The following is a 111,722-nucleotide window of genomic DNA, read 5'->3' as shown; positions in this document are numbered from 1 at the left end:
TGCCGCTGATGGAAAACGTGCCCGCCGGCCAGGAAAACGCCTGGCTGGACCGGCTGGTCGATACCGTCGCGCAGCGCCCCGGGGCGCTGGACAGGACCGTGTTCGAGCTGCAGGCCCGCGACTGGCGCACCGGCCCCGGCCGCCCCGAAGCCACGCCGGTCGACACGGCCGTGCTGGCCGGCTGGATGAAGCGGCTGCAGCTGCGCGGCTCGCGCAGCTTCGGCTACTACCCCGACGATTTCTCGCAAGACCAGCCCCGGTTGCAAGGCATCCGGCCCGCCATCTCCGAAGCCTGGTATCCGATCAAATGATAGACCGACTGATTGCCCTGCTGATTCTCTGCGCGGTGCTTGGCGCGCCCTTCGGCTTCACCCTGATGCTGACCGGCGAAGCGCTGCTGGGCTTCGTGTTCTTCTACCCCCTGTTCATGTCCGGCATGTGGATGGCCGGCGGCATCTACTTCTGGTGGCATTGGGAGCGGCACTGGAAATGGGGCAAGGACAGCCAGCCGCCAGTCCTGGCCGGCAATCCGCTGGTGTCCATCCTGGTGCCCTGCTACAACGAGGCCGACAACGGCGAAGAGACGCTGCTGGCCGCCCTGGGCCAGAACTATCCGCACATCGAGGTCATCGCCATCAACGACGGCTCCAGCGACGGCACCGCCGACATGCTGGACCGCATGGCCGCCGCCCATCCGCGGCTGCGCGTGGTGCACCTGGCGCAGAACCAGGGCAAGGCCATGGCGCTGCGCATGGGCGCCATGGCTGCGCGCAGCGAGTACCTGGTCTGCATCGACGGCGACGCCATGCTGGACCCGGACGCGGCCGCCTACCTGGTGGCGCCGCTGATCGACAACCCGCGCGTGGGCGCCGTCACCGGCAACCCGCGCATCCGCACCCGCTCCACCATGATCGGGCGCATCCAGGTGGGCGAATTCTCTTCCATCATCGGCCTGATCAAGCGCACCCAGCGCGTCTACGGCCAGGTGTTCACCGTATCCGGCGTGGTCGCCGCCTTCCGGCGCGCGGCGCTGGACCGCGTGGGCTACTGGAGCCTGGACATGATCACCGAGGACATCGACATCAGCTGGAAGCTGCAGCGCGACCACTGGTCGATCTTCTATGAGCCGCGCGGCCTGTGCTGGATCCTGATGCCCGAAACCCTGCGCGGACTGTGGAAGCAGCGGCTGCGCTGGGCCCAGGGCGGCGCCGAGGTCTTCCTGAAGAACCTGCGTTCGATCTGGGTCTGGCGCCACCGCCGCCTGTGGCCGCTGATGGCCGAGTTCTGCCTGTCCACCGCCTGGGCCTTCGCCTTCGGCGTGTCGGTGCTGCTGTGGGCCGTCAGCCAGGTGGTCACGCTGCCCAACAACATGCAGATCGCCAGCCTGATGCCGCCCGCCTTCACCGGCATGATGCTGGCCGTGGTCTGCCTGCTGCAGTTCGTCGTCAGCATCCTGATCGACCGCCGCTACGAGCCCGGCCTGGCCCGCTCGCTGTACTGGGTCATCTGGTATCCGCTGGCCTTCTGGATGGTGAGCCTGTTCACCACCCTGGTCAGTTTCCCCAAAGTCATGCTCCGCAAGCAGGCCCGGCGCGCGCGCTGGACCAGCCCGGACCGGGGCATCAAATCACCGGACGCAACGTCATGATCATCACCACGCAACGTTCCCGCGCAGGCTATCTGTTCGACCTGGTCCTGACCGCCGTCGGCTGGTTCGCCTTCGTCTATCTGTTCGGCGCCGGCATCCTGGCGATCCTGCGCGCCGCCGCGGGCGGCCCCGATGTCTCGCTCTGGCCGGTGTTCCTGCCCACCGTGCACACGCTGTGGGGCTATGCGCTGCTGGCCCTGATCAACGCGGGCGTGCTGGTGGGCTGGGCCGTCTACAACCACCGCAAGTTCGCAGGTAAGGACCGCCGCAAGCCCATCAAGCCGGTGGGCGACCGCCGCGTGGCGGCCAGCTTCGCAATCAGCCCGGCGCAGCTGATGCAGGTGCGCTCCGCGCACACCTGCGTCGTCCACCACGGCGCGGCCGGCGACATCACCGGCATCGACATCAGCCGCCCCCGCCTGAACGCGGTGCAGGCCGGCTGACACGGTCCCTGCCTGGCGCTGTAAGCCTCCTGGCTTGACGGCGCCAGCCCCGGCGCCCGCCTTCAGCGGCGCGCCTTCTCCACATTCGGCAGCAGGATCGCCACCACGCCCAGCAAGGGCAGATAGGCGCAGACCTGGTACACATAGCCGATGCTGGTGGCATCAGCCAGCTTGCCCAGCGCCGCGGCGCCCACGCCGCCCATGCCGAAGGCAAAGCCGAAGAACAGTCCGGCGATCATCCCCACCTTGCCCGGCACCAGCTCCTGCGCATAGACCACGATGGCCGAGAACGCCGAGGCCAGCACCATGCCGATGATCACCACCAGCACGCCGGTCCAGAACAGGTTCACATAGGGCAGCAGCAGCGTGAACGGCGCCACGCCCAGGATGGACACCCAGATCACGATCTTGCGGCCGATGCGGTCGCCTACCGGTCCGCCCACCACCGTGCCTACCGCCACCGCGGCCAGGAACAGGAACAGGTAGAGCTGCGCCTCGCGCACCGACAGCGCGAACTTGTCGATCAGGTAGAACGTGAAATAGCTGTTCAGGCTGGCCAGGTAGAAATACTTGGAGAACACCAGCACGCCCAGCACCGCCAGCGCGCCCAGCACCTGGTTGCGCGACAGCCCGTTGCCCGCGCCCTCGCGCCGCGCGCGCGGCTTGAGCAGGACGCGGTTGGCGCTGTACCAGCGGCCGATGCCGGTCAACACCACGATGCCGAACAGCGCCGCCAGCGAAAACCAGGCCACGCTGCGCTGCCCGTGCGGGATGATGAAGAGCGCGGCCAGCAGCGGCCCCAGCGCCGAGCCCACGTTGCCGCCCACCTGGAACAGCGACTGCGCCAGGCCGTGGCGTCCGCCGGAGGCCATGCGCGCCACGCGCGAGGATTCCGGGTGGAACACCGACGAGCCCGTGCCCACCAGCACCGCGGCCACCAGCAGCCAGCCGAACGACGGCGCCATCGACAGCAGCAACAGCCCCACCAGGGTGAAGCCCATGCCCACCGGCAGCGAGTACGGTTTGGGATTGCGGTCCGTATAGAAGCCGATGAAGGGCTGCAGCAGCGAGGCCGCGAGCTGATAGACCAGCGTGATCAGCCCGATCTGCGCGAACGACAGGCTGAATGAATCCTTCAGCATGGGATAGATGGCCAACAGGATCGACTGGATCATGTCGTTCATCAGGTGCGCCACGCTGATCGCGCCCAGCACCTTGAAGGCAGTGGATGGGTCCGAGGAAGCGGCGGACGGCGGGACCGGATTGGCGTCGGCGACGCCGGCGGCGGAGTTCTGAGGGGGATTCATGGGCGATGGACGCAAGTAATGGGGATGGACATGTCCAGCGCCACGCCGGACCAGTACCCAGTGTAGGAATCCGGGACGGAACCGATCTGCCAATTTTCGTCGCTCAAGTGACAAAATATGGTGACAAAATACGCAAACCAGCCCTGAGCCGCCCAACTCATCCTTATGCCGGAAGTGACACGCATGCCCGCCCGACTCCTTTTGCCCGACCCCGCCCGCAGCGTCAATCCGCAGGACTACCAGCACCGGCCGCGCGCCGTGACGGCCATGGCCAAGGAATTCCTGCCAGGCACCCGCACGGGCACCCACTCGCATCCGCGCGCGCAACTGGTCTACGCGGTCGAAGGCGTCATGCGCGTCACCACGCCCAGCGGCTTCTGGGCCCTGCCGCCGCTGCGCGCGCTGTGGGTGCCGGCGGGCGTGCCGCATGGCGTGGACATGGTGGGCGCGGTGTCCATGCGTTCGCTCTATCTCGAAGCCGAGACCGCCCGCAGCTACTGGCCGCAATGCCAGGTGGTAGAGGTCGGCGGCTTGCTGCGCGAGCTGATCCTGGCGCTGACCGCCGAACCCATCGACTATCCGCTGGACGGCCGCGCCGGGCAGGTCGCCGCCCTGCTGCTTTCCGAGCTGGCCGCCGCACGCGTCGCGCCGCTACAGATCCCCTGGCCGCGCGACCGGCGTCTGCAGACCATCTGCGCGGCGATCCTGGACGATCCGGGGCTGCAGCGCGGCATCGAGGACTGGGGCGACGAAGTCGGCGCCAGCGCCCGCACGCTGATCCGCCTGTTCCAGGCCGAACTGGGGCTGAACTACCGGCAGTGGGTCCAGCAGGTCCGGCTGGCCGAGGCGGTGTGCCGGCTGTCGCAGGGCGTGCCGGTCGCGCGCATCGCCGCTGACCTGGGCTACCGCAGCGCCAGCGCCTTCTCGGCCATGTTCCACCGTGCGCTGGGCGCGCCGCCCCAACGCTACCTGAACAATGGCTGACGCCTGCAACCGGATTTGCCGTCACTCGCGACGCAATTCATGTTTAGTTACTGAAACCTTATGACCCTCTGGGCGGTCCATCGTGTTCTGCCCTAGAATCGCCTGCAATGAGCACCCCCCAGCAATCCTCCGCCACCCCGGGCGGCAAACCGGGCCTCCCCTGGAAACGCATTCTCGTCAAGGCGGGCGTAGCCGCCGGCGGCGTCGCCGTGTGCGGCGGCATCGCGCTCGGCCTGGCGCTGGCCCTGGCCTGGCCCAGCCTGCCCGACCTGCACGCCATGACGGACTACCGTCCGCGGGTGCCGCTGCGCATCTATACGGCGGACAAGGTCCTGATCGGCGAGTACGGCGAAGAGCACCGCAACGTGCTGCGCTTTGACGAGATCCCGCCCGTGATGCGCCAGGCGGTGCTGGCAGCCGAGGACGACCGCTTCTACAGCCACGGCGGCGTCGACTGGATGGGGGTGGCGCGCGCGGTCGTGACCAACCTCGTCAAGGGCTCCAAGAGCCAGGGCGGCAGCACCATCACGATGCAGGTGGCGCGCAATTTCTACCTGTCGTCGGAAAAGACCTATTCGCGCAAGTTCTATGAATTGCTGCTGACGTTCAAGATCGAATCCGAGCTCTCCAAGGACCAGATCCTTGAGCTCTACATGAACCAGATCTACCTGGGCCACCGCGCCTATGGTTTCGCGGCCGCCTCGCGCACCTATCTGGGCAAGCCCCTGTCGGACGTCACGCCGGCCGAGGCCGCCATGCTCGCCGGCATCCCCAAGGCCCCGTCGCGCTTCAACCCCATCACCAATTTCCCGCGCGCCGAGATCCGTCAGCACTACGTGCTGGGCCGCATGAAGACGCTGGGCTATCTCACGCCCGAACAGGCCGACGAGGCGCTCAAGCAGCGCCTGACGATTCGCGGCGCGGACGGCGCCAGCGCGCGCGGCTTCGCGATCCACGGCGACTACCCGGCCGAACTGGCGCGCCAGCTCATGTACGGCGTGTTCCAGGAACAGACCTACACCAAGGGCATCGACGTCTACACCACCATCGATTCCAAGGACCAGGAAGCCGCCTACCGCGCCGTCCGCGACGGCGTGCTGGACTACACGCGCCGCGCCGTGTATCCGGGCCCCGAGGACCAGATCGACCTGCCCGAGGGCGTCGAAAAGGACCCGGCCGCGCTGGATGAAATCCTCGACGGCGTGCAGGAAAAGACGCCTGACAGCGAAGACCTGCTGACCGCCGTGGTGCTGGCCGCCAGCCCCACCGAAGTGACGCTGGCGCGCAGCGCGCGCGACATCATCACCATCAGCGACAAGAAGGCGCTGGCAGTGGTGGCGCGCGCGCTCAACCCCAAGGCCAGCGACAGCCAGCGGCTGCGCCGCGGCTCGGTCGTCTACATCCACAAGAACGGCGACAGCTGGGAAATCATCAACATGCCGACGCTGCAGGCGGCGCTGGTCTCGATGGTGCCCCAGGACGGCGCCGTGCGCGCCATGATCGGCGGCTTCGACTACAACCGCGGCGGCTTCAACCGCGTGACGCAGGCCTGGCGCCAGCCCGGCTCCAACATCAAGCCCTTCGTCTACGCGGCGGCGCTGGAACGCGGCCTGACCCCGGCCACGCAGATCTCCGACCAGCCCTTCATGCTGACCGCGGAGCAGACCGGCTCCAAGGCCTGGCAGCCCAAGAACGACGGCAACAAGTACGAACCCATGCTGACCCTGCGCCAGGGTCTCATGCGGTCCAAGAACATGGTGTCGATCCGCATCCTGCAGGCCATCTCGCCGCAATATGCGCAGGACTACCTGACCCGCTTCGGCTTCGACAAGTCGCGTTGGCCGGCCGTGCTGCCGCTGGCGCTGGGCGCGGGCGGCGCCACGCCGCTGCAAGTGGTCAACGGCTACAGCGTGTTCGCCAACGGCGGCTACCGCGTCACCCCGTATCTGGTGGACCGCGTCACCGACCGCTCGGGCAACGTGCTGATGCAGGCCCAGCCTGTCGTCGCCGGCGACGCCCTGGCGCGCGCCATCGATCCCCGCACCGCCTGGGTCATGGACGACATCCTGCGCGGCGTCACGGTCAGCGGCACCGCCGCCCGCGCGCACCAGGTGCTCAAGCGCAACGACATCGGCGGCAAGACCGGCACCACCAACGAGGCCGTGGACGTGTGGTTCTCGGGCTTCACGCCCAGCCTGGCCACCACCGTCTGGATGGGCTTTGACCAGCCCAAGTCGCTGGGCACCAACGAATTCGGCAGCGGCCTGGCCCTGAGCACCTGGCTGGACTACATGCAGCCGGCCTTGAAAGGCGTGCCCGAAGCCAAGCCCGCGCCGCGGCCGGACGGCCTGATCGTGGACAACGGCGAATACTATTTCTCGGAATTCCCGCCGGGCCAGGCCGTGGCCTCGCTGGACCTGTCCTCGGGCGACGCGTTGACCGATTTCCTGAACAACAACCGTTCGACGGACGGCGTGGACACCTCGGTCAAACCCCTGCCGCCCGGCGGCGGCGCAATGCCGCAAAGCAGTCCGGCCCAACCGCCGGTGGCCCTGCCCGTTCCCGTGGCCCCAGCGGGCGGCGCGCCGGCAGGCAACGCGCCGCCTGCCATCCCGCCCATCCCCGTGCCGCGCGTGGACGCCGACACGCCCGCCCGCGCCAGCGCCGTCAGCGGCGCCGGACCGGTGGCCGCCCGGCCGCTCTGACCGCGGCCGGCGACAGCCGCCGGGAATCCAGGCCTGGCTATTCCTGCTCCGCGAGTTCGGTCACGACCTCGCGTGGCCAGGCCCGCAGGGATTCCAGGTCCAGGAAGGTGAAGTAGCCGGATTTCCAGCCCTCGGTATCGATGTGGTAGACGTTGCCCAGCAGCAGCGGCGCCGGCACCGGCGTGTGCCCGGCCACCACTGCCCGCACCCCGCGGATGCCGGTGCGGTCCATCTGCCGCAGGCGGTCGCGCGACCACTGGCAGGCGGCGCTGGTGCGCCGGTAGCGGTCCTGCAAGGCGGATTCCAGCCGCGGCCAGAACAGCACCGGGCAATCCGCGTGCAGCAGCCCCACGGCGCCGTCCAGCGTTTCGACCTCGATGGCGATGGGCAATTGCGCGAAAGCCTCGGCAAAGACCTGCTGGCGATCAGAAGGCAGGTCCAGGAACCAGCCGCCGCCATAGCCGCGCCAGTTATCCACGTCCACCTGCCCCGTGCGCACGTGGCGGATCGCGTAATCCTCGTGATTGCCCTGAACCGCGTGAAACCACGGCCGCGCCAGCCACTCCAGCGCGGCCTCGCTTTCCGGCCCCCGGTCCACCAGGTCGCCGACCGAAAACAGGCGGTCCCGGGACGGGTCGAAGCCCAGCTCGTCCAGGCTTTCCTGCAGGCGGGAAAAATGCCCATGCAGATCGCCCACCGCGAAATCGCGGCCTAGCTCGTTGCGCGGGACTTTGAGAAAACGCTGCTCCATGATGATCCGGGGGCTACCACTGGTTGATGCTCGATCCCTCTTTTTAACCCGCTTTCACGCCGCTCCGCCTGTCCCCCTTTGCCGCGCCGTGGTCAAAATTTGGTTACGAGAATCGATATTATTCGCGATAATATTCAGTTTTCCCCAATCCGCGCCTGCAAGGGCCCCGCCCTCCCCCATGACTGCCGCGTCCACCATCAAAACCTGGTATCTGGTCCATAAATGGACCAGCCTGGTCTGCACGATCTTCCTGCTCGTCATCTGTCTTACCGGCTTGCCGCTGGTGTTCCACCACGAGATCGAACACTGGCTCGACGACGGCAAGCCGTTGTCCGACGTGCCTGCCTCGACCCCGCGCGCCAACCTGGACAAGCTGGTCGACAGCGCCCGCGCCATGTATCCGGGCGAGGTCGTCGACTATCTGTTCTTCGATCCCGACGAACCTCAGGTCTATGTGGGCATGGCGAAAACGCCCGGCGACGGCCAGGTGTCCGGCCACGCCGTGCGCATGGACGCGCGCACCGGCGACGTGCTGCTGGACGGTCCGCTGTACACGGAGGACAAGTTTTCCTTCATGGGCATCATGCTGGCGCTGCACGTGGACCTGTTCGCGGGCCTGCCCGGCGAGTTGTTCCTGGGATTCATGGGGCTGCTGTTCTGCGTCGCAATCGTGTCCGGCGTGGTGCTCTACGGCCCCTTCATGAAAAAGCTGGAATTCGGCACGGTGCGCGCCTCCCGCTCCACGCGCCTGAAGTGGCTGGATCTGCATAACCTGCTGGGCATCGTGACGCTGGTCTGGGCCTTCGTGGTGGGCGTGACCGGCGTGATCAACGAACTCTCCACGCCGCTATTCCGCCTGTGGCAGTCCACCGAACTGGTGCGCATCCTGGAACCCTACAAGGGCCAGAACGTACCCACCGAGCTGGCCTCGGCCCAGGGCGCCGCCGACACGGCCAGGAAGGCCCTGCCTGGCAACGAGGTGTCGTTCATCGCCTTTCCCGGCAATGCCTTCGGCAGTCCCCACCACTACATCACCTGGATGCGCGGCGACACGCCGCTCACCTCCAAGCTGAACACGCCCGTGCTGGTGGACGGCAAGACCGGCGAACTGACCACCGTGGCCAAGATGCCCTGGTACCTGACCGCGCTGGAACTGTCGCGGCCGCTACATTTCGGCGATTACGGCGGCATGCCGCTGAAGATCATCTGGGCGCTGCTGGACGTCATTACCATCATCGTGCTGGTCAGCGGCCTCTATCTCTGGCTGGCCCGCCGCCGCGCTACCGAGGCGCGCATCGCCGAACTCGTGCGCAAGCACCAGGCCGCCGCCATCCCGAAAAGGACTCCCGCATGAGCAAGACGGCCCGTGGTTTCATGTTTGTCTGGGGCGCGCCGATCCTGCTGGGCGTGCTCAGCGTGTTCGGCCTGCTGGCCGCGTTGCTGGGCACGGGAGGCTGGCACTGGGCGTCCTGGATCGCCCTGGCCATCCTGCTGGCGGTCATCGTGCGCTACTGGGTATTCCCGCTGCAGCGCTAGGCGCGACCGCCAGTTCCGTGCCGGCGTGCGGCATTATTTGCCGAAGGTCTCGGGGTCCGGCCCCAGGCGCGCGCCTTCCTTGATGCCGTCGATGGCGGCCATGTCGGCCGCCGACAGTTCGAAGTCAAAGACGTCGATGTTCTCGCGGATGCGGGCGGGCGTCACCGACTTCGGGATCACGATCAGATCGTGCTGCAGATGCCAGCGCAGCGTCACCTGGGCGGGCGACTTGCCGTGCTTCCTGGCCAGTTCCAGGATGACCTTGTCCTTGGCCACGCCGCCCTGGGCCAAGGGGCTCCATGACTCCGTCGCGATGCCGTGCTTGGCGTGGAAGGCCCGCAGCGCCTGCTGCGTGAAGCCTGGGTGCAGTTCGACCTGGTTCACGGCCGGCGTCACGCCGGACGCGTCGAGCAGCCGCTCCAGGTTGGCCTGGGTGAAGTTGGACACGCCGATCGAGCGCGCGCGGCCGTCTTCCTTCATTTCGACCATGGCCTTCCAGGCGTCCAGGAACTTCGTGCTGCCGGCCACGGGCCAGTGGATCAGGTACAGGTCCACGTAAGCCAGGCCCAGCTTTTCGAGGCTCTCGTCCATGGCCTTATGGGCCTCGTCGTAGCCGTGCCTGTCGTTCCAGAGCTTGGTCGTGACGTACAGATCCTTGCGCGCCACGCCGGCCGCGCGCAAGCCCGCGCCCACGCCAGCCTCGTTGCCGTAGATGGCCGCAGTGTCCACCGAGCGGTAGCCTGCCGCCAGCGCCTCTTTCACGCTTGCGGCGGCCTGATCGTTCGGCACCTGCCAGACGCCCAGGCCCAGCTGGGGAATCTTGCCGCCGTCGTTCAATTGCATTGCCGGTACTTTCGCCATAAGACCCTCCGTAGCTTGCGACGCGACGTCCGCGCGGCGAATATGCGCCGGGTCGCGCAACCAAGGGGCAGCCAGGCTTCATCCTTGGTTGAGACAGTAAAGAACGGGCCCGCCAGGCTGCGCCCGAGTCACCATGCCGGATTGAAAACCCCCGGGAGAGATCTACACATCCCAGGGGTCGTGAGGCCGATATTACCCCCAGAGCCGCAAAATCCCTGAATCCCCACTGCCAAAGCAGGCGTTTCCGCCCCTGGGCGCGGTGCTGCGGCAGAATTGCAGCCTGTGGCCGATAATGCGCTTCCGACGGCCCGACGGCCCATGCATCCCCCCAAGACCATGAACGCTCCTGACACGCGGCCCGAGCGCCGCGGCGGCTTTTCCACCCTGCGCACGCTCTTTCCCTATCTCTGGCCGCCCGGCGAGACGGGCCTGAAAACGCGGGTGATCGCGGCCCTGCTGTGCCTGTTCGCGGCCAAGGTGGCCACGGTCTATGTCCCCCTGCTGTACAAGCACGCCATCGACGAGCTGGGCCAGGGCGCCCCGGGTTCCGTCACCGTGCCGCTGGGCCTGATCCTGGCCTATGGCACGGCCCGGGTGCTTTCGCTGCTGTTCTCGGAACTGCGCGACGCCATCTTCGCGCGCGTCGGGCAGCACGCCATCCGCGCGGTCGGCCTGCAGGTCTTTCGCCACCTGCATGCGCTGGCGCTGCGCTTTCACCTGACGCGCCAGACCGGCGGCCTGAACCGCGCCATCGAGCGCGGCACCAAGGGCATCCAGACCCTGCTGTCGTTCCTGCTTTTCAGCATCCTGCCGACCTTCTTCGAAATCGGGCTGGTCTGCGTGGTGCTGTGGAAGATGTTCGACATCTGGCTGGCGCTGGCCACGGGCGCCACCGTCACGCTGTACATGGCGTACACGCTGCTGGTCACGGAATGGCGCGCCAAGTTCCGGCGCCAGATGAACGAAACCGACTCCGAGGCCAACACCAAAGCCATCGAGAGCCTGCTGAACTACGAAACGGTCAAATACTTCGGCAACGAGGAACACGAAGCGCGCCGCTACGACGCGTCGCTAAAGCGCTATGAACGCGCCGCCGTGCGCAGCCAGGTCAGCCTGTCCATCCTCAACATCGGCCAGGCCGCCATCATCTCGGTGGGCCTGACCCTGGTCATGTGGATGGCCGCCACCGGCATCGCCGAAGGCCGCTACACGCTGGGCGATTTCGTGCTGGTCAACACCTACCTGCTGCAGCTGTACCAGCCGCTGAGCTTCTTCGGCTTCGTCTACCGCGAAATCAAGCAGGCCATCATCGACATGGAGCGCATGTTCGAACTGCTGGGACAGGACCGCGAGGTGGCCGACCGGCCCGATGCCCAGCCCCTGCGCGTGGCGGGCGGCGCGGTGGAGTTCCGCGACGTGCATTTCGGCTACGACGCGCGCCGCCCCATCCTGAAGGGCGTCAGCTTCACCATCCCCGCCGGCAGGACCGTGGCCGTCGTCGGTACGTCCGGCGCCGGGAAATCGACCATCGCGCGCCTGCTGTTCCGCTTCTACGACGCCGACGGCGGCGCGATCCTCATCGACGGCCAGGACGTGCGCAACGTGACGCAGTCCAGCCTGCGCGCCGCGATCGGCGTCGTGCCGCAGGACACCGTGCTGTTCAACGACACCATCCTCTACAACATCGGTTACGGCCGCCCCGGCGCCAGCGAGGAAGAGATCCAGGCGGCGGCGCGCCTGGCCCACATCCACGATCTGATCATGGCCATGCCGGACGGCTACCAGACCATGGTGGGCGAACGCGGGTTGAAGCTGTCCGGCGGCGAGAAGCAGCGCGTGGCGATCGCCCGGACCATCCTGAAGAACCCGCCCATCTTCCTGTTCGACGAAGCCACCAGCGCTCTAGACACCCACACCGAACGCGAAATCCAGGCCAATCTGCGCGAAGTCAGCCAGGGCCGCAGCACGCTGATCATCGCCCACCGCCTGTCCACGGTGGCGGACGCGGACGAGATCATCGTGCTGGCCGAAGGCCGCATCGTCGAGCGCGGCCGCCATGCCCAACTGCTGGCGCAGGACGGCATCTACGCCGGCATGTGGGCCCGTCAGCAGCAAAGCGCCCTGACCGGCTCGCCGGATTGACAAGCCCGCGCCCCTGTCCGAACATCGCACCCTTTGATTTCCAGGCCCACCATGCAGGATTCAGCCCCCGTCCCCGCCGTCCGCGTCTGCGCTTCCTCCGACCTCGCCAACGGCGGCCTCGGCGTGAAGATCCCCGTGTCAGATGCCGCCGGCCGCACCACGGCCTTCTTCGTGCGCTACCAGGACCGCGTGCACGGCTATCTGAACCGCTGCGCCCACGTGGGCGTGGAACTGGATTGGGAAGGCAGCTTCTTCACCCGCGCCGGCGACCTGATCATGTGCGCGCGCCACGGCGCCACCTACCAGCCGGACACCGGGCTATGCGTGGGCGGCCCCTGTAAGAACGGCCGCCTGACCGTGCTGACGGTCGAGGAACGCGAGGGCGCGGTCTACTGGCAGCCGGCCGGCAAGATCCGCCCTTTGGAAGATACGCCCGCCTAGGGGGCTACGCTCAAGCAAGAGACTTCAAGCCCGCGCCGCCGCCGCTTCAGCCGGCGCCTGCCGCTCCGCGTAGCGGCGCGCCAGCACCGCGCAGACCATCAGCTGCATCTGGTGGAAGATCATCAGCGGCAGCACCACCACGCCCATCTGCGAGGTGCCGAACAGCACCGTGGCCAGCGGAATGCCCGAGGCCAGCGACTTCTTCGAGCCGCAGAACACCAGCGTGATCTCGTTTTCCTTGGACAGCCCCAGCTTGCGGCTGCCCCAGGTCGTGACCAGCAGCACCGTTCCCAGCAGCAAGGCGTTCACCAGCACCATGGACGCCAGGTCGATGGCCGGGAACGCGTGCCAGATACCCTGCGCCACCGCCTCGCTGAACGCCGTGTAGACGGCCAGCAGGATGGAGCTGCGGTCCACTTTCGACAGCGTGCGGTTGTTGCGCTGGGCCCAGGCGCCGATCCAGGGCCGCAGCAGGCTGCCCACCGCGAACGGCAACAACAGCTGCAACAGGATGCGGCCGGCGTCGGCCAGCCCATGGCCTCCGCCCTGGCGGTGCAGCAGCACCGCCACCAGCAGCGGCGTCAGCACGGTGCCCAGCAGGTTGGAAGCCGTGGCCGCGCAGATCGCGCCCGGTACGTTGCCGCGCGCCATGGAGGTAAAGGCGATAGACGACTGCACGGTGGAAGACAGGGTGCAGACGAACAGCACGCCCAGCCACAGCGAAGGCGTCAACAGGCCGGGAAACAGCGCCCGCAGGCCCAGCCCCAGCGCCGGAAACAGCAGGAAGGTGCAAGCCAGGATCAGCGCGTGCAGGCGCACGTCCTTCACGCCAGCCACGATGGCGTCCGTCGACAGCCTGGCGCCGTGCAGAAAGAACAGCAGCGAAATGGCGATGTTGCTGGCCACGGTCATGAACGCCGCGCCCTTGCCCACGGCAGGGAAAAAGCTGGCGAAGACCACCGTGGCGATCAGGATGAGCGTGAATTGGTCGGGCAGGAAGCGGCGCATGGCAAAGATTTCCGTAGGGATTGCGGAAACTATAGGCACGGCGCTTGCCATCGTGAAGCCCACTGGGTACTTTAACTGTCATCGGACTTTCCTATGACCAGGCCGCCATGCTCAATCCCTTGTGGCTCAAGACCTTCGCCGCGGCCGCCGCCGCGCCCAGCTTCACCGAGACCGCCCGGCGCCTGGGCCTGACCCAGCCCACGGTCAGCGAACACATCCGCCAGCTGGAACAGGCCTTGAACCGGCGTCTGTTCCAGCGCGACACGCATTCGCTCGCGCTCACCAGCGACGGCCGCAGCCTGCTGGTGCATGCGCAGATCATCCTGGACGCGCACGAGCGGGCCGAGCGCCTGTTCGACGCGCCGCGCCTGCGCGGGCGCGTGCGCCTGGGCACCTCGGACGATCTGGCAATGGGACCTCTGCCCGACGTGCTGGCCGCCTTCCGGCTGGCCCACCCGGAGGTCGAACTGGACCTGACCATCGGCGTCACCAGCGAGCTCTACAAGCTGCTGGACGACAACGGCCTGGACGTCATGATAGGCAAGCGCCGCAAGGGCGACCGCCGCGGCCAGACCCTGCACAAGGAAGCCCTGCTGTGGCAGGCCAAGGAAGGCCTGCGGGTGGCGCCGGACGAACCGCTGCCGCTGATCCTGCTGCGCGAACCCAGCGTGACCCGTGGCCTGACGCTGGACGCGCTGGCCCGCGCCGGCCGCAGTTGGCAGATCGTCTGCACCAGCACCAGCTATGCGGGCTGCCAGGCGGCAGCCCGCGCCGGCCTGGGCATCACGGTGCAGCCTTCGCACCTGTCCACGCTCGGCCTTGCCGCGCCAGCAGGCGCCGCGCAACTGCCCGCGCTGCCGCAGGTGGAATTCATCGTGATCTCGGCGCCCGCGCCCAACAAGCCCACGCGCGCGCTGACCGAGATCCTGATGCGCAGCACGCTGACTTGAGGCCTTTGCTTATTGCGCCGCCGAGCGGGTGTGCTGCACGCGGCCTTCCAGCGGCTGCGGCTGCTTGAGCAGGTTCAGGATCGGGCACCATTGCTCCACCGCCTCATGCACGGCGCGCACCGCGCTCTCGTCGGCCGGCGACACGATGTGCGCGGTATAGCGGATGTTGTGCGGAAAGAACGGCACCTGCTCATAGCCCGGCTTGCCGCCGCGCGGGTCCAGGTCGCCTTCGATCTCCACCTGCAGCGACTCCAGCGGCAATTCGAGTTCGGCCGCCTTGATCAGGAAGATATGCGTCAGGCAACTGCCCAGCGATCCCAGCAGCAGCTCGGGCGAACTCGGTCCCAGGTCATAGCCCGCGAAATCCGCGGGACTGTCGCTGACCACCTGGTGATCTCGGATCCGGATTCGGCGCACGCCGCTGCGGCCTTCGGCGCTGACCTGTGCGCGCAATTTCACCGGCGTCACGGTGTGCGGATCGCGCGCGTTGCGCGCCAGCACGGCCTCGCGTTTCTGGCCCAGGTATTCGTTCAACGTACTCATGTTGCAGACCTCGCTTGGGGTTGATATGTGCTTGGGCAAGCGCCGCAGTCAATGTTCGCGGCGCATATCCGGAATGGCGATGGGCGCACGATCCATCGCCTGCAATAGTTGGCCCAGCCCGCGGGCCGTCGCTCCCTCCATCCGTCCTCCCGGCCCACAGACATCGTCCGCGCTGGTCCACGCCGGAGCCGCGCCCGGCAGGCGGCGCGCACGCAGCCAGCCCTGGCGGTCGACCATGAACTGCGCGCCCGCCAGCTCGTCAGGCGACACGCCGGCTGCCAGCGCATAGGCGTTCCAGGCCTCTACGCCTGCCGCCACGCAATCCGCGTCTACGCGCTGTGTGTGGCCACGCGTCAGCGCCACGGTGAGCAGGCGTGGATCCTGCGGTTCCTCGGCCGCGCCCTGCGCGTAGGCCATCACACGCAGGGGCAAGCCGCGCAAGCCGCTGAGCCGCGTCGCCCGGCCGTCGCGGCAGGCAAGCGCCACGACGGGTGCGGCGACCGCCGGCATACCGCTGCCGCCGCTGACGCCATAGGCCCGCAGGCGCAGATAGTCCAGCACCTGCCAGATCTCTTCCGTGTTCAGCATTGCGCCAAACGCCGGCATTGCGGGGTTGGCCGCCGGTTCCTGGCCGCCCTGCGCGATGCGCCAGTGCAGCTCGCCTTCGAGCCTGTTCTGGAACAGGGCCGGTCCCAGCACGCTGGGCCACACCGGCAGGCTGGCGGCGCGCTCGCCCCGCCCATCTGCCGCCGCGCCGTGGCATGCGGCGCAATGCGCCTGGTACAGCCGTCCGCCCTGCAACAGAGTGGCATCGGAAAACGGCAACGGCGACCTCTGATAGGAAGAACTGTGCGCCTCGACCAGCAACATCCGCGGGTTCGGCCAGTCAGCCAGCAGCGCCAGCGCGACGGCGGCGCCCAGCCATGCCAGCCGGCGGCGCTTGGCGAACAGCGCGCCGCACAGCAACGCCAGCGCCGCCGCCGACTGCGCCAGCGCCAGCCAAAGCTGGCGCCACGTGTGCGGGCTGACGGGCAGGTCCGGGTCGTAGCGCCACGCGAATGGCCAATACGCCAATGCCGGAGCCTGGCCCAGCGAGCGCCAGACCGCGGCGCCCAGGGCCAACGCCAATGCGGCCAAGCCGACCGTCAACAGCGCCGCCATGCGCCGCCGGGCCCACCGCGCCGCGCCAGCGGCATCCGCCGGCCGGCGTTGCACGATGCTCACCACGTCGCATCCAGCCCCAACAAGGCCAGCGCGCGATGGCGCAACGCGGCCAGGCGCGGATCGCCGCGATGCCTGGGGTACGGCAGGTCGTTGACGATTTCGTCCTTGATCCGCGCCGGCCGCTCGCTCAGCACCACGATGCGCGTGGCCATGAACAGCGCCTCCTCCACATCGTGCGTGACCAGCAAGGCCGTGTAGCCTTCGCGTTGCCACAGGTCCACCAGTTCGGACTGCATGGCGATGCGGGTCAGCGAGTCCAGCTTGCCCAGCGGCTCGTCCAGGATCAGGATGCGCGGATCGTTGACCAGCGCCCGCGCCAGCGCGGCGCGCTGCGCCATGCCGCCGGACAGCTGATGCGGATAGGCCTGGCTGAACGCCTTCAGGCCCACGCGCTGCAAGGCCTCGTCCACCCGGCTGCGCTGCGTCTTCAACAGCCCGCGCGCCTGCAGTCCCAGGGCCACGTTGTCCCAGACCGTGCGCCACGGATATAGCGTGGGGTCCTGGAACACCACGATGCGCGAAGGCGAAGGCCCCGTGATCGGCTCGCCGTCCGCCAGCAGGCCGCCCGCGGCGGGCGGCTCCAGGCCCGCCACCAGGCGCAGCAGCGTGGACTTGCCGCAGCCGCTGGGGCCCAGCAGGGCCACGAACTCGCCCGGCTTCACGTCCAGGTCTATGCCGTCCAGCACCGGCAGTTGCGCGCCGTCCAGGTCGAAGTGATGGTTCACGCCGCGCACGGCCAATGCGGCGCCGGCCGCATCCCGCTTGTCAGGCACCGCTGCCGCTACCATTTCACGACTCCCTTCTGCCAGGCAAGGAGGCGGTCGCGCCCCAGGAACAGCAAAGTAATGAGGCCCGAGAACACCAGCGCCATCACGATCAGCGCGCCGTACATGTTGGCGTAGGACGCCCAGCCCTGGGCCCATGACAGGTACCAGCCCAGCCCGGACTTCACGCCCATCATCTCGGCCGCCACCAGCACCGAGAACGAGGCGCCCAGGCCCATGAACAGGCCCACGAAGACCTGCGGCAAGGCCGCCGGAATCGCCACGCGCAGCACCAGGAACCACTCATTGGCGCCCATGGTGCGCGCCACGTCGTAGTAGGCCCGGTTGACGCCCGCCACGCCCGACCAGGTCAGCACCGTGACCGGAAACCAGGTGGCCAGGGCGATCAGGAAGACCGCTGCCGACCAGCTCGACGGAAAGAAGAAGAACGCCATAGGCAGCAAGGCCGTGGAAGGCACCGGCCCCAGGAAGCGCAGCACCGGATGCACCCAATAGCCCAGGCCGCGCGACCAGCCGATCGCGACCCCGGTCAGGAAACCCGCGGCCGCGCCCAGCAGAAAGCCGTTGGCCAGCAGCCAAAGCGAATTCGCCAGACTGTCGGCCAGCCGCTTGTAGTCGGAGACGTAGACTTCGATCAGCGACTGCGGCGGCGCGAAGAACGGGCTGGGCAGCAGCGCCAGCTTGGCCGTCGCGATCTCCCAGGCGCCCACCGCCACGGCCAGGGCCGCGAGCCAGGGGCCGGCGCGGTGCAAGGCGCGCACGGCGCGCAACTGCCCCGCCCCCGGCGCCGCCGCCAGTAACAGCAGCAACGCCAGCGCCAAGGCCGCCGCGCCGAATTCGCGCGTGTAGCCCCAGGACGAGAAGCCCACCTCGACGTTCGGCCATGCCAGCGTCACGCCGCCCACGCCCGCCCACAGCGCGGCGGCGGCGATACCGGTTTTCCACAAGCGCCAGTCGCGCGCGGGCGGATTCACACCCGCGGCCGGGGCGTGCAATACGTCAGCCGAGGACATTGGGCACCACCACTTGCGCGTATTTGTTGACGTCCAGGCCCGCGCTCAGCACCTTGATCGTCTTCAGGTCCCGGGCGTAGCCCACGATCTCTTCGCGCAACGCGGCGCCCGTCGAGGCATGGCCATGGCTATGGCTGCGCAGGATCGCGGCCACGCGTTCGGCCGGCACCTTGCCGGGCACATACGGCGCGAAGATGCGCGCGGTCTCGTCCGGGTTGGAAGCCGTCCAGCGCTGCGCGTCGATCACCGCACGCGCAATGGCCGCGGCGGCCTCTGGATCCTTGCGCACCAGATCGCCGCGCAGGCCCAGCACGCAGCAGGTTCGGTTCTCGTAATCGCCCTCGATGTTGGTGGCGATCTCTCGCAGCTTGTTGTCCTCGCGCAGCGTGTAGATCAGCGGATCGTCACCCGCAATGGCGTCGACCTCGCCCTTGCGCAGGACTTCGCCGAACAGGTCCTGCGGGTACTGGCGCCAGTCCACGGATTCGGGATCGATACCCAGCTGCGCCACGCGGATCGCGAAGAAGTTCTTCACCGGACTGGCCTGGTCCGACACGGCCACGCGGCGTCCCTTCAGGTCGTTGACGCTCTTGATCGGCGAATCCTGCGCCGTCAGCAAGCGCATGCAGCCGCCATGCGTGCCCACCGCCAGCTTGACGTCGAAGCCCTGCTCCAGCGGCTTCAACCAACGCAGCGCCATGCCGATGCCGCCATCGGCGTGGCCGGTGGCGATCGCCTCCAGCAGCTGGTCGGTGGAGCCGCTGAAGTTGATGCGTTCGACCTTGAGGTTGTACTTGTCGAAGAAGCCGCGCTCCAGCGCCACCGACACGGGCGATTGGCAGACTGCGGTCTGGCTCCATGCGATCTTGAACGTGCGCGGTGCGGCGTTGGCGGCCAGCACGCGCGAGCCCAGCATGCCCAGCGGCGCCGCAAGGCCTGCGGCGCCTGCCGCGCGCAGCAGCGCACGGCGCGAAATTCCCCGCGTGGAGATGGCGCGGGAATGGACGTTCGTATTCATCAACCTTCCTTTTGAGCAGACTGTGAATGGCGATGATTGCCATGCGGCATCATCGACCTGCGCTCAGGGGTTAGACAAATACAAAGTCGGGATAACAATATGGGCGACGCATGGCCGCCCAGGGGCTGGACTATTCGGGCAAGTGGTCCGGAACGCCGTCCTCGTCGACCTGCTTGACGCGGTCCAGCGCGTTGCGCGCGGCCGACATGGCCTCGACCGTGCTGCGGAAGCGTCGGCTGATGAAGATCTCGAAAGCCTGGGTGTCGGGCTCGGCTTCCTGCTGCACGGCGTCATCCGGTGGCGCTGGCGCATCGGCCTGGGCTGCCGCTTGCGCGTCCCGTTCGGCCTGGCTCTTTTTCTTCGGCAACCGCCGCGTTTCGATGAAAGCGCGCGGCGGCACGCGCCCCTCGGGTTGGGTCGCGTACGCGAGCACCGAAAATCCGTTGATGATCTTCTCAGCCATTGCGGTTCCGTGTGGCCGCGCCCAAAAAAGCGCGGTTCCTTGTTACCGACTACGGCCCGCCGCGGAAAAACTTAAGCCAGCGCCGCCTGGCGCGCACGCACGTAGGCCGCCACCTGGGCCAGCACGTCGGACAGGTCCGCCTGCAGCGGCGCGAAGCCGGCGTTGCGCTCGCGCGTGGCTTCGTCCATGTACAGCGGACGGCGGATCTCCACCTGCAAGCTGTGCCGATTCAAGGCCGGCTGGCCGATCTGCGCGATCAACTGCACGCCTTTGTAGGGGTCGTTGCGCGCCACGGTGTAGCCCTTGCCGCGCAAAGCGGTCTCGATCAGGGCGATGAACTCCGGCTCGCAGGTGGTGCCGTCGCGGTCGCCCAGCACAAAGTCCGCCAGCGGATGCTCGCTCTTGCGGCCCAGGCGCTCGTAGGCGTCGTTGGGCATGGAGTGCAGGTTCAGGTGCCAGACCGCGCCAAAACGCTGCCGCACCTGCTGGATCGCCTGCGACAGCGCCGCGTGGTAGGGCTCGTAATACGCCTGGATGCGGTGGCGCACTTCGGCCAGCGTCAGCTTGCGGTCGTAGATCGGCGTGGACCTGTCCATCCTGCGCCAGATCAAACCCTTGCCCAGGCGGGTCTTCTCGCCCGGGTCCAGCGGCTCGGGCCAGGGTTGCACCAGCAGCTCCGGGTCCAGGTCCTGCAGCGTGCGGTTGGGATCGATATAGACGCGCGGAAAGTTCGCGGCGATCAGCGTCGCGCCCAGGGCCGGCGCCGCCGACCACAACGCGTCCACGTGCGTGTCCTCGCCCTGGCGCAATTGCGCCAGGGTGGCCGCGGCGCCGAAATCGTCGGGATAGCGCTCGCCGCTATGCGGCGAATCGCAAACCAGCGGCAAGGCCGGGCCCGTGGGCTCGTGTACGGAAACAGCGTCGAAGTCGGCGTGGGTCATCGTCAATCAGCCTGAATGTTGGCAGTCTTGGCGACCTTGGCGTAGCGTGCCAGGGCCTGCTGGATCTGCGCCTCGAATTCCTGGGGCGTGGTGCGCACCAGCGTACCACCCACTTCCTCGGCCTTCTTGCGGAATTCCGGATCGTCCTGGGCCGCGCGCACCGCCTTGTTCAGGCGTTCGATCACGGCCGGCGGGGTGCCGGCGGGCGCCACCAGGCCGAACCAGCCGCCCGTACCCATGTCGGGGTATCCCAGCTCGATGTAGGTCGGCACGTCGGGCAACAGCGGCGAGCGTTCGGCGCCCAGCACGGCCAGCGCGCGCAGCTTGCCGCCCTGCACCTGCGGCAGGGTCGAGGACAGGTTGTCGGTGATCGCGTCCACCTGCCCGCCCATCACGTCATTCAACGCCGGACCCGCGCCGCGGTACGGCACGTGCAGCAGCTTGATGCCGGACAGCATCATGAAGTTCTCGATGTTCACATGGCCCAGCGAGCCCACGCCCGGCGAGGCGAAGCTATAGCGCTCCGGCTGTTTCTTGGCCAGGGCCACGAACTCGGCCATATTCTTGGCCGGCAGGCCCGGATTGATCGCGAAGATGCTGGGCACGGCAACCACGTTGGCCACCGGCACGAAGTCCTTCACCGGGTCGTAGTTCATCTTGCGGAACACAGCCGGGTTCGAGCCGTGCGTGCTCATCGTGGCCATGCCGATGGTGTAGCCGTCGGGCGTGGCGCGGGCCACCTGCTCCATGCCCATGGAACCGCCGGCGCCGGCCTTGTTCTCGACCACGATGGTCTGCTTCAGGTCGCGGCCGGCGTACTCGGCCACCAGGCGCGCCACGATGTCGGTCGAACCGCCAGCGGCGAACGGCACCACCAGCTTGATGGGGCGGGCGGGATAGTCGGCAGCTTGGGCGATGCCGGCAAAGGACAACGTGGCGAACATGCCGGCGAGCGCGAAGCGCGCGGACCGGCCCAGGAGGCGGCGGGACATGGGGGATGACTCCGAAAGTTGAAGGTCAGTCGACAAGGCCGCCAGTGTCCGAACTTTACGATCCCCTTTCAAACGACTATATTGCACGGCTTCATTACCAATGGTCATGCTAGATGCGACTGCACTCGCCCTCCATGTCCGAACTGCACGCCTTCGTGACGGCGGCACGCCTGGGCAGCTTCACCCGCGCCGCGGAGGTCTTGTGCGTCACCCAGGGCGCCGTCAGCCGCGCCATTTCCCGACTGGAAGCGCATTTCGGCCAGCCGCTGATGCATCGCAACGCCCATGGCCTGACCCTGACTGAAACCGGACGCCGCCTGTACGACGGCACGCTAGGCCCGCTGCAGCAGATCGAGTCGCTCAGCGCCGGATTGCGCGCCAATGACCGTCGCCTGCGCCTGACGCTGTCGACGGTGCCGACGCTGGCCAGCGCCTGGCTGGTGCCCCGCCTGTCCGACTTTCATGCGCGCCATCCGGATATCCAGCTCAGCTTCGCGGCCTACCGCCGCAACGAAGATTTTTCGGGTGAGACGCCCGATGCCAGCATCCTGTCCGGCATGCCGGAGCAATGGCCGGGCTGGCAGGTGGACTACGTGATCGGGCGCGAGTTGGTCGTGATCTGCCACCCCGCCCGTCTGGCGGCCCGGCGCGCGCAGGGACTCTGGGACACGCCAGCCGGCCTGCTCGGGGAACCGCTGCTGTATCACTCGAATGGCATGGACAACTGGGCGCAGTGGCTGGCCGCCGCCGGCGTGCCGCGCGCCTCGGTCCAGCTTTCCAATGGCTTTGACCAGGTTTCCATCCTGGTTCGCGCCGTCATGGCCGACATGGGCATCGCCGTGCTGCAGCGCTGCCTGGTCCGCGACGACCTGCAGGCCGGACGCGTGGTGGCCCCGTTTCCCGACCTGCCCATCCGCATCGACCGTGGCTACCATCTATGCGCCCCGGCCCAGCGCCGCGACCATTACGCGCTGGCTTGTTTCCGGCGATGGCTGCTGGAAACCGCCGGGCAGGATCCCGACGTAATCGCCGCCAGCCCAGCCTGAGCGCCTAGCCTGCGGACACAACCCGTTGCCGGCGTCCTGCGCGGGAATACTACAAAATGAAAACGGGCTCCCGATCTGGAGCCCGCTGCGGGGGTCTGCGCCATGCTGCCGGCGCGGTCGAAAATGCTCAGGGTGCGAGCTTGAACCCGAGGTCCACGCCCCATTTGTCGGTCTCGCGCAGCCATTTCGCGCCGCAATTCAGGCAGCGGAAATGGTCTTCACGGCTTTCTTCACGGCCTTTCTGCGTGGGATTGGTGAACCCCTGGTGTCCCAGATGGGCATGCGGCGCAACGCCTGCAAGCCCGGGGTTAATGCGTTGGCAAGCCAGGCACATAACGCTCATTGGTGCTTCCCTACAATTTTAGTAACTAAATTGTAAGGGATTCCACCAATACTTTTCTATCGAATCAGGCCCCTAAATCCAAAAAATATTGTTAACGCCACAATTAAACAACAGTGGGCAGGGCCGCCAGGCAGGTTGCCAGGTGATACGGAGAGGTCGACGGCATGTCCTTGCGCACCACCGCTCCTTCCGTGTCCAGGCATTCGTACCAGCCGCCGGGGTGCAGGAAACGCGCGCGGAACATGGCCACGCCGGCCTCCAGCGCGGGCAGGTCGCCCAGCACGCCGAGCACCCGCAGGTACTCGGTCTGCGCCCAGATCCGGCGCGTATCGTCGATCACGGCGCCGGACTCGTCCAACGACGCCACCACTCCGCCCGCGTCCACACCATGGCGGCGCGACCAGCGCACAGCGCGCGGCAGCGACTCCGTCAGCTCCAGGCCGTCGAAAACGTCGGCCGAGCCTTGCACCAGCGACAGCCACTCGAACTGATGCCCGGGCTCCAGCCGGTTGCCGGCCGAGCCTTGCCGCTCTTCCGCGATGCACTGCGAGGCCGCATGCACGAAGAAATGGCTGATGCCTTGCGCCAGGCCGCGCAGGCGCTGCGCGTACAGCGCCGGCTCCGCGACCTGGGCTGCGGCCAGGTAGGCCTCGGTCAGATGCATCATGGGATTCTGCGCGGGCGCGCGCAGAGGCTGGCTCAGGTCGGCGCTGAGCGCCGCGTGATACAGCCCGTCGGCGGTCTTGAAGCGCGCCTCGATGGTCGAGGAAGTCGACAGCATGAGCTTGCGCGCATCGGCATTGCGGCTGCGGCGGAAATAGGCGGCGCAGGCCAGCACGATGAACGCGTGGGTGTACAGGTCCTGCGTGTCATCGAGCGGATGCGCCGCGGCGTCCACGCTATAGCGCCAGCCTCCGTGAAGCTCGTCGCGGAATACGCGCCGCAGCGATTCGAACAGCACATCTGCATGCGCGCCCGCAGCGTCGCCCGGCGCTTCCGAAAAAACGTAGAGCTGGCGCGCGCAAGCCATGGCGCGGTAGCGCTCGACCGGCAGCGCAACGCCCGTCGCCGCGTCCAGCGATTCATAAGGCAGACCCAGCGCGCCATTGAAACCCTGCCCCATCCAAAGGGGCAGGACAACGGAATCAAAATGGTCGCGGAATGCGCGGATGTGTTCCGCAAGTGAAGAGTTGGTCTGTGCGGCAGTCATCTTGGAACGGCGCATACCCAATGAGGGCCCCAGATTTTGGAGCAGCAACGATAACCGAAATTTTCGTCGCAAACCTTTGAGTATTCTCCGAAGCGTCATGCTCACACAGACCGGTCCCGCCGATCAGCTCCGTCCAGGGCGTGGCGCCCTATCGGAAGATGTTTTCCTCTACCCAGTTCTGCGCGAATACTTCCGCGCGATCGCGTGCTTCGTCCAACGAAGCGCAGTTGCCCAAGTGGGAAAACGCGGCATCCACTTCGGTGCCGCCCTCGGCCGTAACCGTCAGCAGTACGCCATATCCGCCGGTATCCATGGCCGCTGTGGAAACGTCGATCAGAACTTCCTGGTCACGATGCTGCATGTGCTACCTCCCAGTCGGTTACCTAAACGCGTGAACCACGCGTGACGTTGCGGGGGCAGAATCCCCGCGCAAATGAATAGACCTGCAAACGTCACGCAAGTTCATCTTACTGGCGACTCGTGGGTCGCGATACGTCGAAAAGCAGCCAAATCGCGCATTCCGTCTCAGGAAATTCCCGTAGCACGGCCCTATTGGTCGCGAACTCGCGAAATACTGCGAAAACATTCGCAAATTGTGTGGAAATCCCCGCGCCAAACGGTCAAGACGCGGCGAAACGCGGAGGGCGGCCCCGGGCCGCGCCTGCTGTCGACATAATTGGATTTTGCGGGTTAGCGCAAATGGATGGCGCCCGGCTCTTCCATGCGCAGGGCGAGCTTGCCCTTCTCGGTGATCAGCCAGCGGCCGTCGGCGTCGGCTGCAATGCAACGCAACGTCTCCAGCGCCTGCGCCACGTGGGCGGGCACTTCAGTCTGGGCAGCGCCGGGTTCGCAATTGTCGGCCACGATGCGCAGCCAATGTCCCAACTCGCCTTTCTCGAAACGGTGCAATGCCATGCGGTGATTCTCTCTTGAATACCCAACGATAGCATGTTGCCATGCCCCGCCCTGGCGACCTGTAAAAGTCGCTAGGCAAGCAGCTTGGGCAAGGACGACGCCAGCAGCGCCACGCCCGAAACGGTCAGCAGGCCCAGCACGATGCGGCGAAACGCAACGTCGCTGATGCCCACGTAGACGCGCGTGCCCCACAAGGTCGGCACCAGCATCGCCGGCACGATCACCGCAAAGAGCGGCAGCATGTCGCGCGTCACCACGCCGGTGTAGACATAGCTCGCCATCGTCACGACCAACATCGACAGGTTGAAGTTCTGGATCACCGCGCGCTGCACGTCGCGGTCAAAGCGACGCAAGGTGCACCACAAAGTCGGAATGACGCCAGTGAAGCCGCCTATGCCGCCCATGACGCCGCCCATCGCTCCCACCACGCCGTCGGCCCATCGTCCACCCGCCGTGATAGGCGGCAAGCGCGTCGCGAACAGCATCACCGGACACCAGACCGCCAGCAGTCCGCCGACCAGCGCCTTGAACATCAGCGGATCCAGATAGGGCAGCAGCTTGACGCCCAGCGGAATCCCCAGCAATCCGCCCGCCACGAAGGGCAGCAGGTGCGCCATCGTGAATCCGCGGCGCATCGTGAACGCGGCCAGCAACTGGCCGGTCAGCGAGCCGAACACCACCATCGCAGCCGCGAGTTTGGGATCTATCGTCCAGGCCCAGAACGACATGGCCACCATGCCGAAGCCGAAGCCCGAGAGGCCCTGCACGAAACCGGCGGCCATGGCGCCCGCCGCGACCAGCACATATAAGGAATCCATACCCGCCGCACGCCTGCAAGAGAAGCCGGAACGGTTCCGGCGCTCGACATTCTAGAACGCGCCGATGGCCGGTTTCGCGCCTGCGGCGTACTGACGGGCTAGGAAGCCCGCAGCGCCAGCGGCCGCTTCAGGCGCGTCGCCGCCGCCGACGCCGCCACGCTGGCACCGATCAGGGCCAAGCCCAGCGCCAGGTCGGCCGAGATGCGCTCCTGGAACACCAGCGACGACACGATCAATCCGATCACCGGCACGCACAGCATGGCGATCGAGGTCGCCACCGGCGGCATCTTCTGCGTCATGCCCAGCACCACGATGAAGGTCAGCGCGGTAGCCAGCGGACCGGTGTACAGGATCACGGGCCATGCCTCGGGCTGCGCCAGGAAAACGGGCGCGCCATCGCGCATCCACGCCAGCGCGGCCAGCGGCAGCGCCGCGATGGCGGTCTGCCAGGGAATCATGTCCGCGCCCAGGCGGATATGCCGGTAGCCGCGCAGCTGGATGATATTGCAGGCCCACGCAAAGGACGCACCCAGCAACATGGCCAGGCCGACCACGGTGTGCGCCTGCCAAGGGCTGAACGCGGGCGCGACGATGACGGCGATGCCGGCATAGCTCAGCCCCGTCGCCAGCCATTGCGCCATCGACAGGCGCTCCTTCAGGATCAGCGAGGACAGGGGAATCACCCAGATGGAAGTGGCGTAGGCGATCACGGACGCGCGTCCCGGCGCCACGTATTGCATCGCCCATAGCGCCAGCGCCGTGAACGCCCCCATCTGCAGCAGCGCCACACCCGCCACCAGCGGCATTTCCTGCCGTGTCGGCAGGCGCAGGCGGCCCAGCATGCCCAGCACCAGCGCGCTGATCAGCGCGGCCGAGCCGAACCGGCTGGCGGCCAGCCACAGCGGGCTCATGTGCGTCAGCCCCAGCTTCATGACGGGCCAATTGCCGCCCCAGATGGCGACCGCGCCGACCAGCGGCAAAAACCTGCCCAACGTGCTCTGCTGACTCATTACTGCCCAATCTACTGCTTGAATATTCCGCGCTTTGGCACAATTACCAAATGATGGAATAGTCTATAGGGTTAACCCCAGCATATTTCACTGCATTCAAGGGAGATACCCGTCATACTCAGCACAGATGAATTGCTGAATGACCGTAACTGGGTGACTTATGCCGGAAATCAACCTGGATGCCACCGACATCCGTATCCTCAACGAACTCCAGCGCGATGCGCGGCTGACCAATGTCGAACTCGCCGCGCGCGTGAACCTGTCTGCCTCTCCCTGTCTGGCGCGCGTGCGCCGGCTCGAAACCGAGGGCCTGATCGACCGCCGCGTCACGCTGCTCAACGCGCGCAAGCTGGGCCTGAAGGTCAACGTATTCATCCAGATCTCGCTGGACAAGCAGCGCAAGGCGGCGCTGGACGTGTTCGAACGCGAAATCGCGGTCCTGCCGGAAATCATGGAGTGCTACCTCATGTCGGGCGACGCCGACTACCTGATACGCGCCCTGGTGCCTGACGTGGACGCGCTGGAGCGGCTGATCGTCGAACACATCACCCGCATCCCGGGCGTCGCCAGCATCCGTTCCAGCTTCGCCTTGAAGCAGGTGCTGTACACCACCGCCGTCCCGCTCGCGTGAAGCCCGCGGCGGCAACTTGCGGGATCCGTGGCGCCCCTCCACAATGAAAGCGCCGCGCCCCGCGCCGGCGCCCCTCCCATCGCCTAGCAAGGAGAACACCATGCCTGAAACCGACTGGTTCCCCGGCGGCACGCTACCCGATCGTCAGGGCTACTTCGAAGTGGAATTCGAAACGGGTCAAACCGAAATCACGCGCTACGGCCTGCTCGGCTGGGAGCCCGAACAGGATCGCGGCCGGATCAGACGCTGGCGCGGCCTGGACCCGGACATCGAAGCCGCCGAAATGCAGCGCGAGAGCTCGGTGCGCAACAACGGCGACACGCTCATGGGCTGAAGCGCCGGCAGACGCGCCAAACAAAAACGCCGCGGAGAACATCCGCGGCGTTTTGCTTGGCAGGCCCGTTCAAAGATTCAGTTTGGAGATCTTGGTACCGGCCAGGGACACGCCTGCCATCAGGCCGCCGTTGTTCATCACGAAGCCGACGATGGGTTGTTGTGCCGTGTTGGTGTCGATGCGGCCGTTGGCGCCCACATTGACAACCGCAACCGTCGCATCGGCGCCCACGGTCCAGCCGCTGCTGTTGCGGAACTTGGCAAGCGCCTCATCCGTCATGAACAACAGCACCATCGCCTTGGACTGCGCCCCCGCCTGGAAGCCGACGGAACCCGCCGTGGTGCTGTAGTAGCCGGCGGTGGAACTGCCCACGCGCAGCACGCCCTTGCCATGCTCGGCCCCGATGATGAAGCTGCCGCTCAACACATCAGGAAAAATCAGCACGCCTCGGGCGCGGGCGACCAGTTCCCTGGACTGCGGCGACGCTTGATAGAGCTTGCCCAAGGTGGCGTCGGCCGCACTGTTCAACGATTGGCGCTGTTCGGTCGCGGTGGCCTCTGACTTGGAACTGTTGGTGGTGCAACCCGTGAACATCAGGCCGGCCACGCCGATCGCCGCGGCGGCCAGGCCGACACGACGCAAGACAGGAAAAGTATCAAACATGGAACTCTCCTTTGTTGTTGTCACCCTACACCAATGTACCGGGCAAATCCGCCAGCGCAAAGCACGCGATTGTGTGAAAAGAAACAAAACCCTGCCTGCCGCTGCGGGTCCGGCCCGCCGCTACAGAATGCCGTAGCGCGGTTCGCCCGTGGCTTCGTCCACCGACACGATGCCCGACAGCACCAGTTCGGCGTGGCGTCTTGCCGTCCCAGGATCCTCGAAGGTCACGAAACGCGGCAGCGACCAACGCCGCTCGAATTCGCCTTCCACCCTCCGGCACACCGCTACCTCGATCGCCAACATGCCGGTATCCAGCCGGATGACCTGACATTCCACCTCGAATCCATCAATATGACGCTGTGGCCACGCGCCCATTCCTTGCTCCTCGAAATTGTTTTTCCCGGCCGCAATATGCCAAAAAATTTTTGGCTTGAAAAGTAATGTTTTCAAGGAGTTATGAAGTACTAGAGCAGGTAGTGCGAACGCATCTTGAAGCTCATCCAAATGGCCGAAAATCGGTCCAAATCCTGGCCTTTCGCGCTCGCCGCAAGAACGGTGCGAGCAGCATCTTTCAGCCGCCCGGCGGACGTATCCATTGCGCGTCCCACAAGCCTTCGCCGCGCTCCAGAGCCGCGCCCAAGGCCTGTTTGCTGCGCTGCGCAACCGCCGCCAGCAAGGCATTGCAGACGGAAAAGGCCGCAGTGTAGGAATCGAATGGCGACGCGCTGGAACTGCGCGCTATCAGCACGTGGTGTGCCGAGGCCGCGGCGGGCGCCGACGCCGAATCGGTGATCAGAATCACCTTGCCGCCTCGCTGCCGGAAATACTGCACCGCCTTGGCCGCGGCAACCGAATAGCGCCTGAAGGTAAACGCCAGCAGCACGTCGGCCTCGTCGATCCAGAGCAGTTGGTCTTCCAGGAACAGCGGACCGGCGGCGACCATGGGCTTGACCGAAGGCAGGCACAGGTTCAAGTACAGCGCCACGTGGCTGGCCAGCGGCGCGGCCTGGCGTAGCCCCAGCACATGCACCCGCCCCTTGCGCTGCGTCAGCAGTCGGACGGCAGCCTCGAAGGCGGCCACGTCGATCGACGCGTAGGTCTCCTTCAGGTTGTGCTGGTCATGCAGCAAGGCGTTATGCAGGCAGGCGCGCGCCGACGGTTTGTCCGAGCCCACCGCGTCCGCGCGCTCGCCGGGCGAGGCCAGGCGCGCCGTCACTTCCGTGCGCGCCTCCATCTGGGCCTGCGCGTAGCTTTCGTAGCCGAGCTTGGCCAACAGGCGCACCACGGTGGAAGCGCTGGTGCCGACCTGCCTGGCCAGCGCCGTCGCCGATTCCAGCAGGCTTTGCGGATAGCGCGCCTGCATCTCCTCGACCAGCAATTGTTCGCTCTTGCTGAGCTTGCGGCCGTAGCCGGCAATACGTTGGTGCAGGTTCATCCTTGCATGGCCCTAGGTGATAACCCCAAATTTCACAATACACATTGCATCTTATATTGCTGCCTGCAATCTTCATTGCAAATTAGACCAAACCCGCAGTCACCACAAGAGAATTCCATGAAGCATCAATCGCAGGGACCGTCCTCGATCCGCCGCAGCCTGATCCTGGCCGGTCTGGGCGCCGCCTTGCTGCCGCTGGCCGCGCGCGCCGACGCCTATCCTTCGCGCCCCATCACGCTGGTCGTCCCCTTCCCTGCGGGCGGCTCCGTCGACCTGATCGGCCGACTGTACGCGGACGCCCTGGGCAAGGCGCTGGGTACCAGCGTCATCATCGAGAACCGCGACGGCGCGGGCGGCGCCATCGGCAGCAAGCGCGTCGCGCGCGCCGCGCCGGACGGCTACACGCTGGTCGCGTCCTCGCAAAGCTCGCACCTGGCCAACCCGCTGATGCGCAATGACCTGGGCTACGACCCGATCAAGGACTTCGTCTCGATCTCGCAGCTGTCGCGCACGCCCAATGTGCTGGTGACCAATGCCGCCGTGCCGGCCCGCAACCTGGCGGAGTTCGTGGCGCTGCTGAAGGCGCGCCCCGACCAGTTGCACTATGCCACCGCAGGCATCGGCAGCATGGGCCAGCTCAACGCCGAACTGCTGAAGAACACCCTGCAGCTGCAGGCCGTGCACGTGCCCTATCGCGGCGGCGCGCCGCTGATCAACGCGTTGCTGTCCGACCAGGCGCAGTTCGCGCTGGACAACCTCGCGCCCTTCCTGCCCCACATCCAGGTCGGCAAGATGCGCGCGCTGGCGGTGGCCGCGCCAAAACGCCTGGACTCCCTGCCCGACGTGCCGACCTTCGAGGAACTGGGTTACCCCGTGCTCAATTCCATGTCGTGGATCGGCCTGGCCGCGCCCGCAGGCACGCCGCCCGACATCGTCCAGAAGCTGCTGGCCGCCGTGCGCACCGCCGCCACCGAGGACGGCATGCCGCAATCCCTGGAAAAGGCCGGCGCGCTGCCCCCCGAGAACCAGACTCCGCAACAGTTCACCGCCATGATGTCCGAGCGCCTGGCGTTGTACAAAGACCTGATCGACCGCGCCGGCATCCGTCCTGAATAGGCCTTACTCCCATGAAAAATCCCGCTTTCGAACCCGACACCGCCCCGCTCGAAGTCCTGCCGCGCGATCTCTCGGCCTATCGCGAGGGCAATGTCGGCATCCCCTACGTGCACCGGTTCGAGTCGGGCCGTCCCGGCCCGCACGTGCTGATCAACGCCATCACGCACGGCAACGAAATCTGCGGCATGGTGGCTGCGACCCATCTGCTGGACTCGGGCGTGCGCCCCAAGATCGGCACGCTCACCGTCAGCTTCGCGCACGTCGAAGCCTATGAAGCCTTCGATATCGAGAACCCCTACGAGAACCGCCAGCTCGTCCACAACCTGAACCGCATCTGGTCCGCAGCCATGCTGGACGGCCCGGAAGACAGCCCAGAACTGCGCCGCGCCCGCGAGCTGCGTCCGGTGCTGGACGCCGCCGACTTCGTGCTGGACATCCATTCCACGCGTGCGCCGGTGCAACCCTTCTGGGTCTACACCGAGATGGACCGCAACACGGCGCTGGCCAGCGCCGTCGGCGTGCCGCAGGTGCATCTGGTGATGCCGCCCGACCTCTTCCCCGGCACTGGCGTCATGGGCTACGGCCGCCACGGCGATCCGCACTCCGACAGCAGCGGCTCGCTGGTGGTCGAATGCGGCCAGCACTTCGCGCAATCCGCCGCCGACCTGGCCACCGACGTCACGCTGCGCTTCCTCGCGCACACGGGCCTGATCGACATGCCTGCCGGCACGCCGCCCCCGCCCGCGCCGCAGCGCTACCGCCTGCTCGAAGTGCATATGGTGAAGTCCGAGGACTTCACCTTTACCCGTCCGGTGATCGGCTTCGAAACCTTCGCCAAGGGTGAACTCATCGCCATGAACGGCACCGAGGAAATCCGTTCGCCCTGCGACGACTGCACCATCTTCATGCCCACGCGCATGCCCATCGTGGGTCGCGAAGCGGTGTACCTGACCGTGGCGATCTGATCGCCATCCGCAAGCGTCTGATCGGGATCCGTCAAAGGTCCGGAATCAGGCGCTTGCCCAGGCTGATGACCTCGTCCTGCTGAAAGCCCAGGGTCGCGTAGAAGTCCTTCACCGCAATATTGCCCGACCGGATCAGCAGATTGATCTTGGGGCAACCCATTTCCAGCAGCCGGCGCTCCACCGCCTGCATCAGTGCGGTGGCATGACCGCGGCGCTGATGCGCGGGCGATACCGCCAGGTAATTGATCCAGGCGCGATGGCCGTCATAGCCGCCCATCAGCGTCGCGACGATCGCGCCGTCCGCCTCTCCCACCAGAAACAAGTCCGCCTGCACCGCAAGCTTGCGCGCAATATCCTTGCGCGGGTCGTTCCATGGGCGGGTCAGGCCGCAGTCATGCCACAGCTGGATGATGGCCGCTTCGTCGGTCGAATGGTAGGGCCGGATGGCGAGGTCTTGCGCACTCATGCTTCGTTCCTTCAAGGATGGCAACGAAAGCCTTGCGATACGCCTCGACAGCGGGACCAGCCAGAAACAGAAAAGCCACGAGGGGTATCGTGGCTTTCAGGATATGGCGCCGATGGTTTGGCGCCGGGACGTGACCAGCCACTCAACGTAAGCGTCGAGTGATTCGTCGGTAGGCTGCGCCAGACATTGGCGCGAAATGCTTTGCGTTCATGAGGGCAAGCATACACGAGGCGGCGAAGCGCAGCCAACGTCAGGACGCGTCAGGCGCCTCCAGCGTGCCTTCCATGACCACCACGGCCTCGCCCGCCACGCCCGCCCATACGCCATCGGCGCGCGGTTCGGCGTGAGCCAGCAGCACGCTGGCGCGTCCCATGTCCACGCCCTGCTCCACCCTCAGGCGCATTGCGCCGGCGCCGCGCAGGGCCGTGCGCAAGGCCGTCATGGCCGCCGTAGCGCTGCCGGTCGCGGGGTCTTCCGTCATGCGACCGGTGAACATGCGGGCCTGGACATCCGCCCCGCCCGCCCCCGTGTCAGTGGTGTAGGCATAGATGGACTTTGCGCCGTCCAGCGGCAGCAGGGCCGCGTAGCCCGCCGGATCTGGCACGGCCCGGCGCAAGGCGTCGCGGCTGGCCAATTGCACCACCAGGAAGATCAGGCCTACCGACGCCACCTGCGGCGCATGCGTGGAGGTATCGATGTCCGCAGGCTCCAGGCTCAAGGCCCGCGCAACCGCGGCGGCCGGCGCCTCGCTGGCGCGCGACAGCGGTTGCGGCGCAAGCAGTTCCGCACCCGCCGCGCCGTTTGCGCCTGGGCGCAGCGCAATGCGCACCAGTCCCGCCTCCTCCTCAAACGCGAAGGCATCCGGCACGGTCAGGCCCGAGGCAGCCATTTCGCGCGCCAGCACCACGGCCGTGCCCACATTGGGATGTCCGGCGAACGGCACCTCGCGGTCGGGCGTGAAGATGCGCACCCAGGCCGTATGGGCAGGATCCCGCGGCGGCAGCACAAAGCTGGTTTCGGAATAGTTGAATTCGCGCGCGATGCGTTGCATCTGCGCCGTGCTCAGGCCCTGGGCGTCGAACACGACCGCCAGCGGATTGCCGCCGTACGCTTGGCTGGTGAACACATCGGCGGTGACATAACGGTAGCGCATGGAACGTCCTCTCAGGCCACGCGGACTGCGCGGCGACCCGGGAAGTGTGCGGGGCCGGCGCGCGGCCCACCAGACACAGAGGCGATGAATCGGGACCGTAACAGCGGGTGGATCTGGCATAGACTATGCTGGCCCGGCGCTTTCCGCCCCCCCAAGCCGGTGCATGACGATTTGCGCTCACCAGGAACCCGCCACATGTCCACGGTACGCACCTACTTCCAGAACCGCCTGCCTGCAGGCGAACTTGCCAGATTGATGCGAGTCCAGGAGCCGTTCTTTCTGGAGAACATCGTCGACATCGACGAAACCGCGGCAGCGCTGCAGGCGCTGTGCCGCGAACATGGGCTGACCGTGCGGACGGTCAAGCAACCCTACAACGCCAGCGTGTCGGGCTGGGATCTGGCCAGCTTTCTTCCCGCCTGGTTCGGCGCGCTGGCCCTTGGTTTCTTCGCCGCCACTACGCCGGGCGGGCAGCGTACGGACGTCACCCTCAAACTGCGCAGCAACAGCTTGCTCGAAGTCTGTTTTTCCCGGACAGCACCCCATCCCGGCGCCGCCTTGCCTTGATCCGCGCGGGGTGTGCCTTGCATCAAGGTAGCGTCCACTCAGGCCTAGTACAATGTCCCATATATGGGGACGCTAAATATGAAAGACAGTGCCAGACCCGCAGAGGCGCTTACCGTCGAAGCCGCGATAGGCTTGGCTGAAAATTGGGCCCGCGCGCATCACGCGGACGCTGATCGAAGCAGGAAGTTCGCCACCCAATGGCATGGAGACACCAGTCCCGATGACAGGCAAGGCGAGGTGCTCCTGAGGGATCTCGCCTTCTTTTTCCAGGCCGCATCCAACGACGCCGCCTACTGGCGCTCGGTCGGAGACTTCACCGAGGAAGCCACCGGCCCCTGGGGAGTCCAGGCGCTGAAAGCCTTGGCCGGCCTGAACCTCATCGGCCTGGCGGCATCCCTAATCCTGTTCGCGGCGCGCGACAGCTCGGCCTTCACGGCAGGCGCAATCAGCGCCTGCGCCTTGTTCCTGGCCGGGCTGCTGCTGGCCTATCCGGCGCTGCGGCTCACCCGCATTTCCCGCTCCACGGCGAACGCCGCCTCGGCCCTGCAAAGCCGCGAAGCGGGCGCCGCATCGACCTGGGAACAACTGCGGTCCGCCAACGTCGGCAACCCCAACGTCGGCCGCAAGGAACGCAAGATCGCCTTGCGCCTGGCCGCCATCATGGCAGCCACAGCCACTGCGGGCTGCGCGCTGCTGATTGCGACAGTGTGGTTCTAGCGGGTAGCCCGACGTCCGGCTACGCCACTGGCGTAACCGCCCTCCCCGTCGTAAAGAACGACACCAGGTTCCGCATCGCCAGCTCCGCCATCTGGCGGCGCGTCTCGTGCGTGGCGCTGCCGATATGGGGCGCCAGGATCACGTTCGACAGGCGCCGCAGGGGGCTCTCGCCCAGCGGCTCGCTTTCGAACACGTCGAGCGCGGCCCCCAGGATGATGCCGTTGGCCAACGCATGGCACAGGTCGGCCTCATTGATCACCGAGCCGCGGGCGACGTTGACGACCACCCCCTCCGGCCCCAGCGCACTCAACACGGCGGCGTCGACGATGTGGCGCGTTGCCGCCCCGCCGGGACATGACAGGACCAGCACGTCCACATGGCGGGCCATGGCAGGCAGAGAATCAAAATGCCGCCACGGCGTATCCTGGGGCGTGCGGCTGAAGTAGCTGAGGTCCACTTCGAACGGCACGAGCCGCCGGACGATCTCTTTGCCGATGCGCCCTAAACCGACGATGCCGACCTTCCTGCCCGCCAGGCTCGCCCCCAACGGAAAGGGCGAGGCCTCCCATGCGCCCGTGCGCACAAAGCTGTCGGCCGCAGGCAACTGGCGCAGCAAGGCGAGCAACAACCCCACCGCCAATTCAGCCACGGCCTTGTTCAACACGTCCGGCGTGTTGGTCACGACGATGTTCTTCTCACGCGCGCGGTCCAGCGCGATGCCGTCGTAGCCGACGCCGTTGGTGGCGATGATGCGCAGCCCCGGCAAGCGATCCATCAGCTCGGCGGAAATCCGGTAGTTCGAGCGCGTGACGATGCCGCCGATCGCATCGGCCTGCGCAGGATCGTTTTGCAGCGCCGCCTCGTCGATCAACGTGAACCTCGAGCGGAACTGCGCTTCCACCGACTCGGGAAAAACCCCTACCTTGAGCAGAGGGGGAAACTTGCCGTCCCCCTTGCCGGAGACATTTGCTGCTGGCTGGCGCACTTGGGCCAGTTCATGCTCGATCATGGATTTCAACCTCGACGCTATAACATACGGAAAATTGGCGCGATAAGCCTGCAACCATCGCAGCCGGGTTCGTAGCGGTTCGTGCGATCTTCAACCTGAAGTTTCTCCTTTCAGGGCAATAGGCCCATCGCATCATGGACATCAAGTGCATGCAGAGCTTCGTCGCAGTCGTCGAAGCCGGTTCATTCGCCGAAGCGGCGCGCAAGCTCGATCTGACCTCGGCCGCCATCGCCGCGCGCATCAAGGCGCTGGAGATGGACCTGGGCGTGGCGCTGGTCAAGCGCTCGGGGCGTTCGGTCCGGCCCACCGAGAGCGGCATGCGTATCCTCGAAGGCACCAAGGCGGCCATCCGCAACATCCGCGATCTGCGCGCCATGGCCATCGACGGCGACCAACCGGGCGAATTCCGCATCGGCTGTTTCGTGTCCGCATTGACGAACGTGTTGCCGCCGATACTGAAATCGCTGTACCGCAAGCATCCGGACGCCTCCGTCTTCGTCACGCCCGGCGGCTCCATAGACCTGTGCGGCAAGGTGGTCAACGGCGAACTCGACGCCGCCATCGTGGTGGAACCGCAGTTCGCGGTGCCCAAGAGCTGTCTCTGGCAGCCATTCATGGAAGAGCCGCTGGTCGTCGTCGCGCCGTCCCATCTTGCGGACCAGGACGCCCACACCCTGCTGTCGACCCAACCCTTCATACGCTACGACCGCAACATCTACGGCGGCCAGCTGGCCGACCGCTATCTGCGCGACCACCAGATCTGGCCCAAGCAGCGGCTGGAGATTGACGGCCTGCTCGCCATCGTCGCGCTGGTGCATGAAGGCCTGGGCGTTGCGCTGATTCCGGACTGGTCGTCCATGTGGAAGTCGCTCGACGTGGCGCGCATCCCGCTGCCCAACCGTGCGCCCGTGCGCAGGAACGGCCTGATCTGGAATACCCGCGGCCATCACGCCAAGATGGCCGCGTCGATATCCCAGGATGCCCGGACCCTCTTCGGCAACATGGAAGCACGCCGGGCAACGCCGTAGCCCTACTTCGACTTGCCCGGCACGCCGCGCAGGAAGTCGAAATCCACGCCCTTGTCGGCCTGGGTCACCGTATCGAGGAAGAGCTTCTTGTAGCCGCGTTCGGCCGTGGGCGGCGTGACCGGCTGCTCGCGGCGGCGGCGGTCGAGTTCTTCGTCCGACACCAGCAGGGAGATCTCGCGCCGACTCACGCTCAGGCGTATGCGGTCGCCGTTCCTGACATAGGCCAGCGGCCCGCCTATGGCCGCTTCCGGCGTGACATGCAGCACGATGGTGCCAAAGGCGGTGCCGCTCATGCGGCCGTCAGAGATCCGGATGATGTCCTTCACCCCCTGCGACGCCAGCTTCTTGGGGATCGGGATATAGCCCGCCTCCGGCATGCCGGGCGCGCCCTTGGGACCGATGTTCTTCAGCACCAATATGTCCTGCGGCGTGACGTCCAGGTCCGCGGCATCGATGCGGCCCGCCAGGTCCTCGGCGTTCTCGAACACCACGGCCCGGCCTTCGTGTTCCATCAGCCCGGCATCGGCGGACGACTGCTTGATGATGGCGCCTTCGGGGGCCAGGTTGCCCGAAAGGACGGCTATGCCGCCCTGTGGATAGATCGGGTTCTGCCGCGTCTTGACCACGCTTTGCGGGAACCCCGGCCCCGCGCGTTCGATCTCCTCGCCCAGCGTCCTGCCGGTCACGGTCAGCGCGTCGAGCTTCAACAGCGGCTTGAGTTCGCGCAGCAGCGTGGCCATGCCGCCCGCTTTGTGGAAGTCTTCCATGTAATGCTGGCCCGAAGGCTTCAGGTCCACCAGCACGGGCGTCTCGCGCCCCATGCGGTCCAGCGCCTGCAGATCCAGGTCCAGCCCCAGCCGGCCGGCGATGGCGGTCAGATGGATGATGCCGTTGGTGGACCCGCCGATGGCCAGCAGCACGCGCATGGCATTCTCGAAGGAATCCGCGGTCAGGATCTTCGAGACCGACAGGCGCTGCCTGGCGATCTCGACGGCCTGCGCGCCCGTGAGTTCAGCAATGCGCATCCGGTCAGCCGTGACGGCGGGCGGCGTAGCGCCGCCAGGCACGGTCATGCCCAGCGCTTCGGCAATACAGGCCATGGTGCTTGCCGTACCCATGACCGAACAGGTGCCCACGCTGGCGACGAGCTGGTTGTTGACGTCGGCGATCTCCTGGCTGTCGATCTCCTCGGCGCGGTACTTGCCCCAGTACCGGCGGCAATCCGTGCATGCGCCCACCCGTTCTGAACGGTGCGACCCCGTCAGCATCGATCCCGTCACAAGCTGGATCGCCGGTATGTCCGCCGACGCGGCGCCCATGAGCTGGGCGGGCACGGTCTTGTCGCATCCGCCTATCAGCACCACCGCGTCCATGGGCTGCGCGCGTATCAGCTCCTCGGTGTCCATGGACATGAGGTTGCGCAGGTACATGCTGGTGGGAAAGGAAAAGCTCTCGTGGATGGAGATGGTCGGGAAATCCATCGGCAGGCCGCCCGCGAACATGATGCCGCGCTTCACGGCTTCCAGCAGCTGCGGCGCGTTGCCGTGGCAGGGGTTGTAGGCGCTGCCCGTGTTGGCGATGCCGATCACCGGCCGGTCCAGCGCGCCGTCCGTGTAGCCGGCGCCCTTGATGAAGGCCTTGCGCAGGAACAGCGAAAAGCCGCTGTCGCCGTAGCTGGTGAGGCCTTTGCGCAGGCCGCCGGCCTCGCCCTGCGACGCCTCGGTGTTTTTCTTGCTCATCTTGTTCAAGCTGCTTCCAATTAATTTACGGTGATGCCGCCGTCGCGGATGACCTTGGCCCACTGCTCGATTTCGGCGTTCAGGCGCGCCTTGGAGGCTTCGACGTCGAGCGCGTCGGCATAGACGCCTTGCTGCAGCAACTGGGCCTTGGCATCGTCCTTGGCCAGCGCCGTGGTCAGCGCCTTGTTGATCTTGGCGACGATGGGAGCCGGCGTGCCGGCCGGCGCCATCACGCCAAAGAGCGAACTGACGTTGAAGCCGCTGAAGCCTTGTTCCTCGGCGGTGGGAATGTCCGGCAACATCGAGACGCGCTGCGGCGTCAGCACGGCCAGCGGACGCAACTGGCCGGACTTGATGAAGGAGATCGCGGCGGGCACCGTCTCGGTCATCGTCTCCACCTGGCCGCCGACCAGGTCCGTCATGGCCGGGCCGCTGCCGCGATAGGCCACGTGCACGATGTTGACGCCCGCGATCTGCTTGAAGAGTTCCATCGCCATGCGCTGCGGCGCGCCCGCGCCCGACGAGGCGAAATTGAGTTTTCCGGGATTCGCCTTCGCGTAGCTCACCAGATCGGCCAGCGATTTGATGGGCAGCTTGGGATTGACCACGGCCACCAGCGGCACAAAGCCGACCACCCCGGCGGGCGCGAAGTCCTTGCGCAGGTCGTAGGGGATGGTGTCCTTCTCCAGGGTCGCCATGACCGAATGCGAAGTCAGCGCCCCCATCAGCAAGGTATAGCCATCAGGCTGCGCGCGCGCCACTTCCGCCGCACCGATATTGCCGCCTGCACCGCCGCGGTTCTCGATCACGACCTGGCCGCCGATCTGCTCGCTCAGGCGCTGGCCTACGATGCGTCCGATCACGTCGGTCGCGCCGCCAGGCGGATACGGGATGATCAGGCGGATGGGCTTGTTCGGATAGCTGTCGGCGGCCTGCGCGGATGCATGGCCAGGAACGGTGAAAGCAGCAGCCGCGATGAAGGCGGCCGCGGCGATGTGAATGCGCTTGCGCGCGGCATTCTTACAGAACATTTTTGTCTCCCGATGCGTTCTTATGGCTTGAAAGCTCTAGGCGCATGTTCGCAAACTCCCGCCTGCGAAAAGAGAAAAAAATTTATGTTCTGTCAAAAAAATCCGTGAGAGTCCTAGGACGTATGGATGAGGAAAATCCGGGCTGCACTTCGGTTTGGTGAAGTAGAGTTCTTGAGCCGCCGGCGTCCGGACTGCGGGATTCCGATGCTCGCCCCGGAGGGGCTTGCGCTTCGGATCCCTCCGTCCGGACACCGGCTCACGGTGTCTACCCAGGAACGTGGTCTGAAGCCACCGCATCAGGCGACTGCCAGCCGAGGACCCCGGAGCCATCCGAAGCGCAGCCCCGCCGGGGCGAGCATCGGAATGGCGCAGGGCAGCCTCGGCGGCTAAAGAACCCCGACATCCGCGAGCTCGAAGCCCTGCCGCTTCGGCTTTGTGAGGCTGGGTTCTTTTGTGCGGCAGGGTTCTTGAGCCGCCGGCGTCCGGACTGCGGGATTCCGATGCTCGCCCCGGCGGGGCTGCGCTTCGGATCCCTCCGCCCGGACACCGGCTCACGGCATCTGCCCATGAACGGCGGCTGAAACCAACGCATTAGGCGACTGGCAGCCGAGGACCCCGGAGCCATCCGAAGCGCAGCCCCGCCGGGGCGAGCATCGGAATGGCGCAGGGCAGCCTCGGCGGCTAAAGAACCCCGACATCCGCGAGCTCGAAGCCCTGCCGCTCCGCGACAGTCTGCGTCAGGCCAGCGCCTCTTCATCCTTCAGGATCTGCATGGCCTTGCCCAAGGCGACCTGGTAGCGCCGCTGCTCCTGGGCGACGCGGTCCGGCGTCCATTGATAGAAGCCCTTCAGGGAAGGCGACTTGACGCCTATGTTGCCCTGCTCGACCAGCTCGCGCATGAGCGCGCTGGGCCTGTCGTCCGTACGCAGGTGCGGATACATCGTCGCGGCCGCCGCGCAATGGATGTCGATGCCGGCCAGATCCTTCTGCAGCAGCGGGCCGGCCGCGATGTAGCGGAATCCGAACCCGTAGCGCACGGCAGTGTCCACGTCCTCGGCGGACGCGAAGCCTTCCTCGACCAGCGCGATCGCCTCGCGCATCAGCGCATGCTGGATGCGGTTGGCAAGAAACCCCGGCACGTCGCGCTTGACCTGCACCGGCTTCTTGCCGGTATCGCGCATGATGCGGCTGACTTCCTGCGCCATGGCTTCATCGGTAGCCTCTCCGCGTATCACTTCCACGGCGGGCACCAGATGGGCCGGCATGAAGTAATGCAGACCCACCATGCGTGCGCGGGTCTGCAGGCCCTCGCCGATGGCGCTGATGGGAAAGCTCGACGAATTGCTGGTCAAGGGAATCGAAGCGGGCGCCAGCTGTTCCAGGCGAGCGAATACGGCACGCTTGGTTTCCAGCAGTTCGGGCACGCACTCGACCACGATGCGGGTATCGCTCCAGTCGATTTCTTCCATGGTTGCGCTGGTGACGATGCGCCCGGCGTCCGCCTGCCCGCCGATCATTTCGCTGGAGGCGTTCACGCGCCGCGTGGCCGCCGCGCGCGCCGCCGCGTCGGGCTCCACCAGCCATACACGCCAGCCGGCCGCATGAAAACCGGCGGCGACGTCGGCCCCCATGGTGCCCGCGCCCAGCACAATTGCCTGATCCATCTGTTCCGTCCTTTTGGTAGTTGGGGTATGTGGTACTCAGAGCGCCTGCGCGGCCGGCGCCGGCAGGTACATCGGCTTGCCCGCTACATCGAGTTCGACGCGCAGGATGCTGGCCGAACTGGACTCGGTGATGTAAAGCGTGCGGCCCGCGGCTCCCCCGAAGGCCAGGTTGGTGGTGTGCAGCCCCTCGGGAGACTGGATGCGCAGAGCCGGCTGGCCCAACGGATCCATGCACCAGACGGTGCCCAGACCCACGTGGGCAATGCACAGTCCGCCCTTCGCATCCAGCGCCAGGCCATCCGGGCCGCCGCCGCCCGACATCTGGATGAACGTGCCCACCTTGCCGACCTGACCGTTGCGCAGCAGCGGCACCTTCCAGATCGCGTTGGCCCGCGTCGCCGCCACATACAGCGCGTGCTCGTCCAGATCCATCACCAGGCCGTTGGGGCTGGGTATGCAATCAAGCAGGCAGTCCAGCTTGCCGTCCGGCCGCAGGCGGAACAGGCGGCCAGTCGGATCCTGCCAGCCGGTCATGCCCTGGTCGGTGAAATAGAGATCCCCCGCCTGCGAGAAGAACAGGTCGTTCACGCCCTTGAAGCGCTCGATGTTGTAGCGCTCGAGCACCGGGCGCACCTCGCGGCGCTCGAGGTCGAACTGCATGATGCCGTGCTTGTAGTCGGCGATGAAGATGCGGCCGTCGCGATGGAACTTCAGGCCGTTGGGCCAGCCGTCGTACTGTACGAGCGGCTCGAATTCGCCACGCGCATCGACCCGCAGGATGCGGCCGTTGATGACGTCCACGCAATACAGCAGGCCGTCTGGCCCGAAGGACGGCCCTTCCAGCAACGAGCGCGGCGGATTGCCCTGCGGCTGGCCAGCGACCCACTCGTTCAGGTCCTGGCCCTGCCACTTCAGCTCGTCGGGCAGCCGGGCGTATACGCTGGCTTGAATCCTGGGGACGGGATCGTAGAACATGCAGGTCTCCTCTGATTTACCGGACGGGAATCTATGCGCCCCGTTTCGAGCGAAATTCTAAGGAGAGCCGAGCATTTAAGGAAATGAAATATATCGAACGAGTCTTTCAATAAAACCGATCGTTGATTCCTGCCGTCGCGACGCCGCCGGCGTCTTGCCGCCAGGGGATTCACGCCAGCGTCCGCGCGGTGGACCCGGCCCACGATACGATGACGCGTCCCCTACCTGTTGCTTGCCGCCAAATGCTCCGTGTTGCCCTCCGCACCATTCTCGTCCTCGTCATCGCCGGCGCCGCCTTGGTGCTGCTGCGAGGTACGGGCGGCCCCAAGCTGATCCACAGCGAAGATTCGCAGTTCGGCAAACTGCTCGTGTTCGAGGAAAACGGCGAGCGCTGCATGAACTTCAACTCCATGCACGACGTCGGCCGCCAGACCTGCATGAGCCTCGAGCATCCCGGGCAGCTGGTGTTTTCCTACACGCGCATGATGATGACCGCGCTCTACATTAATCCCAAGCCGCGCAACATCCTGATCGTCGGATTGGGCGGCGCCACACTGCAAAAGACCCTGGCCGCGCTCCTGCCCGATACCGTCATCGATACCGTGGAAATCGATCCCGCCGTGGGCAAGGTCGCGGCGGGCTACTTCGGTTACCAGGAAGGCCCCGCGCAACGCCTCTTCCTGGAAGATGGCCGCGCCTACATCGAACGCGCCCATCGCGACGGCCTGCAATACGACATGGTGATGCTGGACGCGTTCGACGTCGACTACATCCCCGAACATCTGATGACGCTGGAATTCCTGCAACACGTGCGCGGCATCCTCGCGCCGGGCGGCGTGGCGGTGGCGAACACCTTCACCGAGAGCCAGCTCTATGCACGCGAATCGGCGACCTATGCCGCGGTGTTCGGAGAATTCTTCAATCTGCAAACGGGCAATCGCGTCATCATGGCGGTCAACGGTGAACTGCCCGGCCGCGATCAGCTTGCCCGCAATGCCAAGGCGCTGGATGCCGTTCTCGGGCCGTTGGGCGTCAATACCGAGGAAGCCCTGGAGATGTACTCGCGCCGACAGGCGATTGCCGACGACGCACCCGTCTTGCGCGATTGAGCCTGGACGGCGCGCTCACTTCACGGCGGAGTTGCCACCATCCGCATAGAGCGCGGACCCGGTCACGAAGCTTGCCATCGGGCTGGCCAGGAACAGCGCCGCCGAGGCGATTTCATCGGCGCGCGCAATCCGCTTCATGGCATGCAGGCCGGCCGCCCAGTCCTTCTGCTCCTGGCTCCCGGCCATCTCGGTGTCCACTCCCCCAGGCAAGAGCGCATTGGCGCGGATGCCTTGCGCGGCATAGTCCGCAGTAATGCCCTTGACCAAGCCCATCAGCGCGGCTTTGGACGTGCCGTAGGCCGTCATGCCGGGCAGGCCCACGCTCGTCCCCACAAAACTGGACACGAAGACCAGCGCGCCGCCGCCCCGCTCCAGCATGGCCGGAATCTGATGGCACGCGCCCAGGAACGCCGCCGTGAGATTGACGCTCAGCGTATGCTCCCATTCTTCCAGGGCAACTTCCGCAAGCGGCTTGAAGGGCCCGATGGTGCCGGCATTGTTTATCGCGATGTCCAGGCCGCCGAACTCGCGCTGGGCGTACTGCACCGCCAGTCTGTGCGTGTCCGGCAAGGCGACATCTCCCGCAGCAACGCAGGCCCGCCCGCCGGCGCTCCTGATCTCATCGGCCACCCGCTCCAGCAGATCACGGCGTCTGGCCGTCAGCACCAGCGCCGCGCCCTCGGCGGCCAGGCGCAACGCCACGGCGCGCCCGATACCCGAGGACGCGCCCGTGACCAAAGCCACTTTTCCAGCAAGAGATAAAGACATGGGCGTCTGCTCCAGGCATGAATGATGCCTGCATCCTACGAATGCGAACGGGTCCTGTCCTCCCGCTTCTTGCTGTCTACGCGCGGCATCTCACGCCACTGATCTGCGCTGCGCCATCCGTGCCGGCAACTCCTGGGCCACCTGCCTGGCGTCATCGGCCGGCCGTATCAACAGGCAGCCCAACACACCAAGCGCGCCGCCTGCAAGGCTGTAAAAAACGGGCGCCAGTGATATCCCGGTGGCCTGGATCAGCCAGGTGACGATGAACTGGGCGAAACCGCCAAAAATCATGACGGCGATGTTGTAGCAAACCGCCAAGCCGGCCGAGCGCACGTTCGTTGGAAACTGTTCGCCTAACGCTGTCGCGAACGGTCCAAGAAAGCCGCCCAGCAGTATGCTCAGCACGGTGAACGCGACGACCAGATTCGGCAAGGTCGGCGTCGACTGCACCCACGAGAACAGCGGATACATCAATATCGCGTACGGCAGCAGGAACGACAGCATCACCGGCTTTCTTCCATGGCGATCCGAAATCGCGCCGGAAATTGGAATGATGACGATCAGCGCCAGCAGCCCGATGGCCTGCGCGGTGAAGGCGTCGTGCAGCGCGAAACCGAACTGGCGGGTCACGAAAGTCGGCAGATAAATGATGAATGTATAGACGGAAGCCGTGGCGCACGTGGTCAGGCACAGCGTGGCTGCGATGGACCGCGGATAACGGCCCAACATCGCTGCCAGGCTGACCGTCTCCCCCTTACGTAGCGACGCCGCGGACTCTTCGGGTTCGTCCAGATAGCGCCGGATCCACCATCCCAGCGGCGCGATCAGCAGTCCCACGACAAACGGGATGCGCCACATCCCGTCGAGCAGCTGTTGCTCGGTGAAGACCGATGTCAGCAGAAACCCCGTGGCGGCGCCCCCCAGATTGGCGAGATTCTGGCCGAACATCTGCCACGCGCCGTAGAGTCCCTTCTTGTTCCTGGGCGCGGCCTCCACGAGATAGGCGGTGGACGATGCGAACTCGCCGCCAGTCGCGATCCCCTGCATCAGGCGGGCCAGCACGATCAGGATGGGCGCGGCGACGCCTATGGTCGCATACGAAGGAGTAAAGACCATGATGAGCAAGGACACCGTCATCAACGCAATAATCAGTTGCAGCGCTGCCTTCCTGCCCTTGCGGTCCGCATACATGCCGATGGCGATGCCGCCTATCGGGCGCGTGACGAAACCGACGCCGAACGTCGCCAGCGTCAGCAGCAGCGCGGTATGTTCGCCCGCTTCCGGAAAGAACACCTTGGCGATGATGAATGCCATCGCCGCGAACACGCCGAAGTCATACCATTCGAGCGCATTGCCAAATATCGCCGCCGTCAATTGCAGCCATCGCGGGGCGCTTTTCTTTTTTTTTGCCTTATTCATGTCTCGTCTCCTCCCAATTGCTACCTAGTTGTTGTTGTCCAGCGGCAGCGCTCTTTCGGCTATCCGGGAAAGCACCGCGCTTCCGATGGGAATGGCGGCATCGTTGAAATCGAAGTGCGAGGTGTGCAACCCGTGTACATGATCCGGATCGCCCGTGCCCAGATGCAGATACGCACCGGGCCGCTCGCGCAGCATGTAGGCGAAATCCTCCCCGCCCAGGCTGGGCACCGGATGCCGGACCACATGCTGTTCGCCCACCACGTCCTGCGCCGCCAGCCTGGCCAGGCGGGTCTGCGGTTCCGTATTGACCGTTGCCGGCACGTTCGGCTCATAGTCCAGCGTCGCCGATCCGCCCAGCCCTTTCGAAACGCTTTCCACGGTTTCCCGCAGGCGGGCCTGCAAGACCTGCTGAACTTCCGGCCGCAACGATCTGGCGGTGCCCGTAAGCACCACCTCGTCCGGTATGACGTTGAAGCCCGCCAGATTGCCTCCCGCCACGGCGCATAGGCTGAGCACGCCGGCGTCCAGCGGGTCCAGGTTGCGGCTCACGATGGAGTGCGCCGCAACGATGACGTGGCCGGCGATCAGGACCGGATCTACCGTCCGTTGAGGCGCAATCCCCCCATGGCCACCCTTGCCGCGGATCCGGATCGTAATGCGGTCGGACGCCGCCATGACGGGCCCGACCGGAATGGATACCGTCCCCAGGGGCAACGCCGGCCAGTTGTGGAGCGCATATATCTCTTCAATGGGAAACCGCTCGAACAGGCCATCCTTGACCATTTCCAACCCGCCGTTGTGCCCTTCTTCGCCGGGCTGAAAAATCAGATAGACCACGCCGTTGAAATTCCGGGTGCGCTGCAGATAGGCGGCGGCGGCCAACAGCATGGCGACGTGGCCGTCGTGGCCGCAGGCATGCATCTTGCCGTCCTCGGCTGACGCGTACCCCAGCCCCGTGCATTCGCGGATGGGGAGCGCGTCCATGTCCGCTCTCAGGCCTATCGCCCGTCCGCTGCCCGTTTCCCGGCCTGGAATGAATCCGACTACGCCGGTGCGTCCAATGTTGGGGTGGAATCCGATGGAGAGCCGGCGCAGCTCCTCGCAAACCAGCGCCGCGGTCCGGTGCTCCTCAAAACCCAGTTCTGGGTGCGCGTGCAGGTCGTGCCGTATCTGCCTGTACCTGGCGGCGTCCGCGGACAAATGATCAAGGATTTTCTGTGGCATGGGCTTGGGTCTTCGTTATTGAAGTTTTTGTCTACACAGGTTCACTACCGCCCGAATGGTAGAGACACCCCACCCATGCCGTAAAATGCTATTTAACGATGTCCGTCATACTAATAAGGTATAGCCATGGATCTGCGGCAATTGCGCTACTTCGTTGCCGTCGCCGAATGCGGCAGCATCAGCCTCGCGGCTCAGTCGGTGCATATCGCCCAGCCGGCATTGACCCGGCAGATCCAGGCATTGGAAGAAGAGCTGGGCACCGCCGTTTTTGAACGAACCACCCGTGGCGTCCATCTGACCGAAGCGGGCAAGCAGTTGCTCCTGGACGCCAACCGCCTGCTGGGCGACGCGACCGCGGCCATGGAGCGCGCGCAGCGCGCGGGACGCGGTGAGATCGGTCACCTGACCATCGCCCTGCCGGTCATGCTGACGTTGCGTTCCCTGCTCGCCGATGCGCTGCGGCGATTCCGCCGGGAAGCCCCGGGGGTCTCGTTGACACTCAGTCATCTGCTTTCGGATGCGCAGATCGAACTTCTGCCCACAGGCAGGCTGGACGCGGGATTCACGCTGTTCAGGCCGCTCGACGATCCCGCGTTCAAAGGCATCCCCATCTACTCCGAGAAGATGCTGGTCGCCTATCCCGCGGACTGGCACTGGGACAATGACGGCCCGGCGTCCTTGCGCGAACTGGCCGGCCGGGACTTCATCTGGCTGCCGCGCAATGCAGCGCCTGTCTGGCATGACAGGCTGATCCATTGCTTTTTCAAGGCCGGGTTCGTGCCCCGCTCATCGATACAGGGCGTGGATGTCGGATCGATGCTCACCCTGGTCGCCGCGGGCTTGGGCTGCACCGTTCTGCCCGACTCGGCCACGCGCGCCGCGCCACCCACCGTTGCCTTCAAGGAACTGCCCGATCTGGACGTGGTCCAGCATTGGGAGCTGGTCTGGCGGGCCGACAACCAGTCGGCGCCGCTCGAGCGGTTTATCGACATCGTCACGACCCACGTCGCGGACCCCAGCCGCCGTCTGGTGTGAAGCGCGGCACGCCGCAGCCCGCGCTACCTCTCGCAGCTCCAGTATGGGCAACCCGAGCGCCCGATGATTGCCCAGGCCAGCTCGCCCGGGCGGCGGAGCATGCGCTTCATGGCGTTTGCCTGCGCCCGCAATGGCGCTGAATCCGTCCGGTACATGCCCCGCTCGTCGAGCAGGAAGTTCATCTTCAAACGCGCCTGGCGCGCCTTTTCCAGATCGAGTTCGGCGCCGTCTGCTTGAAAGATCGCGCCATAGATCTGCGCTTGAACTCCGCAGTACTGGTCCGCCGCGGTCAATGCCTCTTGCAGGGCGGCATCCGGGTAGAGTTTGCGCAACCCTGCGATCTGCGCATGGCAGCTTTGGTACTGCAGCGGCATGAACCTTGCCAACAGCGCCTGATCCCTGTCTCCGGGTTTCGCGCAACCTCGCAGATCCGGCGCTCGCGATCCATCGCGCACAGCGGCGGACAACGCGCCGGCAATGCACTCATCCAGCGACGACGCTTTCCACAGCGCCCGATCCGAGCCCAGCAATCCCATTTTTCCCAGCGTGCGACCAAACTGCGCGGCGGCAAGCTGTTCCTGCATGCCGCGGTTATGATTGCCGAGCGTCACCGCGGCCAGCGCCACGGCGCTGAGCGTGCCCGTCGCGGCCAGGACCACCGCCGCCGTTACGGGCCGCAAGCGCTCGGCATACAGCGCGATGCCCGCGAGCAGCGCTCCCGACAGCAAGCCGCCCAGGTGCGCCGCATTGTCGACGTCGAACGCGAAGCCCGCGCCAAAGGTCAGCACCAGGCTGAACAGCAGATTGCCGGGCGGGATGTGGGGCCGGCCCATACGCCGGTCATGCAAGCCGTAAACGATCGCGGCCCCGAAAATGCCCAGGATTGCGCCAGACGCCCCGCAGCTCAGGAAAAACTCGTCGCGATGCCATAACGCGGTGACCAGGCTGCCACATAGGCCCGACAGCAGATACACGCCCAGGAACACCCCGGAACGCATGCGCGCCTCCAGGATGATCCCCAGCGACCACAGCGCCAGCATGTTGATTGCCAGGTGCAGGAAGCCGATGTGCAGGAACATGCTGGTGAACAGGCGCCAGTATTCCCCGGACAAGGTCAAGGCCGGTACGTTGCCGCCCCAATCGATCAGGAACGAGGTTTGGCTCAGGCTCTCGAACGCGCGCGAGTCTAAAAATCCCGCCACGCCGTACACCGCGACATTGCAGGCAATCAGCAGAAGCGTGATCTTGCTGGCGAATATTCTTTTGAGCAGGGACGTGCGTTGGAATGGAGGCATCAAGTAGGCATATCGAAGAGTGGGCTTTATCTTAACCAAGCCATGCGTGACGTCGCACGAGCTCGCGGTGCGCGATGTACCGCTGGGGTGCGTTACTCAACCGCCAACCTTGATCGCCGGCTTCTCGTTGCTGCACCCTTCGTATTGATATCGGCCCGGCTTGCCGAGCTTTGCCGTAAAGGTGCATGGCTCACCGGAATACGCGTGCGTGGCCTGCACTTTCAGCACATTACCGGCGACAACCACGCTCTGCTTGCCCTGCAAGCAACTCCAGAAAGTGGTCGAGAGTTCCTCGAAGGTCTGTTCCGCGACGAGCTTGGCGGGACGACCAGCGGCCGTGGAAGCGACCCATTGAATCCGTATGCGGCAGTTGACGTGCTCGAACCCGACCTCTTCCACGACGATCCGGTACGCGCCCGTGGCCGCGCCGTCGGTCCAGCGGCCGCCCTCCACCACACGCGAGATCGACGTGTCCGCTTGCGTTTCAGCGACAGCGCTGGTCGCCTGTAGCGCCAGCAAAAGGAGCACCGCAAGACTTCTCATGACTTTCATCCGCATACCGCCTGGAGTTATCACTGACCGTCAATCGCACCGCAATACGCTGCCGCGCACTTATACCATTCAGGCGCGTAACCGATCGCGGTCATACGGTCAGCGCAATCACCAGCGCGAGAACGGCGATCGTCATCAAGGCCCCTGCGATACCGGCAGACGGCCGATAGTCCGGCCCCGCGCCCTGCTCCTTGAACTGGAACAGCCGCGTCCAGAAGACGAACAGGCTGCCAGTGAATGCAGCTAGCGCCAACACGCTCCACAAGACCACGTACAGCACCGGCACTTCCTCCCACTCCACGTTTCCAATCTGGCGTTTAACGAGGTTCCGCCTGCCGCGCCGCTGCCTTGCGGGCGTTTCGCACAGCGACATGGCTGCAGTAACGCGCGAAGTCCTTCTTCGCCAATGCCAGATAGAACCCGGTCAGGACCATCGCAGCGCTGGCGACGTAAGCATGCAACCACAGATGGGCGGAATACTTGAGCATGCCCGTCAGCAGGTAGAGATTCATCGCACCGATGCCGAGCAGCAGGACCATCAAGATCCAGCGCGCCCATTCGCTGCCCCGATACAGCCAATACAGCAGCAGCGCCGGGATCACCAGCCGTTGCGCCGGTCCGAATTGGCCTCGCAATGCATCCAGGATATCTGGGCTGCAGGTCACAATGATGCCCAGCAAGCTGATAAACCAAAAGCGGCGGCCGTCAGGCATGCGACGACGCGCCTTGTTCTTCACGGCATTCTGTTGCGCCATTTCTTTTCCTAGTCGAAGAGCGTCCCAGTGTACCCATTCGGGTTCGTCAATTTGACGCCGCAAAAAGAAATCAAATACGCTGCGAGGATGATTACGATAAGAACCTCCCGCCCCGACGAAGGCGCGCGCGCAGTCGAAATCTGGCGCAGCGCAGTAGACGCCACGCACGACTTTCTTTCACCCGAGGATCGCCAGGCCATCGACGAGATGGTGTGCGGTTTTCTCCCGCAAGTGCCGCTCTGGCTTGCGGTCGACGCCCGCGACTACCCCCAGGGATTCATGCTCATCTACAACGGCCACATGCAAGCGCTGTTCGTCGATCCCGCCTGCCGCGGAACCGGCATAGGCGCCGCGCTGGTGCGGCACGGCCTATCCCTCCATCCCAACATGACGACGGACGTCAATGAACAGAACGGCCAGGCGGTGGGCTTCTATGAAAGGATGGGCTTCAAGCGCACGGGCCGTTCGCCGCTTGATGATCAAGGCAGGGCCTACCCGTTGATCCATCTGGAGTATCGGAGCTGATCGGAAAAAACAAAGCCACCTGCGGGTGGCTTTTTCCATGGCTGACACTTTGCCAGGGTGCCGCTTTACGCCGGCAGTTTTTTATCAGCCATTGGCATAACGCGCTTGCACCGCGCTCGCTGAAATCAGGCCAACAAAAATGAAAAGGCCGTCAGTGATTTCTCACTGACGGCCTTTGGAACTACTGGTCGGGACGGCGGGATTCGAACTCGCGACCCCTTGCACCCCATGCAAGTGCGCTACCAGGCTGCGCTACGCCCCGAAAGAAAAAGAGTATAGCAGAACAAAAAATTGTTTGCACGCATTCGTGCAAAAAAAGTGCTGAATACTCAAAAAAATTTTCGCGCTGCGTTCATCGATTGCATCAACCGCATGCGCATCGATGATTGCTGCGCGAGGTACTGCTCAATGCAACGCGCGGCTTGCGCCGCGCGTTGCTGGTACTGCGTTCAAACCATATGGGGAAGACGATGCGCCGACGATCAGGCCGCAGGGCTGACGTTGCTGGCGCTTGCGCCTGCCGCGTTTGCCGCCGTGCCCAAGGCTTCGGCCAGCATCGTCGAGACGTTGCCAAGTTCATTGCGCAAGGCTTGCATCTCGGCGCCCGACAGGCGCACTGCCGCGTCCTGATCATGCGGCACGTCGCGCGCATCGCCCAGGCGATTGCGCGCGCCGCTGATCGTGAAGCCTTGCTCATACAGCAGCGAGCGGATGCGGCGGATCAGCAGCACTTCGTGATGCTGGTAGTAGCGGCGGTTGCCGCGCCGCTTCACCGGCTTGAGCTGCGTGAATTCCTGTTCCCAATACCGCAAGACATGGGGCTTGACGCCACACAGGTCGCTGACTTCACCGATGGTGAAGTAACGCTTGGCGGGAATGGGCGGTAAGGTAACGGTGGATTCGGTACGTGTCATAAGGGGATTTTATGCCGCGATGCGTCAGGTGCCGATAACAATTGCCGACAAAGCGTATCACTCCTCGGCGTCGGGTGCTGCGGGCGCGGCCTGTTCCACCACGCTCTTGAGCTTCTGGCTTGCGTGGAAGGTGACCACGCGGCGCGCGGCGATGGGGATGGTCTCGCCGGTCTTGGGATTGCGGCCAGGGCGCGGCGGCTTGTCGCGCACCTGGAAGTTGCCGAAGCCGGAGAGCTTGACGGAATCACCGCGCGCCAAGGCGTCGCGGATTTCCTCGAAGAAGGTATCGACGATGTCCTTGGCTTCGCGCTTGTTCAGGCCGACCCGCTCGAAGAGCAGTTCGGCCAGTTCAGCCTTGGTCAGAGTGCGCGGCTCGGCAGCAAGCATACTGTTCCCCATGGTTCAAGCGCGTTGGCGAGCGCCGTGCGCAGCCACCAAGGCTTCCTTGATGCGTGCCAGGCAATCCGCCACGCGGGCCTCGTCCAGCGTGACCTCAGTGTCCTGTAGCCAGAAACGGAAAGCAAGGCTTTTCTCGGTGACGGGTTCGCTGCCGTGGGCCTTCTCGCGCCACACGTCGAACAGGCGCGCGTCCTGCACCACCGACAGTTGCGGATCCGCCTTCACGACCGCGGCGACGGTGTCGAGCATGGATTGCGCCGACACGTGGGCATCGACCCACAGCGCCAGGTCGCGCACCACGATGGGCTGGCGCGAGAGTTCGCGCACTTGCGGCAGTTCGCCTTCGGACAAGGCTGCGGCGTCCAGTTCGAACACGACGGGCGCATGCGCCAGGTCGGCCTGCTGAGCCCAGCGCGGATGCAGTTCGCCGATCCAGCCGACATGCTTGCCGTCCAGCTCGATGCGGGCGCTGCGGCCCGGATGCAGGGCGGGATGCGAGGCGGCTTCGAAGCGCAGGCGGCTGCCGCGCGCGCCGAACAGCGCCTCGACATCCATCTTCACATCATAGAAATCCACCTGGCGGGTCGCCACGCCCCACTGCTCTTCCACGGCCGGTCCCCAGGCCGCGCCGGCCAGCTTCATGGGCTGGCGCACGCCGGCCACTTCCAGCGGACCGTCCTGAACGGACGCATCGCGCATGAACACGCGGCCCAGTTCGAACAGACGCACGCGCGTCTGCTTGCGGTTGGCGTTATGGCGGATGTTGGCGACCAGGCTGCCGATCAGGCTGGAGCGCATGACCGACAGATGGCTGGCGATCGGATTGACCAGGCGCACCGGCGTTTCGTTGCCGGCATAGTCGCGTTCCCAGTCGGCTTCAACGAAGCTGTAGTTCACGACTTCCTGGTAGTCCTGCGCGGCAGCCAGGCGACGCAGCGCATGGGCGCCACGACGGATTTCCGGCTGCGAGAACATCTTGGCGCGCGCCATTGGCGGCTCCACGGGGATGTTCTCGAAACCGTAGATACGGGCCACTTCCTCGATCAGGTCTTCTTCAAGCTCCAGGTCGAAGCGGTAGGAAGGCGGCGTGACGATGAAGTCGTCGCCCTCGATCTTGAAGTCCAGCCCCAGGCTGCCGAAGATCTTGGCGACTTCGGCTTGCGTGACGGGCACGCCCAGCACGCGGTGGCAACGCGCCAGGCGCATGCGCACGGGCTCGCGCTTGGGCAAGTTGACGATCTGGTCATCCAGCGGACCGGCTTCGCCGCCGCAGATGTCAATGATCAGGCGCGTGATGAATTCGATGTGCTCGGGGATGGTGGCGTAGTCCACGCCGCGCTCGCCGCGGTGGCTGGCTTCCGAGCTGAACTTGTAGCGGCGCGCGCGGCCGGCGAGCGACTGCGGCCACCAGAACGCGGCTTCCAGATAGATGTTGCGAGTGTCGAGCGTGACCGAGGTGGCTTCGCCGCCCATGATGCCGGCCAGGCTTTCCACCTGATCGCCAGCGACCACCACGCCCACCGTCGAATCCAGCGTGACGGTCTGGCCGTTCAGCAGTTCGAGCGTTTCGCCTTCGCGGGCCCAGCGCACGCTGAGGTCGCCGCGGATCTTGTCCAGGTCGAACACGTGCGACGGACGCCCCAGTTCGAGCATGACGTAGTTGGAGATGTCCACCAGCGCCGATACCGAGCGTTGGCCGGCGCGCTCCAGGCGCGTCTTCATCCATTCGGGAGTCGCTGCGCGGGCGTTGACGCCGCGGATCACGCGGCCGCCAAAACGGCCGCACAGATCAGGCGCCTCGACCTTGACCGGCAGGCGCTCGTCCAGCGTGACCGGCACAGCGACAGCGGTGGGTACCGACAGCGGCGCACCGGTCAGGGCGGCCACTTCGCGCGCCACGCCCAGGATGGACAGGCAGTCGGCGCGGTTGGGCGTCATCTTCAGCGTGAAGAGCGTGTCGTCCAGATTCAGCGCCTCGCGGATCGACTGGCCCGGCGTCATGTCGGCGGGCAGTTCCAAAAGGCCTGCATGGTCTTGCGACAGTCCCAGTTCGCGGGCCGAGCACAACATGCCCGAGGACTGCACGCCGCGCATCTTGGCCACGCCGATCTTCATGCCGCCAGGCAGCTCGGCGCCGACGCGCGCGAGCGGCACCTTCAGGCCGGCAGCGGCGTTGGGCGCGCCGCACACGATCTGCAGCAGTTCGCCGGCGCCGTCGTCCACTTTGCAGACGCGCAGCTTGTCGGCGTCGGGATGGGGCGCGATTTCGACGATGTGGCCCACGACCACGCCGCTGAAGGCGGGCGCGGCGGGCACGGTGTCTTCGACTTCCAGGCCGGCCATGGTGAGCCGGTGTGCAAGTTCATCGGTGGCGATAGCGGGGTTGACCAGCGTACGCAGCCAGGATTCGGGAAATTGCATGATCAGCCGTCTGTTATTCGTTGAACTGGCGCAGGAAGCGCAAATCGCCTTCGTAGAACTGGCGCAGATCGTTGACGCCGTAGCGCAACATGGTCAGGCGCTCAAGTCCGGAACCGAAGGCAAAGCCGATGTAGCGTTCGGGATCGAGGCCGAAGTTGCGCACCACTTGCGGATGCACCTGGCCCGAGCCGGAAATCTCCAGCCAGCGGCCGCGGTTCGGCCCCGAGGTGAACATCATGTCGATTTCGGCGGACGGCTCCGTGAACGGGAAGAACGACGGGCGGAAACGCACGGCCAGGTCGTCGGTTTCAAAGAAGCAGCGCAGGAAATCGGTGTACACGCCCTTCAGGTCGGCGAACGAAATGTCCTCGGCGATCCAGAGCCCTTCCACCTGGTGGAACATGGGCGAGTGCGTAGCGTCGCTATCGACGCGGTAGGTGCGGCCCGGTGCGATGACCTTGATGGGCGGCTTATGCATGCGGGCGTAACGCACCTGCATGGGGCTGGTGTGCGTGCGCAGCAGCAGCGGCTGGCCTTCGGCGTCCTGCATGTCGACGTAGAACGTGTCATGCATGGAGCGCGCAGGATGGTCCAGCGGGCTGTTCAAAGCAGTGAAATTGGTCCAGTCGTTTTCCACTTCGGGGCCGTCGGCCACGTCGAAGCCTATGGAACGGAAGATCTCTTCCACGCGTTCCCAGGTCCGGATCACCGGATGGATGCCGCCCGGCGCGCGGCCGCGGCCCGGGAGGGTGACGTCAATGGTTTCGGATGCCAGGCGGGCGTCCAGTTCAGCCTGTGCCAGCGCGGCGCGCCGCAGGTTCAGCAGCTCTTCGACCCTTTGCTTGGCCTGATTGATCCGGGCACCCATCTCGCGCTTCTGCTCCGGGTCGAGCTTGCCGAGGGCTTTGAGCAGCACCGTCAGCGCGCCTTCCTTGCCCAGGAACCGAGCCTTTGCATTTTCCAGCGCGGCGGCATCGGAGGCCGCGGCGAAGCGTTCTTGCGCCTGGGAGACCAGGTCGTCAACCGTTTGAGTCATGAAATCCAGCCTTCAAAACGCAAACGGGGCCATTACAGCCCCGTTTGCAGCGATGCGCGATGAGTTAAAGCGCGATCAGGCAGCCAAGGCAGCCTTGGCTTGCTGCACGATGGCGGCAAAGCCGGCCTTGTCGCGCACGGCCAGGTCGGCCAGAACCTTGCGGTCGAGTTCGATCGAAGCCTTCTTCAGGCCGGCGATGAACACGCTGTAGCTGACGCCATGTTCGCGGACGGCGGCGTTGATACGCGTGATCCACAGAGCACGGAACGTGCGCTTCTTGTTACGACGGTCGCGGTAGGCGTATTGGCCAGCGCGCATGACTGCTTGCTTGGCAATACGGAACACATTACCGCGGCGGCCACGGTAACCCTTGGCGGCGGCAATGACTTTTTTGTGACGTGCGCGGGCGGTTACGCCGCGTTTGACGCGAGGCATAGTAGATCTCCCTTAGATCAAGCGAAAGGCATCATGGCCTTGACGGAGGCCACGTTGGAGTCATGGACCGCTGCCGAGCCGCGCAGTTGACGCTTGGCCTTGGTGGTCTTCTTGGTCAGAATGTGGCGCTTGAACGCCTGACCGCGCTTGATGGAGCCGCTGCCGCGAACCTTAAAGCGCTTGGAGGCGCTTTTCTTGGTTTTCATCTTGGGCATGTTGATTCCCTAAACTAAACACTCATTGTTGATATGCATGACGCCAGGTGCTTGACGCATGGACGGCCGATGAAACCTTCCATGGCGGCAAAACTTGGAGACCTGTTGCCACTTCTTGGGGGTACTTCCGGGGTACTTCCGGGACACTTCTGGATTACATCCGAAGCATTTCCGGGGTACGTTCCGCCAGCATTGCTGCCAGGCGGATTCTCCCCAGAAACAGATCAAATCTGATCCAGATCCGGGAAAGCCTTTGATTATATGGTGATTTCCCGCATTTTGTCGAGCCAGCCAGCCGGCAAAGCGCAACCCCAGGGGCGGCGAACGCCACAGAGGGGGTTTCATACGCCCGGCCGCCGGTACTGCACCGCCTGGGCAATGTGGCGGGCCCCCAGGGCATCCTCCCCTTCCAGATCGGCGATCGTACGCGCCACCCGCAGCGCACGGTGCATGGCGCGGGCCGACCCCGACAGGCGGCGCATGGCCTGTAGCAGCAAGGCCTGGCCTTCGTCGTCCAGGCGGCAATGCTCGTCCAGTTCCGCCCCCGCCAGCGCGGCGTTGGGCTTGCCCTGGCGGGCCTGCTGACGCTGGCGGCAACGCGCCACGCGCTCCCGGACCGGGCCGGACGCCTCCCCCGGCGGCTTGCCCATCCATTCGGGGTCGGATGGCGGCAAGGCCACGTGCAGGTCGATGCGGTCCAGCAACGGGCCCGATATCTTGCCTGCATAGCGCGCCACCTGATCCGGCGTGCAGGCGCAGGGCCGCCCGGGATGCCCGCGCCACCCGCAAGGGCACGGGTTCATGGCCGCCACCAACTGGAAACGGGCGGGAAACTGCGCCGCGCGCAGCGCCCGCGCGATGACCACCCTGCCCGTCTCAAGGGGTTCCCGCAGGGCCTCCAACGTACGGCGGCTGAACTCTGGCAACTCATCCAGAAACAACACCCCATGATGCGCGAGGCTGATCTCGCCCGGACGCGGACGACTCCCCCCGCCTACCAGCGCCGCCGCCGTGGCGGAATGGTGTGGCGCGCGGAACGGGGGCTGCCCCACGGGCGCGTCGGACAAGCCAGCCAGCGCGGCAACGGCGGCCACTTCCAACGCCTCGCCGCGCGCCAGCGGCGGCAGCAGGCCCGGCAGGCGCGCCGCCAGCATGCTCTTGCCCGCTCCCGGCGGCCCTATCATCAACAGGCTATGTCCGCCCGCTGCAGCAACCTCCAAGGCCCGCCGCGCCCCCGGCTGCCCCCGCACATCCGACAGGCAGGGTCCGGGCGCAGCCGCCGGCCAGGGCCGGGGCACGGCGTTGGACAACAGGCAGGCACCGGTGGCGTGCGCTGCCACGTCAGCCAGCGTGCGCGCCGACAGCACGCGCAGCCCGGGAACCCAGGCGGCCTGCTCGGCGCTGCCCGCAGGCAGGATGAGCGTGGCGCCGGGCGCCTCCCGGGCGACGCTCAGCGCGATGACCAGCGGCGCCGCGACCGGCACCAACGCGCCGGTCAGGGACAGCTCCCCGGCCAGCACCAAGTCGGCCAAGGCTGGATCCCGAACGGGCGATTCCGAATCGCGAACGTCCGCCGGCGCGGCCAACTGGCCGGAGGCCAGCAGCAGGCCCAGGGCGATCGGCAGGTCGAAACGCCCCGACTCCTTGGGAATGTCGGCGGGCGAAAGATTGACCGTGATCCTGCCGGGCGGGAACTCGAAGCCGCTGTTCAAGATGGCGGCGCGCACGCGCTCGCGGCTTTCGCGCACTTCGGTATCGGGCAGGCCGACCACATTGAAGCTGGGCAGGCCCGGGCCCAGATGCGTTTCCACGCGCACCGCGTGGGCATCCAGGCCGCACAGGGCGCGGCTGGCAAGTACGGCTAGCGTCAAGGCGGCCTCCGAGCAAGAGTTGGGTCCGCCAGTATCCGCAAACGCGAGGCCCGCGCGGCGGCGGCCGTGACAGAAGCATCACTCCCGTCAACCACAGATGCGCACGCGGAAATGGAAAACGGCCGCTGATCGCGGCCGTTTCCGGAAAGCATTTCCTGCCGGCCGCGAGATGCGGCCTCCAGCGCTTACTTGTCCAGCGCGGACAAGCGCGACTCCAGCTGCTGCACCTGCGCGGCCAATTGGTCCACCCGGGCGCGGGTGCGCGCCAGCAGGTCGGCCTGGACGTCGAATTCCTCGCGCGTGACGAGATCCAGCTTGGAGAATGCCTGCGTCATCATCGCGCGCACATTGCGCTCCACATCCGCGGCCGGACTGCGGGCGATCAGGTCGGAGATGTTCTTCTGGATGTCTTCCATCCATTGGGTGCGATTGTTCATGACGGCCTCACTGTGTTCTTGATGCCTCAAGTGTAGTGCGTCGGAACGCCGTTTCCGGACTGACCGCGCAAAAAAAGGGCCGCCTCGATCCAAAAAAAGAGGGCGGGCCGCATGCGGTGACCGCCCTTCAAAGCACAGGAGAAAACCGGGCTGCCATGGCGGCAACCCCCTACCAACATCGTTACGGGCAACCCATCTGGCTTGCCGACTGCGTGAACGTATCCGACGACTGCTTGCATTGCGCCGCCAACTGCGTCTTGTCGCTGACCGCGCCCCATTGCGCTCTGGCCGCGTCTAGCTGCTCCTTGATCGCGGCGGCAGCCGGGTTGCCGCTGCCGAGCTTGTCCATGCAGGCATTGATCTTGGCGACGTAGGCCTCGCACTCGGCGGGAACGGACGCTGCAGTGCCTGCCGCCGGAGCAGCCGAGGAAGGCGAAGTCGCGGGTGGAGGCGGCGTCGCGGGAGCCGCAGGTGCGGGCGCAGGTGCGGTGGCGGCCGGCGTGGCGGCCTTTTCTTCGCTCTTGTTGCAGCCGGCCAGCGCGGCAAGCGACGCGGCCAGGACCAAAGTGCAGAAAGCCTTGCGGTGGATTTTCATGACTACCCTTTCCCGTTCCTGCTTTCTTTTGGAGATCCGTCGACGCGGAGACTCCGCCTGCGGCCCAGCCTGTTCGGGGACAGGCTTGAACTGTTATCGATTCTTCTGCAGCCGCTCTTCGGCAACAAGCCGACGGGTGTAAACCCTCGTATCACGAGACCGCGCCGGCCGCGCCGATTCCGGCGCTCCTCTGCGTCTCGCCAACGGTCTGCCGATTTGCGCCAAAGGCGCGCCGCATATGGCTCAGCGGGCAGCAGGCGAGTCATCAATGACTCGATAAAAAAGCTGATATGCCAACATAAAACGCAATAAAACGCGCATCAATTTGCTACAAATATCGGACGCCAAACATATTTTGTTGCTTGCCCCAAGGGCTGGCGCGGCGCACCAACTTGAAGCTGACTTGCGGTGCATGAAGCACCAAACCGGTGCAATCAAGCACGCTTTGAGCGCGCCAACCTCCTTCGCTGGGCCATATCCGACATGGCATGGAATTTGCTTGATAGACGAAGCCAACGTGCAACCATGAGAGGAAATGCCATGAAACTCATCATCGCCATCATCAAGCCCTTCAAGCTCGACGAAGTGCGGGTGGCTCTATCCGGGATCGGCGTCCAGGGCCTGACCGTCACTGAAGTAAAGGGATTCGGCCGCCAGAAGGGCCATACCGAGCTGTATCGCGGCGCCGAGTACGCCGTCGATTTCCTGCCCAAGCTGCGTGTCGAGGCCGCCGTGCCCGACCATCTGGTCGATCAGGTCATTGAAGCCATCGAACAGGCTGCCCGCACCGGCAAGATCGGCGACGGCAAGATCTTCGCCGCCCCGCTCGAACAAGTGATCCGCATCAGAACGGGTGAATCCGGCGAAGCTGCGCTGTAAATAAATAAAGACTCAATGGAGCCTGAAAATGGATAAAGCAGATATCTCCTGGTTGCTCGTCTCTACCCTGCTTGTATTGATGATGGCCGTACCCGGTCTGGCGATGTTCTATGGCGGCCTGGTACGCAGCAAGAACGTGCTGTCCGTGTTGCTGCAAGTGCTGTGCACGTTCGTGCTGGGCCTGGTGCTCTGGTTCATCTACGGATATTCCCTTGCCTTCACCGAGGGCAACGCTTTCTTCGGCGGCCTGTCGCGCGCCTTCTTCTCCGGCATGTTCACCCCGTCCGACGGCAAGTACGCCATGTCGAACTCGCTGACCGAACTGCTGTTCGCCTCATTCCAGGCCACGTTCGCCGGCATCACCTGCGCGCTGATCGTGGGCAGCTTCGCCGAACGCGCCCGCTTCTCGGCGGTGCTGGTGTTCACGGTGATCTGGTTCACCTTCGCCTATGTGCCGATCGCACACATGGTCTGGTTCGCGTCCGAAACGGCGCCGGGCCTGCTGAATGCGAAGGGCGCGCTGGACTTTGCCGGCGGCACCGTGGTGCACATCAACGCTGGCGTGGCTGGCCTGGTGGGCGCCTACGTGGTGGGCAAGCGCGTAGGCTACGGCCGCGAAGCCATGCAGCCGCACAACCTGCCGATGACCTTCGTGGGTGCGGCGCTGCTGTGGGTGGGCTGGTTCGGGTTCAATGCAGGCTCCGCCTTGGCCGCCAATGAAAACGCCACGCTGGCCTTCTTCAACACCATGATCGCGACCGCCGGCGCCGTGCTGTCCTGGCTGTTCACCGAATGGGCCGTAAAGGGCAAGCCCTCGATGCTGGGCGCCGCCTCGGGCGCCGTCGCAGGCCTGGTCGGCATCACCCCGGCCGCCGGCCTGGTGGGCCCCGTGGGCGCGCTGGTCATCGGCGTCATCGCCGGCATCGTCTGCGTCTGGGGCGTGAACGGCCTGAAGCGCCTGCTGCGCGCCGACGACGCGCTGGACGTGTTCGGCGTACATGGCGTGGGCGGCATCGTTGGCGCCCTGTTGACTGGCGTGTTCAATGCGCAGATCCTCGGCGGCCCCGGCCTGGCCGAGCCCGGCATGATCGGCCATCAACTGTGGGTCCAGCTGGAAGGCGTACTGCTGACCATCGTCTGGTCCGGCGTGGTGGCATGGATCGCCTACAAGATCGCCAACGCCCTGTGCGGCATGCGCGTGCCGGAAGATCAGGAGCGCGAAGGCCTGGACGTCACCAGCCACGGCGAATCGGCGTACCACAGCTAAACCTGGAACCCCTCCCCACCGGATGGCATAGGTGGGCGGGGATAAAAAAAGGCGCCGGGGCATTCTGCCCCGGCGCCTTTTTTGATGCAGCGGCGAACCGCCTCAGGCCAGGTCCAGCGTGTCCAGATCCACCGGCAAGGCGCGGTTCAGGGCGCTGGCCACCTTCACGCGCAAAGCGTTGGAGTGCGCGCGCCGGACCTCGCGCTTGACGTCCAGCAGTTGCTGAGGGTGCATGGAGAACTCGGTCAGGCCCAGGCCCAGCAGCAGCCGGGTCATGCGCGAATCCCCCGCCATCTCGCCGCACACGGCAACCGGCTTGCCGGCACGCTCACCTGCATTGATGGTGTGCGCGACCAGGCGCAACACCGCGGGATGCAGCGGATCGTACAGGGACGCCACGTCGTGGTCGCCACGATCGATCGCCAACGTGTACTGGATCAGGTCGTTGGTGCCGATGGACAGGAAGTCCAGCGCCTGCGCAAAGGGTTCGATGGCGATGGCGATGGCGGGCACCTCGACCATGGCGCCCACTTCCATGTGGGGCGCATAGGCCTGGCCGCGCGCGTCCAGTTCGCGCCGCGCCGATTCGATGGCCGCCTTGGTCGCCACCACCTCGTGCATGTGCGCAATCATCGGTATCAGCAGGCGCACGGGCCCGTGCGCCGAGGCCCGCAGGATGGCGCGCAGCTGTGTTGCGAACATCTCCGGGCGCGCCAGGCAATAGCGGATGGCGCGCTGGCCGAGCGCGGGATTGGTGGCCACCGTGGCCTCGCCATCCAGCGTCTTGTCCGAGCCGATGTCCAGCGTGCGGATCGTGACGGGCCGGCCGGCCATCACCTTGACCACCGACGAGTAAGCTTCGTACTGTTCTTCTTCGCCCGGCAGGTCCGGACGCCCCATGAAGAGGAATTCGCTGCGGAACAAGCCGATGCCGTGCGCGCCGGAAGCCAATGCCAGCGCCGCTTCGTCCGGCAGTTCGATGTTGGCGTGCAGCACCACATCAATGCCATCCAGCGTGACCGAGGGCTCGTCGCGCAGCAGGCTCAGTTCGGCGCGCTCGTCGGCATAGGCCGATTGGCGGCGGCGGTATTCCTCGAGAATGCGGCTGGACGGATTGACGATCACCGCGCCGGCTGCGCCGTCGATGATCAGCATGTCGCCGTCGCGGACCAGTTCCCGCACGTTGCCCATGGCGACCACCGCTGGCACGGCCATGCTGCGCGCCACGATGGCGGTATGCGAAGTGGGACCGCCCAGGTCCGTCACGAAGGCGGCAAAGCGGCCGCCCCGCAGGCGCAGCATGTCGGCGGGCGAAATATCGTGGGCCACGACCACCAACGCGTCGTCGCCGCCCATGTGGGACATGTCGGGCAGGATGGCCGAGGTGCCAGCCAGCACATGCAATACCCGTTCGATGACCTGGCGCACGTCGGCCCCGCGCTCGCGCAGGTACTCGTCTTCCATGGCGTCGAACTGCTGGCCCAGGATCTGCCCCTGCGTCGTCAGCGCCCATTCGGCGTTGTAGTGGCGTTCGGCAATCAGCGCCAGGGTCTGCTCGGCCAGCAGCGGGTCGCCCAATAGCAGGCTGTGCACGTTGAGCATGGCGCCGAGCTCGCGCGGCGCGTCGGCCGGCAAGGTATCGGCCAGCTGCAGCAGTTCCTGCTGCGCCGAAGCCAGGGCATCGGTGAGCCGGCTGCTTTCGGCAGGCACGTCCTCGGGCGAGATGCGGTAGTGCGCGACCTCCAGCGCCGCCGCACCCATGACGACCGCGCGGCCGATGGCGTATCCCTTGGCCACGCCTTTGCCGTACAGACACACAACGGGGCTGGCAGAACCAGCCCCGTTGTTGGGTGCGTCATTGAGGGTCGTAGACGAGCCGGCCTGGGCAACGCTCAGGCCGGCCGATTCGGAAGAAATTCTATTCCTGCTCACCGAATTTGCTGTCGAACAATGATTGAATTTCGGAAAGGGCCTGATCGGCGTCATTGCCGGAGGCCTCCAGCTTAACCGTCACGCCCAGCCCGGCCGCCAGCATCATGACGCCCATGATGCTCTTGGCGTTCACGCGCTGCGCGCCGCGCGAGATGAAGATCTCGCTGGAAAACTTGCTGGCTAGCTGCGTCAGCTTGGCAGCCGCCCGGGCATGCAGGCCCAGTTTATTGCTGATGACGATGTCTGTATTAGGCATAGGAAATATTATGGCTGCGGCATGAGGCCGCAGTGTTGATCACAGCAAACCGTCGAACCGTCAATCGGCCTGAATGGATAGCCGACATAATAGGGCAAACTTCCGCCCGTCAGTCTACACGTAAGACGCCCTGAAGCCCGCCGGCCAGCGCCTTCTCGCGGGTTTCGGCCAAGGGCAGATTGCGATAGGTCAGGGCCCGCAGCAGCATCGGGGTATTCAATCCGGCCAGCACGCAGCACTGGATGCCCTGGGCCTGGGCATCGGAGACGGCGCGCTTGGCGATATTGGCGGGCGTGGCGCCGATCAGATCGGTCAGCACCAGCACGCCCGCGCCATGTTCCTGCTCCAGGATGTCCTTCAGGACTTGCGGCGCCAGGTCGTCCGGCCGGTCTTCAGGCTGGATGTCGTGTATGGCCAGCATGCCGTCCAGGTTGCCCATGACGTGGCTGGCGCAATCGCGTATCGCCGCGCCCAGGGGCGCGTGCACGACGATGACTATACCGGTGGTCATGACAGGGATCCTGGCGGGTCAAGCGGCAGCGGCAGGGGTCGCCACGGCCTTTTCCAGCGCCTGGACGAACATGCCGGCGACGTCGAAACCGGTTTGCTCCGCGATTTCCACAAAACAGGTGGGGCTGGTGACGTTGACTTCAGTGACGTAATCGCCAATGACGTCCAGGCCGACCAGCAGCAGACCGCGGGCGGCTAGCTTGGGAGCCACGGCCTCGGCGATCTCGCGGTCGCGCGGGGAAAGTTCCTGGGCCACGCCGCGGCCGCCGGCCGCCAGGTTGCCGCGGGTTTCACCGGCCAGCGGAATACGGGCCAGGGAGTACGGCACCGGCACCCCGCCGATCAGCAGGATGCGCTTGTCGCCCTTGACGATGTCGGGAATGTAGCGCTGCGCCATGATGGTTCGCGCGCCATTGTCCGTCAGCGTTTCCAGGATGGCGTTGAGGTTGGGATCCTTGGGCTGCAGCCGGAACACGCCCGTGCCGCCCATGCCGTCCAGCGGTTTGACGATGACATCGTGATGCTCGTCGTGGAACGCCTTCAGGCGGGCCATGCTGCGGGTCACCAGCGTGGGCGCGGTGAACTCGCTGATTTCGGTGATGGCCAGCTTTTCGGGATGGTTGCGGATCGCCGCGCCGCTGTTGAACACGCGGGCGCCTTGCGCCTCGGCATATTCGAGCAGGTGCGTGGAATAGACGTATTCCATGTCGAACGGCGGATCCTTGCGCATGACCACCGCGCCGAATTCCGCCAGCGGCAGATCCCGGGCGGCAGACTCGCGCCACCAGTCTTGGCCGTGCAGATCGGCGTCCGCGACCAGTTCGATGGGGGTGGCCGCGGTCTTGACCGTGCCCGCCTCGATATAGAGATCGCCCTGCATGGCCACGCTTAGCGTATGGCCGCGCGCCACCAGGGCGCGCATCATGGCGACAGAGCTGTCCTTGTACGCCTTGAGCAGCGGCAAGGGATCCAAAACGAACAATACATGCATCGCGACACCCTGAACGGACACCGCCTTCCCTCGCGGGAAGGCGGCTTTATGACATCGTAGCGCAGAGCCGCCCAATTAGCGAACCCGCCGGCGCCATGGCAGGCGGCAGATCGCACAGGCGGCGTAGCCTCCCTGGGGAGACTACGGCAGGAGCTCAGGCAGCCGACTCAGGCTTGCCCGCAGGCACGGCCTTTTTCTTCGGCGCCAGCACCATGACCATCTGACGGCCTTCGAGCTTCGGCATGGCTTCGACCTGGGCAAGTTCCAGCAGATCGTCGCGCACACGTTCAAGCACCCGCATACCGAGTTCCTGGTGGGCCATTTCGCGGCCACGGAAACGCAGCGTCACCTTGGCCTTGTCGCCTTCTTCGAGGAAGCGGCGCAGATTGCGCAGCTTGACCTGGTAGTCGCCCTCGTCGGTGGCCGGACGGAATTTGACTTCCTTGACCTGGATGACCTTCTGCTTGGAACGAGCTTCAGCTTGGCGCTTCTGCTCCTGGTACTTGAATTTGCCGTAGTCCATCAAACGGCAGACCGGCGGTTCGGCGTTCGGCGCGATTTCCACCAGATCCACGTCGCTTTGCTCGGAAAGACGGAAGGCGTCGGCAATCTTGACGATGCCGAGCTGTTCTCCGTCCAGACCTATCAGGCGCACCTCGGGGACGCGGATTTCACCGTTGATGCGATTGGCTTTTTCAGTGGCGATGTTGAAAGCTCCTAGAAATGTTAAGCAGCGCTGCTATCAGGATGAACGACGTCGCGACGGGTGGAAACGTCCTCGGACAAGCGCGCGACGAATTCGTCGTATGCGATGGCTCCGAGGTCCAATCCGCCCAGTCCGCGTACGGCAACGGTGCCGTTTTGCTTTTCCTTGTCGCCGACGACGAGGATGTACGGCACCTTTTGCAGGCTGTGCTCCCGAATTTTACGAGTGATTTTTTCACCGCGCAAATCGGACTCTACTCTAAAGCCTTGTTTTTTCAGGCTTTGCGTGATTTCAGCCGCATAATCGGCCGAAGGTTCGGAAATGCAGCATACGACGGCCTGCACCGGGGCCAGCCAGGGAGGCATGGCGCCGGCGTGGTTTTCGATCAGCATGCCGATGAAACGCTCCAGCGAACCGAGGATCGCGCGGTGCAGCATGACCGGCGGGCGGCGCTGGTCGTTCTGGTCCACGTACTCGGCGCCCAGGCGCACGGGCATGGAGAAGTCGACCTGGATCGTGCCGCACTGCCAGTGGCGGCCGATGGCGTCCTTCAGGGTGTATTCCACCTTGGGGCCATAGAACGCACCCTCTCCCGGCGAAATCTCGAATTCGCAACCCGTGCGGCGCAGGCTCTCCATCAGGGCGGCTTCGGCCGTATCCCAGACTTCGTCCGTGCCGATGCGCTTTTCAGGACGCGTGGCGACCTTGTACAGCACTTCCGTGAAGCCGAAGTCGCGGTAGACCTTCTGCAGCAGCGCCGTAAAGTCGGCGCACTCGTCCTGCAGCTGTTCTTCGGTACAGAAGATGTGGCCGTCGTCCTGCGTGAAGCCGCGCACGCGCATCATGCCGTGCAGCGAGCCCGAAGGCTCGTTGCGGTGGCACTGGCCGAATTCGCCGTAGCGCAGCGGCAATTCGCGGTAGGAATGCAGGCCGGCGTTGAAGATCTGCACGTGGCCGGGGCAGTTCATCGGCTTCAGGCCGTAAACGCGGTTCTCGGACTCCGTCGTGAACATGTTTTCACGGTAGTTGTCCCAGTGGCCCGTCTTCTTCCAGAGCGAAATATCGAGGATCTGCGGCGCCTTCACTTCCTGGTAGCCGTTGTCGCGGTAGACGGAGCGCATGTATTGCTCCACCTGCTGCCACAGCGCCCAGCCCTTGGGGTGCCAGAAAATCAGACCAGGGGCCTCGTCCTGGAAGTGGAACAGGTCCAATTCGCGGCCGATCTTGCGGTGGTCGCGGCGCTCGGCCTCTTCCAGCATGTGCAGGTAGGCTTCCTGTTCTTCCTTGGTTGCCCAGGCCGTGCCGTAGATGCGCTGGAGCATCTCGTTCTTGCTGTCGCCGCGCCAGTAGGCGCCGGCAACCTTCATGAGCTTGAAGACCTTCAGCTTGCCCGTGGACGGCACGTGGGGGCCGCGGCACAGGTCGATGAAGTCGCCTTCGCGGTACAGGCTGAGCGGCTCGTTCGACGGAATCGAGGCGATGATCTCGGCCTTGTACTTTTCGCCGATGCTCTTGAAGAATTCGACGGCGTCGTCGCGCGACCATTCCTCGCGCGTGACGACCTCGTCCTTCTTGGCGAGTTCGGCCATCTTTTTCTCGATGGCGGCCAGGTCTTCGGGCGTGAACGGGCGCTTGTACGAGAAGTCGTAGTAGAAGCCGTTGTCGATCACCGGACCGATGGTGACCTGCGCATCCGGAAACAGCTCCTTGACGGCATAGGCCAGCAAGTGCGCCGTCGAGTGGCGGATCAGATCCAGGCCGTCGGCGTCCTTGGCGGTGACGATGGCCAGGCGCGCGTCGCCCTCGATGCGGAAGCTGGTGTCGACCAGCCTGGAGTCCGAGCCCTCAAACGTCACGCGGCCGCCCAAGGCGGCCTTCGCCAGGCCCGTACCGATCGATTGCGCCACTTCGGCAACCGTTACCGGCCCCGGATATTGGCGCTGCGAACCATCGGGCAATGTGATCTGTACCATCGGGAGTGCTTCCTGGGGGGTTCTGGGAACTAAACAAACAAATTACGGAAACGAAAAACGCGGCCTGAGAGCCGCGTTCCTTGGATTGTCTTGCTGAGTCCTACCGCTGACCTGACACGGTGAAACCCGACGCACGAAAACTTAACGCGACATAGGGCGAAAGTTCCGGGTCGTAGTTCGTGCCAGCGGGAAAAACATGGTGTCTGGACCTAATGATGCTCGCCGCAGCGGCAGGGATCAAAAACAGCAAACAATGCACTGCGCAACAGAAGCTGTGCTTATCGTCGACGATTGTATCACTATTTACGCCTTTTCCGTGGCTAAAGCGCCACAGCGCGCCCTGGAGCGCGTGCGAGGTGCGCCCGGCGGCGCCATAACTCAAAAACTCATCTGCCGTCGCGGCCTAAATCCCGGCTGTTGCACGCGTGCTTCTCGCATATATGACAGGTCGACGGTGCAACAGTCTGATATTGGCGCGATTCATCTCCCGCGGGCCATGCGAAAACGTAATCTGCCTTCGCAAATTCAGGACACCCGCGACCTGCGCAATCGACCGCCGGCGTTCCCCCATCCTGCATGTGGAGCATCGATGAAAACTGTCTCAGCGCTCACCCTCAAAGCGCCCCCGCACATCAACCCCGAGCCCGCCGAAAGCGGCGACCGCCCGGGCACGCGCCGGCACCTGCTCCTGTCCCGGCCGCCGCCTCTCATCAAGGTGGCGATCCTGGACGACCACCCCGTGGTTGCCGTGGGCGTGGGCGCCTACCTGGAGAGCCGGCCGGGCTTCCGGGTGGTGCACCGGGAGACCTCGGCACGGTCCCTCCTGGAGAAACTTACCCACTCACCCTGCGAAGTCGCCCTGGTCGATTTCTACCTGCCCCTGGAACCCTGGGACGGCGTGAACTATCTGCGGCGCCTGCGCCGCTACCACCCCGGGATGGCGCTCATCACCTTTTCGGCGGGCAGCCGCCAGGAAACCCAGTACGCGGCGTTCCGCGCAGGCGCGAATGGCTATTTCGCCAAGGAATGCGGCATGGTGCTACTGCCGGAGATGATCCGCGGCGTATTGGCGGGCAAGGAAGAGTTCCTCACGGTGCAGGACGGCAAGATCCGGCCGCAGCAGCCGACGCATCCTCACGCGGCATTGACGACTTCGGAAGTGGAGATACTGCGCCACATCAGCCTAGGGCTGTCCGTCACGCAGATCTCGGCGCGGCTGATGCGCAGCAAGAAAACGATCAGCACCCACAAGCGCCGCGCCATGCGCAAGCTGCAGTTGTCCGACGATTTGTCGCTGGCGCTTTATCTGCGGGAGAAATTCGCTGAATGAGCGCCGCCGGGCTCTGCGCGACGCCGCGGCTCAGATGATCCGCGAGTAGCTGGCCGCGGTGCCCGGCGCCCGCAGGTAGCCGTCGAACGCCATGGCGACGGCTCGCACGAAGTACCAGCCCAGGCCGGTCACCTGCAGTTCGCCGGGGTGCAGGTTGACCAGGCCCAGCTCGGCCAGATTCGCCATCTGCAGCAGTTCCGGGCCAAAGCTGTCGGCGAACCGCAATCCGTGGCGCGCCTCTATCCGGCTGTAGTCCACGCGGCCCTGGCACATGATGTCCATGATGATCTCGCGGCGAACCAGATCATCCGTGCTCAGCGCCAACCCTCTTTCGACGGCGAAGCGCCCTGCTTCGATTGCCGCGTAATACTCGTCCAGGACTTTGGCGTTCTGGCTGTAGGTATTGCCGATGCGGCCGATCGCGGACACGCCCAGCGCGACCAGGTCGCGGTCGGGCTGCGTGCTGTAGCCCTGGAAGTTGCGGTGCAGCTCCCCCTTGCGCTTGGCGATCGCCAGCGCATCGGTTTCCAGCGCGAAATGGTCCATGCCGATATAGGCGTAGCCCTGCTTCAGAAAACCATCGATGGCGGCGCTGAGCAGCCCCACCCGCGTCTCCCTGTCGGGCAGGTCGGCCTCGTTGATGCGGCGCTGCGGCTTGAAGCGCGCGGGCAGGTGGGCGTAGGCATACAGCGCGATGCGGTCGGGCCGCAGCGCGATGACCTGAGCGATCGTGCGGGCAAAGGACTCCGTGGTCTGCAGCGGCAGGCCATAGATGAGATCCACGTTGACCGAGGCATAGCCCAACGCCCGGGAGCTCTGCATCAGCGCCCGCACGTCCTCGAACGACTGCATGCGATGCACCGCGGCCTGCACCCGGGGATCGAAATCCTGCACGCCGAAACTCAGGCGGTTAAAGCCCAGTTCGCGCATATGGGCCAGGCGGTCGGGCGTGGCGGTGCGCGGATCTACCTCGATCGAGATTTCCGCGTCGGGTTCGAAGCGGAAGGCGCGTCGCAGGTTCTCCATCAGACGCGACAATTCCTCGTCGGACAAAAAGGTCGGCGTGCCGCCTCCGAAATGCAACTGCGATACCGGTACGCCCTCGCCCAGTTCGCGCACATGCAGCTCGATCTCGGCCGCCAGGGCGTCCAGATAGCGGGCGGCGCGGTCGTGGTGGCGAGTCACCACCTTGTTACAGGCGCAGTAATAACAGACCGATTCACAGAACGGGATGTGCACGTAGAGCGACAAAGGCTCGGCCGGCGCCGTCGCGCGGCGCTGCTGCAGCGCCTGCCGGTACTCCTGCTCGCCGAAGCCGCCGTGATACCGGTCAGCCGTGGGATACGAGGTATAGCGGGGCCCGTTCTTGTCCAGCCGCGCCAGCAATTGCGGCGGGAACAATGGGCTGGCGGCGGAGGGCTCGCGGGATTCTGTCTGTGACGGGCGTAGGGCGGCTTGCATACCTGGAATTATTCGCCTGTGCCGGCCAGTCCGGGTTGATCTTGCGCAAACGCCAGCGTGTTGCCCCCCCGCCAGTCCACCTGCCCACCTAGAGAACACCCCGCGGCGCTGGCGGCCTCGCCCCCGTAAAATGCGCCTGTCACAAAGATGCACAACAAGGAAACCATCATGGGCACTGAACTGGACGGCCGCCTGCTCGCCATGCGCCAGGCGCTGGCGATCGCCATCGCCCTCTCTACCCGCAGCAGCCCCGAGGCCACCGACATGGCGCTGGAACTGCTTAATGACCTGAAGGCAAGCATGGACAACGCTCCTTCGGACAGCCCGTTCGAGAAGCCGGAATGGGTAGCGGGCGCGCACGACGAACTGGACGGCATCGCGCGCCTGGTGCGCGCCTTCACGCAGACGCCTGAACCGGACGACGAGGCGCAATAGCCTGCCCCTAGGGGCGAGGCACGCCAGACGCCGTGCCGCAAAGCCGGGAAGACGGCGTCACACGCCAGTGCAGCCCAGGAAAGTCCTTTCCAACGGCGACAAACCCCGCTCCGGGCGTTCTCGGTTCCAGCTCCAGCTCCAATGCGCCGCAAGCCTCGGCCACGTCTTTCGGCACCCAGGGACTGAAACGGAGCTGTCCGTCTATCAGCACCAGCGGCTGTTCCGGCAGCCTCAGGGCCAGCGCGCCGGCCTCGGCCGGCGGCCCCGATATCACCCTGACCGGCCCGCCAAGCGCCGCTTTGGCGGGTTCGTGCACAGCCAGGGCCAGCGCCCGGGAATCGAAATAGCGCCAATCCGACGCCTTGCGCGCAAGCCCCGCCCCGCCCGGCGACGTCAGCCCGACCCGGACCATCAACAGCGCCTGGACCAATGCGAATACCGCCACGGCATCGCGCGGCCGCACGCGCTCCCAGACGCCGCCACGCAGCAGTTCCATCATCGCCGGCGCCATGAACAGCAGATAAGGCGTGCCCCAGTGCAGTTGCACATGGGAACCGCTGGCAAGCGTCATGATGCTGACGAACACCAAGGGCGTAAAACCGAACGACAGCAGGATGGCGCGGCCCGCATCGCGCGGCGGCGCTTCTGCCGTCACAGCAGCCACCGCGGCGCGGCGGCGCGCCAACCAGCACAAGACGCCCAGGAACACCCACGCAGGCAGCGCGCGGTTCAGCATCTGATCGCCCCACCACCGCGCCACTTCCGCCGCGCGCTGAACCCAAGGCAGGCCGGCGGCCAGCGATGAAGTCATCGCGTAGTTCAGGGGTTCGAAGCCGTTGTACGCCAGCCACCAGAGATGCGGCGCGAAGACCGCCAGCGCGGTCAACCCCGCAACCTGCAGCCCGAACCGGTGCATGGAGTCGCGCCAGCCGCGCTGGCTCAGCCAGAAGACCAGCACGGCGGCGCCCGTCACCGCGCTTTGGTACTTGGACAGAGCCCCCAGGCCCAGGCACGCGCCCAGCACGATCCACCAACCGATCCGGCGCGTGGTCCAGGCTTTCCAGCACGCGACGGCGCAGCCCACCGCCAGGGGAATCAGCACGATCTCGTGGTTGTAGAAATGCAGACGGCCGTTGTAGAAGGTGATGCACAGGCCGGCCAGCAACGCCGCCCGCGCATGGCCGCTGCCGCGCATGCCCCGCAGCCAGCGCCACAACAACGCGAAGGCGCCCAGGGTGCAGAGCGCACCGACGATGTAGCTCGTCCACGCCGACCAGCCCAGCAATTGCACCGCTGGCCACAGCAGCCAGGTCGGCAGAGGCGGATGCTTGTAATAGCCCCATTCCAGGCTGCGCACCCAGGTCAGTTGCTCGATATTGTCAGTCGGCGGCGCGAGGGCCGCCTTGTCCAGCAGCGTCAACCACGCCAGGGCGAAGACCGCCATGCCCAAGCCTATCCACCAGCCCTCGGGCCGGAACGCCCGCTTCGTCACTTCCTGCACGTCCTACCCCTTCCAGCCGCCGCAGCGCGCTGCCTTGCCACATGCCCGGTATCGGGCGCAACGGAGTATGGGATGGTGTCCGCCCGCAACAGCGGGGCTTCTGTGCGGGATTTGTCTGGAAACTGTAAAGCGCCCGCGACATTCCTAGCTGGCCTGACCACTTCAAAGAAAGAGGTGGAATCCCTGTGATCGTTTTCCCTTGAAATGGAAAATTTCCCTTCTTATTCAAGGATGAGATGCCTATATTTGGTGGCCTGACCACTTGGCTCTCCGTTCCCGCCCCTATCGTCGATGAACACCTTCCAAGCTGCCGCCGTCACCCGCCTGTACCGAGTCATCGCCGACCAGATCGCCGGCCGGATCCGGGCAGGGGAATTCCCCCGCGGCGGGCGCCTGCCTTCTGAGCGGGAGCTGGCCGAACAGCTGCAGGTCAGCCGCGCGTCTATCCGCGAGGCACTGATCGCGCTGGAAATAGAAGGCTATGTCGAGGTGCGCGTGGGCACCGGGGTGTTCGTCACTGCCATCCGGGAAGCCGCCGCTCCCGCGTACGCCGCGCCAGGACAGGACGGCATCGGCCCGTTCGACCTGCTGGAAGCGCGCATGCTGATCGAACCCGAGTGCGCGGGCATGGCCGCGCAGCATGGGTCGCCCGCCCAGATTGCCGCCATCCGCGACGCCCACGAGGGCATGTCGCTGGGCAACTCGCCCGGCCGCCACGACCGCGAATTCCACAACGCCATTGCCGCGGCTTGCGGCAACGCCGCAGTAGCGGCCTCGGTGGCCCATCTGTGGGAATTGACGCAGGCCAGCCCCGTGTACAGCCGCATGGAGGATTACTTCGTCGACACCAAGGTCTGGGCCATCGCCCATGCCGAACACCAGCGCATCCTGACGGCCATACAGGCGCGCGATCCGATCCGCGCGCGCCATGCCATGCATGCGCATCTGCTAGGCATCCTGGCCCGCCTGCGGGAAGACTTTGGCGACGAGAACGGCGCTCCGCAATGGTGCGCGGCACGCTGAAGAGCACCTGTACGAAGCATTGTTGTAGCGGCTCCACCCGTAGTACCCCTGAAAACACAGGTGGCATGAGGTTTGCTTGCCAGTGCACGGCATCCGCGACGCGGACACCTGTCAGACCCTTTCCAGCCCGGAGGCTCGCAGTGAAATCGAAGAAATGGTTCTCCCTAAGCATCGGCGCACTGGTCCTCGCGGCCGCGCTGCCCGCCACGCAAGCCCTGGCGCAGACCAAGGGCGGCACGCTGAACATGATCGTCCAGCCCGAACCGCCGGTGATCGTCACCGCCATCAATCAGCAGGGGCCCACGCAGTTCGTCGCCGGCAAGATCTACGAGAGCCTGCTGACCTACTCCACCGATCTGAAGCCCCAGCCCGGCCTGGCCAAGTCGTGGGACGCCTCGCCCGACGGCCTGTCCTACACCTTCCACCTGCAGGACAACGTCAAGTGGCATGACGGCAAGCCCTTCACGTCCGAGGACGTGGTGTTCTCGCTGGCGGACATGCTGCCCAAGACCCATGCGCGCGCCCGCGTGATCCTGAACAAGTTCGTGGAATCGGTGCAGGCGCCGGACGCGAAGACGGTCGTCGTCAAACTGAAGACGCCCTTCCCGGCCTTCATGCTGATGTTCGAACCGGGCTTTGCGCCCATGATGCCCAAGCACATCTATGCCGGCACCGACTACATGACCAATCCCGCCAACCAGAAGCCGGTCGGCACGGGCCCGTTCATGTTCAAGGAATGGAAACGCGGCGAATACATCAAGCTGACCCGCAACCCCGACTACTGGAAGCCCGGCAAGCCCTATCTGGATGAACTGGTGTTCAACGTCATCCCCGACTCGGCCTCGCGCGCGGTGGCTTTCGAGCGCGGCAGCGTGGACGTGCTGCGCGGCGGCGACGTGGACAACGTCGACATCAAGCGCCTGCGCGCCCTGCCCAAGGTCGAATACACCACGGCCGGCTGGGAGATGTTCTCGCCCCAGGCCTACCTGATCTTCAACATGCGCAAGCCGCCCTTCGACAACCTGAAGGTGCGCCAGGCCGTGATGGCGGCCATCAACCGCAACATGGTGGTCAACAACATCTTCTTCGGCCTGGGCAAGGTGTCCACCAGCCCCTTCGTCACCACCGAGATGTTCTATGACAAGAACATGCCGCCGCTGGCGTTCGACATGAAGAAGGCGCGCGCGCTGATCAAGGAATCCGGCATCAAGCCCGAGGATTACACGATCCGCCAGCTGAGCTTCCCCTACGGCTCCACCTGGGACCGCCTGGGCGAATACACCAAGCAGGCGCTGGAGCAGCTGGGCTTCAAGGTCAACCTGGAAGCCACCGACGCCGGCGGCTGGGCCAGCCGCACGGGCAACTGGGACTTCGACATGACGACCACCTTCACCTACCAGTACGGCGATCCCGCGCTGGGCGTGCAGCGGCTGTATGTCTCGTCGAACATCGTCAAGGGTTCGCCCTTCGCCAACGTGCAGGGCTACAGCAATCCGGAGACCGACAAGCAATGGGAGGCGGCCGCTTCCGAGGTGGATCCCGCCAAGCGCCAGGAGCTCTACACCAAGCTGCAGACCACGCTGGTCAATGAGATCGCCAACGGCTTCCTGGTGGACATGGAGTTTCCCACGCTCTACCGCGGCAACGTCAAGAATCTGGTCAAGACCGCCATCGGCCTGAACGAGAGCTTCGACGACGTGTACATCGAAAAGTAAGCGCCGCAGGACGCCGCCGCGGCAGGCTTGCCGCGGCGGCGGATGCCGGCCGGACAACGGCTGCCCCAGGCAGGCCGCGCCCGACCAGAGAGGACCCCGAGCATGAAATTCCTGTCTTTCCTCGTTTCCCGCATCGGCAAGGCCCTGGTGGTCGTGCTGGGCGTGGTGATCATCAATTTCTTCCTGATCCGCCTGGCCCCCGGCGACCCCGCCGCCGTGCTGGCGGGCCAGGCCGGCGCGGGCGACGCCGCCTACGTCGAACAATTGCGCGTGGCCTTCGGCCTGGACAAGCCCATCCTGACCCAGCTGATGCTGTACCTGAAGGGCGTGGTGCAACTGGACCTGGGTTTCTCGTACCGCAACCATGTGCCGGTGCTGGACCTGATCCTGGAACGCCTGCCCGCCACCTTCCTGCTGATGTCCTGCGCCTTCGTGTTCTCCATCGTGCTGGGCGTCTTCCTGGGCGTGGTGGCGGCCAAGGCCCGCTACCGCAACAAGCGCCGCTGGATCGACAGCTCCGTCATGACGGGCGCCCTGGTGCTGTACGCCACGCCGCTGTTCTGGCTGTCGCTGATGGGCATCCTGCTGTTCTCGGTGGTGCTGGGCTGGCTGCCGGCCTTCGGCATGGAGACCGTGGGCGCCAACCTGAAGGGCTGGGCGCGCGCGGGCGACATCGCCCAGCACCTGATCCTGCCCACCGTGACGCTGGGCTGCTTCTTCATGGCGGTCTACGTGCGGCTGACCCGCGCCTCCATGCTGGAAGTGATAGGCATGGATTTCGTCAAGACGGCGCGCGCCAAGGGCGTAAGCCCCGGCCGCGTGATCCGCGCCCACGTGCTGCGCAATGCGCTGCTGCCGGTCATCACCTTCGCCGGCATTCAGCTGGGGCAGATGGCGGGCGGCGCGGTGCTGACCGAAACCGTGTTCGCCTGGCCCGGCATCGGCAGGCTGATGTTCGACGCGCTGCTGCAGCGCGACTACCAGCTGCTGCTGGGCATCTTCCTGGTCACCTCCATCATGGTGGTGGTGTTCAACCTGCTGACCGACGTGCTGTACCGACTCATCGATCCGCGCATCGGCGCGGGCGCGCAGCAAGGAGCCGCCGCATGAAGTCATTTGCCCGGCGCTACATGCGCAACTACGGAGCGGTGGCCGGACTGGCCATCATGCTGGTCGTGATCGTCGTGGCCCTGGCCGCGCCGCTGCTGTATGAAGAATCCCCCTGGATGATGGTGGCGGATCCGCTGATTCCGCCGTTCACCAATGCCGACTACCCCTTCGGCACCGACATGCTGGGCCGCGACATCACGGCCGGGCTGGTCTGGGGTGCCCGGGTCTCGCTGATGGTGGGCCTCTTGTCGACCGCCGTGGCGCTGGTGTTCGGCATCGTGGTCGGCTCGGTGGCGGGTTACTGCGGCGGCCGGGTTGACGACGCGCTGATGCGCTTCACCGAGTTCTTCCAGACCATCCCGCAGCTGGCCATGGCCGTGGTGCTGGTGGCGATCCTGAGTCCATCCGTCTATTCCATCATGGGGGCCATCGCGGTGGTGTCGTGGCCGCCGGCCGCGCGGCTGGTGCGCTCGGAGTTCATGACGCTCAAGCAGCGCGAGTTTGTGCAGGCCGCCATTGTCATCGGGCAGACGCCTGCCCGCATCGTCGGCACGCAGATCCTGCCCAACGCCATGTCGCCCATCATCGTGTCGGCGTCGTTCATGGTCGCCACCGCGATCCTGACGGAATCGTCGCTGTCCTTCCTGGGACTGGGCGACCGCAACCTGATGAGCTGGGGCTTCATGATCGGCGCGGCCCGCACCATGATCCGCGAAGCCTGGTGGATGAGCGTCTGGCCCGGCGTGGCGATCCTGCTGACCGTGCTGGCCATCAACCTGATCGGCGAAGGCCTGAACGATGCCCTCAACCCGCAGCTGCGCAAGCGCGGCGAATAGGAGGACGGCATGAACGCTTCCACTCCTTTGTTATCCATCCAGAACCTGAGCATCGCCCTGCCCAAAGGCGGCGACCGCCCTTATGCCGTGCAGGACGTGTCCTACGACATCCGCGCGGGCGAGATCCTCTGCATCGTCGGCGAATCGGGCTCGGGCAAGTCCATGAGCGCCAACGCCATCATGGGCCTGCTACCCGACTACCTGACGCCGCAGCAGGGCCGCATCCTGTTCCGCGGCCAGGACCTGCTGCGGCAGGACGAAGCCACGCTGCAAGCCATGCGCGGCAAGGACATGGCGATGATCTTCCAGGAGCCCCTGTCGGCGCTCAACCCCCTGATGACGGTAGGCGAGCAGATCAGCGAAGTCATGCGCGTGCATAACGCGTATCCGGGCGCGCAGCGCATGGCCCGCACGCTGGAGCTGCTGGCCTTCGTAGGGCTGCCCGACCCCGCCACGCTTTACCACGTCTACCCATTCCGCCTGTCGGGCGGACAGCGCCAGCGCGTGATGATCGCCATGGCCCTGGCGCTGGAGCCTGCACTCCTGATCGCCGACGAACCGACCACCGCGCTGGACGTCACCACCCAGGCGCAGATCCTGGCGCTGATCGCCCGCATCCAGAAAGAGAAAGGCATGGGCGTGATGTTCGTCACCCATGACTTCGGCGTGGTGGCCGAAATCGCGCACCGGGTCGCCGTGATGGAAAAAGGCGTCCTGGTCGAACAGGGGCCGGCGGACGAAGTGCTGAACCGGCCCCGCCACCCCTACACGCAACGCCTGATCGCGGCCGTGCCGCACCGCCGTGGCGCCGAGCGCGAGTCCGCCCCGCACGACCAGCCCGTGCTGGACGTGCGCGACTTGAAGAAGACCTACGTGGTGGGCCGCGGCTGGCTGGGCGGCAAACGCGAGGTTCACGCGGTCGACGGCGTCAGCTTCAGCGTGCGGCGCGGCGAGACGCTGGGCATCGTGGGCGAATCGGGCTCGGGCAAGTCCACCATCGGCAAATGCCTGCTCAAGCTGGTGGGCATCAACGGCGGGCAGTTGATCTTCAACGGCCAGGACATCGCCGCCATGCCGGAATCGCGCTTCCGGCCGCTGCGCCACGACATCCAGATGATCTTCCAGGATCCGTTCGCCTCGCTCAACCCGCGCCATACCGTAGGCCGCATCATCAGCGACGGCCCCGTCGCCAACGGCGTGCCACGCGCCCAGGCCGAAGCGCGGGTGCGCGAGCTGCTGTCGCTGGTCGGGCTGGACCCGTCGGCCTTCGATCGCTATCCCAACCAGTTTTCGGGCGGACAGCGCCAGCGCATCGGCATCGCGCGCGCGCTGGCGCTGGAGCCCAAGGTGCTGGTGGCCGACGAATCAGTGTCGGCGCTGGACGTCTCGGTTCAGGCGCAAGTACTGCAGCTATTGCACGATTTGCAGCAACGCCTGAAGATCGCACTGGTCTTCATCACCCACGATTTGCGCGTGGCGGCCCAGATCTGCAATTCCGTGCTGGTCATGCATCGCGGCAAGGTGGTCGAGTACGGCTCGCCCGCGCAGATCTTCGACAACCCGCAACACGCCTATACGCGGCAGCTGATCGCCGCGGTCCCCGGCCAGCACTGGGACCCGACCAAGGCGCAAGCGGCCTGAAGCGCACAAGAATATTCATACTTCCAAGGAGAACGCCCCATGCAACGCCCCGCCGCCATACCGACCGTGCAGATCGACAATGACATGGTCACCGTCACCGAATGGCGCTTCCCGCCCGGCGGCGAAACGGGATGGCACCGCCATGGAATGAACTACGTGGTGGTCCCGCAGACCACCGGCCCGCTCTTGCTGGACACGCCCGACGGCGAAATCACCAGCCAGCTCACCACCGGCGTGGCCTACTACCGGCCCGTGGGTGTAGAGCACAACGTGATCAATCCCGGCGACACGGAGTTCGTGTTCGTCGAAATCGAACTCAAGCACGCATAACGCCAGCGAGGGCAGCCATGAAGGCGTTTTTCTCGGAAGAGCAGCTGCTGCATACGCCGCGGCAGTTCATGCGGCTTGGGCGCATCAGCGCGCCCACCGATCTGCCGGCACGGGCGGAAAGCCTGCAAGGCGCGCTGGCCGCGCGCGGCATCCGCGTCCAAGCGCCGGCTGACTACGGCCGCAAGCCGCTGCAGGACATCCACAGCCCGGACTACCTGGACTATCTGGAATCGGCCTATGCGCGCTGGCAGGCCCTGCGCTCGCCTGGCGTGGATCCGGGCCCCGAAGTGCTGCCCAATCTTTCGCCGTACTACAACGGCCGCATCGAACTGGCTGGCCGCGGCCCCTGCCCGTCGCCCTCCATCGTGGCCCAGACCGGCTACTACCTGAGCGATCTATCGTGTCCCATCGGGCCGCAGACCTGGCGCTCGGCGCTGCGCTCCACGCATAGCGCGGTGGCCGCCGCCGACCACGTCGCCAGCGCCGGGGGCATGGCCTATGCCTTGTGCCGGCCCTCGGGCCACCATGCCCACCGCGACCGCGCGGGCGGCTTCTGTTATCTGAACAGCAGCGCGGCCGCGGCCAGCCGGTTGCTTCAGACCTGGTCCAAGGTGGCGGTGCTGGACGTCGACGCCCATCATGGCGATGGCACGCAGAACATTTTTTATCAGCGCGGCGACGTCATGACGGTATCCCTGCACGCCGACCCCGCCGGCTACTACCCCTTCTATACCGGCTATGCGCATGAGCGCGGCTACGGCGCGGGTGAAGGCTGCAACCTGAACCTGCCGCTGCCGCACGGTTCGGGCAACGACTCCTTCCTGCGGGCGCTGGATACGGCGCTCGCCGCCCTGACCGGCTACGCGCCGCAGGCGCTGGTGCTGGCCCTGGGCTTTGACACCTACAAGGACGATCCCATCAGCGTGCTCAAGCTCGACATCGATGCCTACCGCGACATCGGCGCGCGCGTCGCCAGCCTGGGACTGCCCACCGTGATCGTGCAGGAAGGCGGCTACATGGTCGAGGCCATCGGCCCGGCTCTGGACGCGTTCCTGCAGGGCGCGGGCCAGGCGGCAGCCTGAGTCCTCCCGCCCAATGAGCTCCGTTCCCATCGCGTTACCCTCGCCCGCCGCCGCGCGCCAGACGGGCATCCTGCTGTTCTTCGCAGCGTTGGTGGCCTTTGCCACCTTCGATGCGGGGTCCAAGCACATGCTGGCGCGCTATCCCGCGCCCTTCCTGAACATCATGCGCTATTCGGCGGTGGCCGTGCTGGCGGTGGCGCTGTTGTGGCGGCACCGCGGCGGACTGCGTCTGCGCGATGCGCCCGAAAAGCCGCTGTTGATCCTGCGTGGCCTGCTGCTGGCCACGGTCGGTACCTGCTTCATGACGGCGCTGATCTGGATGCCGCTGTCGGAAGCCACCGCCATCTACTTCACCTCGCCTCTGATCATGGTGGCGCTGTCGCCCTGGCTGCTGGGCGAGCGGGTGCGACCCGCCCAGTGGACAGCGGTGGCGGCGGGCTTTGGCGGCATGCTGCTGATCGTGCGGCCGGGCTCCAACCTGCCGTGGCTGGGCACGCTGCTGATGGCGGTGTCCGCGGTCAGTTACGCAGTGTTCCAGGTGCTGACGCGCAGGCTCTCGGGCAAGGTGCCCGGGCCCATCCAGTATGCCTACACGGCCTTCATCTGCCTCGTCGTCACCGGGCTGCCCGCGCCCTTCTTCCTGCCGGATCCGTGGCCGGATCTTGCCGACATGCTTTTCATCGTCGGCTTGGGCGCCTGCAGCGGATTGGCGCAGATCTTTCTGATATCCGCCTTCCAGCGCGTGGCGGCGGCGACCCTGGCGCCCCTGAACTACTTCCAGCTGCTGCTGGCGGTGCTGTTCAGCACCTTTTGGTTCCAGCGCCCGCCCGATGGGCTGGCCCTGGCCGGCATGGGGTTGATCATCGCCTCCGGCGTATTCCTGGCGCTGCGCCGGGGCTGAGGCTTGGCGTTCAGCTGGTTTCGCGCTGCACCAGCTTGAAGCCCAGGTCCACATGGCGCTCGGCGACGGGCTCGCCGGCCAGATGGCGCATCAGCAGGCCCGCGGCCGATACGCCGATCTGGTAGCGCGGCGTGGCGATGGTCGACAGCGGCGGCGTGGTCCAGGCCGTGCCCGCCACGTCGTGGAAGCCGACGATGGCCATGCGTTCCGGCACCGGCACGCCCAGCCTTCCGCACTGGAACACCGCCCCCTGGGCCAGGTCATCGTTGCAAAAGAACAGCGCATCGCAGTCGGGATGACGTTCGCGCAGCGCTTCCAGCAGCGAGGCTCCCAGGCCGATGGATGATTTCTCCGGCGTCATGATTTCCAGCGCCGCGTCATACAGGCCCGCATCCCGCAGCGCCTGGCGGCAGCCTTCGCAGCGGCGCAGCGACCTCGGATCCAGTTGCGCGCCGACGATGCCGATACGGCGGTAGCCCCGCTCCACCAGATGGCGGCCCGCGGCATAGCCGGAATCGAATTGCGAAAAACCCACGCTCATGTGCTCGCCCCCGTCCAGCGTCTCGATCGTGTGCACGGTGGGAATGCGCTGCGTGTCCAGCAGGTCCCATACGCCAGGGTTGTGGTCGATGCCGGTCAGGATCAGGCCGTCGGGCGCGTGCTGCAGGTACTTGCGCAGCAGAGCCTCCTCCTCGTCCAGCGAATAGCCGGTCACGCCGATCAGCATGTGGTAGCCGTGCCGGTCGAGCTCTTCCTTGATCCCCGCGATGATGTCGACGAACACCACGTTGCTCAGCGACGGAATCAGCGCCACGATGGTCTGCGAACGCGCCGACGCCAGCGCGCTGGCCGCATGGTTGGGCACGTAGCCCAGTTCCTGGCACACCCGCGCGATGCGCAGCCGCAGTTCTTCCGCCACCTTGTCCGGCGTGCGCAAGGCGCGCGATACCGTGATCGCGCTCACGCCCACGCGGCGCGCGACATCCTGCATGGTGACGCGGCCGGCGCGTGAACTGCGGGGTTTACGGATGGACATCGGTCCTCGGCATGGGTTGGTGAGCGCGTAGTCTGACGCAAAAAACTGGGGCTTGCCAAACGCAAAATGTTAGCGCTAACATTTCGCACAGCATAACCCTAAAAAATTCCGGGAAACGGATAGGAGACAAGCATGCAAGCTTCCCCACCGGGGCGGCCTGGCGGCACGCCGCTGGCCCGCGCCGCCAATTGGTGCTTCGCGCTGCAGACCTGGCTGATGGTGACCTGTCTGGCCGTCATGGTGGTGCTGCTGTTCGGCAACGTCGCGCTGCGCTACCTGTTCAACTCCGGCATCAACGTCTCTGATGAGATCTCGCGGCTGGCCTTCGTCTGGATGATCTTCCTGGGCTCGGTGATAGCGCTGCGCTCGCATCAGCACATCGGCGTCACCATGCTGGTCGAACGCTTCGGCCCCGCTGCCCGTCGCGCCTCGCACGTGTTCTGCCAGTTGCTGACGCTGTGGGTGCTGTGGCTGATGGCCGAGGGCAGCTGGACCCAGACCGTCATCGGCCTGGACACCGTGCTGCCTGTCACCGGCATGTCGCTGGCGGTGTTCAACGCCGCGGCCCTCTATGCGGCCGCCGCCATGGGCATCCTGACCTTGATCGATCTGGTGCGCGTCCTTGCGGGCGGGCCCTTGCCGGCGGAATCCAGCCCCGAAGACCCGCTGGTCTGACGGCTCCGCCTCCAACTCCCCTACCCCGCCCGGACGCCCGCAATGATCCTGACCGTTTTCCTGCTCGTGCTGCTGGGGCTGATCGCCCTGGGCATGCCTATCGCCTTCGCGCTGCTGCTCAGCGCGATCGCCATGATGTTCCAGCTGGACTTTTTCGATACCCAGATCCTGGCGCAGAACATGCTGTCTGGCGCCAACAGCTTCACCCTCATGGCGGTGCCGCTGTTCATGCTGGCCGGCGAACTGATGAACGCCGGCGGCATTTCGCGCCGTATCGTCAATCTGGCCAGCACCTTCGTGGGCCACATCCAGGGCGGCCTGGGCTACGTGGCCATCTTCGCCAGCGTGCTGCTGGCCGCGCTGTCCGGCTCGGCCGTGGCCGACGCCGCTGCGCTGGGCTCGCTGCTCATCCCCATGCTGCGCGAAAGGGGCTACGACGCGGGCCAGGCCTCCGGGCTGATCGCGGCCGGCGGCATCATCGCGCCCATCATTCCGCCCTCGATCTCGTTCATCATCTTTGGCGTCGCCACCAACGTGTCGATCACCAAGCTGTTCTTCGCCGGCATCGCGCCCGGACTGATGATGGGCCTGACCCTGGTCGCCGTATGGACCTGGGTGGCGCGCAAGCATGGCAGCATCAAGCCCTCGCCGCGCGAACCCTGGAGCAAGCGCTGGAAGGCGCTGCGCGAATCGCTATGGGCCCTGATGCTGCCCGTCATCATCATCGGCGGCTTGCGCGGCGGCATCTTCACGCCGACCGAGGCGGCCGTCGTCGCCGCGGTCTACGCGCTGCTGGTCAGCCTGTTCGTCTACCGCGAAATCGGCGTGCGCGACCTGGCGCCGCTCTTCATCAACGCCGCCAGCACCACCGCCATCGTCATGTTCCTGGTGGCCGCCGCCATGGTCTCGTCCTACATGATCACTCTGGCCGACATGCCGCAGGACCTGATCGCGCTGCTGGAACCCGTGCTGGACCAACCCAAGCTGCTGATGTTCGCCCTGCTGGTGCTGCTGACGCTGGTGGGCACGGTGATGGACCTGACGCCCACCATCCTGATCCTTGCGCCGGTGCTGATGCCGGTGGTCACCAAGGCCGGGATCGACCCCGTCTACTTCGGCGTGATGTTCGTCATGGTGGGTTGCGTGGGCCTGCTGACGCCGCCGGTGGGCACCGTGCTCAACGTGGTTTGCGGCGTCGCCCGCATCAATATGGAAACCATCTGCAGGGGCGTGTGGCGCTATGTCGTCGCCTACACGCTGCTGCTGATCCTGCTGGTGATCTTCCCCGAGCTGATCACCGTCCCCGCACGCTGGATGCATTAGAAAAACCCCAAGGAGGAGCACCATGATCACCCGTTTCAAGACCCGCATTCTTGTCCTGGCGACGGCGCTGTCCTGCGCCGTCGCCGGCGTCGCGTCCGCCGCCGACGTCAAACCTCGCCTGATCCGTTTCGGCTATGGCCTGAACGAGGAAAGCGTCCAGGGGCGCGCCGCGCGCCACCTGGCGCAGGAGCTGGAAAAAATCAGCGGCGGCAAGCTCAAGATGAAGACCTTCGGCTCGGCCAACCTGGGCTCGGACGAGCAGATGCAAAGCGCGCTGGTGGGCGGCGTGCAGGAAATGATGGTGGGGTCCACCGCGCCCCTGGCCGGCATGGTCAAGGAGTTCGGCGTGTTCGACCTGCCCTTCCTCTTCAACAGCGAAAAGGAAGCGGACGCCGTGCTGGACGGGCCTCTGGGCCAGGACATGCTGAAAAAGCTGGAAGCCAAGGGCATCATCGGCCTGGTCTATTGGGAAAACGGCTTTCGCAACATGACCAACTCCAAGCGCCCCATCGCGCGCGCGGAAGACCTGCAAGGCATCAAGCTGCGCGTGATGCAGAACCAGATCGCATTGGGCGTCTTCAATACGCTGGGCGCCAACGCCGTGCCCATGCCGTTCTCCGAGCTGTTCACCGCGCTGGAAACCCGCACCGTGGACGGCCAGGAAAACCCCATCACCACCATCCAGAGCAGCAAGTTCTACGAGGTTCAGCCCTATCTGACCATCACCCGCCACGTCTACACGCCCTGGGTGGTGCTGGCGTCCAAGAAATGGTGGGACACCCTGTCGCCGGAAGAACAGAAGCTGATCCGCCAGGCGGCCGCATCCTCGCGCGACTTTGAGCGCCAGGACAGCCGTGCGGACTCCCAAAAGGCCATGACCACGCTGGAAAAGGCCGGCATGAAGATCAACACGGTCTCGCCCGAAGAGATCGCGCGCATGCGCCAGAAGGTGCAGCCGGTGGTCGACAAGTACACGCAGGACCTCGGCCCAGAGCTGGTCAAGCAGCTCAACGACGAGATCCAGAAGGCGCGCAACTAAGCCTTTGCGGCCCGCACGCGCGCCGGGCCGCCACGCAACCGCTGTAAACGAGAATCCCATGTCCCAGACTCCCCGCAAGCTGCGCAGCCAGAAGTGGTTCGACGATCCGGCCCACGCCGACATGACGGCCATTTATGTCGAGCGCTACCTCAACTACGGCCTGACGCGCCAGGAACTGCAATCTGGGCGGCCGATCATCGGCATCGCTCAGACCGGCAGCGACCTGGCGCCCTGCAACCGGCATCACCTGGCGCTGGCCGAGCGCATCAAGGCCGGCATCCGCGACGCGGGCGGCATCCCCATGGAGTTTCCCGTGCACCCGCTGGCCGAACAGGGCCGGCGCCCCACCGCCGCGCTGGACCGCAACCTGGCCTATCTGGGCCTGGTAGAGATCCTGCACGGCTATCCGCTGGACGGCGTGGTCCTGACCACCGGCTGCGACAAGACCACGCCCGCCTGCCTCATGGCCGCGGCCACCGTGGATATTCCCGCCATCGTGCTGTCCGGCGGGCCGATGCTGGACGGCTGGCACGACGGCCAGCGCGTCGGCTCCGGCACGGTCATCTGGCATGCGCGCAATCTGATGGCCGCGGGCAAGCTGGACTACGAAGGCTTCATGACGCTGGCCACGGCGTCGTCGCCGTCCGTCGGCCACTGCAACACCATGGGCACGGCGCTGTCGATGAACTCGCTGGCCGAAGCGCTGGGCATGTCGCTGCCCACCTGCGCCAGCATTCCCGCGCCGTACCGCGAGCGCGGCCAGATGGCCTACGCCACCGGGCTGCGTATCTGCGACATGGTGCGCGAGGACTTGCGCCCGTCCCACATCCTGACGCGGCAGGCTTTCGAGAACGCCATCGTCGTGGCCTCGGCGCTGGGTGCCTCCAGCAACTGCCCGCCGCACCTCATCGCCATGGCGCGCCACGCCGGCATCGACCTGAGCCTGGACGACTGGCAGCGCTTGGGCGAAGACGTGCCGCTGCTGGTCAACTGTGTACCTGCGGGTGAGCATCTGGGCGAAGGCTTTCACCGCGCGGGCGGCGTCCCGGCGGTGTTGCACGAACTGGCGGCAGCAGGCCGCCTGCATACCGATTGCGGCACCGTGTCCGGCAAGACCATCGGCGAGATCGCGGCTACGGCCAAGACCAACAATGCGGACGTCATCCGCAGCTGCGACGCGCCGCTCAGGCATCGCGCGGGATTCATCGTCCTCTCGGGCAACTTCTTCGACAGCGCCATCATCAAGATGTCGGTCGTCGGCGAAGCCTTCCGCCGCGCCTATCTGTCGGAGCCCGGTTCAGAGAACGCCTTCGAGGCGCGCGCCATCGTCTTCGAAGGCCCCGAGGACTACCACGCGCGCATCGAAGACCCCTCCCTGAACATCGACGAGCACTGCATCCTGGTGATCCGCGGCGCCGGCACCGTCGGCTACCCCGGCAGCGCGGAAGTGGTCAACATGGCGCCGCCCTCGCATCTGCTCAAGCGCGGCATAGACTCCCTGCCCTGCCTGGGCGACGGCCGCCAGAGCGGCACCTCGGCCAGCCCTTCGATCCTGAACATGTCGCCGGAAGCCGCGGTGGGCGGTGGCCTCGCGCTGTTGCGCACGGGCGACCGCATCCGCGTCGACCTGAATCAGCGCTCGGTCACCGCCCTGGTGGATGAAACAGAAATGGAACGCCGCAAGCTGGAGCCGCCCTACCAGGCGCCGGAATCTCAGACGCCGTGGCAAGAGCTGTACCGGCAACTGGTCGGCCAGCTTTCAACCGGCGGCTGCCTGGAGCCCGCCACCTTGTATCTGAAGGTCGTGGAAACGCGGGGCGATCCCCGGCATTCGCATTGACGCCGGCGGCTACCGCGCTTGTCCGCTGCCGGCCTGCGGCCCCTGCGGCGCCGGCCGCGTGACGACGTAGGCCGCGCTAGCCAGGAAGAACACGGCGACGCCGGCGGCCAGCATCCACGACGGATGCGCGCCCCACCAGAACAGCACATAGCCCAGCGCCATGCCCAGGCAGGCGTAGGTCTTGCCCTTGCGCGATACGGCGCCCTGATCCCGCCAGGCGCGCAGGGCGGGACCGTAGGTCGGGCTATCCAGCAGCCATTTCTCGAGACGCGGCGAAGAGCGCGAAAAGCAGGCCACCGCCAGGATCAGGAAAATGGTCGTAGGCATGACGGGCAGAAACGCGCCGATCACACCCAATGCCAGCATCAGGCAACCCAGGCAGAGCCACAGTACTCTCATCATGATGGGCAGCAGGATATCCCAGGTTTTCCGCTCGCTTCAAACGCGCCGCGCAAAGCGCCGGTTTTCCGGCCGCCGGTATGGGGCGGATCACTTGGCCGCGTCGCGGCAACAGTAGAGAATAATTTGGAATATATATTCACAAATTGGAATTATTGAATAAAAATCGAACGTGCGCGGGTCCCCGCGCTTCCCGTAGCAAGGAACTGCCATGCGCAACGCAAGCGATTTGCTGGAAGACTCTTACCGCCGCACCGACCGGGCGATGCTGCCTCTGCTCTGGCTGCTGTTTGCCGTCGGCCTGTGCTTGGCCCCTCAATACGGACGCTGGGGCGCCGCCATCGGCGTCGGCTTGGCCGCCGCAGGCATACCGTCGCTGTTGATACTCTGGCGGCCCGGCCGCTTGAGTACCCGCCTGGTCGTGGCCTGTAGCCTGATGGTGCTGGCCGCGCTCCATATCCATCTGATGTCCGGCATGGCCGAGATCCATTTCGGCATCTTCGTGCTGCTCTCGCTGCTGCTGGCCTATCGCGACTGGCGCACCATCCTGTGCGCGGCCGTCGTCATCGCGCTGCATCACCTGTCCTTCAACTTCCTGCAGCAATGGGGCTACGGAACAATTTGCTTCACCGAGCCGAGCCTGCCCATGGTGCTGTTGCACGCAGCCTATGTGGTGGTGCAGGCTGCCGCGCTAGGCTGGCTGGCCTGGAAAATGGAACGGGCCGCGGTGGCGGCCGAGGAACTGGCCCGACTCAGTGCGCATATCGGCCGTGAGGCTGGCGTGTTCGACCTGCGCTTTGGCGGCATGAGCATGGACAGCAGCCTGGGCCGCAGCTTCAAGGCCACGATGGACGCCGTGCACCGGACCCTGAGCGGCGTAAGGAACACCGCCACCGCTCTTTCCGCCGCCTCGCGCGACATCATGCAGGACAACCAGCAGCTCGAAGAACGCACCCGGACCCAGGCCGACTCCCTGGAGCGGACCGTTGCATCGATGCGCGACCTGGCCGCCAATGTCCATGACAACGCCGGCAACGCCTTGCAGGCCCGGCAGCTGAGCGACGAAGCGCGGCGCATCGCGGACACGGGCAGCGCCGCGGTAGCAGGCGTGGCGACGGTGATGGGAGAAATCCAGCAGGAAGCCAACAAGATCTCCGAAATCACCGGCTTGATCGACAGCATCGCATTCCAGACCAACATCCTCGCCTTGAACGCGGCGGTGGAAGCAGCCCGCGCCGGTGAAAGCGGGCGAGGCTTCGCGGTCGTCGCCACCGAGGTCCGCGCGCTGGCCCAACGCAGCGCCAGCGCCGCGCGCGAGATCCGCACCCTGATCGACGGCTCGCTGGAGAAGACCAGCAGCGGTTTCCGCCAGGCCGACCATGCCGCCGGCGTGATCCGCGAAGTCGTGGCCAGCATCGAGCGCGTGGCCGCCATCGTCGGTCAGATCGGCGACGCGGGCCGGGTCCAGGGTACGGACATCGACGAAGTCAACCAGGCCGTGACCCAGATGGACGAACTGACCCGGCAGAACGCGGCCCGGGTAGCCCAGGCCGCCGACGCCTCGGCGGCCCTCCAATCGCAGGCGACCGAGCTGCTGCAAGCCGTGGGCGTATTCCGCCTGCAGGATGAACGGCAGCCGCAAGCGCAGTCCGCCCCGAGGGCGGCCGCTCCAGGGCGCACCGCGCCGCTGGCGCTGGCGAGCGGCTGAGACCCGGATTTGCGCGAAACGCCTGCCGCCAGCAGGCGCTTCACCGTCCTTTGCAGGGCCGGACTTTCATGGAAGAATCATTGTCTCCCATGGCTCCAGCCCCCAACGACCATGACTCCCTTTGCTTCCATACTCGCTATCCTCGGTGCGCTGTGGCTCGGAGCCATGCTGCCGGGACCAAGCTTCATCATCGTCGCGCGCAAGGCCATCGGCCAGTCCCGCTGGGACGGCCTGGCCTCGGCCTTCGGCATGGGCGCAGGCGGCATGCTGTTCGCCGGCCTGGCGCTGGCGGGGCTGTATTCCCTGTTGCAAAGCGTGGAATGGCTGTACGTCGCGCTGAAAATCGCGGGCGGCGCCTATCTGCTTTACGTGGCTGCCGGCATCTGGCGCAACGCCAGGCAGCCTTTTGCCATGCCCGGCAGCAGCGCGCCAACATCACGCAATGGACGTCGTTCCTTCTGGATCGGTCTCACGACCCAGTTGAGCAACCCCAAGACGGCCATCTGGTATGGCAGCATCTTCGCCGCGCTGCTGCCTCAGCATCCGCCGGCATGGACCTATTTCGCGCTGCCGCCCCTGGTGTTCCTGGTCGAATTCGGCTGGTATGCGATCGTGGCGCTCTGTTTTTCGACCAAGGGCCCGCGCGAGGTTTATCTACGGGCGAAGCAATGGATAGACCGGGCAGCGGCGGGCGTTATTGCGGCGCTGGGCTTGCGGCTGATTCTTAATGCGCCCAAAAACGGAATCTAGGAAAAGTCGGGTTTCCGATGCGCGACACGAGCAGCCGCAGCAGATAGAAGCCACGCCGCGGGTGGCGCTTCCCTGCAGACAGGCAAGAACTTACCGCAGCTTTTGCTGATAGAGCTCTTGCGCGCCTTCCAATGAGGCGCGCATTCCGTAAATCGTGCCTCCGCCGCCGCGGCTGAACCATAGTTCGTACTGCCACATCCCGTCCACGAAGACCCGGGAGATCGTCCAGCCCGCTGGCCCTTGCCAGTAATAGTCGTCCCGCTGCGTCCATTCCTCATCGATCATGCTTCGTCCCCTCTCGGCCGAAACCGGGCCGAATTGCGCTGCTGCCGACCTCAAATATACTGTATTTTTATACAGTATATTGAGCCGCAGCATGACGGCCTAGGGGGTATCGAGAAGGCTGGCGGATGCAGGTCTTCCCGGGCTCAGCCCGGCAGGCGGTTACGCAATCTGCATCTCACGCCGCGCCTGCTTGTCTGCATACATCAATTGATCTGCTTCCCTGAGGACGGCCTGCAGCGCGCTGGCCGATGGGTCGGCATTCACAATGCCAAAGCTCGCGCCGGCGTAGTGAAAACTGCAGTCGTCCAGGGTGTAGATGCCGCTGAGCAACGGGGCCAGGCGCGTGCGCATTGTTTCAACCACAGCATCAGCCGTCGGCCCTGACCTTGCGCCCAAGCCAACGACGACGAATTCGTCGCCCCCCCATCGACCCAGCACCTCTCCAGAACGCAGGCCTGCCGACAGACGTCGGCCAACCTCGATCAAGAATTTGTCGCCGATGTCGTGGCCGTAGGTATCGTTAATCGTCTTGAACCCATCCAGATCTATAAACGCGACTTGAACAGACCGCTGCGTCCGATTCGCCTCCGAGAAATACCGCTCCAACTCCGCCATGATCGCTCGCCGATTCGGCAAGCCGGTAAGCGCATCATGGTTGGCGGCATGCCGTTCATCCTGGCGGCGTCTCACCATTTGCGCGACCACATGGCTGGAGAGAAGGATCAGGACCAGCCCGACCATCGCCACCAATCCCGTCGCCCAGATATGCCGCTTGCGCATGGGCGCCAAAGATTCCAGCGAGGCCAGCGTGATCAAGTGGTATTGCCCATTAGCCAGCGCCTGCCGCCTCGCCAGATAGGGCCTGCCATCGATGAGCCAACGGCCGGATTGGATCGAGCCGGGTATGGCGCGAATATCCAGGGGTTCGCCGAGGTCTTCATCGCCATCGGAAGGCAGTACCGAATCGGCAGGCAAAAGCGCTGCGACATTACGCAGCATGAACGGCTCGGAAGAAGCCGTGGTTACCCTTCCCTGGCGATTCACAACCAACGCGATATGTCGCCCGGCCAGGTAAAGCGCCACATCCGGCGCATCGAACTTTACCGTCACTGAGCCCTGCGGCATGTCATTCGAGTCTTCGATGCGGCTGGCGACGAAATACGATGGACTCTTGTTCAACCGGGCAATGCCGAAGTAACTGCCATAGCCATCACGCAATGCGTCTTCGAGATAAGCCCGACCCGAGTAGATCATGCCGACGATGCTGTCGGGTTCCGCCCAGTTACTGGCCGTCACCGTATCGTCCGACATATTGTTCATATAAATGCGGGCGTATCGCAGATCGCTGGCCAGCTCATTCATGAAGTCGCCTACCCTGCGCACCAATGGATCCCGCGTAAACAGGGCCGCTCGCTGCTCTCGAGACAAGTCGGCTGCGCCGGGTGGATCCGTACGGTAACGGACGGCAAGCTGGATCACTTGGCCCTGGCGGGCCACCATGTTCGCTACGCTCACCATCTCGGTGAATAACCGATCCATGACGCGCGCAGTAATTCTTGCCTCGTATTCGGCGCTGGCGGCTAGGCTGTCCAGCCGCGATGCCTCCATTCCCTGCGACATCCAGCGTGCAATAGCTATCACCAACGCAAACCATGCCAGGGCCAGACCGAGCGTCACGCGACGCACGAGGGAATGGCCCTGCCGTTCACGTCTACCTTGTCGCGACAATTCTTCGCTCACAGGGTCCCCTGATTCAAACCAACGGCCTCAGGCAATCATCGGCCAATCCGCCAGTTGTACTGAAAGGAAATGTCTGGCGGCCGGTCAATGGAACGTGGCCAAAATGTTCGGCCACGCGCTAATGAATCGCCATATTTCCATTATGCGTGGCTTACTTCAATATGATTCGGCGATTTACCGCGAACTGCGCAGAACGCACAGGCTTGTGCAAATGCAGGGCTAACGGCTGGCGTCGATAGCTGAAGAGTTTTCGCGCCTTTGCCTTTGCCATTGCCCCGCGAAAACCATGCTTTGTGGCATGGCGCGCGGCATGCAACGGACGAAACCCAAACAAAAAAGCCGCCAGATCATTGATCTAGCGGCTTTCTCTTTGCCGTGCTTGACAGCACTTTGCAGGAATTTGGTAGGCGGTATTGGAATCGAACCAACGACCTCCACGATGTCAACGTGGCGCTCTAACCAGCTGAGCTAACCGCCTGCAAAGAAGAAGAATTATATAGTGCTTTTTTAAACTATGCAAATCGTCTGGCAAGATTTTTTGCATTATTTATTGCGCTTCGAAGTTTGCGGCGTTTGCGAGGTTTACTTTCGCATGCCTTCAAGCTTGTCTGCGCAACGCGTTTTGAAGTGCCAGTTCCTGAGAACCTTGGACGCCGCTTTTCAGCCTTGCCCCACTACTTCAAACCGCCTGCACCGCACTACTAATTTCCCTTCAGCTTCGCGTCTGCCGCTTGCGCCGCAGCAACGAAGAACGAGATTCTATCAGAACTTTTAATTCCTTGCTCAAGCTCCACGCCGCTACTTACATCGACCGCCCAAGGCCTGACCAATTCCACGGCCTGCCCGACGTTTTCCGCGTTCAAGCCGCCCGACAGGATCAGGGGCCGAGACACCGGATCGGCCCTCACTTCGTCGAGCAACGCGTAGTCGAAACCATGACCGCTGCCACCGTAGCCCGCGCTGTAGCTGTCGAACAGCCAGCCCGCGGCTTCGCCATAGGCGCGGCATGTGGAGGCCAGGTTTTCCGCGGTGTCCAGGCCGGGCGCGCCGGCACGGAATGCCCGCAAAAAACGATGACCGTAGTGCGCGCAGTCCTGCGGCGTTTCATCGCCATGGAACTGCAGCAGCTCCGGCTTGACCTGGTCCAGCACGGCCTGCACCTCGGCCTCTTGCGCATTCACGAACAAGGCCACCACGTCGACAAAGGCGGGCACCATGCGCCGCAACTGGGCTGCGCGCGTCGGCGTCAGGCAACGCTTGCTCTTGGGGTAAAACACAAAGCCGATCGCATCGACGCCCGCCGCGACGGCGGCGTCGATATCCTGTTCCCGGGTCAATCCACAGATCTTGATGCGTGTGCGCATGAAACTCTTCGCTGGCTTGGCCGCCCTGCGCGGCCGGTCGAATCAGTATATCCGGCGTGCAGGCAGCGCCTACGCGCCGGGCTGACCCACGGTGGCCACGAGATTGTCGAAGCTGCCCTCGGCCAGACGGAACCAGGGCGTTTCCTTGTCGCGAAACGCCGCCATGCTGTCGTACAGCTTCTTGAACATGGGATCCTTGGCGCTCATTTCCTGGTAGGCGGCCAGCGAGGCTTCGTAGCTCGCCTGCAGGACCGGCTTGGGAAACGCTTTCAACTGCGCGCCGCGCGACACCAGTCGGCGCAGCGCGTCCGGATTGCCCGCGTCGTACTTGGCGATCATGTTGGCAGTCGCCATACGGCATGCCAGCGTCAAAGCGGACTGATACGGCTTGGGCAGTTCGTCGTAGGCGTCCTGGTTCACATACAAGGATAGCTGCAGCGTGCCCGCCCACCAGCCCGGAAAGTAGTAATTCCTGGCAACTTTATAGAGCGCCAGGTTTTCATCGTCGTAAGGGCCGATCCAAGCCACGGCGTCCACGACGCCCTGCTCCAGCGCGGCATAGGCTTCGGCCACCGGCACGTCCACGGGCGTGGCGCCCATCCGCGCCAGCACATGGCGGGCAAACCCGCCGGCCTTCACCTTGAGCCCGCGCAGGTCGTCCACGGTCTTGATTTCCCCGCGAAACCAGCCGCCCATCTGCGCGCCGGTATAACCGCAGGGAAAGTTCAGGATGTTGTACTTGTCGAACAGCACGCGCGTGAGCGCCAGGCCTTCCCCCTGCGTCATCCAGGCGTTCATCTGCCGCGTGTTCAGGCCGAACGGCACGCCGGCGTCAAAGCACAGCGCGGGGTCGACATCGAAGTAGCGGGTCGACGCCGTATGGCCACAATCGACGACGCGATGCTGCACGGCTTCCAGCACCTGTCCCGGCTGCACCAGGTCGCCGGCGGGAAAGATTTCGATGCTGAAGCGCCCGTCCGTCACCTCGTTCACGTAACGCGCCACGTCTTCGGCGCCGGCGAACAAGGTGGGAGACTCGTTGGGAAAACTGGAGGCCAGCCGCCAAGCGACCTTGGCTGGGGCTGCCACCACCGCCGGCGCTTCGGGCGCGGCGGCCGGAGCGGGCGGCGGGCTGGGCGGAGCCTCTTGCGGTCCCGCTGGCGGCGCCGACTGGGCCGGGCTGGCGTTTTCCTCGGCCAACGGAACTTCCTGCGCGAACGCCGGAGCGACCAGAGCGGCGCCGCCCAGGGCGGTCTGCTTCAAAAACGCGCGGCGTTGCATGGCAAAAGCCTCCATCGGATACGGGCAGGCATCGCCGTTGCCGGCGGCATCCCTAATAGGTTTGAGTAAACGGCGACAGCAACTGCGATCCCCCGTCGAGCTCATCCAGGCCGAACTCTTCCGGATAATCGATGGCGGACAGGTACAGCCCATCGGGCGCGAAGGTCGGCGCGCCCCGCTTGCGGTCGCGCCAGGACAGCAACTGCGCCATCCAGTCCACCGATTCGCGCCCTTGCCCGATCTGCAACAGCGCGCCCATGATGTTGCGCACCATATGATGCAGGAAGGCATTGGCCTTCAGCGTGAACACCAGGAACGGCCCGCGCTCATCGATATCCAGCCGGTAGAGATGGCGCACAGGATGCTTGGCCTGGCACTGCGAGGAACGGAAGCTGGAAAAATCGTGCTCGCCCAGCAAGGCATTCGCCGCGGCCCGCATGGCATCGACGTCCAGCGGTTGAAAGCACCAGCCCGTCCGGCCCGCCCACAATGCCGGCCGCACCCGGCCGCGCCATAACAAATATACGTAGGTACGGGCGCGCGCGGAAAACCGCGCGTGGAATTCGTCCGATACCGGCTGCGCCCACTGGACTGAAATGCTGGGAGGCAGGAAAGCATTCACCCCCCGGACCCAGGACTCCATCCGGCGGTCGAGTTCAGTGTCCAGATGGATCACCTGCATCGCGCCGTGCACCCCGGTATCGGTGCGGCCGGCGCAGATCGTCGCCACCGGCCCTTCCACACCACAAAAACTGCCCAGGGCGGCCTCCAACGTGTCCTGCACCGTTTGCCGATGCGGCTGTGTCTGCCAACCCTGCCAGGCGGAGCCGTCGTACGCCAGCCCCAATGCAACTCTAGACATGTATCAAACCCGTGGCCCGCCGACACGGTGCGGTTCGTCCGTGGGCGGTTCGTCCAGGTCGAGATTGATGCTTCCGAGCTTGCGGTTCAGCGCCGCCGTATCCAGCGCTGGCTCGTTGAATTCGTAGGTTTCCTCGTCATCGTCCCCGCGCCGCGCACCGGCCCGGCGCAAGAGCCAGGCAATCGCGAATGCGATCAGCGCCAGCACTGCAGTGACGATAACGAGCAGATTGTCGGCCAGCCACCCGGGCATGTCCGAAGCGGAATCCTTGCCTGCCGGCGTGCCAGCGGCCTGATCTGGCGTAGATGCCCCAGAAGCGCCTGGGGCGCTCGAGGTGTTCGCAGGTCCTGCCGACCCTGTTGCGCCGGGCGTACCTGCCGCGCCCGGAGCGCCCGGCGTACCCGACGCGCCTGTCGCGCCCGAAGCGCCTGCCGCGCCCGAAGCGCCTGTTGCACCAGAAGCGCCTGTTGCACCAGAAGCGCCTGCCGCACCCGAAGTGCCCGCCGCGCCAGACGCGCCCGCTGCACCCGAAGCGCCTGTTGCACCCGAAGCGCCTGTTGCACCCGAAGCGCCTGCCGCTCCCGAAGCGCCTGCCGCTCCCGAAGCGCCTGTTGCACCCGGAGCGCCTGCTGCACCCGAAGCGCCAGTTGCACCCGAAGCGCCAGTTGCACCCGAAGCGCCTGTTGCACCCGAAGCGCCTGTTGCACCCGAAGCGCCTGTTGCACCCGAAGCGCCAGTTGCACCCGCAGCGCCAGTTGCACCCGGAGCGCCTGTTGCACCCGAAGTGCCTGCCGCGCCCGGCGACGCCGCAGTACCAGGAGCGCCACCAGCGGCGCCTTGCTGTGCCACCGCCTTGTTCAAATCGTCGACGTTGCTTTGCAACTGGCTCACGCGCCCCTGGACATCGGCCATGGCGCGCTCAGTCGACGTCTTGGCATCGGCCTGCGCCTCTGCTTGCGCCGATGCGCTGTCTTGCGCCTGCCCCGAGGACAGCCGCACGCGATCCTGCGGCGGCGATGCGCTGGCCGCCCCGGCATCAGCAGGAGGCGCGACGCTGCCCGAAGCCGCGCCCTGCCCCTGGACCACGGAGGGATTCGCGCCGGCCGCCGCGCCGATGCGGGCTCGGTACTTCGCGAACGCCTCGGCATGTTCATTGAAGATGCGCCGCGCCTCGGCCGGATCCACCGCGCGCACGGTAGCCGCATCGGGAATCGTCAGCCTCTGGCCGGCTTTCACCAGATTCATATTGTTCTGGATGAAGGCCTCGGGATTGGCGCGCCACAGGGCCACCAGCATCTGATAGACCGATGCGTTGGGCACCGCATTGCGCTGAGCGATAGCGAACAGATTGTCGCCGGACTTCACGTTGACCGAACGCGATCCCGCCGCGCGCCCCGGCGTGCCGACCGCAGCCGGCGTCACGTCAGCCGTCGTGCCGCGCAGCGGCACCAGAATGCTGACCTGCACCTGGCGCTGCCCGGAACTGGAGTTGATATTCAGCAGCAGATCAACCGCGCCGCTGGCCGGCGGCTGCGAGGCCCGCACGCGCAGATTCTTGCGCGTGGCGTCCAGGCCGTCCTCGACCCGGACCACCATGCTTGCCAGCGGAACCGGCGGCTTCAGACCTGCGCGTTGCCAGGAGGCCTCGTCAGCCACCGACACCTTGAGCGATGCGATTTCCTCGGGCGTGAGCTCCTGCAATCCCACCACCGCCTGCAGCGGCGCGCCCGGCACGGAAACCACCCGCGAATGCCCCACGCGCATGGCCATGGCGGTACTGCACACGCTTGAGCCAATCGCCAGCGCAATCGCCCACTGCAGGGCTTTTAAACGGCGGGCATGCTTCACTTGGCGCGAACGCTGGGTCATAAGCTGGAATTCCGTCTTGTAGTCGACTTGCGGGCTGGAGCCGGCTCACGCCATCTCGGTGAGAACAGGCATCAATTCACGGGAAAAGTGTAATGGATCATGCGCATTTCACAAACCTGAAAGGCCCGGCCGCGTTTGCTGGCGGGCCTGTCCGCCGATACAGCACAGACTCTGCGCAAACGGCAAGGGCACCCTGAGGTGCCCTTGCTTGCCTTGCGCGCCTGGTCAGGCGGCGCCGAACGCCGCCTGCGACGGCATCAGGCTTCGGCCAGCGCAATGCGCAGCATGCGGCGCAGCGGCTCGGCGGCGCCCCACAGCAACTGGTCGCCCACGGTGAAAGCGCCCAGGTATTGCGAGCCCATCGACAGCTTGCGCAGGCGACCCACCGGAATGTCCAGCGTGCCGGTAACGGCGACCGGAGTCAGCGCGGAAACCGTGGCTTCCTTGGTGTTGGGCACGACCTTCGCCCACTGCGTGCCTTCGGCGATCAGCGCTTCGATCTCGTCCAGCGGCACATCGCGCTTGAGCTTGATGGTCAGCGCCTGGCTGTGGCAGCGCATCGCGCCGATGCGCACGCACAGGCCGTCGATCGGCGTGGCGGGCGTGCCGAAGGCGGCGCCGCGGCCCAGGATCTTGTTGGTCTCGACCTCGCCCTTCCACTCTTCCTTGGACATGCCGTTGCCCAGGTCCTTGTCGATCCAGGGAATCAGGTTGCCGCCCAGCGGCACGCCGAAGTGCTCGTGGGGCAGCGCCGGGTCCTTTTGCTTGGCCAGCACGCCGCGGTCGATTTCCAGGATGGCCGACGCGGGATCGTCCAGCAGCGACTTGACCGATTGATTGATCTCGCCGAACTGGGTCAGCAGTTCGCGCATGTGTTGCGCGCCGCCGCCGGAAGCCGCCTGGTAGGTCATGGAGGTCATCCATTCGACCAGGTCGTTGTTGAACAGGCCGGCCAGGCCCATCAGCATGCAGCTGACCGTGCAGTTGCCGCCGATGAAGTTGCGCACGCCGCGCTTGAGCGCCGCGTCGATGACCGGACGGTTGACCGGATCCAGCACGATGATGGCGTCATCGGCCATGCGCAGGGTGCTGGCGGCATCGATCCAGATGCCGTTCCAGCCTGCGCCGCGCAGCTTGGGATAGACCTCGGAGGTGTAGTCGCCGCCTTGCGCCGTCACGATGATCGGCAGTTTTTTCAGAGCGTCAATGTTGTAGGCGTCTTGCAGCGGGCCTGCGCCAGTGGCCCAAGTGGGCGCGGCGCCGCCAGCGTTGCTGGTGGAGAAAAACACCGGTTCGATCAGTGCGAAGTCGTTCTCGTCGCGCATGCGTTGCATGAGCACCGAGCCGACCATACCGCGCCAGCCGACAAGGCCTACTGCTTGATTCATTTCAATCGCTCTTTAAAGGTGTGGAGACTAGGGTCCAGGGGAAAAAGCCGTGCAATTCAACAATTTATCAGAATGCACGGCCGGATGTTGCGGCGCAGCTAGAAATAATAGGGGCCGCAATGGATACAGGGCGCTTTCGAGGCGACGCCACAACAGCAAAACAAGGGGCGGCCCAGCCGGGCCACCCCTTGTTTTACGGTGCTTCAACCGCCACGCGCGCTAGCGCCCGGCGGCTCGATCCCGAGAAGATCAGGCCAGCGCCTTCAGCACCGCGTCGCCCATCTGCGCCGTGCCAACCTTGGTCGTGCCCGGTTCGAAGATGTCGGCGGTGCGCAGGCCGTCGGCCAGCACGCGGCGCACGGCGGCCTCGATGCGGTCGGCCTGCGGCGCCAGATTCAGCGAATAGCGCAGCAGCATGGCCGCGGACAGGATGGTCGCCAGCGGATTGGCGATGCCTTGGCCGGCGATATCGGGCGCGGAGCCATGGCTGGGTTCATACAAGCCTTGGCCGCCTGCGTTCAGCGAAGCAGAAGGCAGCATGCCGATCGAACCGGTCAGCATGGCGGCTTCGTCGGACAGGATGTCGCCGAACAGGTTGCCGGTCACGATTACGTCGAACTGGCGCGGGTTGCGCACCAGCTGCATCGCGGCGTTGTCGACATACATGTGCGACAGCTCCACGTCGGGATACTCGCGCGCGACTTCGATGACGATGTCGCGCCAGAACTGCGAGGTCTCCAGCACGTTGGCCTTGTCCACGCTGCACAGCTTCTTGTTGCGCTTGCGGGCCGATTCGAAACCGATGCGCGCAATGCGGCGCACTTCGGATTCCGCATAGCGCATGGTGTCGTAGCCTTCGCGTTCGCCGGCGAAGGCGCCGTCGGGTGAAGAACGTACGCCGCGCGGCGTGCCGAAATAAATGTCGCCAGTCAGCTCGCGGATGATCAGGATGTCCAGGCCGGACACGATCTCGGGCTTCAGCGACGAGGCGCTGGCCAGTTCCGGATACAGGATGGCAGGACGCAGGTTGGCAAACAGGCCGAGCGCCTTGCGCAGGCCCAGAATGGCCTGCTCGGGGCGGAACTCGCGCGGCAGGCTGTCGTACTTCCAGTCGCCCACGGCGCCGAACAGCACGGCGTCCGATTCCTTGGCCAGATTCAACGTGGCCGGCGGCAGCGGATGTTCGAACGCATCGAAGGCGGCGCCGCCCACGGGCGCTTGCTTGATATCGAAGGACACGTCCAGCGCCTTCAGGACGCGCACGGCCTGTTCGACGATTTCCGGGCCGATGCCGTCACCCGGCAGGACTGCGATGTTGTGAGTCATACGAAAACGATCCTGTAATCAGAAGAATGGTGGCGTCAGGCGATGGGACGGCTTTCCAGCCACGGATGGCGGGCCAGGCGCTCGGCCTCGAAGGCGCGAATCTTGTCCGACTGGCGCAGGGTCAGCCCGATATCGTCAAAGCCGTTGAGCAGACAGTATTTGCGGAACGGTTCGATGTCGAAACCCATCTCGCGCCCATCCGCCGCCACCACGACCTGGCGGTCGAGGTCGACGCGCAGCTTGTAGCCGGGGAAAGCCTTCACTTCGTCGAACAGGCGCGCGACTTCCAGTTCCGACAGAACGATGGGCAAGAGGCCGTTCTTGAAGCTGTTGTTGAAGAAAATGTCGGCATAGGACGGCGCGATGATGGCGCGGAAACCGAACTGCGTCAGCGCCCAGGGCGCATGCTCGCGGCTGGAGCCGCAGCCGAAGTTCTTGCGCGCCAGCAGCACCGAAGCGCCCTGGTAACGCGGCTGGTTCAGCACGAAATCCGGATTCAGCGGACGCTTGCTGTTGTCCATGCCGGGTTCGCCATGGTCCAGGTAGCGCAGTTCATCGAACAGGTTCGGACCGAAGCCGGTGCGCTGGATGGATTTGAGGAACTGCTTGGGAATGATGAGGTCCGTATCGACGTTTTCGCGGTCGAGCGGAGCCACCAGGCCTTCGTGAGTGGTAAATGCTTGCATGATGTCGGTACTCGGTGCGTGACGCTTAACGGAAAGTGCGGACGTCGACAAAATGGCCGGCGACGGCGGCGGCGGCGGCCATGGCCGGGCTGACCAGATGGGTGCGCCCGCCCTGTCCTTGCCGGCCCTCGAAGTTGCGGTTCGAGGTGGAGGCGCAGCGTTCGCCCGGTTCCAGGCGGTCGGCGTTCATGGCCAGGCACATGGAGCAGCCCGGCTCGCGCCACTCAAAGCCCGCCTCGATGAAGATCTTGTCCAGGCCTTCGCGCTCGGCCTGCTGCTTGACCAGGCCCGAGCCCGGCACCACCATGGCCTGGCGCACATTGGAGGCCACATGCTTGCCGCGCGCGACCGCCGCAGCCGCGCGCAGGTCTTCGATGCGCGAATTCGTGCAAGAACCGATGAACACGCGATCCACACGGATATCGGTAAGCGGCGTGTTGGGCTTCAGGCCCATGTACTGCAAGGCGCGTTCCATGCCGCTGCGGCGCACGTCGTCTTTTTCGCGATCGGGGTCCGGCACGCGGGAATCCACCGGCAGCACCATTTCCGGGGACGTGCCCCAGGTGACCTGCGGCTTGATGTCGCGGGCGTTGACTTCCACCACGGCGTCGAACTTGGCGCCCTCATCGGTATGCAGGGTACGCCAGTAGCCCACCGCCTGATCCCAAAGCACGCCCGTGGGCGCGAAGGGACGGCCGCGGAAGTACTCGACGGTCTTGTCGTCCACCGCCACCATGCCCGAACGGGCGCCGGCTTCGATGGCCATGTTGCAGACGGTCATGCGGCCTTCCACGGACAGCGAGCGGATCGTGCTGCCGGCGAACTCGATGGCGTAGCCCGTGCCGCCGGCCGTGCCAATGATGCCGATGATGTGCAGGACCACATCCTTGGCCGTACAGCCGAAGGGCAATTCGCCGTCGACCTTGATCAGCATGCTCTTGGCTTTCTTCATGAGCAGCGTCTGGGTCGCCAGCACGTGCTCCACTTCGGAGGTGCCGATGCCGAAGGCCAGCGCGCCCAGCGCGCCGTGCGTGCTGGTGTGCGAGTCGCCGCAGACCACGGTCATGCCGGGCAGGGTCGCGCCCTGCTCCGGGCCGATCACGTGCACGATGCCCTGGCGCAGGTCATTCATGCGGAATTCGGTAATGCCGTACTTTTCGCAGTTGGCGTCCAGCGTGTCCACCTGCAGGCGCGAAATCGGATCGTCGATGCCCTGGGCGCGGTTCAGCGTCGGCACGTTGTGGTCCGCCACCGCCAGGTTGGCGCCCGTGCGCCACGGCTTGCGGCCGGCCATCGCCAGGCCTTCGAACGCCTGGGGGCTGGTGACTTCGTGCACCAGGTGGCGGTCGATATAGAGCAGACAGGTGCCGTCTGATTCCTGGTGGACGACGTGGGCGTCCCAGAGTTTGTCGTAAAGAGTTTGGGCCATGGATGCGCTCTGCAAATAGACAATCCGGCTCGTGCCGCGCGCGGTTCAAACAATGATCCCCGGGCGCCAGCCACTGCGGCATGAGCGAATTATGCACAGGGTCTCAACCTAGTACAACTACACCTTATATACCAGTACTAACACTACCATGCTAGGACATGGCGAGGGTCACTTCGTCCTATTTCCACACCTCAATCGAACTGCAATCAAACAGTTACAGATACAAATTCAGGTATTTAAAACAGATACAAAATTATCAAACCGATATAATCGTTGTGCGCTGGATTCACCCAAACAACGAAATAAAGCGCAATAAACCGCATTTATCCTGCATTAAACCGGATCAAAAATCCGGGATATGGCGAAATTAGTGCAAATTCAAGCTAATTAAGAGATGATGCGCGAAGAAACTCAAACTGCCGACCGGAAAACTTCGTCAAGAATTAACAAATATTGACTCGTCAAATCTGACATTTCCACACAATATGGCGGCCATTAATTCCTAACTCGACTCGCGAATAATCACTATGGCTTCGTTTTTGCTCAAAAGCACGACTTCGGTCCTTGCCCTGGCATTCGTTCCTGCGGCATTTGCACAGTCAGCAGCTCCCGCCTCCGGGGCAGCTGGGGTCACACTGAACCAGGTCGTTGAGCAGACCCTGCTCAGCAACCCGGAAATCCAGGCCAAGTACCATGATTTCCAGGCTTCGCTGGAAGGCCAGGCCGTTGCCCGCGGCGCGTTCTTCCCGCAGATCAATGCGCAAGGCTATGTGGGTCGCGAGTACCGCAACAACGTGCCCGGAGTCGGGTCGCAAAGCTGGAGCCGTCCCGGCTACAGCGTGGAATTGCGTCAGCTGATTTTCGACGGCTTCCGTACGAGCAACGACGTCAAGCAAGCCGGCTTCGACAAGCTGGCGCGCTTCTATGACCTGTTGGCCACCAGCGACAACACCGCGTTCAGCGCAGTGCAGGCCTATATCGACCTGCAGCGCTACCGCGACATGGAACTGCTGGCCCGCCAGAACTACACCCTGCACGAAGAAACGCTCAAGCAGATCAACGAGCGCGCCGAATCGGGCGTGGGCCGCCGCGTCGACCTGGAACAGGCCGGCGGGCGCCTGGCGCTGGCCCAGACCAATCTGATGACCGAGACCGCCAACCTGCTGGACGTGCAGCAGCGTTTCCAGCGCGTCACCGGCGCCCTGCCCCCTGAAGCGATGCAGCCTACGCCCGATATCAGCGGCAAGCTGCCGGTCAAGCCCGCCGACTTCAACGAGTCGCTGCGCCGCAACCCCAGCTTCCTGTCCAAGCAGGCCGGGCTGCAGGCCGCGCAAGCGGGCGTCGCCTCGTCCAAGGGCGCCTTCTCGCCGAAGTTCGAATTCGTGGCCGCCACCGGCCGCGACCAGAACGATCCCACGCCGCAAAACCGCGACATCCAGAACTCCAGCGTCCAGGTTGTCATGAGCTACAACCTGTATCGCGGTGGCTCCGACTCCGCCCGCGTACGCCAGACCTCCGCGCAGTCCTATGCTGCGCGCGACATCCGCGACTACACCTGCCGCAATGTGCAACAGGACCTGGCGGTGGCTTGGAACAACGTCGCCAGCCTGAACCAGAAGCTGCCCTTCCTGCGCGACCACGAAGTGGCCACCACCAAGGTGCGCGAAGCCTACCGCCAACAATTCCAGATCGGCCAGCGTTCGCTGCTGGACTTGCTGGACACCGAAAACGAATTGTTCGAATCGCGCCGCGCCCTGACCAACGCGCTGTATGACCTGCAGATCGCGCAATACCGCTGGCTGGCGCTGTCGCACGCACTGCTGCCGGCGCTGTCGCTGCAGCCCGCGCGCAACGAAATGCCCGAGGAAAACGGCAAGCTGGAAGTCTCCGACGAAGTCATCAAGCTCTGCAATTCGACGATCCCCGACTCGGCCCGCCTGGCGCCCGTGCGCGTGCAATACAACGAGGGCAATCTGCCGCCCACGTTCATCCCGGTAAACTCGCCCAAGGCCAAACCCTAGGTGACGCAAGCGCAAGGAGACCATATGCAGAAACAGGGCAACGACTTCTCACAACTGGATGCGGACTTCGTCCGCGTCCTGGAAGACCTGATCGACGCGCTGATAGCCAATGGCACCTTGCGTATGACCGACCTGCCTATCCAGGCTCAACAAAAGCTGACCCAGCGCAAGCAACAGCGCGCGCGCCTCTCCGAACACCTCGACCTGCTGGATGACGAAGATGGACAAGTTATCTGAAATGGCGGCCCGGGAGTGGCGCGCGGACGCGCGCGCGGCGCATGACGACCCGCTGCTCGATTGCCTGGTTGAAATCACCCGGCTCCATGGCGTGACGGCGACGGCCCAGGCGCTGTCGGCCGGCCTGCCGCTGGAAGAACACAAACTGACGCCGGCATTGCTGCCGCGCGCCGCCGCGCGCGCGCAGCTCTCCGCCCGCGTGGTCAAGCGCACGCTGGACAGCATTTCGCAGGACCTGCTGCCCGCGATCCTGCTGCTCAACGGCGAACGCGCCTGCCTGCTGCTGAAGAAAGACGGCGAAAACTACGTCGTCAGCCACCCCGAATTGGGCGGCAGCTCGATGGAAATGAGCGCCGCGGAACTATCGGCGCAATACACCGGGCTGGTGTGCTTCGTGCGCCCGCAGTTCCGCTTCGACGCGCGCGCGCCCGAAGTCGCCAAGGTGCGCGAGCGCCATTGGTTCTGGGCCGCCATCATGGAAAACCGGCGCCTGTACCGCGACGCGCTGATCGCCGCCCTGCTGATCAACATCTTCGCAATGGCGATGCCGCTGTTCACCATGAACGTGTATGACCGCGTCGTGCCCAACAACGCCGTCGAAACGCTCTGGGTGCTGGCCATCGGCATCACGTTGGTCGTGATCTTCAACATGATCCTGAGCACCGCCCGCTCCCACGTCGTGGACAGCGCCAGCAAACGGGTCGACGTGCGCCTGTCCGCGCAGATCATGGAACGCGTGCTGGACCTGCGCATGGAGGGCCGGCCGGTATCGGTGGGATCCTTCGCCGCCAACCTGCGTTCGTTCGAATCCATTCGCGATTTCATCGCGTCAGCCACCATCACCACCCTGGTGGACCTGCCCTTCATTCTGCTGTTCCTGCTGGCGCTGGCCTGGATTTCGCCCTGGATGGTGCTGCCGCCGCTGGTCGCGATCGTGTTGATCCTGCTGGTGTCGCTGGCCGCGCAAGCCCGCATGGAATCCCTCACCATGGCCTCCTACCAAGCGTCGTCGCAACGCAACGCGACCCTGGTCGAAGCCCTGACCGGCCTGGAGTCCGTCAAGACGCTCAACGCGCAGGGATCCATCCAGCGCAACTGGGAACGCGCCACCGAGTACATCGCCCTGACCGGCGGCAAACTGAAGCTGATTTCGTCCTCGACGGTCGGCTTCGTGCAGGCCGTCCAGCAACTGGTGTCGATCTCCGTCGTCATCATCGGCGTCTACCAGGCCCAGGAATCCGCCATTTCCATGGGCGGCATCATCGCCGCCTCCATGATCGCCGGGCGCTGCCTGGCCCCGCTCGGCCAGGTCGCCGGGTTGCTCATGCAGTACCAGAACGCTCGCACCTCGCTGGGCTCGATCGACAACTATATGAAGCTGCCGATCGAACGTCCGGCAGAAGCCGAATTCCTGCATCGTCCCGTCTTCCATGGCGGCATTGAATTCCGCGACGTGACCTTCAGCTATCCCGGCAGCAAGCAGCCGGTGCTGAAGAAAGTGTCCTTCAAGCTGAAGCCGGGCGAAAAGGTCGGCATCATTGGCCGCATCGGCTCCGGCAAGACCACGCTGGAGAAGCTGGCCCTGGCGCTGTACCAGCCCACCGAGGGCGCAGTCCTGCTGGACGGCGTGGACGTGCGGCAGATCGATCCGGCCGACGTGCGCCGCGCCATCGGCCACGTGCCGCAGGACCCGCTGCTGTTCTATGGCAGCCTGAAGCACAACCTGGCGATGGGCGCGCCCTACGCTGACGACGCCAGCATCCTGGCAGCCGCCAACATGGCGGGCGTCACCGATTTCGCCAACCTGCACCCCGACGGCTTCGACATGGTCATCGGCGAACGCGGCGAGTCCCTCTCCGGCGGCCAGCGCCAGTCGGTGGCGGTGGCCCGCGCCCTGATCAACGATCCGCCCATCCTGCTGCTGGACGAGCCCAGCAGCAACATGGATCACCAGAGTGAAGCGCAGCTGCGCAAGCGGCTGGGTGAAGCCAGCGCCACCAAGACGATCCTGCTGGTCACGCACCGCACCGCCCTGCTGGACCTGGTCGACCGCCTGATCGTGATCGACAACGGCCATATCGTGGCTGACGGTCCCAAGGAGCAAGTGGTCGAGGCACTGCGTCAAGGACGCGTCGGACGCGGAAGCTGAGGAAACCATGCTGAACAATCCTGGCGAAACCCGGCACGGCCTGTTTGGAAGCCTGTGGCGCATGCTGCGCGGCGTCTTCGTGTTCTTCTTCGACCGCTTGCTGGACGGCGCCGAAAAAGGCAAGCCCCAGCAACGCTCCGACTACGTCGGCAACGCCGAATGGGTCATCCATGAATCGCAGGCGCGCGGTTCGCGCATCCTGTTGTGGGTCAGCCTGCTGGCCACCGGCGGCCTGCTGCTGTGGGCCGGCACCGGCAGCATTGACGAAGTCGTCCGCGGCGAAGGCAAGGTCGTGCCCTCGCGCCAGGTCCAGATCATCCAGAGTCTGGACGGCGGCATCGTCGAAGAAATCCTGGTGCGCCCGGGCCAGGAAGTCGAGGCGGGCGAGATCCTGCTGAAGATCGACTCCACCCGGTTCGCCTCGTCGCTGGGCGAGAACAACGCCGAATACCTTTCCCTGCTCGCCAAGGCCGCCCGCCTGCAGGCCCTGGCCACGGGCGAACCCTTCGTGGCTCCCGAGGAAGTGCTGACGCAGGCGCCCGGGCTGGTGGAAATGGAGCGCAATGCCTGGCAAGCGCGCACCACTGAATTGAACGCCACGGTCAACGTCGCGCGCGAACAACTCAAGCAACGCCAGGAAGATCTGCGCGAAACGATCGCCAAGCGCGACCAGGCCGCGGCCAGCTGCGGCCTGACCTCGCGCGAGCTGCAGGTGACCCGTCCCCTGCTCAAGAGCGGCGCCGTGTCCGAAGTCGACCTGTTGCGCCTGCAACGCGACGTGGCCCGCTACTGCGGCGAACAAAAAGGCGCCGAAGCCCAGATCGACCGCTTCCAGGCCTCCATCAAGGAAGCCGAAAGCAAGCTTCAGGAAGCTGAGCTGAACATCCGCAACCAGGCCCGCAACGAGCTGTCGGAAACCAACACCAAGCTGGCGACCCTGCGCCAAGGCAAGCTGGCGCTGGCCGACCGCGTGAAGCTGGCCGAGGTCCGCGCCCCGGTGCGCGGCACGGTCAAGACGCTGTTCAACAACACGGTCGGTGGCGTGGTCCAGCCCGGCAAGGACATCATCGAGATCGTGCCCAAGGACGACACGCTGCTGCTCGAGGTCCGCATCCAGCCGCGCGACATCGGCTTCCTGCATGCCGACCAGAAGGCAGAAGTGAAATTCACGGCCTACGACTTCGCCATTTACGGCGGCCTCGAAGGCAAGGTGGAACAGATCGGCGCGGACACCGTGACCGACGAGAAAGGCAATTCCTACTATGTGGTGCGGGTCCGCACGGATCGCAGCACGGTAGGCGACAAACTGTTGCCCATCATCCCCGGGATGGTGGCGGAGGTTCATATCCTGACTGGCAAGCGCACGGTGCTGCAGTACCTGCTCAAGCCCATACTGCGCGCCAAGGCGAATGCCTTTACCGAACGTTAAAGGAGGGCTGCAAGGCCTTATGAAACCCGTTCCTGTCCTGTTGATTACGCACGACGACCTGTTGTGGCAGCATTGGCGCGGCCTGAATCCGGCCCGCTGGCTGGCGGCCCGCGGGCGCGGCCTGGCCGACCTGCAACGCTGGCGCGAACAGGGCCGCACTCTGGCGGTATTGGATGCGGACCTGCCCCGGCTGCCGTCCTGGCAGGATCCCATCTGGGCCGCGACCCTGGCGGACCTGCACGTGGTGGTCGCCAGCCCCAGTCCTAACGACGAGCAAGGCACCCGGGTGCTGGGCGCCGGCGCACATGGCTATTGCCACGGCTATGCCTCGGCCGCCTCGCTGTCGCAGGCGCTGGAAGTCGTCGCCTCCGGCGGCATCTGGATGGGCCGTTCGCTGGTGTCGCGGCTGCTCAAGCTGGTCGCCGAGCGCGCCCAGGACGAGCACGCCTGGGATGGCGGCGTGCTGACCGAGCGTGAAATCACCGTGGCCCGCTATGCCTCCAGCGGCCAGGCCAATGCGCAGATCGCCGAAGCCCTGGGCATCACCGAACGCACGGTCAAGGCCCACCTGTCAGCCGTTTTCGAAAAGCTGGGTGTAACCGACCGCCTGCAGCTCGCCCTGCTCGTCCACGGCATATCTGCCCCCGCCGACGCCAAAATCAAAATTACTTCCTGATACTGTCCTTGAGGACAATATCCCGCGCCGGCGGCGCAATCTAGTATCTGGCCATCTTGGATAACTCCCTGAAACGGAACCAACATGGCCAACACCTCTCCCGCAGTCGTCAACGAAATCTCCGGTCGCGCGTGGATACGCAATAGCGACGGTTCCCTGACTGAACTGCATCAAGGCAGCAAGGTCCCCGCAGGCAGCGACGTGGTCACTGCCTCGGGCGCCACGGTTTCGCTTCAGGTCGAGAACGGCATGCCGATCGTCATCGGCGAAGGCCGCGAGGTTGCCGTGACCGGCGACATGACCGGCCCCCTGGCCGACCCGTCCGAAGCGGCTGTGGCTCCGCCCTCCGGCACCGACTCCGACCGCTTGCTGGCCGCCCTGCGCGACGGCCGCGACCCGTTCGATGAACTGGATCCCACCGCTGCCGTCGTGGCCGGCGGCGGCGATGCCGGCGGCAGCAGCTTCGTGCGCCTGGCCCGCATCCTGGAAACCACCACCCCGCTCGACCTGGCCTACCCGAACCCCAGCCGTGGCCAGGAGATCCTGCCCCGCCTGTCCGGCACCGGCGCCGGCGGCGACGATGAAGCCACTCCGGCCACCGTCAACACCCCACCCAACGCGCTGAACGATACCGGCAGCGGCGAGCAGAACAGCCTGGTGCGCGGCAACCTGCTGCTGAACGACTCGGATCCCGATGGCGACCCGCTGGCGATCGTCTCGGTCAGCGGCCGCCCCATGACCCCGGCCGGCATCACGGTCAACGGCAGCAACGGCGGCACCTTCACGGTCCTGCCCGACGGCAGCTACGTCTTCAACCCGGGTAACGAATACGGCCACCTGGCCGTGGGCGAAACGGCCACCAGTACCGTTTCGTACACCATCACGGATCCCAGCGGCGCCACCTCCACGGCGAACGTCGTCGTGACGATCACCGGCACCAACGACGGCCCGGTGTCCACCTCCATCGCCGACACCTCGGGCATCGACGCCCAGACCGGCGTGAGCTACAACGTCTCCAGCCATTTCTCGGACCCGGACACCAGCGACAAGCTCACCTTTACCGCCACCGGCCTGCCGCCCGGCCTGACCATCGACCCGAACACCGGCATCATCACCGGCACCATCGACCATTCCGCCTCGCAAGGCGGCAACAATGGCGTCTACACGGTGACGGTGACCGCCACCGACCCGTCCGGCGCCACGACTTCCCAGGACTTCAACTGGGACGTCACCAACCCCGCGCCGACGGCGGCCGATGATAACGGCACCACCGACGAAGACACCACGCTCAACGTCAGCGCCCAGAACGGCGTCCTGTCCAACGACGTGGACCCGGACGGCGACACCCTGACCGTGTCGCAAGTCAACGGCGCCACTGGCAACGTGGGCACGCCGACGGCCGGCTCCAACGGCGGCACGTTCACCCTGAATCCCGACGGCTCGTACTCGTTCAATCCCGGCAATGCCTTCCAGCACCTGGCCGCGGGCCAGACGGCGACCAGCTCGATCACCTATACCGTCACGGACGGCCAAGGCGGCACCAGCTCCGCCACGCTGACGGTCGAAATCACCGGCACCAACGACGCGCCGACCGCAGTTGCCCTGCAGAACCAGGACAACATGGACGGCGATGTCGTCAACTACAACCTGTCCGGCTTCTTCAGCGACCTCGACGACGGCGACTCCCTGGTCTACTCGGTCGACCACATCCCCGGCGGCCTGAAGTTCGACCCCACCACCGGCACCTTCACCGGCCAGTTCGCCAACTGGGCGTCCGATCACACCAACACGGGCGTCAAGGGCGAGTACCTCATCACCGTCACCGCCACCGACAAGTCGGGCGCAACCGTCTCCCAGACCTTCGTCTGGACCGTGGGCAACCCCGTCCCGGTCGCCACCAATGACGAAGGCACCACCGGTGAAGACAAGCCCCTGGTCGTTGACCACGTTACCGAAGGCGTGCTGGGCAACGATCGCGATCCGGACGGCGACACCATCCGCGTTTCGCAAGTCAATGGCGCCGACGCCGACGTCGGCAAGCCTGTCGTCGGTTCGAATGGCGGCACGTTCACGCTCAACGCCGACGGCACGTACACGTTCAACCCCGGCACGGCATTCCAGTATTTGAATGACGGCCAGACCGCAACGACGTCGATCACGTACACCGTGTCCGACGCGCAAGGCGCGACCAGCACTGCCACCCTGACCATTACGGTCACCGGCCAGACCGACGCTCCTCCGGTGATCACGCCTGAAGACAGCGACGGCGATGTGACGGCGGGTCATAACAATGTGGCCGAAGCGTCTGGCGCCACGGTCACCGGTTCCGTGACCGTCTCCGCCGAGGCCGGCGTCGACAAGGTCACGGTGGGCGGCAAGGACGTCAGCAACGCCAGCGCCGCCAACCCGGTAGTCATCGCCACCGACAAGGGGGTGCTGACCGTCACCAATTACGACGCCGCCACTGGCAAGATCACCTACTCCTACCAGGAAACTGGCGGAGCCGCCGATCACTCCAATGGCGACGATTCGGTCCGCGACCTCTTCCAGGTTTCCGTTACGGACTTTGCCGGCGAGACCCGCAGCAATGACCTGGTCATCCAGATCACCGACACGGCGCCCGAAGCCAAGCCCGACACCGCTTCCGTCACGGAAGACACCGCACTGACCGCCTCCGGCAACGTCATCAGCGGCACCGGTGCCGACACCCTCGGCGCGGACGTCACCAACGTCGTG

Annotated in this window: 108 protein-coding genes, 2 tRNA genes and 1 pseudogene (1 of these 111 running past the window's edge); 45 read left to right on the top strand and 66 right to left on the bottom strand. The window is 65.3% G+C overall.

Features of this window, described 5'->3' with window-relative positions; translation table 11 throughout:
- The 3 genes in view from pgaB to pgaD are tightly spaced (each overlapping or abutting the next) and all read left to right on the top strand, a layout consistent with a single transcriptional unit that may run on beyond the window.
- Positions 1-311, top strand: partial view of a poly-beta-1,6-N-acetyl-D-glucosamine N-deacetylase PgaB gene (gene pgaB, locus AC1RHV_RS29405; RefSeq protein WP_310535111.1) — the 3' end only. It extends 1,723 nt beyond the left edge of the window; 311 of the gene's 2,034 nt are visible here — the last part of the coding sequence; its start codon lies beyond the left edge, outside the window; it ends in the stop codon at positions 309-311.
- Complete coding sequence (pgaC, locus tag AC1RHV_RS29400) at positions 308-1,648, top strand: poly-beta-1,6-N-acetyl-D-glucosamine synthase (RefSeq protein WP_118934541.1); 1,341 nt, start codon at positions 308-310, stop codon at positions 1,646-1,648. The genes pgaB and pgaC overlap by 4 nt, the downstream gene beginning before the upstream one ends.
- The gene (gene pgaD / locus AC1RHV_RS29395) at positions 1,645-2,091 is read left to right on the top strand and encodes a poly-beta-1,6-N-acetyl-D-glucosamine biosynthesis protein PgaD (protein ID WP_054458203.1); all 447 of its coding nucleotides are present in this window, start codon (positions 1,645-1,647) and stop codon (positions 2,089-2,091) included. The genes pgaC and pgaD overlap by 4 nt, the downstream gene beginning before the upstream one ends.
- A 62-nt stretch (positions 2,092-2,153) precedes the next feature.
- Here pgaD and AC1RHV_RS29390 read toward each other — a convergent pair whose 3' ends face one another.
- Positions 2,154-3,398 (bottom strand): MFS transporter, encoded by a 1,245-nt coding sequence (locus AC1RHV_RS29390; protein ID WP_054458204.1) that lies wholly within the window; start codon positions 3,396-3,398, stop codon positions 2,154-2,156.
- Positions 3,399-3,581: 183 nt separating this feature from the next.
- Between AC1RHV_RS29390 and AC1RHV_RS29385 the strand changes: the two genes are divergently transcribed.
- A complete protein-coding gene (locus AC1RHV_RS29385; protein ID WP_492302494.1) occupies positions 3,582-4,382 on the top strand; it encodes an AraC family transcriptional regulator in 801 nt (266 codons plus the stop codon).
- Positions 4,383-4,489: 107 nt separating this feature from the next.
- A complete protein-coding gene (locus tag AC1RHV_RS29380; RefSeq protein ID WP_175214296.1) occupies positions 4,490-7,087 on the top strand; it encodes a penicillin-binding protein 1A in 2,598 nt (865 codons plus the stop codon).
- Between the two features lie 37 nt (positions 7,088-7,124).
- On the opposite strand, the gene AC1RHV_RS29375 is transcribed toward AC1RHV_RS29380, so the two are convergent.
- Complete coding sequence (locus AC1RHV_RS29375) at positions 7,125-7,838, bottom strand: metallophosphoesterase (RefSeq protein WP_054458206.1); 714 nt, start codon at positions 7,836-7,838, stop codon at positions 7,125-7,127.
- A 178-nt stretch (positions 7,839-8,016) separates the two neighbouring features.
- Here AC1RHV_RS29375 and AC1RHV_RS29370 point away from each other — a divergent pair, with 178 nt between their 5' ends.
- Together AC1RHV_RS29370 and AC1RHV_RS29365 are read left to right on the top strand one after the other, a co-directional pair.
- On the top strand, positions 8,017-9,192 hold the full coding sequence (locus tag AC1RHV_RS29370) for a PepSY-associated TM helix domain-containing protein (RefSeq protein ID WP_054458207.1): 1,176 nt from the start codon (positions 8,017-8,019) through the stop codon (positions 9,190-9,192).
- Positions 9,189-9,374: a hypothetical protein gene (locus AC1RHV_RS29365; protein ID WP_054458208.1), complete on the top strand. Its 186-nt coding sequence runs from the start codon at positions 9,189-9,191 to the stop codon at positions 9,372-9,374. The genes AC1RHV_RS29370 and AC1RHV_RS29365 overlap by 4 nt, the downstream gene beginning before the upstream one ends.
- 33 nt (positions 9,375-9,407) lie before the next feature.
- On the opposite strand, the gene AC1RHV_RS29360 is transcribed toward AC1RHV_RS29365, so the two are convergent.
- Positions 9,408-10,235 (bottom strand): aldo/keto reductase, encoded by an 828-nt coding sequence (locus AC1RHV_RS29360; protein ID WP_054458209.1) that lies wholly within the window; start codon positions 10,233-10,235, stop codon positions 9,408-9,410.
- A 336-nt stretch (positions 10,236-10,571) separates the two neighbouring features.
- Between AC1RHV_RS29360 and AC1RHV_RS29355 the strand changes: the two genes are divergently transcribed.
- A complete protein-coding gene (locus AC1RHV_RS29355; RefSeq protein ID WP_054458296.1) occupies positions 10,572-12,377 on the top strand; it encodes an ABCB family ABC transporter ATP-binding protein/permease in 1,806 nt (601 codons plus the stop codon).
- A 51-nt stretch (positions 12,378-12,428) separates the two neighbouring features.
- A complete protein-coding gene (locus AC1RHV_RS29350; RefSeq protein WP_054458210.1) occupies positions 12,429-12,818 on the top strand; it encodes a Rieske (2Fe-2S) protein in 390 nt (129 codons plus the stop codon).
- Between the two features lie 24 nt (positions 12,819-12,842).
- Here AC1RHV_RS29350 and AC1RHV_RS29345 read toward each other — a convergent pair whose 3' ends face one another.
- Complete coding sequence (locus AC1RHV_RS29345) at positions 12,843-13,826, bottom strand: bile acid:sodium symporter family protein (RefSeq protein ID WP_054458211.1); 984 nt, start codon at positions 13,824-13,826, stop codon at positions 12,843-12,845.
- 107 nt (positions 13,827-13,933) lie between these two features.
- On the opposite strand from AC1RHV_RS29345, the gene AC1RHV_RS29340 reads away from it, so the two are divergent.
- Entirely contained in the window at positions 13,934-14,776 is an 843-nt protein-coding gene (locus tag AC1RHV_RS29340; protein ID WP_054458212.1) for a LysR family transcriptional regulator, read from the top strand.
- Between the two features lie 9 nt (positions 14,777-14,785).
- Here the strand turns inward: AC1RHV_RS29340 and AC1RHV_RS29335 are convergent, their stop codons facing one another.
- From AC1RHV_RS29335 to AC1RHV_RS29300, 8 genes are all read right to left on the bottom strand, one after another.
- Positions 14,786-15,319 carry an OsmC family protein gene (locus tag AC1RHV_RS29335; RefSeq protein ID WP_054458213.1) on the bottom strand — a complete coding sequence of 178 codons (534 nt, stop codon included), beginning with the start codon at positions 15,317-15,319 and terminating at the stop codon, positions 14,786-14,788.
- 48 nt (positions 15,320-15,367) lie between these two features.
- Positions 15,368-16,543: a c-type cytochrome gene (locus tag AC1RHV_RS29330; protein WP_370540128.1), complete on the bottom strand. Its 1,176-nt coding sequence runs from the start codon at positions 16,541-16,543 to the stop codon at positions 15,368-15,370.
- Positions 16,540-17,331, bottom strand: coding sequence for an ABC transporter ATP-binding protein (locus AC1RHV_RS29325; protein WP_119451643.1), 792 nt, complete (start codon positions 17,329-17,331; stop codon positions 16,540-16,542). Before AC1RHV_RS29325 ends, AC1RHV_RS29330 begins: the two co-directional genes overlap by 4 nt.
- Positions 17,325-18,341, bottom strand: coding sequence for an ABC transporter permease (locus AC1RHV_RS29320; RefSeq protein WP_054458215.1), 1,017 nt, complete (start codon positions 18,339-18,341; stop codon positions 17,325-17,327). Before AC1RHV_RS29320 ends, AC1RHV_RS29325 begins: the two co-directional genes overlap by 7 nt.
- On the bottom strand, positions 18,328-19,359 hold the full coding sequence (locus tag AC1RHV_RS29315; RefSeq protein WP_054458216.1) for an ABC transporter substrate-binding protein: 1,032 nt from the start codon (positions 19,357-19,359) through the stop codon (positions 18,328-18,330). The genes AC1RHV_RS29320 and AC1RHV_RS29315 overlap by 14 nt, the downstream gene beginning before the upstream one ends.
- A 130-nt stretch (positions 19,360-19,489) precedes the next feature.
- Complete coding sequence (locus AC1RHV_RS29310) at positions 19,490-19,822, bottom strand: hypothetical protein (RefSeq protein WP_054458217.1); 333 nt, start codon at positions 19,820-19,822, stop codon at positions 19,490-19,492.
- Positions 19,823-19,893: 71 nt separating this feature from the next.
- Positions 19,894-20,763, bottom strand: a complete 870-nt coding sequence (locus AC1RHV_RS29305) for an N-formylglutamate amidohydrolase (protein ID WP_492302488.1) — start codon at positions 20,761-20,763, stop codon at positions 19,894-19,896.
- Positions 20,764-20,765: 2 nt separating this feature from the next.
- Positions 20,766-21,755, bottom strand: coding sequence for a Bug family tripartite tricarboxylate transporter substrate binding protein (locus tag AC1RHV_RS29300; protein WP_054458219.1), 990 nt, complete (start codon positions 21,753-21,755; stop codon positions 20,766-20,768).
- Between the two features lie 113 nt (positions 21,756-21,868).
- Between AC1RHV_RS29300 and AC1RHV_RS29295 the strand changes: the two genes are divergently transcribed.
- A complete protein-coding gene (locus tag AC1RHV_RS29295; RefSeq protein ID WP_175182130.1) occupies positions 21,869-22,801 on the top strand; it encodes a LysR substrate-binding domain-containing protein in 933 nt (310 codons plus the stop codon).
- Between the two features lie 127 nt (positions 22,802-22,928).
- On the opposite strand, the gene AC1RHV_RS29290 is transcribed toward AC1RHV_RS29295, so the two are convergent.
- The 6 genes from AC1RHV_RS29290 to AC1RHV_RS29265 all read right to left on the bottom strand — a co-directional run bounded on the left by AC1RHV_RS29290 (position 22,929) and on the right by AC1RHV_RS29265 (position 27,097).
- Positions 22,929-23,144, bottom strand: coding sequence for a hypothetical protein (locus tag AC1RHV_RS29290; protein WP_042792993.1), 216 nt, complete (start codon positions 23,142-23,144; stop codon positions 22,929-22,931).
- 103 nt (positions 23,145-23,247) lie between these two features.
- A complete protein-coding gene (locus tag AC1RHV_RS29285; RefSeq protein WP_492302485.1) occupies positions 23,248-24,354 on the bottom strand; it encodes an AGE family epimerase/isomerase in 1,107 nt (368 codons plus the stop codon).
- A 148-nt stretch (positions 24,355-24,502) separates the two neighbouring features.
- Complete coding sequence (locus AC1RHV_RS29280; RefSeq protein ID WP_008159938.1) at positions 24,503-24,715, bottom strand: hypothetical protein; 213 nt, start codon at positions 24,713-24,715, stop codon at positions 24,503-24,505.
- A gap of 329 nt (positions 24,716-25,044) precedes the next feature.
- Complete coding sequence (locus AC1RHV_RS29275; protein WP_054458221.1) at positions 25,045-25,269, bottom strand: hypothetical protein; 225 nt, start codon at positions 25,267-25,269, stop codon at positions 25,045-25,047.
- 71 nt (positions 25,270-25,340) lie between these two features.
- The gene (locus tag AC1RHV_RS29270) at positions 25,341-26,087 is read right to left on the bottom strand and encodes a sulfite exporter TauE/SafE family protein (RefSeq protein ID WP_054458222.1); all 747 of its coding nucleotides are present in this window, start codon (positions 26,085-26,087) and stop codon (positions 25,341-25,343) included.
- Positions 26,088-26,185: 98 nt separating this feature from the next.
- On the bottom strand, positions 26,186-27,097 hold the full coding sequence (locus AC1RHV_RS29265) for a DMT family transporter (RefSeq protein WP_054458223.1): 912 nt from the start codon (positions 27,095-27,097) through the stop codon (positions 26,186-26,188).
- Between the two features lie 160 nt (positions 27,098-27,257).
- Between AC1RHV_RS29265 and AC1RHV_RS29260 the strand changes: the two genes are divergently transcribed.
- Entirely contained in the window at positions 27,258-27,728 is a 471-nt protein-coding gene (locus tag AC1RHV_RS29260) for an Lrp/AsnC family transcriptional regulator (protein ID WP_006226939.1), read from the top strand.
- A 100-nt stretch (positions 27,729-27,828) separates the two neighbouring features.
- Entirely contained in the window at positions 27,829-28,062 is a 234-nt protein-coding gene (locus AC1RHV_RS29255; RefSeq protein WP_054458224.1) for a hypothetical protein, read from the top strand.
- Positions 28,063-28,131: 69 nt separating this feature from the next.
- Here AC1RHV_RS29255 and AC1RHV_RS29250 read toward each other — a convergent pair whose 3' ends face one another.
- From AC1RHV_RS29250 to AC1RHV_RS29240, 3 genes are all read right to left on the bottom strand, one after another.
- Positions 28,132-28,725, bottom strand: a complete 594-nt coding sequence (locus tag AC1RHV_RS29250) for a BPSL1445 family SYLF domain-containing lipoprotein (RefSeq protein ID WP_054458225.1) — start codon at positions 28,723-28,725, stop codon at positions 28,132-28,134.
- A 120-nt stretch (positions 28,726-28,845) separates the two neighbouring features.
- Positions 28,846-29,028: a hypothetical protein gene (locus AC1RHV_RS29245; protein WP_225589211.1), complete on the bottom strand. Its 183-nt coding sequence runs from the start codon at positions 29,026-29,028 to the stop codon at positions 28,846-28,848.
- 268 nt (positions 29,029-29,296) lie between these two features.
- Entirely contained in the window at positions 29,297-30,160 is an 864-nt protein-coding gene (locus AC1RHV_RS29240) for a MurR/RpiR family transcriptional regulator (protein WP_054458227.1), read from the bottom strand.
- 117 nt (positions 30,161-30,277) lie between these two features.
- Between AC1RHV_RS29240 and AC1RHV_RS29235 the strand changes: the two genes are divergently transcribed.
- Together AC1RHV_RS29235 and AC1RHV_RS29230 are read left to right on the top strand one after the other, a co-directional pair.
- Positions 30,278-31,276: a Bug family tripartite tricarboxylate transporter substrate binding protein gene (locus AC1RHV_RS29235; protein WP_054458228.1), complete on the top strand. Its 999-nt coding sequence runs from the start codon at positions 30,278-30,280 to the stop codon at positions 31,274-31,276.
- 11 nt (positions 31,277-31,287) lie between these two features.
- The gene (locus tag AC1RHV_RS29230) at positions 31,288-32,241 is read left to right on the top strand and encodes a M14 family metallopeptidase (protein WP_054458229.1); all 954 of its coding nucleotides are present in this window, start codon (positions 31,288-31,290) and stop codon (positions 32,239-32,241) included.
- Between the two features lie 31 nt (positions 32,242-32,272).
- On the opposite strand, the gene AC1RHV_RS29225 is transcribed toward AC1RHV_RS29230, so the two are convergent.
- Together AC1RHV_RS29225 and AC1RHV_RS29220 are read right to left on the bottom strand one after the other, a co-directional pair.
- Positions 32,273-32,707, bottom strand: a complete 435-nt coding sequence (locus AC1RHV_RS29225; RefSeq protein WP_054458230.1) for a GNAT family acetyltransferase — start codon at positions 32,705-32,707, stop codon at positions 32,273-32,275.
- Between the two features lie 250 nt (positions 32,708-32,957).
- Positions 32,958-33,860 (bottom strand): PhzF family phenazine biosynthesis protein, encoded by a 903-nt coding sequence (locus AC1RHV_RS29220; protein ID WP_054458231.1) that lies wholly within the window; start codon positions 33,858-33,860, stop codon positions 32,958-32,960.
- A 195-nt stretch (positions 33,861-34,055) separates the two neighbouring features.
- Here AC1RHV_RS29220 and AC1RHV_RS29215 point away from each other — a divergent pair, with 195 nt between their 5' ends.
- A complete protein-coding gene (locus tag AC1RHV_RS29215) occupies positions 34,056-34,427 on the top strand; it encodes a hypothetical protein (protein WP_125471556.1) in 372 nt (123 codons plus the stop codon).
- Between the two features lie 78 nt (positions 34,428-34,505).
- The gene (locus AC1RHV_RS29210; protein WP_125471554.1) at positions 34,506-35,144 is read left to right on the top strand and encodes a hypothetical protein; all 639 of its coding nucleotides are present in this window, start codon (positions 34,506-34,508) and stop codon (positions 35,142-35,144) included.
- A gap of 19 nt (positions 35,145-35,163) precedes the next feature.
- On the opposite strand, the gene AC1RHV_RS29205 is transcribed toward AC1RHV_RS29210, so the two are convergent.
- On the bottom strand, positions 35,164-36,153 hold the full coding sequence (locus AC1RHV_RS29205; protein WP_306653434.1) for a 2-hydroxyacid dehydrogenase: 990 nt from the start codon (positions 36,151-36,153) through the stop codon (positions 35,164-35,166).
- A 134-nt stretch (positions 36,154-36,287) separates the two neighbouring features.
- Here AC1RHV_RS29205 and AC1RHV_RS29200 point away from each other — a divergent pair, with 134 nt between their 5' ends.
- Positions 36,288-37,181, top strand: coding sequence for a LysR family transcriptional regulator (locus AC1RHV_RS29200; protein WP_054458234.1), 894 nt, complete (start codon positions 36,288-36,290; stop codon positions 37,179-37,181).
- A gap of 2 nt (positions 37,182-37,183) precedes the next feature.
- Here AC1RHV_RS29200 and AC1RHV_RS29195 read toward each other — a convergent pair whose 3' ends face one another.
- The 4 genes from AC1RHV_RS29195 to AC1RHV_RS29180 form a co-directional block, all read right to left on the bottom strand.
- On the bottom strand, positions 37,184-38,920 hold the full coding sequence (locus AC1RHV_RS29195) for an IlvD/Edd family dehydratase (RefSeq protein WP_054458304.1): 1,737 nt from the start codon (positions 38,918-38,920) through the stop codon (positions 37,184-37,186).
- Between the two features lie 20 nt (positions 38,921-38,940).
- A complete protein-coding gene (locus AC1RHV_RS29190; protein ID WP_054458235.1) occupies positions 38,941-39,951 on the bottom strand; it encodes a Bug family tripartite tricarboxylate transporter substrate binding protein in 1,011 nt (336 codons plus the stop codon).
- A gap of 737 nt (positions 39,952-40,688) precedes the next feature.
- A complete protein-coding gene (locus AC1RHV_RS29185; protein ID WP_119451633.1) occupies positions 40,689-41,615 on the bottom strand; it encodes a 3-hydroxyacyl-CoA dehydrogenase family protein in 927 nt (308 codons plus the stop codon).
- Positions 41,616-41,651: 36 nt separating this feature from the next.
- The gene (locus AC1RHV_RS29180; protein WP_119451632.1) at positions 41,652-42,590 is read right to left on the bottom strand and encodes an SMP-30/gluconolactonase/LRE family protein; all 939 of its coding nucleotides are present in this window, start codon (positions 42,588-42,590) and stop codon (positions 41,652-41,654) included.
- A 242-nt stretch (positions 42,591-42,832) separates the two neighbouring features.
- Between AC1RHV_RS29180 and AC1RHV_RS29175 the strand changes: the two genes are divergently transcribed.
- A complete protein-coding gene (locus AC1RHV_RS29175; protein ID WP_492302479.1) occupies positions 42,833-43,699 on the top strand; it encodes a spermidine synthase in 867 nt (288 codons plus the stop codon).
- Positions 43,700-43,714: 15 nt separating this feature from the next.
- Here the strand turns inward: AC1RHV_RS29175 and AC1RHV_RS29170 are convergent, their stop codons facing one another.
- From AC1RHV_RS29170 to AC1RHV_RS29160, 3 genes are all read right to left on the bottom strand, one after another.
- Entirely contained in the window at positions 43,715-44,467 is a 753-nt protein-coding gene (locus tag AC1RHV_RS29170) for an SDR family oxidoreductase (RefSeq protein WP_119451630.1), read from the bottom strand.
- 90 nt (positions 44,468-44,557) lie between these two features.
- Complete coding sequence (locus AC1RHV_RS29165; RefSeq protein WP_306653437.1) at positions 44,558-45,886, bottom strand: MFS transporter; 1,329 nt, start codon at positions 45,884-45,886, stop codon at positions 44,558-44,560.
- A 24-nt stretch (positions 45,887-45,910) separates the two neighbouring features.
- Positions 45,911-47,110, bottom strand: coding sequence for an amidohydrolase (locus AC1RHV_RS29160; protein ID WP_306653438.1), 1,200 nt, complete (start codon positions 47,108-47,110; stop codon positions 45,911-45,913).
- Between the two features lie 126 nt (positions 47,111-47,236).
- Here AC1RHV_RS29160 and AC1RHV_RS29155 point away from each other — a divergent pair, with 126 nt between their 5' ends.
- The gene (locus AC1RHV_RS29155; protein WP_054458242.1) at positions 47,237-48,145 is read left to right on the top strand and encodes a LysR family transcriptional regulator; all 909 of its coding nucleotides are present in this window, start codon (positions 47,237-47,239) and stop codon (positions 48,143-48,145) included.
- A 23-nt stretch (positions 48,146-48,168) separates the two neighbouring features.
- On the opposite strand, the gene AC1RHV_RS29150 is transcribed toward AC1RHV_RS29155, so the two are convergent.
- From AC1RHV_RS29150 to AC1RHV_RS29135, 4 genes are all read right to left on the bottom strand, one after another.
- Positions 48,169-49,479: a rhomboid family intramembrane serine protease gene (locus AC1RHV_RS29150; protein WP_492302476.1), complete on the bottom strand. Its 1,311-nt coding sequence runs from the start codon at positions 49,477-49,479 to the stop codon at positions 48,169-48,171.
- A 57-nt stretch (positions 49,480-49,536) separates the two neighbouring features.
- Positions 49,537-49,983 carry a hypothetical protein gene (locus tag AC1RHV_RS29145; protein ID WP_175160960.1) on the bottom strand — a complete coding sequence of 149 codons (447 nt, stop codon included), beginning with the start codon at positions 49,981-49,983 and terminating at the stop codon, positions 49,537-49,539.
- Between the two features lie 100 nt (positions 49,984-50,083).
- Positions 50,084-50,272 (bottom strand): hypothetical protein, encoded by a 189-nt coding sequence (locus tag AC1RHV_RS29140; protein ID WP_492302474.1) that lies wholly within the window; start codon positions 50,270-50,272, stop codon positions 50,084-50,086.
- Between the two features lie 37 nt (positions 50,273-50,309).
- Positions 50,310-50,747: a hypothetical protein gene (locus AC1RHV_RS29135; protein WP_054458245.1), complete on the bottom strand. Its 438-nt coding sequence runs from the start codon at positions 50,745-50,747 to the stop codon at positions 50,310-50,312.
- Between the two features lie 87 nt (positions 50,748-50,834).
- Here AC1RHV_RS29135 and AC1RHV_RS29130 point away from each other — a divergent pair, with 87 nt between their 5' ends.
- Positions 50,835-51,272, top strand: coding sequence for an acetyltransferase (locus AC1RHV_RS29130; protein ID WP_492302472.1), 438 nt, complete (start codon positions 50,835-50,837; stop codon positions 51,270-51,272).
- A 185-nt stretch (positions 51,273-51,457) separates the two neighbouring features.
- On the opposite strand, the gene AC1RHV_RS29125 is transcribed toward AC1RHV_RS29130, so the two are convergent.
- The 10 genes from AC1RHV_RS29125 to AC1RHV_RS29080 all read right to left on the bottom strand — a co-directional run bounded on the left by AC1RHV_RS29125 (position 51,458) and on the right by AC1RHV_RS29080 (position 59,595).
- A tRNA-Pro gene (locus AC1RHV_RS29125) sits at positions 51,458-51,534 on the bottom strand.
- Positions 51,535-51,754: 220 nt separating this feature from the next.
- Positions 51,755-52,186, bottom strand: a complete 432-nt coding sequence (locus AC1RHV_RS29120; RefSeq protein ID WP_054458247.1) for a MerR family transcriptional regulator — start codon at positions 52,184-52,186, stop codon at positions 51,755-51,757.
- Positions 52,187-52,243: 57 nt separating this feature from the next.
- The gene (locus AC1RHV_RS29115; protein WP_054458248.1) at positions 52,244-52,585 is read right to left on the bottom strand and encodes an integration host factor subunit alpha; all 342 of its coding nucleotides are present in this window, start codon (positions 52,583-52,585) and stop codon (positions 52,244-52,246) included.
- A 3-nt stretch (positions 52,586-52,588) separates the two neighbouring features.
- Positions 52,589-55,006, bottom strand: a complete 2,418-nt coding sequence (gene pheT, locus AC1RHV_RS29110; RefSeq protein WP_492302469.1) for a phenylalanine--tRNA ligase subunit beta — start codon at positions 55,004-55,006, stop codon at positions 52,589-52,591.
- Positions 55,007-55,019: 13 nt separating this feature from the next.
- Positions 55,020-56,042 carry a phenylalanine--tRNA ligase subunit alpha gene (gene pheS / locus AC1RHV_RS29105; RefSeq protein ID WP_054458250.1) on the bottom strand — a complete coding sequence of 341 codons (1,023 nt, stop codon included), beginning with the start codon at positions 56,040-56,042 and terminating at the stop codon, positions 55,020-55,022.
- Positions 56,043-56,117: 75 nt separating this feature from the next.
- Positions 56,118-56,477, bottom strand: a complete 360-nt coding sequence (rplT, locus tag AC1RHV_RS29100) for a 50S ribosomal protein L20 (protein WP_006218741.1) — start codon at positions 56,475-56,477, stop codon at positions 56,118-56,120.
- A gap of 17 nt (positions 56,478-56,494) precedes the next feature.
- Entirely contained in the window at positions 56,495-56,692 is a 198-nt protein-coding gene (rpmI, locus tag AC1RHV_RS29095; RefSeq protein ID WP_008159912.1) for a 50S ribosomal protein L35, read from the bottom strand.
- A 341-nt stretch (positions 56,693-57,033) separates the two neighbouring features.
- Positions 57,034-58,563 (bottom strand): YifB family Mg chelatase-like AAA ATPase, encoded by a 1,530-nt coding sequence (locus AC1RHV_RS29090; RefSeq protein ID WP_192353196.1) that lies wholly within the window; start codon positions 58,561-58,563, stop codon positions 57,034-57,036.
- Between the two features lie 185 nt (positions 58,564-58,748).
- Positions 58,749-59,000, bottom strand: coding sequence for an accessory factor UbiK family protein (locus AC1RHV_RS29085; protein ID WP_054458252.1), 252 nt, complete (start codon positions 58,998-59,000; stop codon positions 58,749-58,751).
- Positions 59,001-59,181: 181 nt separating this feature from the next.
- The gene (locus tag AC1RHV_RS29080; protein ID WP_175161088.1) at positions 59,182-59,595 is read right to left on the bottom strand and encodes a DUF5339 family protein; all 414 of its coding nucleotides are present in this window, start codon (positions 59,593-59,595) and stop codon (positions 59,182-59,184) included.
- Between the two features lie 540 nt (positions 59,596-60,135).
- Here AC1RHV_RS29080 and AC1RHV_RS29075 point away from each other — a divergent pair.
- Together AC1RHV_RS29075 and amt are read left to right on the top strand one after the other, a co-directional pair.
- Positions 60,136-60,474 (top strand): P-II family nitrogen regulator, encoded by a 339-nt coding sequence (locus AC1RHV_RS29075; protein WP_054458254.1) that lies wholly within the window; start codon positions 60,136-60,138, stop codon positions 60,472-60,474.
- A gap of 28 nt (positions 60,475-60,502) precedes the next feature.
- Positions 60,503-61,741: an ammonium transporter gene (gene amt / locus AC1RHV_RS29070; protein WP_013392915.1), complete on the top strand. Its 1,239-nt coding sequence runs from the start codon at positions 60,503-60,505 to the stop codon at positions 61,739-61,741.
- Between the two features lie 102 nt (positions 61,742-61,843).
- Here amt and ptsP read toward each other — a convergent pair whose 3' ends face one another.
- The 6 genes from ptsP to thrS form a co-directional block, all read right to left on the bottom strand.
- Positions 61,844-63,553, bottom strand: a complete 1,710-nt coding sequence (gene ptsP / locus AC1RHV_RS29065; RefSeq protein WP_054458308.1) for a phosphoenolpyruvate--protein phosphotransferase — start codon at positions 63,551-63,553, stop codon at positions 61,844-61,846.
- Between the two features lie 106 nt (positions 63,554-63,659).
- Positions 63,660-63,929 carry an HPr family phosphocarrier protein gene (locus AC1RHV_RS29060; RefSeq protein ID WP_013392913.1) on the bottom strand — a complete coding sequence of 90 codons (270 nt, stop codon included), beginning with the start codon at positions 63,927-63,929 and terminating at the stop codon, positions 63,660-63,662.
- Between the two features lie 109 nt (positions 63,930-64,038).
- Positions 64,039-64,440, bottom strand: coding sequence for a PTS sugar transporter subunit IIA (locus AC1RHV_RS29055; protein ID WP_054458255.1), 402 nt, complete (start codon positions 64,438-64,440; stop codon positions 64,039-64,041).
- Between the two features lie 18 nt (positions 64,441-64,458).
- Positions 64,459-65,430, bottom strand: coding sequence for a glutathione synthase (gshB, locus tag AC1RHV_RS29050; protein ID WP_119451622.1), 972 nt, complete (start codon positions 65,428-65,430; stop codon positions 64,459-64,461).
- Positions 65,431-65,584: 154 nt separating this feature from the next.
- On the bottom strand, positions 65,585-66,136 hold the full coding sequence (infC, locus tag AC1RHV_RS29045) for a translation initiation factor IF-3 (protein ID WP_080551054.1): 552 nt from the start codon (positions 66,134-66,136) through the stop codon (positions 65,585-65,587).
- A gap of 20 nt (positions 66,137-66,156) precedes the next feature.
- A complete protein-coding gene (gene thrS, locus AC1RHV_RS29040; RefSeq protein ID WP_054458257.1) occupies positions 66,157-68,109 on the bottom strand; it encodes a threonine--tRNA ligase in 1,953 nt (650 codons plus the stop codon).
- A gap of 589 nt (positions 68,110-68,698) precedes the next feature.
- Between thrS and AC1RHV_RS29035 the strand changes: the two genes are divergently transcribed.
- On the top strand, positions 68,699-69,439 hold the full coding sequence (locus AC1RHV_RS29035; RefSeq protein WP_054458258.1) for a response regulator transcription factor: 741 nt from the start codon (positions 68,699-68,701) through the stop codon (positions 69,437-69,439).
- Between the two features lie 30 nt (positions 69,440-69,469).
- Here AC1RHV_RS29035 and hemN read toward each other — a convergent pair whose 3' ends face one another.
- Positions 69,470-70,900: an oxygen-independent coproporphyrinogen III oxidase gene (hemN, locus tag AC1RHV_RS29030; RefSeq protein WP_492302464.1), complete on the bottom strand. Its 1,431-nt coding sequence runs from the start codon at positions 70,898-70,900 to the stop codon at positions 69,470-69,472.
- Between the two features lie 168 nt (positions 70,901-71,068).
- Here hemN and AC1RHV_RS29025 point away from each other — a divergent pair, with 168 nt between their 5' ends.
- Positions 71,069-71,335: a hypothetical protein gene (locus AC1RHV_RS29025; RefSeq protein ID WP_492302462.1), complete on the top strand. Its 267-nt coding sequence runs from the start codon at positions 71,069-71,071 to the stop codon at positions 71,333-71,335.
- A 7-nt stretch (positions 71,336-71,342) separates the two neighbouring features.
- On the opposite strand, the gene AC1RHV_RS29020 is transcribed toward AC1RHV_RS29025, so the two are convergent.
- Complete coding sequence (locus AC1RHV_RS29020) at positions 71,343-72,836, bottom strand: glycosyltransferase family 39 protein (protein WP_492302460.1); 1,494 nt, start codon at positions 72,834-72,836, stop codon at positions 71,343-71,345.
- A gap of 291 nt (positions 72,837-73,127) precedes the next feature.
- Here AC1RHV_RS29020 and AC1RHV_RS29015 point away from each other — a divergent pair, with 291 nt between their 5' ends.
- The 8 genes from AC1RHV_RS29015 (at position 73,128) to AC1RHV_RS28980 (ending at position 81,474) form a co-directional block, all read left to right on the top strand.
- A complete protein-coding gene (locus tag AC1RHV_RS29015; RefSeq protein WP_054458261.1) occupies positions 73,128-73,859 on the top strand; it encodes a FadR/GntR family transcriptional regulator in 732 nt (243 codons plus the stop codon).
- Between the two features lie 140 nt (positions 73,860-73,999).
- Positions 74,000-75,574 (top strand): ABC transporter substrate-binding protein, encoded by a 1,575-nt coding sequence (locus AC1RHV_RS29010; RefSeq protein WP_054458262.1) that lies wholly within the window; start codon positions 74,000-74,002, stop codon positions 75,572-75,574.
- A 102-nt stretch (positions 75,575-75,676) separates the two neighbouring features.
- Positions 75,677-76,684 carry an ABC transporter permease gene (locus tag AC1RHV_RS29005; RefSeq protein WP_054458263.1) on the top strand — a complete coding sequence of 336 codons (1,008 nt, stop codon included), beginning with the start codon at positions 75,677-75,679 and terminating at the stop codon, positions 76,682-76,684.
- Positions 76,681-77,520, top strand: coding sequence for an ABC transporter permease (locus AC1RHV_RS29000; RefSeq protein WP_059380519.1), 840 nt, complete (start codon positions 76,681-76,683; stop codon positions 77,518-77,520). The genes AC1RHV_RS29005 and AC1RHV_RS29000 overlap by 4 nt, the downstream gene beginning before the upstream one ends.
- Positions 77,521-77,529: 9 nt before the next feature.
- On the top strand, positions 77,530-79,161 hold the full coding sequence (locus AC1RHV_RS28995; protein WP_054458264.1) for an ABC transporter ATP-binding protein: 1,632 nt from the start codon (positions 77,530-77,532) through the stop codon (positions 79,159-79,161).
- A 39-nt stretch (positions 79,162-79,200) separates the two neighbouring features.
- Positions 79,201-79,491: a cupin domain-containing protein gene (locus tag AC1RHV_RS28990; protein WP_054458265.1), complete on the top strand. Its 291-nt coding sequence runs from the start codon at positions 79,201-79,203 to the stop codon at positions 79,489-79,491.
- A 17-nt stretch (positions 79,492-79,508) separates the two neighbouring features.
- On the top strand, positions 79,509-80,573 hold the full coding sequence (locus AC1RHV_RS28985; protein ID WP_192327055.1) for a histone deacetylase family protein: 1,065 nt from the start codon (positions 79,509-79,511) through the stop codon (positions 80,571-80,573).
- A gap of 13 nt (positions 80,574-80,586) precedes the next feature.
- On the top strand, positions 80,587-81,474 hold the full coding sequence (locus AC1RHV_RS28980) for a DMT family transporter (protein WP_119451615.1): 888 nt from the start codon (positions 80,587-80,589) through the stop codon (positions 81,472-81,474).
- Between the two features lie 10 nt (positions 81,475-81,484).
- On the opposite strand, the gene gntR is transcribed toward AC1RHV_RS28980, so the two are convergent.
- Positions 81,485-82,510 (bottom strand): HTH-type transcriptional regulator GntR, encoded by a 1,026-nt coding sequence (gene gntR / locus AC1RHV_RS28975; protein WP_054458268.1) that lies wholly within the window; start codon positions 82,508-82,510, stop codon positions 81,485-81,487.
- Positions 82,511-82,642: 132 nt separating this feature from the next.
- Between gntR and AC1RHV_RS28970 the strand changes: the two genes are divergently transcribed.
- From AC1RHV_RS28970 to AC1RHV_RS28955, 4 genes are read left to right on the top strand one after another with little or no spacing between them, the layout of a single operon-like run.
- Positions 82,643-83,185 (top strand): TRAP transporter small permease, encoded by a 543-nt coding sequence (locus AC1RHV_RS28970; RefSeq protein ID WP_054458269.1) that lies wholly within the window; start codon positions 82,643-82,645, stop codon positions 83,183-83,185.
- 42 nt (positions 83,186-83,227) lie between these two features.
- Positions 83,228-84,508 (top strand): TRAP transporter large permease, encoded by a 1,281-nt coding sequence (locus AC1RHV_RS28965; protein ID WP_054458270.1) that lies wholly within the window; start codon positions 83,228-83,230, stop codon positions 84,506-84,508.
- A gap of 22 nt (positions 84,509-84,530) precedes the next feature.
- Positions 84,531-85,547 carry a TRAP transporter substrate-binding protein gene (locus tag AC1RHV_RS28960; protein ID WP_054458271.1) on the top strand — a complete coding sequence of 339 codons (1,017 nt, stop codon included), beginning with the start codon at positions 84,531-84,533 and terminating at the stop codon, positions 85,545-85,547.
- 58 nt (positions 85,548-85,605) lie between these two features.
- Entirely contained in the window at positions 85,606-87,387 is a 1,782-nt protein-coding gene (locus AC1RHV_RS28955; RefSeq protein WP_054458272.1) for an IlvD/Edd family dehydratase, read from the top strand.
- Between the two features lie 9 nt (positions 87,388-87,396).
- On the opposite strand, the gene AC1RHV_RS28950 is transcribed toward AC1RHV_RS28955, so the two are convergent.
- Positions 87,397-87,789 (bottom strand): YbaN family protein, encoded by a 393-nt coding sequence (locus tag AC1RHV_RS28950; RefSeq protein WP_125471401.1) that lies wholly within the window; start codon positions 87,787-87,789, stop codon positions 87,397-87,399.
- A gap of 208 nt (positions 87,790-87,997) precedes the next feature.
- Here AC1RHV_RS28950 and AC1RHV_RS28945 point away from each other — a divergent pair, with 208 nt between their 5' ends.
- The gene (locus AC1RHV_RS28945; RefSeq protein ID WP_175182145.1) at positions 87,998-89,494 is read left to right on the top strand and encodes a methyl-accepting chemotaxis protein; all 1,497 of its coding nucleotides are present in this window, start codon (positions 87,998-88,000) and stop codon (positions 89,492-89,494) included.
- Positions 89,495-89,605: 111 nt separating this feature from the next.
- Complete coding sequence (locus tag AC1RHV_RS28940) at positions 89,606-90,244, top strand: LysE family translocator (protein WP_492302454.1); 639 nt, start codon at positions 89,606-89,608, stop codon at positions 90,242-90,244.
- A gap of 90 nt (positions 90,245-90,334) precedes the next feature.
- Here the strand turns inward: AC1RHV_RS28940 and AC1RHV_RS28935 are convergent, their stop codons facing one another.
- The 11 genes and pseudogenes from AC1RHV_RS28935 to leuC all read right to left on the bottom strand — a co-directional run bounded on the left by AC1RHV_RS28935 (position 90,335) and on the right by leuC (position 102,474).
- Positions 90,335-90,529, bottom strand: coding sequence for a hypothetical protein (locus tag AC1RHV_RS28935; protein WP_054458275.1), 195 nt, complete (start codon positions 90,527-90,529; stop codon positions 90,335-90,337).
- A gap of 159 nt (positions 90,530-90,688) precedes the next feature.
- Positions 90,689-92,269, bottom strand: a complete 1,581-nt coding sequence (locus AC1RHV_RS28930) for a GGDEF domain-containing protein (RefSeq protein WP_310535019.1) — start codon at positions 92,267-92,269, stop codon at positions 90,689-90,691.
- Positions 92,270-92,670: 401 nt separating this feature from the next.
- Positions 92,671-92,747, bottom strand: a tRNA-Val gene (locus AC1RHV_RS28925).
- A gap of 223 nt (positions 92,748-92,970) precedes the next feature.
- A pseudogene (locus AC1RHV_RS28920) lies at positions 92,971-93,639 on the bottom strand (phosphoribosylanthranilate isomerase); the annotation flags it as partial.
- A gap of 63 nt (positions 93,640-93,702) precedes the next feature.
- A complete protein-coding gene (locus tag AC1RHV_RS28915) occupies positions 93,703-94,914 on the bottom strand; it encodes a TRAP transporter substrate-binding protein (RefSeq protein WP_306653454.1) in 1,212 nt (403 codons plus the stop codon).
- Between the two features lie 52 nt (positions 94,915-94,966).
- Complete coding sequence (gene truA, locus AC1RHV_RS28910; RefSeq protein ID WP_175161112.1) at positions 94,967-95,776, bottom strand: tRNA pseudouridine(38-40) synthase TruA; 810 nt, start codon at positions 95,774-95,776, stop codon at positions 94,967-94,969.
- Positions 95,777-95,779: 3 nt separating this feature from the next.
- A complete protein-coding gene (locus AC1RHV_RS28905; RefSeq protein WP_492302451.1) occupies positions 95,780-97,645 on the bottom strand; it encodes a type IV pilus assembly protein FimV in 1,866 nt (621 codons plus the stop codon).
- 257 nt (positions 97,646-97,902) lie between these two features.
- On the bottom strand, positions 97,903-99,033 hold the full coding sequence (gene asd, locus AC1RHV_RS28900) for an aspartate-semialdehyde dehydrogenase (RefSeq protein WP_054458280.1): 1,131 nt from the start codon (positions 99,031-99,033) through the stop codon (positions 97,903-97,905).
- A gap of 249 nt (positions 99,034-99,282) precedes the next feature.
- The gene (gene leuB / locus AC1RHV_RS28895) at positions 99,283-100,359 is read right to left on the bottom strand and encodes a 3-isopropylmalate dehydrogenase (protein ID WP_042792892.1); all 1,077 of its coding nucleotides are present in this window, start codon (positions 100,357-100,359) and stop codon (positions 99,283-99,285) included.
- A 35-nt stretch (positions 100,360-100,394) separates the two neighbouring features.
- Positions 100,395-101,045, bottom strand: coding sequence for a 3-isopropylmalate dehydratase small subunit (gene leuD, locus AC1RHV_RS28890; protein ID WP_054458281.1), 651 nt, complete (start codon positions 101,043-101,045; stop codon positions 100,395-100,397).
- 25 nt (positions 101,046-101,070) lie between these two features.
- Positions 101,071-102,474 (bottom strand): 3-isopropylmalate dehydratase large subunit, encoded by a 1,404-nt coding sequence (leuC, locus tag AC1RHV_RS28885; protein ID WP_054458282.1) that lies wholly within the window; start codon positions 102,472-102,474, stop codon positions 101,071-101,073.
- Positions 102,475-103,001: 527 nt separating this feature from the next.
- Here leuC and AC1RHV_RS28880 point away from each other — a divergent pair.
- The 6 genes from AC1RHV_RS28880 to AC1RHV_RS28855 all read left to right on the top strand — a co-directional run.
- A complete protein-coding gene (locus AC1RHV_RS28880) occupies positions 103,002-104,495 on the top strand; it encodes a TolC family outer membrane protein (RefSeq protein ID WP_054458283.1) in 1,494 nt (497 codons plus the stop codon).
- A 24-nt stretch (positions 104,496-104,519) separates the two neighbouring features.
- Positions 104,520-104,732 carry a hypothetical protein gene (locus AC1RHV_RS28875; RefSeq protein WP_042792889.1) on the top strand — a complete coding sequence of 71 codons (213 nt, stop codon included), beginning with the start codon at positions 104,520-104,522 and terminating at the stop codon, positions 104,730-104,732.
- Positions 104,716-106,881, top strand: coding sequence for a type I secretion system permease/ATPase (locus tag AC1RHV_RS28870; RefSeq protein ID WP_054458284.1), 2,166 nt, complete (start codon positions 104,716-104,718; stop codon positions 106,879-106,881). The genes AC1RHV_RS28875 and AC1RHV_RS28870 overlap by 17 nt, the downstream gene beginning before the upstream one ends.
- Positions 106,882-106,888: 7 nt before the next feature.
- Positions 106,889-108,310 (top strand): HlyD family type I secretion periplasmic adaptor subunit, encoded by a 1,422-nt coding sequence (locus tag AC1RHV_RS28865; protein ID WP_054458285.1) that lies wholly within the window; start codon positions 106,889-106,891, stop codon positions 108,308-108,310.
- 19 nt (positions 108,311-108,329) lie between these two features.
- The gene (locus AC1RHV_RS28860) at positions 108,330-108,986 is read left to right on the top strand and encodes a helix-turn-helix transcriptional regulator (RefSeq protein WP_054458286.1); all 657 of its coding nucleotides are present in this window, start codon (positions 108,330-108,332) and stop codon (positions 108,984-108,986) included.
- 84 nt (positions 108,987-109,070) lie between these two features.
- On the top strand, positions 109,071-111,722 hold a 2,652-nt coding region (locus AC1RHV_RS28855), incomplete at its 3' end, for a retention module-containing protein (protein ID WP_492302448.1).

This window comes from Achromobacter sp. GW823-FHT04E03, assembly GCF_058796095.1.
Note: the sequence above shows the minus strand (reverse complement) of the source record. Positions and strands in the feature narration are given on the sequence as shown.

Excerpts from the sequence above, each read along its gene's own strand:
- pgaC (WP_118934541.1), top strand. The coding sequence starts at position 308 with ATGATAGACCGACTGATTGCCCTGCTGATTCTCTGCGCGGTGCTTGGC.
- pgaD (WP_054458203.1), top strand. The coding sequence starts at position 1,645 with ATGATCATCACCACGCAACGTTCCCGCGCAGGCTATCTGTTCGACCTG.
- AC1RHV_RS29390 (WP_054458204.1), bottom strand. The coding sequence starts at position 3,398 with ATGAATCCCCCTCAGAACTCCGCCGCCGGCGTCGCCGACGCCAATCCG.
- AC1RHV_RS29385 (WP_492302494.1), top strand. The coding sequence starts at position 3,582 with ATGCCCGCCCGACTCCTTTTGCCCGACCCCGCCCGCAGCGTCAATCCG.
- AC1RHV_RS29380 (WP_175214296.1), top strand. The coding sequence starts at position 4,490 with ATGAGCACCCCCCAGCAATCCTCCGCCACCCCGGGCGGCAAACCGGGC.
- AC1RHV_RS29375 (WP_054458206.1), bottom strand. The coding sequence starts at position 7,838 with ATGGAGCAGCGTTTTCTCAAAGTCCCGCGCAACGAGCTAGGCCGCGAT.
- AC1RHV_RS29370 (WP_054458207.1), top strand. The coding sequence starts at position 8,017 with ATGACTGCCGCGTCCACCATCAAAACCTGGTATCTGGTCCATAAATGG.
- AC1RHV_RS29365 (WP_054458208.1), top strand. The coding sequence starts at position 9,189 with ATGAGCAAGACGGCCCGTGGTTTCATGTTTGTCTGGGGCGCGCCGATC.
- AC1RHV_RS29360 (WP_054458209.1), bottom strand. The coding sequence starts at position 10,235 with ATGGCGAAAGTACCGGCAATGCAATTGAACGACGGCGGCAAGATTCCC.
- AC1RHV_RS29355 (WP_054458296.1), top strand. The coding sequence starts at position 10,572 with ATGAACGCTCCTGACACGCGGCCCGAGCGCCGCGGCGGCTTTTCCACC.
- AC1RHV_RS29350 (WP_054458210.1), top strand. The coding sequence starts at position 12,429 with ATGCAGGATTCAGCCCCCGTCCCCGCCGTCCGCGTCTGCGCTTCCTCC.
- AC1RHV_RS29345 (WP_054458211.1), bottom strand. The coding sequence starts at position 13,826 with ATGCGCCGCTTCCTGCCCGACCAATTCACGCTCATCCTGATCGCCACG.
- AC1RHV_RS29340 (WP_054458212.1), top strand. The coding sequence starts at position 13,934 with ATGCTCAATCCCTTGTGGCTCAAGACCTTCGCCGCGGCCGCCGCCGCG.
- AC1RHV_RS29335 (WP_054458213.1), bottom strand. The coding sequence starts at position 15,319 with ATGAGTACGTTGAACGAATACCTGGGCCAGAAACGCGAGGCCGTGCTG.
- AC1RHV_RS29325 (WP_119451643.1), bottom strand. The coding sequence starts at position 17,331 with ATGGTAGCGGCAGCGGTGCCTGACAAGCGGGATGCGGCCGGCGCCGCA.
- AC1RHV_RS29320 (WP_054458215.1), bottom strand. The coding sequence starts at position 18,341 with ATGTCCTCGGCTGACGTATTGCACGCCCCGGCCGCGGGTGTGAATCCG.
- AC1RHV_RS29315 (WP_054458216.1), bottom strand. The coding sequence starts at position 19,359 with ATGAATACGAACGTCCATTCCCGCGCCATCTCCACGCGGGGAATTTCG.
- AC1RHV_RS29310 (WP_054458217.1), bottom strand. The coding sequence starts at position 19,822 with ATGGCTGAGAAGATCATCAACGGATTTTCGGTGCTCGCGTACGCGACC.
- AC1RHV_RS29305 (WP_492302488.1), bottom strand. The coding sequence starts at position 20,763 with ATGACCCACGCCGACTTCGACGCTGTTTCCGTACACGAGCCCACGGGC.
- AC1RHV_RS29300 (WP_054458219.1), bottom strand. The coding sequence starts at position 21,755 with ATGTCCCGCCGCCTCCTGGGCCGGTCCGCGCGCTTCGCGCTCGCCGGC.
- AC1RHV_RS29295 (WP_175182130.1), top strand. The coding sequence starts at position 21,869 with ATGCGACTGCACTCGCCCTCCATGTCCGAACTGCACGCCTTCGTGACG.
- AC1RHV_RS29290 (WP_042792993.1), bottom strand. The coding sequence starts at position 23,144 with ATGAGCGTTATGTGCCTGGCTTGCCAACGCATTAACCCCGGGCTTGCA.
- AC1RHV_RS29285 (WP_492302485.1), bottom strand. The coding sequence starts at position 24,354 with ATGACTGCCGCACAGACCAACTCTTCACTTGCGGAACACATCCGCGCA.
- AC1RHV_RS29280 (WP_008159938.1), bottom strand. The coding sequence starts at position 24,715 with ATGCAGCATCGTGACCAGGAAGTTCTGATCGACGTTTCCACAGCGGCC.
- AC1RHV_RS29275 (WP_054458221.1), bottom strand. The coding sequence starts at position 25,269 with ATGGCATTGCACCGTTTCGAGAAAGGCGAGTTGGGACATTGGCTGCGC.
- AC1RHV_RS29270 (WP_054458222.1), bottom strand. The coding sequence starts at position 26,087 with ATGGATTCCTTATATGTGCTGGTCGCGGCGGGCGCCATGGCCGCCGGT.
- AC1RHV_RS29265 (WP_054458223.1), bottom strand. The coding sequence starts at position 27,097 with ATGAGTCAGCAGAGCACGTTGGGCAGGTTTTTGCCGCTGGTCGGCGCG.
- AC1RHV_RS29260 (WP_006226939.1), top strand. The coding sequence starts at position 27,258 with ATGCCGGAAATCAACCTGGATGCCACCGACATCCGTATCCTCAACGAA.
- AC1RHV_RS29255 (WP_054458224.1), top strand. The coding sequence starts at position 27,829 with ATGCCTGAAACCGACTGGTTCCCCGGCGGCACGCTACCCGATCGTCAG.
- AC1RHV_RS29250 (WP_054458225.1), bottom strand. The coding sequence starts at position 28,725 with ATGTTTGATACTTTTCCTGTCTTGCGTCGTGTCGGCCTGGCCGCCGCG.
- AC1RHV_RS29245 (WP_225589211.1), bottom strand. The coding sequence starts at position 29,028 with ATGTTGGCGATCGAGGTAGCGGTGTGCCGGAGGGTGGAAGGCGAATTC.
- AC1RHV_RS29240 (WP_054458227.1), bottom strand. The coding sequence starts at position 30,160 with ATGAACCTGCACCAACGTATTGCCGGCTACGGCCGCAAGCTCAGCAAG.
- AC1RHV_RS29235 (WP_054458228.1), top strand. The coding sequence starts at position 30,278 with ATGAAGCATCAATCGCAGGGACCGTCCTCGATCCGCCGCAGCCTGATC.
- AC1RHV_RS29230 (WP_054458229.1), top strand. The coding sequence starts at position 31,288 with ATGAAAAATCCCGCTTTCGAACCCGACACCGCCCCGCTCGAAGTCCTG.
- AC1RHV_RS29225 (WP_054458230.1), bottom strand. The coding sequence starts at position 32,707 with ATGAGTGCGCAAGACCTCGCCATCCGGCCCTACCATTCGACCGACGAA.
- AC1RHV_RS29220 (WP_054458231.1), bottom strand. The coding sequence starts at position 33,860 with ATGCGCTACCGTTATGTCACCGCCGATGTGTTCACCAGCCAAGCGTAC.
- AC1RHV_RS29215 (WP_125471556.1), top strand. The coding sequence starts at position 34,056 with ATGTCCACGGTACGCACCTACTTCCAGAACCGCCTGCCTGCAGGCGAA.
- AC1RHV_RS29210 (WP_125471554.1), top strand. The coding sequence starts at position 34,506 with ATGAAAGACAGTGCCAGACCCGCAGAGGCGCTTACCGTCGAAGCCGCG.
- AC1RHV_RS29205 (WP_306653434.1), bottom strand. The coding sequence starts at position 36,153 with ATGATCGAGCATGAACTGGCCCAAGTGCGCCAGCCAGCAGCAAATGTC.
- AC1RHV_RS29200 (WP_054458234.1), top strand. The coding sequence starts at position 36,288 with ATGGACATCAAGTGCATGCAGAGCTTCGTCGCAGTCGTCGAAGCCGGT.
- AC1RHV_RS29195 (WP_054458304.1), bottom strand. The coding sequence starts at position 38,920 with ATGAGCAAGAAAAACACCGAGGCGTCGCAGGGCGAGGCCGGCGGCCTG.
- AC1RHV_RS29190 (WP_054458235.1), bottom strand. The coding sequence starts at position 39,951 with ATGTTCTGTAAGAATGCCGCGCGCAAGCGCATTCACATCGCCGCGGCC.
- AC1RHV_RS29185 (WP_119451633.1), bottom strand. The coding sequence starts at position 41,615 with ATGGATCAGGCAATTGTGCTGGGCGCGGGCACCATGGGGGCCGACGTC.
- AC1RHV_RS29180 (WP_119451632.1), bottom strand. The coding sequence starts at position 42,590 with ATGTTCTACGATCCCGTCCCCAGGATTCAAGCCAGCGTATACGCCCGG.
- AC1RHV_RS29175 (WP_492302479.1), top strand. The coding sequence starts at position 42,833 with ATGCTCCGTGTTGCCCTCCGCACCATTCTCGTCCTCGTCATCGCCGGC.
- AC1RHV_RS29170 (WP_119451630.1), bottom strand. The coding sequence starts at position 44,467 with ATGTCTTTATCTCTTGCTGGAAAAGTGGCTTTGGTCACGGGCGCGTCC.
- AC1RHV_RS29165 (WP_306653437.1), bottom strand. The coding sequence starts at position 45,886 with ATGAATAAGGCAAAAAAAAAGAAAAGCGCCCCGCGATGGCTGCAATTG.
- AC1RHV_RS29160 (WP_306653438.1), bottom strand. The coding sequence starts at position 47,110 with ATGCCACAGAAAATCCTTGATCATTTGTCCGCGGACGCCGCCAGGTAC.
- AC1RHV_RS29155 (WP_054458242.1), top strand. The coding sequence starts at position 47,237 with ATGGATCTGCGGCAATTGCGCTACTTCGTTGCCGTCGCCGAATGCGGC.
- AC1RHV_RS29145 (WP_175160960.1), bottom strand. The coding sequence starts at position 49,983 with ATGAGAAGTCTTGCGGTGCTCCTTTTGCTGGCGCTACAGGCGACCAGC.
- AC1RHV_RS29135 (WP_054458245.1), bottom strand. The coding sequence starts at position 50,747 with ATGGCGCAACAGAATGCCGTGAAGAACAAGGCGCGTCGTCGCATGCCT.
- AC1RHV_RS29130 (WP_492302472.1), top strand. The coding sequence starts at position 50,835 with ATGATTACGATAAGAACCTCCCGCCCCGACGAAGGCGCGCGCGCAGTC.
- AC1RHV_RS29120 (WP_054458247.1), bottom strand. The coding sequence starts at position 52,186 with ATGACACGTACCGAATCCACCGTTACCTTACCGCCCATTCCCGCCAAG.
- AC1RHV_RS29115 (WP_054458248.1), bottom strand. The coding sequence starts at position 52,585 with ATGGGGAACAGTATGCTTGCTGCCGAGCCGCGCACTCTGACCAAGGCT.
- pheT (WP_492302469.1), bottom strand. The coding sequence starts at position 55,006 with ATGCAATTTCCCGAATCCTGGCTGCGTACGCTGGTCAACCCCGCTATC.
- pheS (WP_054458250.1), bottom strand. The coding sequence starts at position 56,042 with ATGACTCAAACGGTTGACGACCTGGTCTCCCAGGCGCAAGAACGCTTC.
- rplT (WP_006218741.1), bottom strand. The coding sequence starts at position 56,477 with ATGCCTCGCGTCAAACGCGGCGTAACCGCCCGCGCACGTCACAAAAAA.
- rpmI (WP_008159912.1), bottom strand. The coding sequence starts at position 56,692 with ATGCCCAAGATGAAAACCAAGAAAAGCGCCTCCAAGCGCTTTAAGGTT.
- AC1RHV_RS29085 (WP_054458252.1), bottom strand. The coding sequence starts at position 59,000 with ATGAACAATCGCACCCAATGGATGGAAGACATCCAGAAGAACATCTCC.
- AC1RHV_RS29080 (WP_175161088.1), bottom strand. The coding sequence starts at position 59,595 with ATGAAAATCCACCGCAAGGCTTTCTGCACTTTGGTCCTGGCCGCGTCG.
- AC1RHV_RS29075 (WP_054458254.1), top strand. The coding sequence starts at position 60,136 with ATGAAACTCATCATCGCCATCATCAAGCCCTTCAAGCTCGACGAAGTG.
- amt (WP_013392915.1), top strand. The coding sequence starts at position 60,503 with ATGGATAAAGCAGATATCTCCTGGTTGCTCGTCTCTACCCTGCTTGTA.
- AC1RHV_RS29060 (WP_013392913.1), bottom strand. The coding sequence starts at position 63,929 with ATGCCTAATACAGACATCGTCATCAGCAATAAACTGGGCCTGCATGCC.
- AC1RHV_RS29055 (WP_054458255.1), bottom strand. The coding sequence starts at position 64,440 with ATGACCACCGGTATAGTCATCGTCGTGCACGCGCCCCTGGGCGCGGCG.
- gshB (WP_119451622.1), bottom strand. The coding sequence starts at position 65,430 with ATGCATGTATTGTTCGTTTTGGATCCCTTGCCGCTGCTCAAGGCGTAC.
- thrS (WP_054458257.1), bottom strand. The coding sequence starts at position 68,109 with ATGGTACAGATCACATTGCCCGATGGTTCGCAGCGCCAATATCCGGGG.
- AC1RHV_RS29035 (WP_054458258.1), top strand. The coding sequence starts at position 68,699 with ATGAAAACTGTCTCAGCGCTCACCCTCAAAGCGCCCCCGCACATCAAC.
- hemN (WP_492302464.1), bottom strand. The coding sequence starts at position 70,900 with ATGCAAGCCGCCCTACGCCCGTCACAGACAGAATCCCGCGAGCCCTCC.
- AC1RHV_RS29025 (WP_492302462.1), top strand. The coding sequence starts at position 71,069 with ATGGGCACTGAACTGGACGGCCGCCTGCTCGCCATGCGCCAGGCGCTG.
- AC1RHV_RS29015 (WP_054458261.1), top strand. The coding sequence starts at position 73,128 with ATGAACACCTTCCAAGCTGCCGCCGTCACCCGCCTGTACCGAGTCATC.
- AC1RHV_RS29005 (WP_054458263.1), top strand. The coding sequence starts at position 75,677 with ATGAAATTCCTGTCTTTCCTCGTTTCCCGCATCGGCAAGGCCCTGGTG.
- AC1RHV_RS29000 (WP_059380519.1), top strand. The coding sequence starts at position 76,681 with ATGAAGTCATTTGCCCGGCGCTACATGCGCAACTACGGAGCGGTGGCC.
- AC1RHV_RS28995 (WP_054458264.1), top strand. The coding sequence starts at position 77,530 with ATGAACGCTTCCACTCCTTTGTTATCCATCCAGAACCTGAGCATCGCC.
- AC1RHV_RS28990 (WP_054458265.1), top strand. The coding sequence starts at position 79,201 with ATGCAACGCCCCGCCGCCATACCGACCGTGCAGATCGACAATGACATG.
- AC1RHV_RS28985 (WP_192327055.1), top strand. The coding sequence starts at position 79,509 with ATGAAGGCGTTTTTCTCGGAAGAGCAGCTGCTGCATACGCCGCGGCAG.
- AC1RHV_RS28980 (WP_119451615.1), top strand. The coding sequence starts at position 80,587 with ATGAGCTCCGTTCCCATCGCGTTACCCTCGCCCGCCGCCGCGCGCCAG.
- gntR (WP_054458268.1), bottom strand. The coding sequence starts at position 82,510 with ATGTCCATCCGTAAACCCCGCAGTTCACGCGCCGGCCGCGTCACCATG.
- AC1RHV_RS28970 (WP_054458269.1), top strand. The coding sequence starts at position 82,643 with ATGCAAGCTTCCCCACCGGGGCGGCCTGGCGGCACGCCGCTGGCCCGC.
- AC1RHV_RS28965 (WP_054458270.1), top strand. The coding sequence starts at position 83,228 with ATGATCCTGACCGTTTTCCTGCTCGTGCTGCTGGGGCTGATCGCCCTG.
- AC1RHV_RS28960 (WP_054458271.1), top strand. The coding sequence starts at position 84,531 with ATGATCACCCGTTTCAAGACCCGCATTCTTGTCCTGGCGACGGCGCTG.
- AC1RHV_RS28955 (WP_054458272.1), top strand. The coding sequence starts at position 85,606 with ATGTCCCAGACTCCCCGCAAGCTGCGCAGCCAGAAGTGGTTCGACGAT.
- AC1RHV_RS28950 (WP_125471401.1), bottom strand. The coding sequence starts at position 87,789 with ATGATGAGAGTACTGTGGCTCTGCCTGGGTTGCCTGATGCTGGCATTG.
- AC1RHV_RS28945 (WP_175182145.1), top strand. The coding sequence starts at position 87,998 with ATGCGCAACGCAAGCGATTTGCTGGAAGACTCTTACCGCCGCACCGAC.
- AC1RHV_RS28940 (WP_492302454.1), top strand. The coding sequence starts at position 89,606 with ATGACTCCCTTTGCTTCCATACTCGCTATCCTCGGTGCGCTGTGGCTC.
- AC1RHV_RS28935 (WP_054458275.1), bottom strand. The coding sequence starts at position 90,529 with ATGATCGATGAGGAATGGACGCAGCGGGACGACTATTACTGGCAAGGG.
- AC1RHV_RS28915 (WP_306653454.1), bottom strand. The coding sequence starts at position 94,914 with ATGCAACGCCGCGCGTTTTTGAAGCAGACCGCCCTGGGCGGCGCCGCT.
- truA (WP_175161112.1), bottom strand. The coding sequence starts at position 95,776 with ATGTCTAGAGTTGCATTGGGGCTGGCGTACGACGGCTCCGCCTGGCAG.
- AC1RHV_RS28905 (WP_492302451.1), bottom strand. The coding sequence starts at position 97,645 with ATGACCCAGCGTTCGCGCCAAGTGAAGCATGCCCGCCGTTTAAAAGCC.
- asd (WP_054458280.1), bottom strand. The coding sequence starts at position 99,033 with ATGAATCAAGCAGTAGGCCTTGTCGGCTGGCGCGGTATGGTCGGCTCG.
- leuB (WP_042792892.1), bottom strand. The coding sequence starts at position 100,359 with ATGACTCACAACATCGCAGTCCTGCCGGGTGACGGCATCGGCCCGGAA.
- leuD (WP_054458281.1), bottom strand. The coding sequence starts at position 101,045 with ATGCAAGCATTTACCACTCACGAAGGCCTGGTGGCTCCGCTCGACCGC.
- leuC (WP_054458282.1), bottom strand. The coding sequence starts at position 102,474 with ATGGCCCAAACTCTTTACGACAAACTCTGGGACGCCCACGTCGTCCAC.
- AC1RHV_RS28880 (WP_054458283.1), top strand. The coding sequence starts at position 103,002 with ATGGCTTCGTTTTTGCTCAAAAGCACGACTTCGGTCCTTGCCCTGGCA.
- AC1RHV_RS28875 (WP_042792889.1), top strand. The coding sequence starts at position 104,520 with ATGCAGAAACAGGGCAACGACTTCTCACAACTGGATGCGGACTTCGTC.
- AC1RHV_RS28870 (WP_054458284.1), top strand. The coding sequence starts at position 104,716 with ATGGACAAGTTATCTGAAATGGCGGCCCGGGAGTGGCGCGCGGACGCG.
- AC1RHV_RS28865 (WP_054458285.1), top strand. The coding sequence starts at position 106,889 with ATGCTGAACAATCCTGGCGAAACCCGGCACGGCCTGTTTGGAAGCCTG.
- AC1RHV_RS28860 (WP_054458286.1), top strand. The coding sequence starts at position 108,330 with ATGAAACCCGTTCCTGTCCTGTTGATTACGCACGACGACCTGTTGTGG.